The sequence below is a fragment of the Neptuniibacter caesariensis genome (assembly GCF_000153345.1).
In the GTDB taxonomy this organism is placed as follows: domain Bacteria; phylum Pseudomonadota; class Gammaproteobacteria; order Pseudomonadales; family Balneatricaceae; genus Neptuniibacter; species Neptuniibacter caesariensis.
In genome coordinates this window covers 447738-563080 of record NZ_CH724125.1, presented here as the reverse complement: position 1 = coordinate 563080, position 115343 = coordinate 447738, and the positions used below count along the sequence as shown (strand labels likewise).

107 protein-coding genes (1 of these 107 only partly in view) are annotated in these 115343 nt (G+C 45.8%); 42 read left to right on the top strand and 65 right to left on the bottom strand.

From position 1 onward, the window contains the following. From MED92_RS02735 to MED92_RS02725, 3 genes are all read left to right on the top strand, one after another. Nucleotides 1–1102: the 3' portion of a GDYXXLXY domain-containing protein gene (locus tag MED92_RS02735; RefSeq protein ID WP_007019947.1), read on the top strand. 485 nt of this gene lie to the left of the window's left edge; only the last 1102 of its 1587 coding nucleotides appear in the window; the start codon falls outside the window, past its left edge; its stop codon occupies nt 1100–1102. A gap of 75 nt (nt 1103–1177) precedes the next feature. Beyond that, nucleotides 1178–1585, top strand: a complete 408-nt coding sequence (locus MED92_RS02730) for a hypothetical protein (protein WP_007019946.1) — start codon at nt 1178–1180, stop codon at nt 1583–1585. Nucleotides 1586–1633: 48 nt separating this feature from the next. Continuing rightward, nucleotides 1634–2524, top strand: a complete 891-nt coding sequence (locus MED92_RS02725; RefSeq protein WP_007019945.1) for a LysR family transcriptional regulator — start codon at nt 1634–1636, stop codon at nt 2522–2524. A gap of 27 nt (nt 2525–2551) precedes the next feature. On the opposite strand, the gene MED92_RS02720 is transcribed toward MED92_RS02725, so the two are convergent. Both MED92_RS02720 and MED92_RS02715 read right to left on the bottom strand, forming a co-directional pair. Continuing rightward, nucleotides 2552–3415 carry a LysR substrate-binding domain-containing protein gene (locus MED92_RS02720; RefSeq protein ID WP_007019944.1) on the bottom strand — a complete coding sequence of 288 codons (864 nt, stop codon included), beginning with the start codon at nt 3413–3415 and terminating at the stop codon, nt 2552–2554. A gap of 83 nt (nt 3416–3498) precedes the next feature. Continuing rightward, nucleotides 3499–5409 (bottom strand): DNA topoisomerase III, encoded by a 1911-nt coding sequence (locus tag MED92_RS02715; RefSeq protein ID WP_007019943.1) that lies wholly within the window; start codon nt 5407–5409, stop codon nt 3499–3501. Nucleotides 5410–5486: 77 nt separating this feature from the next. On the opposite strand from MED92_RS02715, the gene MED92_RS02710 reads away from it, so the two are divergent. Continuing rightward, nucleotides 5487–6923, top strand: coding sequence for a diguanylate cyclase (locus MED92_RS02710; protein WP_007019942.1), 1437 nt, complete (start codon nt 5487–5489; stop codon nt 6921–6923). Here MED92_RS02710 and MED92_RS02705 read toward each other — a convergent pair. Further along, nucleotides 6889–7881 carry a serine/threonine protein kinase gene (locus MED92_RS02705; RefSeq protein ID WP_007019941.1) on the bottom strand — a complete coding sequence of 331 codons (993 nt, stop codon included), beginning with the start codon at nt 7879–7881 and terminating at the stop codon, nt 6889–6891. The genes MED92_RS02710 and MED92_RS02705 overlap by 35 nt on opposite strands. A 169-nt stretch (nt 7882–8050) precedes the next feature. Here MED92_RS02705 and MED92_RS02700 point away from each other — a divergent pair, with 169 nt between their 5' ends. The 3 genes from MED92_RS02700 to MED92_RS02690 all read left to right on the top strand — a co-directional run bounded on the left by MED92_RS02700 (nt 8051) and on the right by MED92_RS02690 (nt 11937). Then, entirely contained in the window at nt 8051–8608 is a 558-nt protein-coding gene (locus tag MED92_RS02700) for a DUF2058 domain-containing protein (protein WP_007019940.1), read from the top strand. Nucleotides 8609–8637: 29 nt separating this feature from the next. Then, complete coding sequence (locus MED92_RS02695; RefSeq protein ID WP_007019939.1) at nt 8638–10620, top strand: monovalent cation:proton antiporter family protein; 1983 nt, start codon at nt 8638–8640, stop codon at nt 10618–10620. A 171-nt stretch (nt 10621–10791) separates the two neighbouring features. After that, nucleotides 10792–11937 (top strand): DUF5610 domain-containing protein, encoded by a 1146-nt coding sequence (locus tag MED92_RS02690; protein ID WP_007019938.1) that lies wholly within the window; start codon nt 10792–10794, stop codon nt 11935–11937. Nucleotides 11938–11996: 59 nt separating this feature from the next. Here the strand turns inward: MED92_RS02690 and MED92_RS02685 are convergent, their stop codons facing one another. Both MED92_RS02685 and MED92_RS02680 read right to left on the bottom strand, forming a co-directional pair. Further along, entirely contained in the window at nt 11997–12383 is a 387-nt protein-coding gene (locus MED92_RS02685) for a hypothetical protein (RefSeq protein WP_007019937.1), read from the bottom strand. 61 nt (nt 12384–12444) lie between these two features. Continuing rightward, entirely contained in the window at nt 12445–13365 is a 921-nt protein-coding gene (locus MED92_RS02680; RefSeq protein ID WP_007019936.1) for a GlxA family transcriptional regulator, read from the bottom strand. A gap of 105 nt (nt 13366–13470) precedes the next feature. Between MED92_RS02680 and MED92_RS02675 the strand changes: the two genes are divergently transcribed. Together MED92_RS02675 and radD are read left to right on the top strand one after the other, a co-directional pair. Beyond that, the gene (locus MED92_RS02675) at nt 13471–14010 is read left to right on the top strand and encodes a hypothetical protein (RefSeq protein ID WP_007019935.1); all 540 of its coding nucleotides are present in this window, start codon (nt 13471–13473) and stop codon (nt 14008–14010) included. A gap of 57 nt (nt 14011–14067) precedes the next feature. Then, complete coding sequence (gene radD / locus MED92_RS02670; RefSeq protein ID WP_007019934.1) at nt 14068–15822, top strand: DNA repair helicase RadD; 1755 nt, start codon at nt 14068–14070, stop codon at nt 15820–15822. A gap of 3 nt (nt 15823–15825) precedes the next feature. Here radD and MED92_RS02665 read toward each other — a convergent pair whose 3' ends face one another. Continuing rightward, nucleotides 15826–16182: a VOC family protein gene (locus MED92_RS02665; protein ID WP_007019933.1), complete on the bottom strand. Its 357-nt coding sequence runs from the start codon at nt 16180–16182 to the stop codon at nt 15826–15828. A 97-nt stretch (nt 16183–16279) separates the two neighbouring features. Between MED92_RS02665 and MED92_RS02660 the strand changes: the two genes are divergently transcribed. Then, nucleotides 16280–17038 carry a hypothetical protein gene (locus MED92_RS02660; RefSeq protein ID WP_007019932.1) on the top strand — a complete coding sequence of 253 codons (759 nt, stop codon included), beginning with the start codon at nt 16280–16282 and terminating at the stop codon, nt 17036–17038. Here the strand turns inward: MED92_RS02660 and MED92_RS02655 are convergent. The 4 genes from MED92_RS02655 to MED92_RS02640 all read right to left on the bottom strand — a co-directional run bounded on the left by MED92_RS02655 (nt 17025) and on the right by MED92_RS02640 (nt 21087). Beyond that, nucleotides 17025–17327, bottom strand: coding sequence for a HigA family addiction module antitoxin (locus MED92_RS02655; protein WP_007019931.1), 303 nt, complete (start codon nt 17325–17327; stop codon nt 17025–17027). The two genes, MED92_RS02660 and MED92_RS02655, sit on opposite strands and share 14 nt — an antisense overlap. A gap of 113 nt (nt 17328–17440) precedes the next feature. After that, nucleotides 17441–18178 (bottom strand): Ni/Fe-hydrogenase, b-type cytochrome subunit, encoded by a 738-nt coding sequence (cybH, locus tag MED92_RS02650; RefSeq protein WP_007019930.1) that lies wholly within the window; start codon nt 18176–18178, stop codon nt 17441–17443. Nucleotides 18179–18202: 24 nt separating this feature from the next. Then, nucleotides 18203–20011, bottom strand: a complete 1809-nt coding sequence (locus MED92_RS02645) for a nickel-dependent hydrogenase large subunit (RefSeq protein WP_007019929.1) — start codon at nt 20009–20011, stop codon at nt 18203–18205. Beyond that, nucleotides 20011–21087, bottom strand: coding sequence for a hydrogenase small subunit (locus MED92_RS02640; protein WP_007019928.1), 1077 nt, complete (start codon nt 21085–21087; stop codon nt 20011–20013). The genes MED92_RS02645 and MED92_RS02640 overlap by 1 nt, the downstream gene beginning before the upstream one ends. A 381-nt stretch (nt 21088–21468) precedes the next feature. On the opposite strand from MED92_RS02640, the gene MED92_RS02635 reads away from it, so the two are divergent. Beyond that, nucleotides 21469–21876 (top strand): bacteriohemerythrin, encoded by a 408-nt coding sequence (locus tag MED92_RS02635; protein ID WP_007019927.1) that lies wholly within the window; start codon nt 21469–21471, stop codon nt 21874–21876. A gap of 156 nt (nt 21877–22032) precedes the next feature. Here the strand turns inward: MED92_RS02635 and MED92_RS02630 are convergent, their stop codons facing one another. After that, nucleotides 22033–22950 carry a hypothetical protein gene (locus tag MED92_RS02630; protein WP_007019926.1) on the bottom strand — a complete coding sequence of 306 codons (918 nt, stop codon included), beginning with the start codon at nt 22948–22950 and terminating at the stop codon, nt 22033–22035. Between the two features lie 854 nt (nt 22951–23804). Between MED92_RS02630 and hisC the strand changes: the two genes are divergently transcribed. Beyond that, complete coding sequence (gene hisC / locus MED92_RS02620; RefSeq protein ID WP_007019924.1) at nt 23805–24884, top strand: histidinol-phosphate transaminase; 1080 nt, start codon at nt 23805–23807, stop codon at nt 24882–24884. Here hisC and MED92_RS02615 read toward each other — a convergent pair. Next, on the bottom strand, nt 24877–25659 hold the full coding sequence (locus tag MED92_RS02615) for an AraC family transcriptional regulator (protein WP_007019923.1): 783 nt from the start codon (nt 25657–25659) through the stop codon (nt 24877–24879). The genes hisC and MED92_RS02615 overlap by 8 nt on opposite strands. Before the next feature lie 107 nt (nt 25660–25766). On the opposite strand from MED92_RS02615, the gene MED92_RS02610 reads away from it, so the two are divergent. The 3 genes from MED92_RS02610 (at nt 25767) to MED92_RS02600 (ending at nt 29184) form a co-directional block, all read left to right on the top strand. Next, complete coding sequence (locus tag MED92_RS02610) at nt 25767–27152, top strand: SLC13 family permease (protein WP_007019922.1); 1386 nt, start codon at nt 25767–25769, stop codon at nt 27150–27152. Between the two features lie 528 nt (nt 27153–27680). Beyond that, nucleotides 27681–28487, top strand: coding sequence for a flagellin (locus MED92_RS02605; RefSeq protein ID WP_007019921.1), 807 nt, complete (start codon nt 27681–27683; stop codon nt 28485–28487). Nucleotides 28488–28560: 73 nt separating this feature from the next. Continuing rightward, complete coding sequence (locus tag MED92_RS02600; protein ID WP_007019920.1) at nt 28561–29184, top strand: LysE family translocator; 624 nt, start codon at nt 28561–28563, stop codon at nt 29182–29184. Nucleotides 29185–29621: 437 nt separating this feature from the next. Here the strand turns inward: MED92_RS02600 and fghA are convergent, their stop codons facing one another. Continuing rightward, nucleotides 29622–30461: an S-formylglutathione hydrolase gene (gene fghA, locus MED92_RS02590; protein ID WP_007019918.1), complete on the bottom strand. Its 840-nt coding sequence runs from the start codon at nt 30459–30461 to the stop codon at nt 29622–29624. 26 nt (nt 30462–30487) lie between these two features. Next, nucleotides 30488–31618: an S-(hydroxymethyl)glutathione dehydrogenase/class III alcohol dehydrogenase gene (locus MED92_RS02585; RefSeq protein ID WP_007019917.1), complete on the bottom strand. Its 1131-nt coding sequence runs from the start codon at nt 31616–31618 to the stop codon at nt 30488–30490. Nucleotides 31619–31753: 135 nt separating this feature from the next. Between MED92_RS02585 and MED92_RS02580 the strand changes: the two genes are divergently transcribed. Next, on the top strand, nt 31754–32638 hold the full coding sequence (locus MED92_RS02580; protein WP_040661460.1) for a LysR substrate-binding domain-containing protein: 885 nt from the start codon (nt 31754–31756) through the stop codon (nt 32636–32638). Between the two features lie 20 nt (nt 32639–32658). Here MED92_RS02580 and MED92_RS02575 read toward each other — a convergent pair whose 3' ends face one another. Then, complete coding sequence (locus MED92_RS02575) at nt 32659–34677, bottom strand: GAF domain-containing hybrid sensor histidine kinase/response regulator (RefSeq protein WP_083774886.1); 2019 nt, start codon at nt 34675–34677, stop codon at nt 32659–32661. A gap of 189 nt (nt 34678–34866) precedes the next feature. On the opposite strand from MED92_RS02575, the gene MED92_RS02570 reads away from it, so the two are divergent. The 4 genes from MED92_RS02570 to MED92_RS02555 all read left to right on the top strand — a co-directional run bounded on the left by MED92_RS02570 (nt 34867) and on the right by MED92_RS02555 (nt 37452). Then, the gene (locus tag MED92_RS02570) at nt 34867–35835 is read left to right on the top strand and encodes a sensor domain-containing diguanylate cyclase (RefSeq protein WP_007019914.1); all 969 of its coding nucleotides are present in this window, start codon (nt 34867–34869) and stop codon (nt 35833–35835) included. A 120-nt stretch (nt 35836–35955) separates the two neighbouring features. Next, complete coding sequence (locus MED92_RS02565; protein WP_007019913.1) at nt 35956–36147, top strand: (2Fe-2S)-binding protein; 192 nt, start codon at nt 35956–35958, stop codon at nt 36145–36147. 88 nt (nt 36148–36235) lie between these two features. Beyond that, the gene (locus tag MED92_RS02560; RefSeq protein ID WP_162010845.1) at nt 36236–37042 is read left to right on the top strand and encodes a substrate-binding periplasmic protein; all 807 of its coding nucleotides are present in this window, start codon (nt 36236–36238) and stop codon (nt 37040–37042) included. A 68-nt stretch (nt 37043–37110) separates the two neighbouring features. Beyond that, nucleotides 37111–37452, top strand: a complete 342-nt coding sequence (locus tag MED92_RS02555) for a hypothetical protein (RefSeq protein WP_007019911.1) — start codon at nt 37111–37113, stop codon at nt 37450–37452. 87 nt (nt 37453–37539) lie between these two features. Here the strand turns inward: MED92_RS02555 and MED92_RS02550 are convergent, their stop codons facing one another. Then, nucleotides 37540–38475 carry a LysR family transcriptional regulator gene (locus MED92_RS02550; protein WP_007019910.1) on the bottom strand — a complete coding sequence of 312 codons (936 nt, stop codon included), beginning with the start codon at nt 38473–38475 and terminating at the stop codon, nt 37540–37542. A gap of 175 nt (nt 38476–38650) precedes the next feature. Here MED92_RS02550 and MED92_RS02545 point away from each other — a divergent pair, with 175 nt between their 5' ends. Then, nucleotides 38651–40246 (top strand): isocitrate lyase, encoded by a 1596-nt coding sequence (locus MED92_RS02545; RefSeq protein ID WP_007019909.1) that lies wholly within the window; start codon nt 38651–38653, stop codon nt 40244–40246. A 193-nt stretch (nt 40247–40439) separates the two neighbouring features. Next, a complete protein-coding gene (locus MED92_RS02540; RefSeq protein WP_007019908.1) occupies nt 40440–41000 on the top strand; it encodes a hypothetical protein in 561 nt (186 codons plus the stop codon). A gap of 49 nt (nt 41001–41049) precedes the next feature. Here the strand turns inward: MED92_RS02540 and MED92_RS02535 are convergent, their stop codons facing one another. Continuing rightward, the gene (locus MED92_RS02535; protein ID WP_007019907.1) at nt 41050–41280 is read right to left on the bottom strand and encodes a hypothetical protein; all 231 of its coding nucleotides are present in this window, start codon (nt 41278–41280) and stop codon (nt 41050–41052) included. Nucleotides 41281–41834: 554 nt separating this feature from the next. Here MED92_RS02535 and MED92_RS02530 point away from each other — a divergent pair. The 3 genes from MED92_RS02530 (at nt 41835) to MED92_RS02520 (ending at nt 46009) form a co-directional block, all read left to right on the top strand. Then, entirely contained in the window at nt 41835–43058 is a 1224-nt protein-coding gene (locus tag MED92_RS02530; protein ID WP_007019906.1) for an MFS transporter, read from the top strand. A gap of 117 nt (nt 43059–43175) precedes the next feature. Beyond that, on the top strand, nt 43176–45158 hold the full coding sequence (locus tag MED92_RS18365; RefSeq protein ID WP_007019905.1) for a methyl-accepting chemotaxis protein: 1983 nt from the start codon (nt 43176–43178) through the stop codon (nt 45156–45158). A gap of 191 nt (nt 45159–45349) precedes the next feature. Then, on the top strand, nt 45350–46009 hold the full coding sequence (locus tag MED92_RS02520; protein ID WP_007019904.1) for a hypothetical protein: 660 nt from the start codon (nt 45350–45352) through the stop codon (nt 46007–46009). A 7-nt stretch (nt 46010–46016) separates the two neighbouring features. Here MED92_RS02520 and MED92_RS02515 read toward each other — a convergent pair whose 3' ends face one another. Continuing rightward, nucleotides 46017–46427 (bottom strand): acyl-CoA thioesterase, encoded by a 411-nt coding sequence (locus tag MED92_RS02515; RefSeq protein ID WP_007019903.1) that lies wholly within the window; start codon nt 46425–46427, stop codon nt 46017–46019. A 138-nt stretch (nt 46428–46565) separates the two neighbouring features. Further along, nucleotides 46566–47168 (bottom strand): hypothetical protein, encoded by a 603-nt coding sequence (locus MED92_RS02510; protein ID WP_007019902.1) that lies wholly within the window; start codon nt 47166–47168, stop codon nt 46566–46568. 232 nt (nt 47169–47400) lie between these two features. Here MED92_RS02510 and MED92_RS02505 point away from each other — a divergent pair, with 232 nt between their 5' ends. Then, a complete protein-coding gene (locus tag MED92_RS02505) occupies nt 47401–47871 on the top strand; it encodes a BamJ family beta-barrel-assembly machinery protein (RefSeq protein WP_007019901.1) in 471 nt (156 codons plus the stop codon). A 230-nt stretch (nt 47872–48101) separates the two neighbouring features. Here the strand turns inward: MED92_RS02505 and MED92_RS02500 are convergent, their stop codons facing one another. From MED92_RS02500 to MED92_RS02470, 7 genes are all read right to left on the bottom strand, one after another. Continuing rightward, nucleotides 48102–49307 (bottom strand): OprD family outer membrane porin, encoded by a 1206-nt coding sequence (locus MED92_RS02500; RefSeq protein ID WP_007019900.1) that lies wholly within the window; start codon nt 49305–49307, stop codon nt 48102–48104. 145 nt (nt 49308–49452) lie between these two features. Then, a complete protein-coding gene (locus tag MED92_RS02495; RefSeq protein ID WP_007019899.1) occupies nt 49453–50256 on the bottom strand; it encodes an ABC transporter ATP-binding protein in 804 nt (267 codons plus the stop codon). Continuing rightward, nucleotides 50253–51161, bottom strand: coding sequence for an ABC transporter permease (locus MED92_RS02490; protein ID WP_007019898.1), 909 nt, complete (start codon nt 51159–51161; stop codon nt 50253–50255). Before MED92_RS02490 ends, MED92_RS02495 begins: the two co-directional genes overlap by 4 nt. 21 nt (nt 51162–51182) lie before the next feature. Next, nucleotides 51183–52151: an ABC transporter substrate-binding protein gene (locus MED92_RS02485; RefSeq protein WP_007019897.1), complete on the bottom strand. Its 969-nt coding sequence runs from the start codon at nt 52149–52151 to the stop codon at nt 51183–51185. A 436-nt stretch (nt 52152–52587) separates the two neighbouring features. Beyond that, nucleotides 52588–53637, bottom strand: coding sequence for a Glu/Leu/Phe/Val dehydrogenase family protein (locus tag MED92_RS02480; protein ID WP_007019896.1), 1050 nt, complete (start codon nt 53635–53637; stop codon nt 52588–52590). A gap of 55 nt (nt 53638–53692) precedes the next feature. Continuing rightward, nucleotides 53693–54892, bottom strand: coding sequence for an amino acid aminotransferase (locus MED92_RS02475; RefSeq protein ID WP_007019895.1), 1200 nt, complete (start codon nt 54890–54892; stop codon nt 53693–53695). A 48-nt stretch (nt 54893–54940) separates the two neighbouring features. Beyond that, complete coding sequence (locus MED92_RS02470) at nt 54941–58501, bottom strand: indolepyruvate ferredoxin oxidoreductase family protein (protein ID WP_007019894.1); 3561 nt, start codon at nt 58499–58501, stop codon at nt 54941–54943. Nucleotides 58502–58755: 254 nt separating this feature from the next. Here MED92_RS02470 and MED92_RS02465 point away from each other — a divergent pair, with 254 nt between their 5' ends. Together MED92_RS02465 and MED92_RS18360 are read left to right on the top strand one after the other, a co-directional pair. Continuing rightward, nucleotides 58756–59223, top strand: a complete 468-nt coding sequence (locus MED92_RS02465; RefSeq protein ID WP_154715129.1) for an Lrp/AsnC family transcriptional regulator — start codon at nt 58756–58758, stop codon at nt 59221–59223. 144 nt (nt 59224–59367) lie between these two features. Further along, nucleotides 59368–60702, top strand: a complete 1335-nt coding sequence (locus MED92_RS18360) for a sensor domain-containing diguanylate cyclase (protein WP_007019892.1) — start codon at nt 59368–59370, stop codon at nt 60700–60702. 14 nt (nt 60703–60716) lie between these two features. On the opposite strand, the gene MED92_RS02455 is transcribed toward MED92_RS18360, so the two are convergent. After that, nucleotides 60717–61589, bottom strand: a complete 873-nt coding sequence (locus MED92_RS02455) for a LysR family transcriptional regulator (RefSeq protein ID WP_007019891.1) — start codon at nt 61587–61589, stop codon at nt 60717–60719. A 106-nt stretch (nt 61590–61695) separates the two neighbouring features. Here MED92_RS02455 and MED92_RS02450 point away from each other — a divergent pair, with 106 nt between their 5' ends. Both MED92_RS02450 and MED92_RS02445 read left to right on the top strand, forming a co-directional pair. Then, on the top strand, nt 61696–62418 hold the full coding sequence (locus MED92_RS02450; protein ID WP_007019890.1) for an SDR family oxidoreductase: 723 nt from the start codon (nt 61696–61698) through the stop codon (nt 62416–62418). 22 nt (nt 62419–62440) lie between these two features. Then, nucleotides 62441–63031, top strand: a complete 591-nt coding sequence (locus tag MED92_RS02445) for a 2-hydroxychromene-2-carboxylate isomerase (protein ID WP_007019889.1) — start codon at nt 62441–62443, stop codon at nt 63029–63031. A 44-nt stretch (nt 63032–63075) separates the two neighbouring features. On the opposite strand, the gene MED92_RS02440 is transcribed toward MED92_RS02445, so the two are convergent. The 4 genes from MED92_RS02440 to MED92_RS18350 form a co-directional block, all read right to left on the bottom strand. After that, a complete protein-coding gene (locus tag MED92_RS02440) occupies nt 63076–65541 on the bottom strand; it encodes a putative bifunctional diguanylate cyclase/phosphodiesterase (protein WP_007019888.1) in 2466 nt (821 codons plus the stop codon). 15 nt (nt 65542–65556) lie between these two features. Further along, nucleotides 65557–66357, bottom strand: a complete 801-nt coding sequence (locus MED92_RS02435) for a substrate-binding periplasmic protein (protein WP_083774884.1) — start codon at nt 66355–66357, stop codon at nt 65557–65559. Between the two features lie 190 nt (nt 66358–66547). Then, nucleotides 66548–69160 (bottom strand): bifunctional diguanylate cyclase/phosphodiesterase, encoded by a 2613-nt coding sequence (locus tag MED92_RS18355; RefSeq protein ID WP_007019886.1) that lies wholly within the window; start codon nt 69158–69160, stop codon nt 66548–66550. A 68-nt stretch (nt 69161–69228) separates the two neighbouring features. Further along, a complete protein-coding gene (locus MED92_RS18350) occupies nt 69229–71259 on the bottom strand; it encodes a methyl-accepting chemotaxis protein (protein WP_007019885.1) in 2031 nt (676 codons plus the stop codon). A gap of 418 nt (nt 71260–71677) precedes the next feature. On the opposite strand from MED92_RS18350, the gene MED92_RS02420 reads away from it, so the two are divergent. Continuing rightward, nucleotides 71678–72121, top strand: a complete 444-nt coding sequence (locus tag MED92_RS02420) for a MarR family winged helix-turn-helix transcriptional regulator (protein WP_007019883.1) — start codon at nt 71678–71680, stop codon at nt 72119–72121. An 83-nt stretch (nt 72122–72204) separates the two neighbouring features. Here the strand turns inward: MED92_RS02420 and MED92_RS02415 are convergent, their stop codons facing one another. From MED92_RS02415 to MED92_RS02405, 3 genes are read right to left on the bottom strand one after another with little or no spacing between them, the layout of a single operon-like run. Continuing rightward, on the bottom strand, nt 72205–72723 hold the full coding sequence (locus MED92_RS02415) for a cytochrome b (RefSeq protein ID WP_007019882.1): 519 nt from the start codon (nt 72721–72723) through the stop codon (nt 72205–72207). Nucleotides 72724–72737: 14 nt separating this feature from the next. Next, nucleotides 72738–73073, bottom strand: a complete 336-nt coding sequence (locus tag MED92_RS02410) for a c-type cytochrome (protein WP_007019881.1) — start codon at nt 73071–73073, stop codon at nt 72738–72740. 13 nt (nt 73074–73086) lie between these two features. Next, entirely contained in the window at nt 73087–73518 is a 432-nt protein-coding gene (locus MED92_RS02405; RefSeq protein ID WP_007019880.1) for a hypothetical protein, read from the bottom strand. 85 nt (nt 73519–73603) lie between these two features. Between MED92_RS02405 and MED92_RS02400 the strand changes: the two genes are divergently transcribed. From MED92_RS02400 to MED92_RS18345, 6 genes are all read left to right on the top strand, one after another. Then, a complete protein-coding gene (locus MED92_RS02400; RefSeq protein WP_007019879.1) occupies nt 73604–74035 on the top strand; it encodes a MarR family winged helix-turn-helix transcriptional regulator in 432 nt (143 codons plus the stop codon). Nucleotides 74036–74574: 539 nt separating this feature from the next. Beyond that, nucleotides 74575–74946, top strand: a complete 372-nt coding sequence (locus tag MED92_RS02395) for an antibiotic biosynthesis monooxygenase family protein (protein ID WP_007019878.1) — start codon at nt 74575–74577, stop codon at nt 74944–74946. 21 nt (nt 74947–74967) lie between these two features. Continuing rightward, a complete protein-coding gene (locus MED92_RS02390; protein WP_007019877.1) occupies nt 74968–75390 on the top strand; it encodes a hypothetical protein in 423 nt (140 codons plus the stop codon). 195 nt (nt 75391–75585) lie between these two features. Next, entirely contained in the window at nt 75586–76680 is a 1095-nt protein-coding gene (locus MED92_RS02385) for an efflux RND transporter periplasmic adaptor subunit (RefSeq protein ID WP_007019876.1), read from the top strand. A 2-nt stretch (nt 76681–76682) separates the two neighbouring features. Continuing rightward, nucleotides 76683–79760, top strand: a complete 3078-nt coding sequence (locus MED92_RS02380) for an efflux RND transporter permease subunit (RefSeq protein WP_007019875.1) — start codon at nt 76683–76685, stop codon at nt 79758–79760. Beyond that, nucleotides 79757–80668 carry a LysR family transcriptional regulator gene (locus tag MED92_RS18345; protein WP_007019874.1) on the top strand — a complete coding sequence of 304 codons (912 nt, stop codon included), beginning with the start codon at nt 79757–79759 and terminating at the stop codon, nt 80666–80668. The genes MED92_RS02380 and MED92_RS18345 overlap by 4 nt, the downstream gene beginning before the upstream one ends. 40 nt (nt 80669–80708) lie before the next feature. On the opposite strand, the gene MED92_RS02370 is transcribed toward MED92_RS18345, so the two are convergent. The 16 genes from MED92_RS02370 to MED92_RS02295 all read right to left on the bottom strand — a co-directional run bounded on the left by MED92_RS02370 (nt 80709) and on the right by MED92_RS02295 (nt 94905). Beyond that, nucleotides 80709–81107: a DUF2750 domain-containing protein gene (locus MED92_RS02370; RefSeq protein ID WP_007019873.1), complete on the bottom strand. Its 399-nt coding sequence runs from the start codon at nt 81105–81107 to the stop codon at nt 80709–80711. 75 nt (nt 81108–81182) lie between these two features. Beyond that, nucleotides 81183–82415 carry a patatin-like phospholipase family protein gene (locus MED92_RS02365; RefSeq protein ID WP_007019872.1) on the bottom strand — a complete coding sequence of 411 codons (1233 nt, stop codon included), beginning with the start codon at nt 82413–82415 and terminating at the stop codon, nt 81183–81185. Nucleotides 82416–82626: 211 nt separating this feature from the next. After that, on the bottom strand, nt 82627–82830 hold the full coding sequence (locus tag MED92_RS02360) for a HupE/UreJ family protein (RefSeq protein ID WP_007019871.1): 204 nt from the start codon (nt 82828–82830) through the stop codon (nt 82627–82629). 13 nt (nt 82831–82843) lie between these two features. Further along, entirely contained in the window at nt 82844–83491 is a 648-nt protein-coding gene (ureG, locus tag MED92_RS02355; protein ID WP_007019870.1) for an urease accessory protein UreG, read from the bottom strand. A 20-nt stretch (nt 83492–83511) separates the two neighbouring features. Next, on the bottom strand, nt 83512–84198 hold the full coding sequence (locus MED92_RS02350) for an urease accessory protein UreF (protein ID WP_007019869.1): 687 nt from the start codon (nt 84196–84198) through the stop codon (nt 83512–83514). Beyond that, on the bottom strand, nt 84179–84622 hold the full coding sequence (ureE, locus tag MED92_RS02345; RefSeq protein ID WP_007019868.1) for an urease accessory protein UreE: 444 nt from the start codon (nt 84620–84622) through the stop codon (nt 84179–84181). The genes MED92_RS02350 and ureE overlap by 20 nt, the downstream gene beginning before the upstream one ends. 26 nt (nt 84623–84648) lie before the next feature. Then, complete coding sequence (gene ureC / locus MED92_RS02340; RefSeq protein ID WP_007019867.1) at nt 84649–86355, bottom strand: urease subunit alpha; 1707 nt, start codon at nt 86353–86355, stop codon at nt 84649–84651. Then, the gene (locus MED92_RS02335) at nt 86352–86678 is read right to left on the bottom strand and encodes an urease subunit beta (protein WP_007019866.1); all 327 of its coding nucleotides are present in this window, start codon (nt 86676–86678) and stop codon (nt 86352–86354) included. The genes ureC and MED92_RS02335 overlap by 4 nt, the downstream gene beginning before the upstream one ends. A 10-nt stretch (nt 86679–86688) precedes the next feature. Beyond that, complete coding sequence (locus MED92_RS02330) at nt 86689–86991, bottom strand: urease subunit gamma (RefSeq protein WP_007019865.1); 303 nt, start codon at nt 86989–86991, stop codon at nt 86689–86691. Nucleotides 86992–87004: 13 nt separating this feature from the next. Beyond that, complete coding sequence (locus MED92_RS02325) at nt 87005–87907, bottom strand: urease accessory protein UreD (protein WP_007019864.1); 903 nt, start codon at nt 87905–87907, stop codon at nt 87005–87007. Nucleotides 87908–87916: 9 nt separating this feature from the next. Then, nucleotides 87917–88612, bottom strand: coding sequence for an urea ABC transporter ATP-binding subunit UrtE (gene urtE / locus MED92_RS02320; protein ID WP_007019863.1), 696 nt, complete (start codon nt 88610–88612; stop codon nt 87917–87919). Continuing rightward, nucleotides 88609–89442 (bottom strand): urea ABC transporter ATP-binding protein UrtD, encoded by an 834-nt coding sequence (gene urtD / locus MED92_RS02315; protein WP_007019862.1) that lies wholly within the window; start codon nt 89440–89442, stop codon nt 88609–88611. The genes urtE and urtD overlap by 4 nt, the downstream gene beginning before the upstream one ends. Then, nucleotides 89439–90596 (bottom strand): urea ABC transporter permease subunit UrtC, encoded by a 1158-nt coding sequence (gene urtC / locus MED92_RS02310; protein WP_007019861.1) that lies wholly within the window; start codon nt 90594–90596, stop codon nt 89439–89441. Before urtC ends, urtD begins: the two co-directional genes overlap by 4 nt. Beyond that, entirely contained in the window at nt 90593–92194 is a 1602-nt protein-coding gene (urtB, locus tag MED92_RS02305) for an urea ABC transporter permease subunit UrtB (RefSeq protein ID WP_007019860.1), read from the bottom strand. Before urtB ends, urtC begins: the two co-directional genes overlap by 4 nt. 193 nt (nt 92195–92387) lie before the next feature. Continuing rightward, the gene (gene urtA / locus MED92_RS02300; protein ID WP_007019859.1) at nt 92388–93674 is read right to left on the bottom strand and encodes an urea ABC transporter substrate-binding protein; all 1287 of its coding nucleotides are present in this window, start codon (nt 93672–93674) and stop codon (nt 92388–92390) included. A 331-nt stretch (nt 93675–94005) separates the two neighbouring features. Further along, complete coding sequence (locus MED92_RS02295; RefSeq protein WP_007019858.1) at nt 94006–94905, bottom strand: aspartoacylase; 900 nt, start codon at nt 94903–94905, stop codon at nt 94006–94008. A 235-nt stretch (nt 94906–95140) separates the two neighbouring features. Between MED92_RS02295 and MED92_RS02290 the strand changes: the two genes are divergently transcribed. Both MED92_RS02290 and MED92_RS02285 read left to right on the top strand, forming a co-directional pair. Beyond that, nucleotides 95141–96070, top strand: a complete 930-nt coding sequence (locus tag MED92_RS02290) for a universal stress protein (RefSeq protein WP_007019857.1) — start codon at nt 95141–95143, stop codon at nt 96068–96070. 35 nt (nt 96071–96105) lie between these two features. Next, on the top strand, nt 96106–96543 hold the full coding sequence (locus tag MED92_RS02285; protein ID WP_007019856.1) for a phosphate-starvation-inducible PsiE family protein: 438 nt from the start codon (nt 96106–96108) through the stop codon (nt 96541–96543). A 95-nt stretch (nt 96544–96638) separates the two neighbouring features. Here the strand turns inward: MED92_RS02285 and MED92_RS02280 are convergent, their stop codons facing one another. Both MED92_RS02280 and MED92_RS02275 read right to left on the bottom strand, forming a co-directional pair. Beyond that, nucleotides 96639–96866 (bottom strand): DUF1330 domain-containing protein, encoded by a 228-nt coding sequence (locus MED92_RS02280; protein WP_238321483.1) that lies wholly within the window; start codon nt 96864–96866, stop codon nt 96639–96641. Between the two features lie 9 nt (nt 96867–96875). Continuing rightward, a complete protein-coding gene (locus tag MED92_RS02275; RefSeq protein WP_007019853.1) occupies nt 96876–97193 on the bottom strand; it encodes a hypothetical protein in 318 nt (105 codons plus the stop codon). A gap of 120 nt (nt 97194–97313) precedes the next feature. On the opposite strand from MED92_RS02275, the gene MED92_RS02270 reads away from it, so the two are divergent. Beyond that, complete coding sequence (locus MED92_RS02270; RefSeq protein ID WP_007019852.1) at nt 97314–97775, top strand: YkvA family protein; 462 nt, start codon at nt 97314–97316, stop codon at nt 97773–97775. A gap of 104 nt (nt 97776–97879) precedes the next feature. On the opposite strand, the gene rsgA is transcribed toward MED92_RS02270, so the two are convergent. The 4 genes from rsgA to MED92_RS02250 all read right to left on the bottom strand — a co-directional run bounded on the left by rsgA (nt 97880) and on the right by MED92_RS02250 (nt 104747). Beyond that, nucleotides 97880–98950, bottom strand: coding sequence for a ribosome small subunit-dependent GTPase A (rsgA, locus tag MED92_RS02265; protein WP_007019851.1), 1071 nt, complete (start codon nt 98948–98950; stop codon nt 97880–97882). Between the two features lie 294 nt (nt 98951–99244). Then, nucleotides 99245–100306 carry an alcohol dehydrogenase family protein gene (locus tag MED92_RS02260; protein WP_007019850.1) on the bottom strand — a complete coding sequence of 354 codons (1062 nt, stop codon included), beginning with the start codon at nt 100304–100306 and terminating at the stop codon, nt 99245–99247. A gap of 98 nt (nt 100307–100404) precedes the next feature. Next, the gene (locus tag MED92_RS02255) at nt 100405–101316 is read right to left on the bottom strand and encodes a response regulator transcription factor (protein WP_007019849.1); all 912 of its coding nucleotides are present in this window, start codon (nt 101314–101316) and stop codon (nt 100405–100407) included. After that, nucleotides 101313–104747 (bottom strand): hybrid sensor histidine kinase/response regulator, encoded by a 3435-nt coding sequence (locus MED92_RS02250; RefSeq protein WP_007019848.1) that lies wholly within the window; start codon nt 104745–104747, stop codon nt 101313–101315. Before MED92_RS02250 ends, MED92_RS02255 begins: the two co-directional genes overlap by 4 nt. Before the next feature lie 385 nt (nt 104748–105132). On the opposite strand from MED92_RS02250, the gene MED92_RS18340 reads away from it, so the two are divergent. Continuing rightward, the gene (locus tag MED92_RS18340; protein WP_007019847.1) at nt 105133–107568 is read left to right on the top strand and encodes a diguanylate cyclase; all 2436 of its coding nucleotides are present in this window, start codon (nt 105133–105135) and stop codon (nt 107566–107568) included. 11 nt (nt 107569–107579) lie between these two features. On the opposite strand, the gene MED92_RS02240 is transcribed toward MED92_RS18340, so the two are convergent. Next, entirely contained in the window at nt 107580–108491 is a 912-nt protein-coding gene (locus tag MED92_RS02240) for a LysR substrate-binding domain-containing protein (RefSeq protein WP_007019846.1), read from the bottom strand. 104 nt (nt 108492–108595) lie between these two features. Between MED92_RS02240 and MED92_RS02235 the strand changes: the two genes are divergently transcribed. Next, nucleotides 108596–108826, top strand: coding sequence for a DUF1127 domain-containing protein (locus tag MED92_RS02235; RefSeq protein ID WP_007019845.1), 231 nt, complete (start codon nt 108596–108598; stop codon nt 108824–108826). Nucleotides 108827–108887: 61 nt separating this feature from the next. Here the strand turns inward: MED92_RS02235 and MED92_RS02230 are convergent, their stop codons facing one another. From MED92_RS02230 to MED92_RS19170, 8 genes are all read right to left on the bottom strand, one after another. Next, nucleotides 108888–109250, bottom strand: a complete 363-nt coding sequence (locus MED92_RS02230; protein ID WP_007019844.1) for a RidA family protein — start codon at nt 109248–109250, stop codon at nt 108888–108890. A gap of 18 nt (nt 109251–109268) precedes the next feature. Next, on the bottom strand, nt 109269–110663 hold the full coding sequence (locus MED92_RS02225) for an FAD/NAD(P)-dependent oxidoreductase (protein ID WP_007019843.1): 1395 nt from the start codon (nt 110661–110663) through the stop codon (nt 109269–109271). Then, nucleotides 110653–111054, bottom strand: a complete 402-nt coding sequence (locus MED92_RS02220) for a (2Fe-2S)-binding protein (RefSeq protein ID WP_007019842.1) — start codon at nt 111052–111054, stop codon at nt 110653–110655. Before MED92_RS02220 ends, MED92_RS02225 begins: the two co-directional genes overlap by 11 nt. Further along, on the bottom strand, nt 111032–112162 hold the full coding sequence (locus tag MED92_RS02215) for an NAD(P)/FAD-dependent oxidoreductase (RefSeq protein ID WP_007019841.1): 1131 nt from the start codon (nt 112160–112162) through the stop codon (nt 111032–111034). The genes MED92_RS02220 and MED92_RS02215 overlap by 23 nt, the downstream gene beginning before the upstream one ends. Before the next feature lie 84 nt (nt 112163–112246). Then, on the bottom strand, nt 112247–113248 hold the full coding sequence (gene dctP, locus MED92_RS02210; RefSeq protein ID WP_007019840.1) for a TRAP transporter substrate-binding protein DctP: 1002 nt from the start codon (nt 113246–113248) through the stop codon (nt 112247–112249). Nucleotides 113249–113324: 76 nt separating this feature from the next. Beyond that, a complete protein-coding gene (locus tag MED92_RS02205; RefSeq protein ID WP_007019839.1) occupies nt 113325–114623 on the bottom strand; it encodes a TRAP transporter large permease in 1299 nt (432 codons plus the stop codon). Then, nucleotides 114616–115179, bottom strand: coding sequence for a TRAP transporter small permease (locus tag MED92_RS02200; RefSeq protein WP_007019838.1), 564 nt, complete (start codon nt 115177–115179; stop codon nt 114616–114618). The genes MED92_RS02205 and MED92_RS02200 overlap by 8 nt, the downstream gene beginning before the upstream one ends. After that, nucleotides 115152–115343, bottom strand: a 192-nt coding sequence (locus MED92_RS19170) for a hypothetical protein (RefSeq protein ID WP_238321482.1), incomplete at its 5' end; no start/stop codon positions are given. The genes MED92_RS02200 and MED92_RS19170, both read right to left, overlap by 28 nt.

The window sequence follows — 115343 nt, the reverse complement described above, 5'->3', positions numbered from 1 at the left end:
GGGTATTTTTGGTATGGGTACGGCCGTGGTTACCGGCCTCTTTACACTGCTTTGTTTACGAAGTGAAAGGTGGGCGTCTAAGTCTTATACCCTAGAACCGATAACTTTAGGTCTTGCCCTGTCGTTAATTCAGATCAGTTCACATAGTTTTTTTGGTTCAGAGATCATGAGCTTTCATCGGCAGGCCTCGCCTTCTATCCTACATGTTTACGCGCCCTATATAGGCATCACTGTGGTAGGTATGAGTTATCTGTTTCTTATAATCAAGATAACTCAGCAATATCACTTTGAAGGAGCCCAACAACGCAAGTGGGTTTATCTGTTGCTAGCTACGGTGTTTGGTGTTGCCAGCTTACCTATCCAAGGGCTAACAGCCTCTTTGCTGGTACTCATCACAGGCATTTTCCTTCAGCGCATCACTTTAGCCGCGTTAGGCTTTATCAGTATTGTTAGTTTTTTCTCTTGGTACTACTACAACCTGTCAGAAACCTTATTAACCAAATCAATCTACCTTGCCATATTCGGTTTTGTTCTTCTTGGCATACTATTACTGGTCAAAAAGCTTGCAAAGGTTGAGGCAGACGCTTCAGGAAAACGCACTACTAACATTCGTTTCGGTTTCATTGCCATTATCAGCACTCTGCTTTGTATCTGCGCAGTAAACTGGGATATCTACAAGAAAGAACGCCTACTCAGTGAAGGCCAAGAAGTCGTCCTTAAACTTGCCCCTGTTGATCCAAGATCTCTCATGCAAGGCGATTACATGAGACTTCGATTCGCCATTGTCACCGATGTATATAATCATCAAAGAGAGATTCCTGATGATGGCTTCATCATCGTAGCCTTGGAAAAAAATAACCTAGGCACATTCATCAGGGTTTCAGATGAAAACAATTCTGACTCAAACGAAGTGGCGCTCAGGTATCGGGTAAGAGACAATCAAATGCGATTTGCGACGAATGCATTTTTCTTTGAAGAGGGTTCAGCGAAACGCTATGACAATGCTCAATATGGCGTGTTTAAAGTAGGAACCGATGGTGAATTACTTTTGCATTCCTTATTGAATAGGGAGATGCAAACTCTGGGATTAAATACCCCTTGAATGATTTTGTAAGCAAAGGTTCACGACTGCGCTAATTTGCCCTAGACTAATAGAAGGAAACTACGGGGAAGGAACATGAACAAACGATTTCGTCAGTCATTGCTGGGTATTTCACTTACTGGTTTAATGGCTATTCCTGGCTTCGCCATTGCTGAATCAATGCAATATCAATGCACTTATACGCAAGCCAGCTATACCGCCCCATTTATGAAATCTCCAAGCATTCGTAATTGCCCTGAAGGCAAGTGCAGTTATCATGTTGCGGTCAGTGGTTCAGTTGCCAGTATCAATAAAGTCGCGGGTTTTACTGTAGAACAAAATGACACGATGCTGAAGCTAAGCCGCACAGCAAAAGATCCTGTTATGGGTGGAATGGACACAACGGTCTTCACCCTCAACAAAGGCGATCTTAGCTTTGAGAGTGTTAAGACAACCACACCTTCAGTAGTACTTACAACCACAGGTCAGTGCACTGCTCTTTAATCCATAACGCTCCGACCTGGTGTGACTTGATACAGGTGAACCTTAGTAATGAATTTAAATGATGTTCACCTGTTTATTCAGGTTATAGAACACAACAGCTTTACCTCTGCTGCTGAGAAACTTGGCATCCAAAAATCTACGATCAGTCGCCGGATCGCTCAACTCGAAGATGAGCTGGGTGTCCGCCTTCTCAATCGTACGACTCGTAAGCTGAGTATGACTAATGAGGGGGAAGACCTTTTTAAACGTTGCCGCCCTCTTCTGGAAGAACTCGAGAATGTCGAACATTCAGTCACATCAAGACAGAGTGAACCTAAAGGCCGTTTGCGTATAACCATGCCTCCAGAGTTGGGGATCTTCATCATGAATGATGCTGTTTCCAGCTTTATTAAACGCTACCCCCAAATCCAAATTGATATTGAATTAAGCGTGCGCGTTGTTGATCTGGTGGAAGAAGGTATTGATCTGGCATTACGCGTGGGTGATCTGTCGGACTCAAGCCTGATTGCAAGAAAGATCTCAGACGCTCATGCGCATCTGTACGCTAGTCAGGATTACCTGGATAAATATGGTGAGCCCGAAACTCCTGACGATCTAATCAATCACCAGTGCATCGGTATTAAACTTAACTCAACCGATTGGGTTTTTGAGAACTGGAATGATGGTAAGCCTGTACCGGTTAACTTTCGAATTCGCGCTAACAACCTAACCTTCTGCAAAGATATGCTGCTTAACGGCTTAGGAATCGGCCGTATACCTAATGGCTTTTTTGAAGAAGAGCTTAAAACAGGTGAAGTAAAACAAATACTCACGGAGTATCGAACACCAACCGTTGGTATACACGCCCTCTATCCAAGCAGAAGGCATCTGAATCCAAAGGTGAGGCTGTTTATTGATCACATTGTCGAAACCCTGGATCAACACCCCTGGATGAAGTAATAGAACCGCTTACATAGCCTCAGGAAGTCATGCTGCAGATTCCCATTCAGGAATATTCGAGCTGAAGATCGATAACATCGTCTCAATAGCGGTCATCGCTACGGCTTCTTTATGAGTAATTAACAAGGTAGGGATCTGGCTATATTGCGCATCTAAAAACTGCATCTCAAGATCTTCAGCATACTTAGATTCTTCAACCACTTTTCTCGGCACCAGGGTAAAGCCGAGTCCTACCGCTACACAGCCAAGAATACCTTCCTGCGTACCCATACTCATAACATCTGCGTTAATCTTACCGTTCTCTTTAAGCCAGCTTTCTGCCCTCTCACGATATGCACAGCCCTCACGGAACATAATGAGTACATTGGGCACATCGGTACTTTTTGCTGAAACTATGACTAGTTCTTCGAGTAACACTTGATGACAGATTAAGTCTGGATGATTGATCGGGCCGCCGACAAAAGCACAATCCAGTTTATGGTTTAAAACATCGTCTACCAGTTGCCCAGTGGTAGAGGACTGAACTTTAGGTACCAGGTCAGGGTGAGCCTTCATCAGGTTTTGCAGTAACCCAGGCATTCGAACAGCAGCAAATGATTCCATCGAGCCTATTCTAATTTCACCAACCGCCTGACCCACTTGCCTTACCGCGATACCTGCCTGCTTTTCAAGCTGGAGGAGTTTATCTGCGTATTCGAGCAGTACGGTACCAGCAGGTGTTAATTCCAGCTTACGTCCTTTTCGGTAGAAGAGTGATGTTTGTAACTCTTCTTCAAGCCGTTTTATTCGTGCTGTCACGTTTGATTGAACGGTATGAATCTGCTTTGAAGCCTGTTGCACGCCACCGTACTCAACAACTGCCTTAAACGTATTTAGGGAAAGAAGGTCCATGCGAGTTCTCTTGGAATGATATATAAGCAGTCAAAATATCACATTCAGAGAACCCTAAAAATGGGCCCATAGTATCGTTAGCTTCACTTAGTCTTCTTTTTGGCACGTGTACGCTTTCGTTTAAACGTATTTTTAACCGGTTTCATCTGTCTTAACAGCTCAAGATCAACCGTAGCAGACTGGCTAACCATGCTACGCAGTTGCATCACCATCTCATCCATAAAGACGCTATAGCTGGCCTCGCGTTTGCTGATTAAGTCCAAAGATGATTCCCACTGTGCCGTCATATCCGGTTTGCCTGCCTTATCAGGCAGAACGCCAATAAGAGATTTCCCTGTCTCTGTACTTCTTATAATCTTCCCATCACGAGACAAAAACTGCCGTTTCATGAGCAATTCAATGATTCCCGCTCGGGTTGCTTCCGTTCCAAGGCCGTCCGTGTCTTTGAGGATTTTCCGAATGGAAGGATCTTCAACATGACGTGAGATTCCCGTCATGGCTGCCAATAATGTGGCGTCAGTATAAGGTTTTGGGGGTTGAGTCTGTTTATCTTTTATCTCGGCCGACAAACAGGTTAATGGCTGCCCTTTTTCCAGCTTTGGCAATAATGGCTCTTCCTCTTCGCCCTTAGCTTTACCGATAATCTGTTTCCAGCCCGGATCAATAATCTGTTTTGCACTAGTCGTGAACAGCCCACCCTCAATCACCACACTCAGTTTTGTCTCTGCATACCGATAAGCGGGCATAAACTGGGCGAGATAGTGCCGGGATACTAGCTCATAAACCTGCTGCTCAGCTTTGGGGAGTTTACTAAGCGCCATCTTTTTTTGTGTTGGGATAATGGCGTGGTGAGCATCGACCTTTTTATCATTCCAGGCTCGACCTTTGACTTGCGGATCTATAGTTTGCTGAACGGCACTGAATTGTGCTCCATTGGCAATGACCGCATTGATTACCTGAGCAGCTTCCGCATGGTGATTTTCCGGAATATATCGGCAGTCAGATCTTGGGTAGGTCAGTAGTTTATGTTTTTCATATAAATTCTGGCAGGCATCGAGCACTTGTTGAGCACTTAATGAAAAGCGTTTATTGGCATCTATCTGCAGTGCAGAAAGATTATATGGGAGCGGCGCAGGGATCTGTTTATTACTGCATGAGATATCATCGACAGTGCCCTGCTTGCCATGAATACGTGCAGCAACATTTTCCACTAATGGTCGATACAGCACCCGACCCGCATCGTCCTGCCACTTTTCGCACGCCTCACTTGGCTGCCATTTAACTTTGAAGCGCTCCCCTTGCTCGGTACTCATCTGAGCAAACACTTCGTAAAACGGTTTTGATTGGAAAGATTCAATCTCGCTATCGCGCCTCACAACCAAGCCCAAAACTGGGGTTTGTACCCGCCCTACGGATAAAACACCGTTATAGCCCGCTGAGCGCCCCTGTAATGTGTACGCCCGGGTCAAATTAATTCCGTATAACCAATCTGCTCTGCTCCTTGCCAACGCGGATACAGAAAGAGGAATAAAATCACGATTGTCTCTTAGATTACTGAGTGCTTTTTTTACCGACTGAGTATTCAGGTCACTGATTAAGCAACGTTTCAGAGAGGATTTTTTATACTGAGGTAGCTTTAGGTACTCAATGACTTCGTCCACCAGCAACTGACCTTCGCGATCAGGGTCGCCTGCATGAACGATCTGGTCAGCTTCTTTGCAAAGCTTCCTTAAGACACTAATCTGTTTACGTGTTTTGGGTTTAGGCTTCAGTTGCCACTGCTCAGGGATAATCGGAAGTGTCTCTGTCTGCCATTTTTTAAAAACCGGATCATAATCTTCAGGCTCCGCCAGCTCCAGAAGATGCCCATAACACCAGGAGACCACATCACCATTGGCTGCGGTTATGAATCCTTCAGCTTTCTTATGCGGTTTAGGTAACGCATCAGCAATAGCCCGACCGAGGCTGGGTTTTTCCGCTATATATAAAACCATATCAAGCACTGTATATAAAAACAGTATAACAGTAATCCAATCTAACGCTTCATTCCAGCGAAAGCTGACTATTATTAATGGATAAGCAAAAAATTGAAGGGTATATGCAGAAACTGATTCTTCTACGTACACTTCCCTGGCTGGTTGGTTTACTTATTTTTGCCCTGGCGCTCGGGGTTTCAAAATGGCTTGTTAAGCTTGATGCGGAAGTGCACAAAAAAGAGCTGGAAAATGTCGTCCAGTCGCGAGTCGACAGGATGTCCACGCATTTCCAACGCGCCCTTGATCGTAACCTGATCATTTTAGATGCCATCGAATCACTGCTTTTACTCAATAATAATGTCCAGCAGCGGGAGTTCGAGGTACTTGCTACTCGTTTCCTCTCTACTCGTACCAGCATTCGTCAGGTTCAGCTGTCTCCAAATGCCATTATCTCCCAGATCTACCCACCGATTGATGAAACAGTCATTGGAGGAAACCTTAGAGAACTACCGGAACAAAGAGAGGTGGTTTTACGAACAATCGAAGAAAAGAAAATGTACCTCTTCGGGCCGGTGAGATTACCGCAAGGTGGATCAGGTTTTATCGCCCATAAACCTCTCTTTGACCGCGAAGGGTTAGAGACTAAGTTTTGGGGGTTTATTACGGTCATTATTGATGCAGACGCTTTCTTTGATGAGATATCCCTTCTTCCGCAAGATAACCTCGCCCGCTACAGGATTGTCGCCAAAAACATACAATCAGATCAAAGGCAGGCAATTTTTGGTAATCATACCGTTGAATCTACACCGGACCTCACTGCCCCTATCGCAATACCGGGGGGAAGCTGGCAACTTGAGGCACGCGTAAAACCCGATATCAATGCCCACGGTGTACCTCACGCACTATTGGATCTATGGGGAATGTTAGCGTCACTGACTTTTGGAGCACTATCCGCTTACACATGCGTATTAATGCGGAGACTTTATCAACGTTCAGTCACTGATTCTTTAACGGGTTTATATAACCGACAGCACTTTAAATTCAGAGCTGAACAAGAGGCCAGCCGTGCTGTGCGCTACAACCAACCTCTGACCATGCTGATGATCGATATCGACCAGTTTAAACAGATAAATGACAAGTTCGGCCATCAAACGGGCGACACAGTACTTCAGCAAGCATCTCAGTATATTCGAGATAACCTCCGTGAGAGTGACCTTCTGGGCCGCTACGGAGGTGAAGAGTTTATAGTGCTCCTGCCTCAGAGTGATCTTGAGCAGGCTACACAGTGTGCTGACCGAATCAGGGATTCGCTGGATAAATCGATTTTTATCTATGGTTCCCTGGTGAGTATCAGTGTAAGCGTAGGCCTGGCTCAACAATCCCCTGACACTTTTGTATACGATGAACTTGTATCCCAGGCGGATCAGGCACTCTATACCGCAAAAAGGAATGGGCGAAACCGTATTGAAATCTATGCAGCAACAGAAGAGGGCTCGCCTACATCAAGGCCAGAGGATCCTCATCAAGCTTAGAAAGCTGCTCTTTAAGTGACAAGATGTGCTCTCCCCAGTATCGCTCTGTATTAAACCAACTGAAGTTATGCGGAAAAGCCGGATCTTCCCATCTTCGGGCCAACCATGCGCTGTAATGCATGATCCTGAGGCTGCGAAGCACCTCGACTAAACGTAACTGACGGGTGGGGAAATCATAGAATTCACTGTACCCGTCGGCAATCTCTGATAGCTGCGCCAACTGATCATAACGCTCACCCGATAACAGCATCCAGATATCCTGCATTGCCGGTGCCATCCGCGCATCGTCAAAATCAACAAAATGCGGTAGATCATCCCGCCATAGGATATTACCGGAATGGCAGTCACCGTGAACGCGGATTAAAGGGGCATCCGCACATGACAACATAATTTCATCTATCGCCTGCAGAAGCTCTTTACAAATAGAGTCATAGGCAGGCTTGAGCTGCTTTGGCATGAAGTTTTCGCTTAAGAGCTTAAAACTCTCGTGGCCAAAGCTCTGGCTATCCAGCGTAGGACGATGCTTAAAATCGCTTTTACTGCCAACCAGATGAAAACGGCCTAAGGTCTTCCCTAAGGTATAGAGATTATCAAGATTATCTAGTTCAGGGGCATGGCCTCCTTTCCTCTTGAACAGAGAAAAGAAGAACCCCTGATATTCGAACAATGTTTCACCACAATCATTTTTGATAGGGGTAACTACAGGTAATTCTTGCTCTTCAAGCTCAAAACCAAATTGATGCTCTTCGAGAATCTGCTCTCTACTCCATCGATCAGGACGATAGAATTTTGCGATAAGAGGATCCTGATCTTCTATACCCACCTGATATACCCGGTTCTCATAGCTGTTGAGTGGGAAAGTTCTTCCATCACACCAGTGACCTAATGTTTCAACCGCATCCATTAGGAATGATGGAGTTAATCGTTCGAACGGGTGTGCCAGATCATGTTCAGACATAGATAAAAACGCTATAAGAATCAAAGGGAAGCAGATTAAGCTTAAGCCAACATCTATTCAAGGAGAGTTTCCACTAATTATCCGCATTACCCCATTGAAAAATTGGCTTCAGTTTCGCCTGATTTGATATAGTGTCGCGATAATTCGTCACAATTTTTTTGAGTATGTTATGGCAGGTTCACTAAAAGATCAGTTATTGAATATGGGCTTGGTAGATAAGAAAAAAGCCAAGCAGGCCGAGACTGAGAAAAGGCAGCAGAAAAAGAAAGCGTCCAAAGCACGAAAATCAGGCCAGGCGGTTGTTGATGAACAAGCAGAAAAACAACAGCAGCTTGAGCAACAGCGCAAAGCGAAGCAGGAAAAAGATCGCGAACTGAATCGCCAGCGGGACGAAGAACGCCGCAACCGTGAGATTGAAGCGCAGTGTCGCCAGATGATCAATCAACACCATATCGCACTGCCTAAGGATGGCGAAGTTGCCTATAACTTTGTTTATGATAAGAAAGTAAAAACGCTTTATGTTGACGACACTCTCCAGGGACAGCTGATTCGTGGACAACTCGCGATTGCCGTTTTAGAAGAGAAATTCTATCTACTGCCAGACCTGTTTGCCGAAAAGATCGAACAACGTATCCCTGATTATGTGATTCGTATCGAACCGGAAGAGGAACCGGACGAAGATGATCCGTATGCGGATTATAAAATACCTGATGACCTGATGTGGTAATCAAAACGGGTCGAAGTTAAGGAATAACGATGACACATGGTTTCTTCGAGCAATTTCTGGTTATTCTCTGTTGTGCCGTTATTGCCACAACCTTGTTCCGTCGTATCCAACTTCCCCCTCTTTTAGCCTATCTAAGTGTTGGTGCACTGGTAGGCCCTTATGCATTAGGGGTTATAGAAGACGTTCACAGCATTGAATTCCTAAGTGAACTGGGTGTTGTGTTCCTTCTCTTTATGCTCGGCCTCGAGTTCTCGGTTTCACGCATGATCGCGATGCGTAAGGCCGTTTTTGGCCTTGGAAGTTTGCAGGTCATTATCACCTCAGCGGTCATAATAGGCTTCTGTACTTTGATTGGCATGCCACTGACAACCTCAGTGGTTATTGCAGGCGCCCTCTCCCTGTCGTCTACAGCAATAGTCAGTCGCGAACTGATACACCGAAATGAGCTGGATACCCCACACGGACAACTCTCCGTTGGCACCCTCATCTTTCAGGATCTTGCTGCGGTCTTTTTCCTGATAGTTGTTCCTACACTCAATGGGGGCGCTTCAGAGATTAATGGATCGCAAGTGGCCCTTATGTTACTCGAGGGAGGCACACTATTAATTGTTCTCCTTCTGATCGGCCATATTGTTATGCCAATGCTGTTTCATGAGTCTGCACGTAGTGGTTCCAGTGATGTATTCGTACTCACCTCTTTAGCTGCGGCACTGTTAGCCGCCTGGCTAACCGAGGCTGCCGGTTTGTCCATGGCGCTAGGCGGTTTTCTGGCAGGCATGATGCTCGGAGAAAGCCGCTATCGCTATCAGCTTGAAGCCGATATTCGCCCGTTCCGTGATGTACTGCTTGGACTATTTTTTGTCTCAGTCGGAATGCAGCTCGATCTGCAATCCTTGCTTGAGAACTGGTACTGGGTGTTGGTGTTTACCCTGTGCTTAATTACAGCGAAGACACTGATCATTACATTTATTGGCAGTCTTCTTCATAAAGATCTGGTGAACTCTCTTCGAGCCGGGCTCAGTCTTAGTCAGGGCGGTGAGTTTGGTTTTGCCCTACTTGCCCTTGCATTAGGTAGCCAATTAATTAGTCCTGAAATCAATACCCTGACGGTAGCCACTATCATCATTAGCATGATCATTACACCGATCATTATGAACCACACCCACCGTGTCGATGGTTTGCTGGCAAAACAACAACTAGAGCAAGAGGATTCGATTGACCCATCAGGCTCGCAAATCGATAACCATAATCTCAATAACCACGTAATCATTTGCGGTTTTGGTCGTGTTGGGCAAATCATGGCGCGCTTTCTTGATCAGGCGCAGATACCCTATATCGCGATCGATAATGATCCGGTTCGTGTTATGGAGGCCTCAACCGCTGGTGAGCATATCTGTTTCGGTGATGCCCGTCGTGACGATATTTTAGAAGCGGTTGGCGCAAAAAATGCGCGAATGTTGATTCTTAGTTTCCCGGAAACTGAATCTTCATTGCCTGCACTGAAGCACATTCGCTCACGCTTTGTTGATCTTCCTATCCTGGTTAGAACACGCGATGATTCGCAGCTGGATGAATTCCAGACAGCTGGCGCAACTGAAGTGATTCCCGAGGCATTAGAAGGCAGCTTGATGATGATCTCACATGTCCTCTCTTTGCTAGGAATGCCCCACACTAAGATCGAAAAGCAGATCAATACTGTACGCGCAGAACGCTATCATATGCTCCATGGCTACTACCATGGCCGCCACTCCTCGAAAATTGATAGTAGTGGCCGCGCAAAAGAGATACTTCATCCTGTCACTATCGATACCGATGCAGCTGAGATAGGTAAAACCCTTAAAGAGCTTAAACTTGAAAGGTTCAAAGTTACGGTCGCGATGATCAGAAGGCAGAATCATTCTAATCACAACCCCAAAGGTGATACTCGCCTTAAGAGCGGTGATATTGTCGTTCTTAAGGGGCCTACGGATAAAGTCGAGCTGGCTGAAGCCTCAATTCTTAGCAAAAGTTAGCTATTCAGCCAGCTTTAAGCCTTAGCCTGATATTTTTACCTGAAACAATTTCATCTACTAATATTAAGACTAAAGCATTTACTATTCGGGTCGATAAACAGTTTATTCAGTAGTCATGATAAACAGCTCAGGATCAGCTTGATCCTTTTTTTGTCTGTGGAGGAATAACCCGTGCAAGTTCTATTAAGCAGCCAGGCAGCATATTCTCAGGTACGCCAGGAAACGCTGGTAACCGGTGGTTTTGCTGATGGTAAAGACAGCAGTGGGCGTTCTGCATCTGCGGCAGATAGGTTAGTCGCCAAATTGGCAGAAAATATTCCGGGTATGAGCGTATCAGAGATGAAAGGTCTGGACGCAAACGAATACTCCCCGGAAAAAGTCGCTAACAGAATATCTAATTTTGTAGCCCAGGGGCTTGAACAAGCGCGTGCACGTGGTGCCTCGGATGAGGATCTTGACCGCATGTACCAGGCAGCGCTTTCAGGCGTTGAAAAGGGTTTCAAAGAAGCGACCGAAATTCTTGAAGATCTTGATATGTTGTCGCCCGAGATTTCGGCAACAATCGATGAAACTATGGATCTGACGTTCGAAGCGCTGGCCGGCCTTGCGCCTAACAGTAATGAAACAGCGCCGATCCGACAGACCTCCATCTCAGCCGCCGAGCGCTATTCAAAGTCTGAATCGTTCTCAATGGATGTAATGACCCGTGAAGGCGATAAAGTATCCATCCGGTTCAATAGCCAAGCCAGTGAAACCGCTTCATTAGGTGCCTATTCAGATGGCAATTCAAGTGCCCTTTCATTCAGCCTGGATCGTTCAGCTAGCAGCAGCTACAGCTTTAGTGTAGAAGGCGATCTTAACGAAGATGAACTGGAAGCACTGACCACATTGATCCAGGACCTTAACCTGATCGCTGAAGATTTTTATGGCGGGGATGTTCAGGATGCCTTTGAACAGGCAACCGAACTTGAGATGGACAAATCTCAATTGATGAACTTGAATGTAACTATGACCCAATCGGCAAGTTACTCTGCTGTTGCAGCCTATGAACAAGTTCAACAGATGAATAACCCCCTTGGTGAAGGCGGCCGCCAGCTTGGACAAATGATGAACAATTTCGATCAGTTCACCAGTAACCCGGCATTAGGCTTCCTACAGGATAGTTCTCTATTTGGTGCAGACCTTTTAGATAATCTGATCCATCAGGATATTCGCTACAAGGACGCAGATGAAGAATCCCAGAACAAACTGGATGGTAACTTCGGCTTGTTACGCGACCTTATGACCCGGTTTGATCAGGACGACGCAGACGATTAACTCCCCTTCTTAATCGCTGCGATACTTTAAACCGGCCTAATCAGGCCGGTTTTTTTATGTTACTTAAATACATCTGGGCAACCAGCGTATTCATTGAACAGCGGATCCCAACGTCTAACATCATTCGCACGACGCCATCGGCTATGGAAAAACTCCATCATGCAGTTTCCTGATTCCAGCTGAATGATCATAGTGTCGTGTTCATTCACCTGATCGTATTCAGGATAATCAGTACGCTGCCCCCAGGTTAAGCCTCCTTTAGTTTCGGCAAATGCCAGCCAGAACTGATTAGGACTAATCCATTCGGATGCTTGTTCGGACCAGACAAGCGGATTTTCCCCCGCTTTGAATTGACCATTATATTCACCCGGCTCAGCTTGGGCGGTTAGGGAAGATACGCTTATCATGATTGCAAGCACGCCGTTATAAAGACTTTTTGAAAACATCGTGATACCCCTTAATAAACTTTGCTTTCAGACAATCAAGTTTACGATTGGTTCGCTTCTATCAAGCGAAAGAATCGGTGAAACGTTTTCTAAAAGCAGCAGGTGATAAGCCCATAATCCTTTTAAAAGCTTTCCTACAGGTGCTGACATCTTCATAACCGATCTCGCAAACAATAGATTCAAAGCTTTTGCGGGTTGTCTCCAGTAACTCACAACATTTGTGGATTCGATAATGGCTAATATACTCACTCGGTTTGAGGCCTGTTGCTGACTGAAAGCGCCTTAAAAGAGTACGTTCTGATAGATTAAACTCCTCAGCGAGTGACCTGATTTTAAGGGGGTAATTAAATTGAGTATGAATATGCTTCTGAACAGATAAGACCAGAGTATCTCCATGAGCTAGATTGGGACTGAATTGCTGATAAAACCGCTGATCACGAGGAGCGGTATCAATTACCAGATTTTTACCTACTTTGCGCATGACCTGCAGATCAAAGCCAACTTTAATCAGTTCCAGGCCGAGATCTATCCATGACATCATTCCCCCAGCTGTAATCACTTCAGTTTCATTGATAAGAATTTTATCGGAATCAATTTGCTGATCTGGATATAGCTCTCTGAGTTGTTCTGCTAATCCCCAATGGGTGGTAATAGAATGCTCTTTGGTCAGCCCTGTCGCCGCAAGAATAAAAGCCCCTGCACAGGCACTACAAATGACAGCCCCATGTAAGTTTTGCACTCTTAGCCAATCAAGCAATGCCTCATCCGGTTTTAGGTAATAGCTACTGACCTGCGCAGGCGGTATAAATACAAAATTATACCTACGCTCGTTAAAGGTGGTTATCTCCATAGCATTCAGGTGCTTAACTTCAAAGTAACAACCAGAATCTCCACCAACAGCGTTCGCCATCTCCAACATCTCTTCGATCCCATAAAGAGCAGATTTCAATGCCGCGGGGTAGTGAATCAGTGCGATTTCCATAGCGAGTTAATTTTTACCAATGTCTGTTTTATCCCTCATTATGTCTTTTCCGCCACTACTGGGCAAATCAAGGTGTGGGCACAATAACTAAAAACGGAGGCAAACATGCAAATTCAACAACAGATCCCATTATTAGAAGACCTTTTAAGTGAGTGGAAGCAAACAATTGGTGATGAGTTCCAAGGCTATCGAAACCATGTATATCGCATGATTCATTTTTGTTTTGCATTAAAAGAATGCTCAGAAGAAGAGAAAGAGAAAATCATTATCGCCGCCGCATACCATGACATAGGTATATGGATCGAAGACACTGTCGATTATATCGAGCCCTCTTTGCCCCCCTTACATGATTACCTTGAAATATCGGGATGTGACTCATGGCAGGAAGAACTTACTCTGATGATTACCGAACATCATAAACTGAGAAGTTATAAGAACAGTCGTTATCCTCTGGTAGAAGTTTTCAGAAAAGGCGACCTGGTTGATTTCTCTATGGGAGTAATTCGATTTGGCGTAGGTAAAGATTATATAGCGGAAGTTAAGGCAGCGTTTCCTAACGCGGATTTCCATAAGAACCTGGCTAAGCGCGGTGGCCGCTGGTTCTTAAAACATCCGCTAAACCCTGCTCCGATGATGAAGTGGTAACTTGTTAACAAATAGGGTCAGGGGTTATGATCAGCGCTTTCATCCTGACTAAGCCCTATGTCACTACCTTTTACCCTACGCCCTTATCAGCAAGAAGCTGTCGATGCGACACTTGCCCACTTTCGTAAGAAAAACGATCCGGCAGTGATAGTATTACCGACAGGTGCGGGGAAAAGCCTTGTTATCGCGGAACTTGCCCGATTAGCCCGAAAAAAAATCATGGTTCTGACCCATGTGAAGGAGTTGGTGGAGCAAAACCATGCCAAGTATGAAAGTTATGGGCTGACTGGCGGGATTTTTTCCGCCGGCTTAAGCCGTAAGGAGCAACAACACCAGGTCACTTTTGCCAGTGTTCAATCGGTGAATGCCAGTCTGGATAAGTTTAGTGACGAATATTCCCTTCTGATCGTCGATGAGTGTCATCGCGTCAGCGATAATGATGAAAGCCAGTACAACAAAATCTTTAGTCAACTAAAACAACATAATCCTTCGCTAAAGATATTAGGCTTAACTGCAACCCCTTATCGGCTTGGCATTGGCTGGATCTATCAATTCCACTACCGAGGCTATGCACGTAGTGAGAACCTCAAACCCTTTAAACGTTGTATCTATGAACTGCCGTTAAGTTACATGATTCGCAACCATTACCTGACAGAACCGGTAATGGAAGATGCAACGATAGCTCAATATGATTTTAGTGTTTTACAGCAGAACAGCTTTGGTGGTTATTCAGAACAAGACCTCAACCAACTGCTTAGTAAACATCAACGGGTGACACGTTCGATCATTGAACAGGTGGTTGAACGCTCTGAGCAACGTAAAGGAGTCATGATCTTTGCCGCCACCGTCGATCATGCAAAAGAGATTTTCGGTTATCTGCCAGCTGAAAGCGCTGCACTAATCACAGGTGACACTCCACTGGTTGAACGTGACAGGCTGATTAAGCAATTTAAGAACCGCGATATTAAGTTTCTGGTCAATGTCTCTGTACTCACCACCGGTTTTGACGCCCCCCACGTTGACCTGATCGCTATTCTTCGACCCACACAATCCGTCAGTCTTTATCAACAAATTGTTGGGCGCGGGTTACGTTTAGCTCCAGATAAGAAAGATTGTCTTGTGATCGACTATGCGGGTAATAGCTTTAACCTCCACCATCCTGAGGTCGGTGAGAAGCGCCCTGCACCCGATACCGAACCTGTACAGGTATTCTGCCCTTCCTGCGGTTTTGCCAATATATTCTGGGGTAAAACCGATGCTGAGGGAAAAGTTACAGAGCATTATGGACGTCGTTGTCAGGGGTTACTGGAAGACGACTCAGGCCAAATGCAGACGGAACAATGTGACTATCGTTTTCGCTTTAAAGACTGTCCCCATTGTAATGCCGAGAATGATATAGCAGCACGAAAATGCCATCAGTGTCATGAAGCAATCATAGACCCCGACGATCAATTGAAAGATGCCCTTAAACTTAAAAATGCGATGGTGCTGCGCTGTTCTGGCCTCTCTCTCTCAACCAAGGAATCCAAATTGCTGGTAACCTACCATGGTGAAGAGGGTGAGGAGCTTAAAGAAAGTTTTGACTTTTCTAAACCGGCAGCAAAGAAACGCTTTAATCAAATCTTTGGCCGAAGGGTGGCTAATAGCCAGGCCCCTCAACTACTCGAATCTATAGAGCAGGCTCTGGCTTATGAGTCATTATTGACTGCTCCGGACTTCGTCATCGCACGACAGCAAAAACATTTTTGGTCGGTTAAGGAACGAATCTTCGATTACCAGGGGCGTTACCGCAAAGCTAACCAGCTGGCCTAATCATCACTGATCGGACCAGATCGCAAGCTCATTATCATTTGGATCGGTGAAGTGAAAACGACGTCCACCCGGAAAATCAAAGATATCCACTTTGGTATGACCACCTGCTGCTTCAATAAGCGCCTGACTGGCTTCGAGATCCTTACTGTACAGAACGATCAGTGCGCCACCTTCTGAAGAGCTTGCAGATAGTCCAGAAAGGTAAAAGCCACCGGCGAGCCCTGCCCCTTCAAAAGCAGCGTATTCATCGCCATAGTCAGTAAACGTCCAGCCAAACAGATCCGAATAAAACCGTTTGGCTGCCGCTAAATCACGCGCGGGAAACTCTACATAGTTGATTTGGTTGTGGATTTCAGACATTTAAATTACCCCTCCCTGGCTTTAAATAAATAGAACACCAACCATGAGCTATACTTTGTATATACATTAAGCCGGTAGATTTTGGCCCGGAGGTAAAATGTTACGACGTATAGCTATCGCAACAGCCTACATCATCAGTGTAGTCGTATCGAGTTCTTTTGCTGCAGAGCTACAAGTTGGTAAAGCCTGCCCTGTCACCTACCAGAATGAGCCAACCGGCATACTGGTGTTTTCTAAAGCCTGGTATCACAGTAGCAGAAGCTCAGCCAAGTACATTGCAGGAGACAACGCCACGGGTATCGGTATAGAAATCCATCTGCAAAATAACTACAGCGGTAAAGTAGAAGGCTTAAACCTTCCCAGTTGTGATAGATACCGTCTTATTCAGGTCCGTGAAACAACCGCTCGGCTTTTTCAAGGCGAAAGCCGGATTCAAATCGATATACCAGACGGTTTTGATAACCCATTTTACGACAACGCACCTCTGGAACATGGTTATGGATTACATCGCACCCCTATAGACGACAGTGACAAACCCTGGACAGGCCGGCCTTACCGTGATGCCTCAGTTTCAATTTACGATACGCCCTACGTGTCTGATGCCTGGGGCGTAGAAGGTGAACATATCGATGTAAACTTTGAAACCTGTGCCGTCTGTGAACGAGACCGAGGCTATGACAGCATTTTGTCCTGCGGTAGCTGGGGGTATCGACGAGATTATATGGGCGGTATGACGGGTTGGTCTGAACCTGAATTTAGCGGCGTAAGCTGCAGCGCCACACCGAGCAAAACCTTTCAGGAAACCTTAGATCGATCGCATAGGGTCGATTACAGCTACTGGATTAATTGGCGTTAGCTGTGGAACCCGGCAGTTTTTTACTGGCTTCGTAAAGCTCCCATAGCTGCTGTTTCTCCAGCCAAAACATAGGCGTGGTATGGAAAAACCGTGCGAGTTTGAGTGCGGTATCTGCTGAGATTGATCGCTGACCATTTACAATCTCATTCACTCTTCTCCTTGAAATGCTAAGTTCGCGAGCAAGATAGGACTGAGAAATATGTAATGGGATTAGATAACAACGCTCAAGAAAAACGCCGGGATGCTCTGGCTTTTTCAAACTGAAGCGATGTAACCCGTCTTCTTTCATCTTTGTCTCTCACAGTTAACTCAACAAAAAAGCCGGGATCAGACTCCCGGCAAAACAATAGACACAACGAACAAAGGCCCTAAAACACAAGGTTCAAGGGCCTCGTATATGGACTAGTCCGGGCGGTCGTCTTTGAACATTCTCCAGCCGCCCACCATGGTTGAGATCAAACTCTGACGTGACATGATATCTTCACGAATCGCTACATAGACGTGTGTCATGATGAAAACGATAATGAACCACATGCCTAAACGGTGCCAAGTATGCACATCCTGGCTTTGCCCAAACAGAGGAATGATCCAGCCAAACAACTGATCAGACCAGCTGCCATGCCCCATTCCTTCGCTGTATAAAGCAAAACCTGTCACGATCATGAAGGTCATACCGATGACAAAGAAAAAGAACATCGCTAATTGCGCTAGTGGGTTATGCCCTACATATTTCTTAGGTACACGTTCTAAGAAGAAATACCAGCGCAGTTCATGCCCCACCTCTTTCCAGAATTTCCCACTAAACAGCTTCGGTAGGAACAGCTCACGTGAGTGACTGTTGCCTACAAATGCCCAGTAGATCCTGCCAATAAAACCAATAGTGACGATATAGCCCGCCGTAAAGTGAGCAAAGCGAATATACCCCATCAGGTAATTATCGATCGCTTCACCCGGCATTGTTGGTAATGGACGTCCGATAAAAAATCCTGTCACACAGAGGACGATTACCGAAAATACAGTTACCCAATGCCAGAGCCTTACGGGTGCTTCGTAAACATATACCGCGGTCTGGCGACGGGTAATCTGTGTTTCGCTATTGTCACTTAGACCACCCGTTTGCTGATTTAAAGAGTCACTCATTGTTACTCCCTCCTCTATCAGGTGTTAGCGAATTTTTACCTTCGTCAGCTCTTGACCATCTTCCGACATAACGTGAGTCGAGCACGCAAGACAAGGATCGAAGCTATGAAGTGTACGTAGAATTTCCACTGGCTCATCTGGACGTTCCATTGGCGTATTAAGCAGTGATGCTTCAAACGCGCCAATATTGCCCTGGCTGTCACGCGGAGAACCGTTCCAGGTCGTTGGCACAACGGCTTGATAGTTTTCAATTTTTCCGTCTTTGATTTTGATCCAGTGACCTAAAGCTCCACGAGGTGCTTCATTAATGCCAACCCCTTTCGCTTCTTTCGGCCAGGTGGATGGATCCCACTTTTCAACGTTAGCCGTCGAGCTGTCACCTGCCTTGATGTTATCAACCAACTGGTACCAATCTTCGAGCATGGTGTCACAACAAAGCTGACACTCAAGTGCTCGAGCTAATGTACGACCCAGTGTTGATGGTAAGAACTGTTTGATCCCCAGGTCATGCCCTGTCGCCTGATTAAACGCAGCCAAAGAGGTATCGACCTGCTCTTGTACATATTCCTTACCCGACGCATAAGCAATGATATAGCGTGCCAGAGGGCCGACTTCCATTGCATGGCCACGCCAGCGAGGAGCTTTAATCCAGCTGTATTTAGCAGATTCGTCCAGCTCTTTGATGTCGGTCTTGGTGCCCACTGTATTAGGGCCCAGCTCGAAATTAGGATCGGTTTCACCATCCCATGGATGAAGACCTTTCTTGCCGCCTTGATAGCTGTACCAGGAATGATCTACAAATTCCTGAACCTGCTCAGGGTCACGAACATCAACCGGCAATACTTCATCCCAGTTTCCATTCACAATGGCACCTGCCGGAAGAAGATCCGTTGATTTATCGTAAGGCACTTTGCTGTAGGTACCATAAGAAAGAAGGTTTTCAGCGGCCAAACCACCACCGTGCAACCAGTCTTTATAAATGCTGGCGATAGCCATCACATCTGGAATATAAACGTTTTTCGTAAATTCCTGTGCTTCACGAATACGCTCTAAAACGTAGTTAAGGCTGGTCATGTTGATTGGAGCGCCAGACGCACCCACATCATCCAGATTGATCGCACAGGGAACACCGCCCACCATGTAGTTAGGATGCGGGTTTTTACCCCCAAAGATAGTATGAATCTTGACAATTTCTTTCTGGAAATCGAGGGCTTCAAGATAGTGAGACACGGCCATCAGGTCTGCTTCTGGCGGAAGTTTATAAGCGGGATTGTCCCAGTAACCGTTAGCGAATAAACCCAGCTGCCCACTTTCAACAAACTTTTTCAAGCGGGTCTGTACGTCTTTAAAATAGCCCGGGCTGGATTTCGCGTGATGCGGTGAAACCATCTGCTGTAATTCAGATGTCGCCTTCGGGTCAGCTTTAAGTGCATTAACCGGGTTCACCCAGTCCAGTGCATGCAGGTGATAGAAATGCACGATATGGTCATGAATCTGGAGAGTCTTATCCATCATATGACGGATCAAGTGAGCATTCAGTGGAACCTGAATACCTAACGCGTCTTCTACTGCGCGCACCGACGTTAAGGCATGTGTACCTGTACAAACGCCACAAATACGTTCAACAAAAGCCCATGCGTCGCGAGGGTCACGGCCATTTAAGATCACTTCCAGACCACGCCACATAGTACCTGTGGAGACCGCATTGCGGATAATATTGTTCTCATCCACATTCACTTCACAGCGCATGTGGCCTTCAATTCGGGTAACCGGATCAACAACAATTCGACGACCGCTGTTATCCAGATTTTTTGCATTCAACGGGTTGTTCATTATTCCTGATCTCCTTTGTGCTGCGCACGTTTAATTGCACTGATAGCGGCATGACCTGCTATTGCAGCGCCAACACCTCCCGCTACCGCAGTACCAATCTCATCAGCATTACTTTCAATACCAAACTGATGAATATCGGTGAGGCGATCATAGAAAGAACCTTTATCCCAGAACCCATCTTCAGAACATCCAATACAACCGTGACCGGCCTGAATCGGGAAAGAAACACCTTCATTCCAACGCACCGTAGAACAAGCATTATAGGTTGTAGGGCCTTTACAACCTACCTTGTAGAGGCAATAACCTTTACGCGCACCTTCATCATCCCATTCCTCAACAAACTGACCTGCATCGAAATGTGGACGACGGTAGCACTTGTCATGAATACGCTGGCTGTAGAACATCTTCGGGCGACCCTGACGGTCTAGTTCAGGCATTTTGCCAAAGGTCAGCATATAGGTGATGACACCGGTCATAACCTCAGCGATCGGAGGACAGCCCGGTACTTTGATAATAGGTTTATCGGTAATAACCTTGTGAATGGGTACAGCTTGTGTCGGATTTGGGCGCGCAGCCTGTACACATCCCCAGGATGCACAAGAGCCCCAGGCGATAATTGCAGCAGCATCTTTTGCAGCATATTTCAGCTTCTCGACAAAAGGTTTACCACCGGAGATGCAGAACATCCCATCTTCATTAAGCGGAGGATTCCCCTCTACTGCGAGAATGTACTTACCTTTGTACTTCTCCATGGTCTTATAGAGGATATCTTGTGCCTGATGCCCTGCAGAGGCCATCAATGTGTCATCGTAGTCCAGCGAGATCATCGACAGCACAACATCCTTAACTAATGGATGCGCTGAACGGATAAAAGATTCTGAACAACAGGTACATTCAAGCCCGTGCAACCATATAACCGGGGTTCGTTCCTTAGTCTCCATCGCATGGGCGATTCTTGGAGCAAAGGTTGGACCTAATCCGAGCGCAGCTGCAGTCAGGCTACAATATTTGAGAAAGCTGCGACGTGTTATACCCTGTCGTCGCATCACTTCGTAGAAGGTTTCAATTTGGGACATGTGTCTCTCCGCCAGCGTGAAGCACTGAAGCTACGTTTCTTCCCCTGGATTGACTCGTTTAGAGGATCTCCACCAAGAAACGCAGTGATCGTTTTTTTTATGTTCGTTCTTCAGTTACACATATCGCAAATATCGGGCCAAGAATTTATATCCTTTATATTCAACAGGTTAACTAACCATGCTTTGTAATTAAGTTAGAAAGCTTTCCAGGCACAACCCTCTACTGGATAGTCACTTTTCACAAACCAAAGTCTAATAATTAGTTGCCCTGCTATTCTTCAACCTAAATTAATGTATTTTTTTTACATTTATTGATATTCATCACTAATCTGCCCTCAAAAACACGTTAGGCTTTGCCTATATCAAATTGGAGAGAATTAGATGGCCAACCAACTCAACCCTTCAGTTATTCCTCAGGTTGCACTGGATTTTATGAATGAAGATCACGGCGAAGCAGTCGAGCTTGTCAACCAGTTACTGATAGCCATCGAGTCTGATAGCTCTACAAAAGTGTCTGAATTGCTCAAAGCATTTTTTGAACATAACCAAGAGCACTTTGCCCGTGAAGAGGAACAGATGATTCGTGTGAATTTCCCGCCATACTCATGCCACAAGGGCGAGCATGAACGGGTGCTTGAAGAGATGAAAACGGTCATTTCAGAATGGGAAGCGTCCGAAGACAGATCCGCATTACAAAGCTACCTGACAGATACCGTCGCTAATTGGCTGGTAAACCATATCAGCACGATGGATACAGTCACAGCGATGTTTGTACGTCAGCACTCGTAAAGAGTCCCCTCCTAGCCAGAGAGCTACGGCTCTCTTTTATTTGTATTAATTTGCTACTTTGACTGCCGAAACGAGTACATGAAAATAGTGAAATTACGAAAGCAGAAAATTCTTCAATAATTCAACAACTTTAACTCAATAGCGTTGACATCCTCATTAAAAATTCTTCAACAAACCATCATTGAATCTTAAAAAATCATTGCTTTTTATATATTTACAGCTATCGAAAACTTTCAAATACTGTCTCAACTTTAATTTACTTTCTATTTTATTAAAGTCCCCGAACCCGTAAGCAACTTTGCAGCCATCAGGAGAGGAAACTGCACCTCTAACTATGTTTTTTTCTACTTTATATTCTCTATTATTAACATATACATAAGCCTTTGCTTTTTTATTACTTGTTGTATGGTGCTCTAAAAACAAGCCATCCCTTATTGGTGTAATAGTTATTGACCCACCACTGTAAGACCATTCACCAAAGCATAGCTTTTCATTTTCTGAATCCCAACCTTCAGTATACAACCACCACAGATGACCACATCGACTTACTAACCTATATCCGAAATATGCATTTTTATACCCAACATATTCAGGATCTGTTAAGTACCCTTTTTTAATCCCTATATCAATTTCATTTCCATTTTCATCCACCAAATAAACATCTCCTTTATTTGACTTAAAACTTGTGGAGATAGTGGATTTACTTCGATAAGACTTTATATACTCTCCATTATTTAAATAGTATATAGCATATCCTTCGATGCTATCTTTTAACTCACAATGAGAAAAAGAATGCTGCTTTCCTGGTGGAAGCTTATAAGATAGAGCTTCATTGTATATCTTAATGCCTGAAACGCTAACGTTTTCAAGGTTTTCTACTCTTTCAGTCCAGACCTTAAGAACGCCATCTGCGTAACAATATTTAAAATTCACATCAAAATCTAAGGAGAACAACTTAGTGTGGCCGCCATTCAGATCTACTTTATAAATACCTTTTTCAAGTTCACCTCTATTGTTCTTAACTATTGTATCAAGAATTAGATTGTTAATTATCGACCCAATATATGCCGCCATATCCAACGCCGTATCCAAATTGATTTGTGTAAATTTTTTCAAATTCTTGAAAATAATCTTTCTTATTTTCTGGACTGCACGACTGAACTAAAAAGATGACAACAAAAACAAGAAAAAACCTATAGATCATTCTTCTTCTCACAAGAATCTATTAAAGCACTTAAGAAAATAACTAACTATTAAGATTTTAATTCAGAGTTTATGCATTATCATGAGTCACAAACCAATAGTTCGCTTTCGCCCTCCAAAGATGAGGAAGCTGAACTAATTCGAGTTTTGAAGTGACATAGCAACGGATTTACTATCTATCCTGTCTGCTAAAGATCTGTCTACTTTTAAGAGCAATAAGATATTAAGCTCTTTAAAGTATTCAACGACAGATGCCGAATCATCGATCAATTGAAGTATTTGACGGAGAAGCATCAGAGCATTAAGGAAGCCATTGCTCTCTAAATTAATGTTAACAGCGGCTGAGGTTCTTACAGTGGTGGAGTTCATCCCTACTCTCTTAAAGTTCAATCAATGAACGACAATCAGCTTTTAAGTAATTCCAGCCTATGCCAATGCACCTATTAAAACAAGTGTTCTATATCCTTAAGAATTTGCCCAAGGCACTTAAAACACATAGCAACAGCCCAAACATTCTAAAATGTGGCGCTATCTGCCCTTACCCCCCCCTAACTACTGATTACATTTTTTAATACTTATAAACATTTACAACCACTAAGATAACGGTATAACCAGCCAGAGCATTGGGGCTACATCTTATCCCTATGATTCTTTTCTGATATTCTACGCCGCGTTATTTCACCTATAGCGCCCATCGATTGAGGGCCTTGGAATTGGAAGAGAAAATGAGCAAATACTGGAGCGACGCTGTCACGCGTCTGACCCCTTATGTACCGGGTGAACAACCTAAAGAGAGTGGTATAACCAAACTCAACACGAATGAAAACCCGTACCCACCTTCACCCAAAGCTGCCGCCGTTATCAATAACTTTGATACAGACAGACTGCGCCTCTATTCGGATCCGGATTGCACCCAGTTAAAAGATGCAATCGCAGATCAGTTCAGCGTCAATAGAAATAACGTTTTTGTCGGTAACGGTTCAGATGAGGTACTTGCTCATACCTTCGCTGCTTTTTTCCGCCAGGAACATCCACTGCTGATGCCTGAGTTCACTTACAGTTTTTATCCTGTTTATTGTGACCTGTTTGATATCGAGTCTAAGAAAATTCCACTCCGCGACCAATTCGAGCTGAATCTGGACGATTACGATCAGCCCAATGGCGGCATTATCTTCGCTAATCCCAATGCCCCTACCAGTCGTGCGATTGAGTTGGGGGATATCGAAGCCTTAGCTAAGCGTAATACTGAATCGGTTATCGTGGTCGATGAAGCTTATGTTGATTTCGGCGCATCTTCTGCCATTGAACTGACCCAACGTTACGACAATGTGCTGGTAATCCAGACATTCTCTAAATCACGTTCTCTTGCAGGGATGCGGGTTGGTTATGCGATCGGCCATGAAGATCTGATTGATGGTCTGGAGAGGGTTAAAAACAGCTTTAACTCTTATCCGCTGGATATGTTAGCGATAGAATCCTGTGTTGCTGCCATCCAGGATAATGATTATTTTGCCGAAACGAATCAAAAGATCATTAATACCCGCGAATGGACAACAGAAAAACTGGCGGAGCTGGGCTTTATCAGCTTGCCATCCAAAACTAACTTCCTGTTCACTAGCCATCGTTTCCTGGAAGCGGCTGAGCTGATGGGTTATCTACGCAGTAAAAAGATCCTGGTTCGTTATTTCAGTAAACCAGGCATCGACAACTTCCTGCGTATCACGATTGGTACTCAGGAAGAGATGGAACTTTTGGTCAGTACATTGGAACAGCACCCAGATCTATTCAAGATGGATGCTAACTAAGATCCTTAAAATACTGTCCAGGCGGTTTACCTAAGGCTTGTCTGAACATAGCAACAAACGCACTGGGGCTTCGATACCCAAGTTCCAGTGCAATATCGACAACTGCATTACGCTTCCCTAACCTGTCTACTGCTTCCTGAAGCAATAACTGTTTCCGCCACTGCTGAAAATTCATGCCGGTTTCTTTAACAAATAAACGGCTTATGGTGCGTTCGCTAGCCCCTACCTGCTCTGCCCAATAGTTCAAGCCTATCTCTGCGCTTGGGTTTTCAACCATGGCATGCATCACCCGTTGTAAGCGTCTATCTGTGGCTCCCGGCAAGTGTAGCAACGAGGGTTTGAGGTTTTGCAGCTCATCTAAAATCACTGCACAGAGTCTGCTGGCGGGGCTATTTGTAGAGTAGTCATCGCCGAAGTCGGCAACTCGCATAATCAGCTCTCTGAGCAGAGGCGAAACTTCCACCACACTACATTGATCGGACAAACCGGAGAGATAGGCGGGGTCAACGAAAAGGTGCCTGAGTTCAGCAGAGACCTCTGCAGTGGTTCTATGCACTACATCACCGGGTACCCAAACGGCCTGCGAAGGTGGCACTACCCAAACTCCCTCATCGGTATAGACACGGATAATTCCTTCGGCTGCATAAGCAAGCTGCCCGCGAGGGTGTCGATGCGGGTCCATATCAACATTGGCTGCTAACCGACCGCGTAGGCCAATAATGGGGCGCTGCGCATCAATCCGCTGGCCGAGCTGTGAGGGTAATCGTTTTTCCATTGCTAATAGCTTGTCTGTTTATCGATATTTTATGTCTTATTATCGACTGTAAGGCTAGCTAATTCTTGCCAAAATGGAAAAGGTTTTATTAAACAGGTGTCATTGAGATGAATATTTCACTCTCTAAAGGTCAGATATCCGCCATCATTCTGCTGCCGCTCTGTATATTGTCATTACTACTTGGCCCCGCAGCAGACTATTTGAACCAGCAACAGTTGACTGCTGCCTGTCTTATTCTTGGCGCGATCGTTCTGTATGCAACCAGTGCCATTCCTGAGCATGTTACCGCGTTAATCTTTATGGCTGTCGCTATGCTCTTAGCCGTTGCACCAGCGGAGACGGTTTTTTCCGGATTCTACTCAACCGCCTGCTGGCTAATTTTTGCCGGGCTCATTATCGGCATCGCGATCAACGAGACCGGGCTTGCGCAACGTATCGCTGCCGGCTTTTCCAACCATCTGGACAGCAGCTATCTTAAGCTCATTTCCGGCATCGTCATCATGGCAACCTTACTGGGATTTTTAATGCCATCCTCTATGGGGCGGGCGGTACTGTTTATCCCTATAGCCATGGCCGTTGCAGATCGGTGCGGATTTAAAACCGGCAGTAATGGACAGATAGGGGTTGCGCTTGCCGCGGCATTTGGCTGTCACGTACCCACCTTCGCAGTGTTACCTGCCAATGTTCCCAACATGGTGATGATTGGCGCGGCTGAAACCATCCATAACTGGACACCTTTATACGCCGAATATCTTTTCCTGCACTTCCCTATTCTTGGCTTACTCAAAGGCATTCTGATTATCAGTTTGATTCTTTGGTTATATCCAGACTCTCCCAAACGCAATCATGAAGCCACAGAACAATCCAGAATGTCATTCAATGAATATAAGTTATTGTTTATCGTTCTGATTACACTGGGCTTCTGGTTAACCGATTCTTTCCATCACATCTCAGCTGCATGGATTGGCCTTACGGCTGCATGTGTCCTGCTATTACCAGGTATAGGTCTGGTCAGCAGTAAAAGTCTTAACAACAAATTTAATATTGGTTCACTCATCTTTGTGGTTGGAATACTTGGCCTTGGCACCCTGATAAATCATTCAGGTCTTGGAGCGTTGGCAGGAGATCATCTCAACAATTGGCTACCTCTGGCTCCCGGGGAAGATTTAAGCAATTTTATATCGCTGGCGATGACCGCCTTCACGACAGGTATTGTTACCACACTGCCAGGCGTATCTGCAGTGCTCACCCCTTTTGCTGAGCAGCTTGCAGACAAAAGTGGTTTCTCTCTTCAAGCGGTGTTGATGACCCAGGTGCTCGGCTTTTCAACAATACTCTTTCCTTTTCAATCAGCACCGCTAATGGTCGGCATGCAGATCGCGAAGGTGCCAATTAAGCATGCAGCTAAACTGTGTTTTGTTCTCACACCACTGACCCTATTTATTCTATTCCCATTAGATTATCTATGGTGGCAGTTACTTGGCTGGATCTAATCAGCTATAGACACACAATTTATAATGGAACTAATGCAGTGTATAAACTGCAATCTTAACCTCTTATTATCGAAAGGGTTTCAGGGTTTGCTTCTTTTGCCTGAAACCTTTGAGTGAGAGGAACCTACGAACAAGGTCCTATGCGCCTCAGGCTTACAGAGCAAGTGAAGCGCGCGGCAATAATTACAGTCATGCTGGTTGCCTGGCGAAAATTATTAACAAAGCGATTCGTTTGCTCTGCAAGCCCCGTAGGGTGGAATTTATAACGGCCATCTGCCTTGTCAGTCAGTTTGAAAAGGTCTAGACATTTCGCTGCACTGACTTTCGCGCACATGGCCGTTCTATAGTCCACTGAGAAAGCATGAGACCTATTCGCAGGTTCCTTAATACACTCTTCCGTTTATATTCCATTGCAAGATTTCTGGCGCACCTGTTGCGCCATTTTTTATGAACAGAAATCAACTCCTACTGCCACCGTTCCAGCTATACTTAATGGATAGAAAATAAGCGGCGTATCAGGAGCTGCCCATGCCTATTAATCCGACAGGCTTCAGTACAAGCCCCTACAATCAGTTTAATCAGATTCAAAACAGAATCGATGAAAACGAAAAGCAGCTTGCTTCCGGTCAGCGCATTAATAGTTCAGCGGTTGATCCTGCAGGCCTTCAGGTGCTGATTGACCTTCAAAGCGAAGTGTTAGGCAACAACACAGCGATCAGAAATAGTCTGGATGGTGTTTCAGCGCTACAAATAGCCGATGGTGGTGTCAATCAGGTTAATGATTCGCTGCAAAGAATACGTGAGCTTTCTATACAGTCGCAAAACGGCATTCTCAATGACAGTGATCGAGCCGCCCTGCAAAGTGAAGCTGATGCGCTCTTGGAAGGTATCCGCGACACGCTGGATTCTTCTACTTTCAATGGCCAGTCCCTATTAGCTGAAGATGGGCAGTTACGCTTGCAAACCGGTCCTGATGCCGATGACGGTCAGAACATTAATACCTTCAATGTAGCCGGTGAGTTGGAGAATCAAGGGCTGTTTTCTCTGAACATTAGTGACGCTGGGGCTCTGGATATTCTTGATTCAGCGCAAGATTTCCTCGGTACAGTGTCCGGTGAAATTGGCGCCAGCCAGAACAGACTCGACAGCACAATTAACAACCTAAGCCAGTCCAGCCTCAGCCAGGCTGAATCAGCCTCACGTATTGGTGATACTGATTATGCCCGTGCTATATCAGAACGTTCTTCCGCTTTGATACAACAAGAAGTTGGAATTGCGATTCAAGCTCAAGCAAATGCAAGCCGAGGACTGGTATTAAATCTTTTAGGTAGTTAATCTAACCGATTACTCATTATTTTGAGCCCGCTAAACAAGCATCCGGGCTCTAATGCATATCTGGAATTTAAAAATGACTATAGAGAGTGCAATCTCTTTCTTTATCGCTATTTTTATCTTTGGCATTACCCCAGGTCCTGGCGTTTTTGCCATTCTTGCTCGCGCCCTGACCAATGGCGCCAGCTCTTGCTTAATGCTCGCTTTAGGTATGACGATCAGTGATATCCTTTACCTGATTGCGGCTTGTTTTGGCCTGGCCGTTATCGCCAATAACTGGAGCGAACTGTTTACAGTTATCCGAGTCGTCGGCGCAATCTATCTTGTCTATCTCGGCTGGAAGATGTGGAATGCTCCGCTGGATTTAGAAGCGATGGAAAACGATCCCGAAGGTAAGAAAAAAGGTATGGCGCTGGGTTTTCTTCAGGGTTTCCTCATCTCTGCTTCAAACCCTAAGGTGATACTGTTCTACATCGCGTTTTTGCCAACCTTTATGGATCTGACAGTGCTCAGTAATGCCGATATTGTATTCGCTTCATTCCTGACACTGATCGGCTTAATGCTGGGTTTGATGATGATCGCAGTCTTCGCCAGTAAAGCACGTCGCTGGTTTAAATCAGAAGCGGCAGTTAAACGTCTGAACAGAAGTGCAGGATCAATTATGGCGGGGGCTGGTGCTTACCTTATTAGTAGACATTGATTGCTTAAAGGCAGCTGGAAACGGGTAGAGGCCGTTCAAAGCTGCCAGGGTCAGCTAAAAGCAGATAGAGGCGGCTGAATACTGCGAGGACCAGCTAAAAGCGGACAGAGACAGCTGAATGCTGCGAGGATCAGCTATAAGCGGATGGAGGCAGCTGAATGCTGCGAGAATCAGCTAAAACAGATAGAAGCGGCTGAATGCTGCGAGGATCAACTAAAAGCAGCTACATCTTCCGCTCTTATCCGCCCTTATCCGCTCTTATCCGCCTTTATCCGCCTTTATCCGCCTTTATCCGCCCTTATCCGCCTTTATCCGCCTTTATCCGCCCTTATCCGCCCTTATCCGCCCTTATCCGCCCTTATCCGCCCTTATCCGCCCTTATCCGCCCTTATCCGCCCTTATCCGCCCTTATCCGCCCTTATCCGCCCTTATCCGCCTTACAAAAGATACTTTGAATGAAACCTCAAGTGATCTTCAATGAAGCTCGCGATGAAGTAGTAACTGTGATCGTAGCCTTCCTGTAACCGATAATCTAAAGGGTACCCTTCAGGCGCGGCCGATAATAATGTTTCAGGTTTTAGCTGCTCGGCCAAAAACTGATCGGCACTGCCCTGATCCACCAGCATCGGTATTTGATCTTCACAGCAGCTCAACAGGTAGGTACTGTCATAATCCGTCCATTGGGCTCGATCTTCACCCAAATAACCACTCAGTGCTTTCTCACCCCATGGGCAGCTCATCGGATTGCAGATTGGGCTAAACGCAGTCACTGATTTAAAGCGTTCAGGGTTCTTCAGGGCAATCGTAATAGCACCATGCCCTCCCATGGAATGTCCTGAAATAGCACGCAACTCTGATACGGGGAATAAGCTTTCGACTAATGCCGGAAGCTCTTCCGTAATGTAATCGTACATCAGGTAATGCTTGTTCCAGGGGGCCTCGGTAGCGTTTAGATAAAAGCCAGCGCCCAAGCCAAAATCGTATGCACCTTCGGGATCATCTGGCACCGTCTCACCTCTTGGGCTGGTATCCGGTGCCACCAGTGCAATACCCAATTCCGCAGCAATACGCTGAGCGCCTGCCTTCTGCATAAAGTTTTCATCTGTGCAGGTTAAGCCTGAGAGCCAATACACTACCGGAACTTTATGCTGCTCCGACGCATTCGGTGGCAGATAAATACTGAAGCGCATAGAACAGTTCAGCTTTTCCGAAGGGTGGCTTAGTTGTTTAAGCCACCCGCCAAAGCATCTGTTTTCATTCAATATCTCTAAAGACATGAGTTCATCCTTGTGACTTAAGATGCTTAGCGATCATAATGAATGACGCTACGAATACTCTTACCTTCATGCATAAGATCAAACGCTTCATTGATCTTATCAAGCCCCATCGTATGCGTAATAAAATCGTTGAGTTTGAACTCTCCCGCCATATAACGTTCGACAATCTCTGGCAGCTCTGAGCGCCCTTTTACGCCGCCAAATGCCGTTCCACGCCATACACGGCCCGTTACCAGTTGGAAAGGACGCGTCGAGATCTCCTGACCTGCCCCCGCTACACCAATAATCACCGACTCACCCCAGCCTTTATGGCAGCACTCCAATGCAGAACGCATCACATCTACATTGCCGATACATTCAAACGAGTAATCCACTCCACCATCAGTCATCTCGACAATGACTTCCTGAATTGGCTTATCAAACTCCTTAGGGTTGATACAGTCTGTTGCACCCAGCTGCTTAGCTAGCTCGAACTTTGAATCATTAATATCGATCGCCAGAATTCGGCTGGCTTTGGCCATGGTCGCGCCAATCACTGCCGAGAGGCCAATCCCCCCCAGACCGAAGATAGCAACCGTAGCGCCCTCTTCAACCTTGGCGGTATTCATAACAGCCCCCATACCGGTCGTTACACCACAACCTAATAGGCAGACCTCTTCAAGTGGAGCCTCTTTGTTCACTCTCGCCAAGGAGATTTCTGGAAGTACGGTATATTCAGAAAATGTTGAGCAACCCATGTAGTGGTAGATAGGCTCACCATCTTTATAGAATCGAGTAGTGCCATCTGGCATCAAGCCTTTGCCCTGGGTCTCTCGGATTTTCTGACATAGGTTTGTCTTACCTGACTTACAGAATTTACACTCGCCACACTCAGGTGTGTACAGAGGAATAACATGATCGCCTACCTGCAGGCTGGTAACACCTTCACCAACCGCTTCAACAATACCGCCCCCTTCATGGCCTAAAATAGCCGGGAAGATCCCCTCAGGGTCTTCACCTGACAAGGTGAAGGCGTCAGTATGGCAGACACCTGTTGCAACGATTCTGACCAGAACCTCACCTGCCTGTGGCGGCATCACATCCACTTCTTCAATCGATAGAGGCTGATTTGGCCCCCAGGCAATCGCTGCTCTTGATTTGATCATCTGCTCACTCATATCCATCTCCGCACTATGCCCACTGTATAAAGGTATTTCAGAAGGCTGTTGTAATAATTAATGCATTACATTGTAGTTAATTACCCCACAGTGATAATCTTCAATTAATCAAATTACTTTTTCTGTGTGGTAACAATGTTTAACTGGGAAGGCGTGTCTGAGTTCATGGCGGTCGCGGAAACAAGTAGCTTTACATCTGCTGCCAAACTACTGGGGATCTCAACAGCACAAGTGAGCCGCCAAATAAGTGAACTTGAAGACCGGCTAGCGGTTAAGCTGTTCTATCGGACCACCCGTAAAGTGACGATTACTGAAGCAGGCCAGGTCTATTACCATCACTGCAAACCGCTTATTGAAGGCCTTGAAGAAGCAGAAAGAGCTATTACCCAGCACCAAACTGTTCCTAAGGGGAAACTCCGGATGACCGCCCCTACCACATTCGGTGAAAGTAAGATTGCGCCCTTGGTGAGCGAGTTCATTGCTAAATATCCTGCTCTCGAAGTTGAAATACACTTCACCAATCAGAAGGTCGATCTGGTAAAAGAGGGTTATGATCTGGCAATTCGTCTGGGTAAGCTGGAGGACTCAAGTATGATGGCCAAACGCCTGGCATCACGAAAACTTCAGGTCTGTGGCTCTCCTGATTACCTGGCCAAGCATGGAACTCCGCACCTAATTCAGGAGCTGGATAAACATAATTGTTTACTGGGAACATTAGAGTTTTGGCGCTTTCAGGAATCAGGGCAAGAAAGGAATATCCGCGTCAAAGGTAATATTCGCTTTAATAGCGGGCTTGCGCTAACAGATGCTGCTCTCAAGGGCCTTGGCCTTGTACAACTGCCGGATTACTACATTCAGCAGCACTTCAAAACAGGATGTCTCATACCTGTACTAAATACGTTTCAGCCTGAAGATGAAGGGATCTGGGCACTCTATCCTAATAACCGTTTTCTTTCCCCTAAGGTCCGAATGCTCATCGAATATCTGGCCGAGAATGTGCTTGAGCTTTTGAACAGTTAATGCATGTCCAATTAAAGCATTCAAGCGTCCGGTATATTCAACGAATCTTCAAACGCATCGAAACAGCTATCTAATTGACCAATGATCTTCCTGACTGGTAATTCATTGCCCAAATCAGCATTGCTCTCAATAAATTGCGCCAGAGCACCCAACTGCTCTCCACCCAACATCCGTGCAGAACCCTTGATGGAATGAGCGATGGAACGAACAGTTTCGACATCATTCTCAATCAACGCCTGACTGAGACGGTTTATCTCTTGGGGAGTGGTATCCAGGAACGTTCTGAACATCACCTTTAAGTGGTTGGTACTAAGTTTTAGCCCTTTAACCGTACGCTTATTCAGGACCGGATAACTATCCAGGCTGGTAAAAATGTCTTCACTAGCACTTGGGCTCTCTTTGGCTTGTACAGGGCTAAGATATTTACTGAGTACTTCTTTAATTTTTTCCCGTTCTAAAGGTTTCGCTGTAAAGCCATCCATACCGACTTCATAACATTGTTCGATATCTGTATCCATCGCATTAGCTGACATTGCGATAATAGGAATACCAGGGTTATGAACTAAAGAGTTGGGGCTTCGAATACCTTTAGTCGCCTCAAAGCCACTCATAACAGGCATGTGGCAATCCATAAATACCAAGTCATAGTAATTATCACGCAGCTTAGTCATACCTACAGCACCGTTCTCTGCAAGCTCAACTTCCAGGCCTAATTTCTCTAACACCCCTTTTGCAACAATCTGGTTTACGCGATTGTCTTCTACAACCAAAACCTTTCCGGCAAAATTGTCGGGTGTTTCTGTAAGTTCTTCCACGGCCGGTTCTTCGCGAACCACCTGTAACGGCAGGGTAAACCAGAAAGTCGACCCTTTACCTGGTTCGCTCTTAACCCCTATGTCGCCATCCATAAGCGCTAATAGTTGTTTACAGATGCTTAAACCCAAACCACTCCCACCAAACTCCCGGGTTATGGTTTCATTCGCTTGCTGGAAACGTTTAAACAATTGCGATTGCTGTTTTTCAGAAAGACCTAAGCCTGTATCAGAAACGGAGAATTTAAGCGTCGCCTGGTCATCCGTTTCGCTTACCACTTTAATTCGTAAAGCCGTCCAGCCTTTATCAGTGAACTTAATGGCATTACTCAATAGGTTATTAAGAATCTGCTTTAGCCGGTAATGATCGCCAATAAACCGATCCGATTTCAGTTGGATATCTGTTCGAAGCTCAAGTTTTTTTTCAGTGGCTAATGGAGAGAAACATTCGGTTAAATCATCAACCACTTCACCCAGATTAAACTCTGCTTTCTCGATGGTAAGCTTGCCTGCTTCAACTTTGGACAGGTCCAGCACATCGTTGATCACTCTTAACAGGGAATCTCCACTGCGTTTAATAGCCTGGGCATAGCGCAGCTGTTTATCATTCAAAGGCGTTTCTAAGAGAAGATCTATCAACCCCATGACCCCGTTCATCGGCGTTCGGATCTCATGACTGACATTAGAAACAAAGATCGATTTGTACTGATTCGCACTTTCTAATTGTTTAATCTTTTTGCGCAGTTCTAGTCTGGAGATCACCTCATTTCGCAATACAACAAGCGCGTTACGTTGCCAATCCGTTAAGGTTTTAGGTTCATTACTGATTGTGCAGATTGTGCCTAAAGCCAAACCTGAGGGGGTAATCAGCGGAGCCCCCGCATAAAAACGAATATTGGGTGAGCCCGTAACCAGTGGATTATCAGCAAACCGGGCATCTTTTAAGGTGTCTTCAACTTCAAAAACATCTTCCTGCAAGATAGCATGGGAACAGAAGGCAATATCGCGCGACGTTTCAGTAGCATCAAGCCCAACGCGGGATTTGAACCATTGTCGCTCAGGATCTATCAAACTAATTAAAGCGATCGGGGTATCGCATATCTCAGACGCCAACTGAGTTAGATCATCAAATTCCTTCTCATCAGCGGAATCCAAAATGTCGTAACTATAGAGCTCTTCTAAACGCTGTTCTTCATTGCCCGGTAATTGAGCCGAAATCATATTCATCCCTTGAGAGCTTCACTGAACTGACAATAATCATTGAATAAACCGTATATGAGAAACAGTAGTTGAGCCAGTAGTGAATGCCAATTCTACTTTTAGATTTTCAAATGAACTCTTCTACTTGATCTCACTCAAACTACAATCATACTTATAAAAAATGGATAGGGATGTTCGTCATAAAGTGGACAGCCTATGCTCGATTCCCAAACTTGTATTTCACGTAAAAAACCAAACTCCCTGGATCTGGACAAATGGCAGCGTACTGTTGATCTGATGGCTGAACTTTACCATTCAGCTTGCGGAACCATAGTGCAGTTCAGACAAGGTGAATTTAATGCCGTGCGTGCGAGCCTCAATGAAGATAATTTTCTTCAACAGGATTCCAGTTGGCCCTGGGAGATGAAAAGCTTTTGCCGAAAAATTATTGAAACCGGCAAAGGCTTATATGTGAATGATCCTGCTAATGATGCGCAATGGTCCGATGCAGACCCGGTATGCAAAGGTCCAGTAAGGTCTTATCTTGGCCTGCCAATCTACTGGCCCGATGGAAACCTATTCGGCACCATCTGTGTCATCGACACAAAGAAAACCGATTATGACGAACCCTTCCTTAAGCTTCTTGAACAGTTTCGTGATCTAATAAACGCCGACCTTAAAATGGTTTATCAATATGAAGAGCTGAAAAGCCTTGCTTTAACTGACGAACTGACAGGAATCAACAATCGGAGAGGTTTCAATCACTTGGCGGAGCAACGGCTAAAAGACGCCCATCGTTTTGAAAAATTGATCGGTATCGTTTTTATAGATATCGACAATATGAAAATCACCAATGATGAACATGGCCACAAAGCCGGTGATACCTGCCTGACTACAGTTTCAGATCTTTTGTCAATGACGAGCCGTGATAGTGACATTATTGCCAGAGTCGGAGGAGATGAGTTCTTAGTGATGCTTTTGGTAGAAGATGAAAGTGATATAGAAAATTTTTGTTCAAGGCTATCAGAGAAATTCGATCAAACTGCGAGAAACAAAACCTTTCTGGAGAAAACCTCGCTGAGTTTTGGCCATGTGATAGCTCATCCAAAACAGAACATTTCTCTTGTCTCGCTTATAGAACAAGCCGATAAGAATATGTACACGCACAAACGCGCTAAAGAGTAGACCTGATCATTATCCTAAAGCCATATCAATTTTTTTCATCCTCAAATGAGTACCTTTCGTTACCCTACTGAAGCACTCCTCAGTAACATACCCCTTCAACTGAGGAAGGCTAGAACACAAATGAATCTGGAAAGAAAAGCACAAGATCCACTATTAGTCTGTACCTGCAATGATCTTTATATCGAAGATATCCGCGAAGCGATCGAATTTGGTGAGGATGAGTATCGTGAAATATTTGCAGTATTAGAAGTTCAACCCCGTTGCGGAGAATGTGTTTGCCATGTAAATCAGTTAGTTAGCGAATTAAGCTAAGAGTAATTTAAGTTTCATATCATATTGTGAAATTCCTAAAACTACGCTGTACTTACTAATAAATCACACACATTCAATGAATCAGACGATGCCCATACGAGTAACCTGGTTATTCATATTACTAAGTCTCATGCCTATAAAGGCCTGGGCAGACTCGTCTGCGATAAAAAAACCTGCCCCAATACGCTTTGCTACACTTGAAGACTTTAAACCCTTTGCCTGGTGCGATAATGGCGTACCTAAAGGGATCGATGTAGAAATCGTCACTCTGGTTATGGACCGTATTGACCATCCATATGTGATTGAATGCATTCCCTGGAAACGCGCCCTCTCCTCTATCAAATCAGGAAAAGTAGACGCCCTCTTTTCTGCTTATAAGACCAGCGAGCGTGAAGCGTTTGCCATCTACATGAATTCACCCACACACTTAAGCATCTTCAGTGTTTTTGTGCCGAAAGGGAAAGCGTTCAGCTTCAATCGCCTTGAAGACCTTTATGGAAAAACAGTAGGCATTACCGGTGGCTATAGCGTTAACCCTGAATTTGATAAAGCACGGTTAGCAGGTCGATTCAAAGTTCAGGAGCTTTCAAGTGCCGACAGTGGTCTAAAAATGCTCGCGCGTGGTCGCCTTGATGCTTACGTTAATGGAAAGCATGTAGGTTTATTTACCGCACGTAATCTGGGGATCACCGATATGATCGAACCCCTTGATCGTCCACTGCATGAGCCCAAACCAGCCTACCTTCTATTTTCAAAAGCCTCCAACCTCCGGAATAAAGATCAGCTCATCAGCGAAATGAACCAGGCCCTGGATCTGCTCTGGAAAAGCGGTGAAGTTGATCAGTTAACCGAACGGTTTATTCTGACAACTGAGCCTGTCGCTGAAACCCCTTAAGATCTATTTTCACTATCTTTAATCCAATACAATTAGAAGTTCCCTATTTCCAGAAGAGGTATTAGACAATGAGTGAAAACTCGAATGAAACTGAAGTAAAGACAGTTCAGTCTAACCCTACGCTGGAATCAGAGGTAAATAGCGCACGTATTAATGCCCTCGAGCTTAAAGTCGAGACCCTCTCTTTAATCACTGAATCCATGTGGAATATTGTCAAAGACCACAGCCTTGAAGATAGTTTCGATCTAAAATCAGAGATGGCCAAGGTAATTGGTCAGCGCGAAGAGCGCAGTGCTGAAAAGGTTACATGCGTTCATTGCGGTTCAGAGGAACTGCTAATTTCAGGTATCTGCTCACAGTGCTCCGAACCACTTAAAGGCAGTGATGGAATTTCTGTTTTTGATTATTAGACACGAAAAGCAGCAAAAACCAGACAGAAGCAGCGGACTTCTGCCGATTTTAGCTGAACCTAACTGAATCAGGCTGAATTCATCGCCTTAACTCAAAGAAGCGACTTCCCCTATCACCCTTCGGATCCATTGATGTGCTGCGTTGTGTTGCAGCAATGGGCTCCAGGCCATCTTCAGTTCAAACTCGGGAATATCGAACGGGGGCTTTTTCATGACTAGGCGCGGATTGTCTGCCTGAATCGCGGCGGCTTTGGTTGGAATCGTTGCCACCAGGCCTTTTTGTGATGCAAGCATCCCCGCAGACTGATAGTGGCGGGTAAACACGGAGATGTGACGTTTTTCACCGATCTTCTCCAGAGCCCCATCGACCCAGCCCAGGCGCTTAGTATCACTTGGCGTGATACCCATACCTGCTCCCATGCCGGTTTTACTGACCCAAACATGGTTAGCTTCGAGGTAAGTTTCCAGGTTGAAGTTATTGGAGATAGGGTTATCTACGGCGAATAAACAGGAGAATGAGTCTTTCCACAGGGTTTTCTGGTGGAAAGACTGTGGCATATCGTCAAACCGATTGATGACCAAATCCACCAACCCCTGCTCTACCTCGACAAAACTCATATCACTCGGCGTGAGGATATCCAGCACCACATCCGGCGCTTCTTTACGTAGACGGCTTAATAAGCGTGGTAAAAGCGTCGCTTCACCATAATCACTGGTCATAATGCGGAAAACTCGATCACTGGATTGCGCATCAAATTCGCTAGAGGGTTCGATGACCTGCTCAACTGAGGCAAGGATCTGACGAAGCAAAGGCTGGAGCGCCTGAGCACGTTCCGTCGGCACCATACCATCACTGGTTCTTACTAAAAGAGGGTCGCCAAAGGTTTCACGCAACCGCCGCAAACCATTACTCATTGCTGGTTGTGTAATACCAAGCAGACTGGCGGATCTAGTCACATTTCGCTCTCGCAGCAATACGTCAAGGTATACCAATAAGTTTAAGTCGATCTTATCGAGGTTCATAGCAAAGCCGCATAGATACTGGGGATACAGAATAATAACACATAACTATTCATATAATGAATAGCGCAAATAAGGGGCATTTATTTCAATTATGGTTTTTCTGTCACTAGAATCGATTGCGAAACTTTTAAACAGCACACCAATATTGCTGATAAAGAAATGGAAGGAATGGACCATGTCTACACTGAATAAAGACATCGATAGCATCGCATCACTGAAAGCAAACGCTGGCAGCCCATGGGATGCAATCAACCCAGAATCTGCAGCTCGCATGCGTGCTCAGAACAAATTCAAAACTGGCCTGGATATCGCTAAGTACACAGCGGCTATCATGCGTCGCGACATGGCTGAGTTCGACAAAGACAAAACTAAGTACACTCAGTCTCTGGGCTGCTGGCACGGTTTTGTTGGTCAGCAGAAGCTGATCTCTATCAAGAAGCACTTCGGCTCTACTGAACGTCGTTACCTGTACCTGTCTGGTTGGATGGTTGCAGCTCTGCGTTCTGACTTCGGTCCTCTTCCTGACCAGTCTATGCACGAGAAAACGTCTGTAGCTTCTCTGGTAAACGAACTGTACACATTCCTGCGTCAGGCTGACGCTCGTGAACTGGGTGGCCTGTTCCGTGAACTGGACAAAGCACGTGAAGCTGGCGATGCAGCTAAAGAAGCTGAAATCCAGGATCAGATCGATAACCACGAAACTCACGTAGTACCAATCGTTGCAGACATCGACGCTGGTTTCGGTAACGCTGAAGCGACTTACCTGATGGCTAAGCAGATGATCGAAGCAGGTGCTTGCTGCCTACAGATCGAAAACCAGGTTGCTGACGAGAAGCAGTGTGGTCACCAGGACGGTAAAGTAACTGTTCCTCACGCTGACTTCCACGCGAAACTGCGCGCTCTGCGTTACGCTTTCCTTGAGCTGGGTGTTGATGACGGTGTTATCGTTGCACGTACTGACTCTGAAGGTGCTGGCCTGACTAAAGAGATCGCTGTAGTTAAAGAGCCAGGCGACCAGGGTGATGTATACAACTCCTACCTGGACGTTGAAGAAGTTGCTCCAGAAGATACTGCTGAAGGCGATGTGCTGATCAGCCGTAACGGCAAACTGGTTCGTCCTAAGCGTCTGCCATCTGGTCTGTATCAGTTCCGTCAGGGAACTGGCCACGAGCGTTGCGTATTTGACTGTATCGAAGCTATCAATGCCGGTGCTGACCTGCTGTGGATCGAAACTGCAGTTCCAACAGTACACGAAATCAAAGGCATGATGGACGATGTACGTAAAGTACACCCAGATGCGAAACTGGTTTACAACAACTCTCCATCATTCAACTGGACGCTGAACTTCCGTCAGCAGACTTACGATGCATGGTTGGCTGAAGGTAAAGACGTTTCTGCTTACGACCGTAACAACCTGATGTCTGCTGAATACGACGGTTCTGAACTGTCTGATGCAGCTGATGCACGTGTACGTACATTCCAGGCTGATACTGCTCGCGAAGCGAACGTATTCCACCACCTGATCACTCTGCCTACTTACCACACAACTGCTCTGTCTGTTGATAACCTGGCTAAAGAGTACTTCGGTGAGAAAGCTATGCTGGGTTATGTTGAAGGCGTACAGCGTAAAGAGATCCGTCAGGGCATCGCATGTGTTAAGCACCAGAACATGTCTGGTTCTGACATCGGCGACGACCACAAAGAATACTTTGCTGGTGAAAACGCTCTGAAAGCTGCTGGTGCGAAGAACACTTCTAACCAGTTCAGCTAAGCAATACTAGCTAAGGGAAGTGCCCTGCTTAGCTAGGGCCTACCCTGCGATAAAAAGGCGGCCCCTTAATAAGGTGTCGCCTTTTTTATACCCGGATCTTATGATCTGATGCAGAGTAACAAAGGATTCATCGTTTGTTTTACGTTAGAATCCACTCCTGCTTTCAACTGCAAACTGATTAAGTGATTTGACTATGACTACACCTACTTTTCTTCAAGACGCTAAAGATCTGTTATCTGAACAAGGATTTGCTACGAGCAATACCTGGTATCACGGCACTTCATCAGCGCTGGTCGACTCAATCAAAGCGCAGGGCCTAAAACGTTCAGGCGATAAAGCATTAAATGCTGCTGCCAAGAAAACCATGGCGACTATTGGTAACAACTATACAGAGACCACTGAACCTGTATTCCTGACTCAAAGTAAAGCGCTGGCATATTACTGGGCAGAACAGACCGTTCGTAACCGCAGTGTTCGCATTGAAGGTGAAGAAACACCGGTTGTGATTCAGGTAACACTTTCTGACGAGCTAAATGGCAAAGTAAAAACAGATGTTGGCGCTGCTAGCCTATTGATGGTTGAAGAAGGTGAAGCTTACCTTGCCTACCTGGCAAGCGCTTATGAAGCCGCAAATCTGGAAGTTCCACAAATTGATCTGATGAAAGCGGATCGAATGGATTACCTGAACAAACTAGGTATGGCTTATTACGATGCTGATATTGATGCAGCATGCCTGGATGTCGTTGCAGAATAAAATTCCTGAATCTAGTGGCTAGCATACTAGCCACTAGATCACACTGAGTTCATTCACCGCTCTCAATTCCGCACTCTTTACGAAGCTTATCGATATATGCCTGCTGTGAACTAAGGTTCAAACTGTCTACCGTCATCTGCATCTTCTGCCTGACACTCTCCTCACTCAGCGCTTTAACTTGCCATAATAAAAACCCGCTCCCGCTAATACTGATAACAAAAAGAATCGATATGGCGATCACCGCATCCAGATTGAGTGTTATTTTCGTTTTAAAATTCATAGTTAACCTATAAAAAATGCTCCGCTTCACTCCATATGCACTGTACAGGTTATTTTGAATAGATTCATTTGCTATATGAAGAAATCTTTTAATAATAAAAATTCTTGTAAATTAGCAAGTTAACGCTAAATTTTCTCAGTCTAAAAAAAGTATCTGCTGGTCTAAAGCTATATATTTCAATCCCTGCAGAGCATTTATTACTTAATAATTTTTGTAGTGAAATTACAGAATTAAAACCTTAGATATCGGCGTAAAATCCAGAGCCTGTTAATCGTCCAAAAGTCGCTTTGACGCGACGCCGAAATGTAAGCATTATTCACCGCGTATCAGAAACGGCGACTCAACAGCCCTTCTGATCAGAAGATCGTCTGCACGGTTTTCACATAAATACGTTGAGCTAAGGGATCAGGGTTGTTCATCGATCAACCCTATTAGCGAACATGGGTGCGTTTGTGCCCATGTTTGTTAAACCGATTAAATCCCTTCACTGCCATCTCAGATATCGTTATCATCTTAAGCTTACTTCTTGCCCCGCTTACCGAGCAGTTTTATCTATGAAATTTAGAAACCTTCACTACGCCTGGATTATCGTGTTTTCAGGTGCATTGACCCTTTTCTGCTGCATGGGTCTGGCGAGGTTTGCGCTCGGTATGTTGCTGCCATCCATGGGTGCAACCTTATCGCTCAACTACACCGAGATGGGTTTTATCAGTACCGGAAACTTTGTTGGTTACTTAAGCGCTGTTTTTGTCTGCGGATCGCTGATTACTCAATTTGGAGAAAAGAAAACCATCATCTCAGGCCTCGTGATGATAGCCCTCAGCATGTTGGTTGTTAGCCAAAGCGATTCGCTCTGGCTAATTATTGGCATGTATTTCGTCACTGGATTTGGCAGTGGAGCGGCTAACATCACAGCAATGACACTGGTGGCTCATTGGTTTAGTAAACGCTACCGTGGTCAAGCAGCCGGGTACATGATCATTGGGAATGGTATGGGTATTGTTGCCAGTGGTATTTTAATCCCCTGGCTAAACAACCACTGGGGGGATGAAGGCTGGCGTTTGGGCTGGATGTCATTCGCGATCATTATTGCAGTGATTACTGGATTAACAGCAATGATTATCAGGAATAATCCTGAAGAGTTATCACTGAAAGCGTTTGGCGAAGAAAGTTCTGGTCCTGAAGAAGCCTCTAAAAATCAATCATCACAGCCATTAAGCAGAACCCAGTTGATTAGCCATGTGGGTGCGATCTACTTTATGTTCGGCTTTACCTATGTGATCTACACCACCTTTATCGTTACCTCACTGGTTGAAGAGTATCATTTCACTGAGGCCAAGGCCGGAAACCTCTGGATGTTAATCGGTATTATTAGTGTATTCTCGGGCGCTCTTTTTGGCTGGGTTTCAGATAAGTTCGGCAGGAAAAACGGTCTCATCTCTGTATACCTGATGCAAACCTGTTCTTATCTTCTTGCTGCAAGCAACACAGGAGAAATTTCCTTATATCTCTCAATGTTACTGTTTGCCCTCACCGCGTTTAGTATTCCGGCAATCATTGCCGCAACCGTCAGTGACATGCTTCCCCCAGCAGAGGCGGGTAAAGTATTTGGCTATGTGACTATCTTCTTTGGAATTGGCCAGATTTTCGGCCCCACTATTGCTGGTTTCATAGCGGAAGTAACCGGAGGCTTTCAAACCAGTTACCTTCTGGCAGCCAGCTTTACATTCGCCGGCATATTGCTCTCTTTTAGTTTGCCTAAAGCAGCTAAAGCCTAATAATTAGCGGGTTACTGAATCTACATTTACAACAACTTAATTAACATGTTAACGTCTTTTCTATAAAACTATAAAAAACAATAACAATACTTTCGACAGATAAACGGGTAATTATCAATGAACATATCTATAGGTGCGCGTGTAGGTGCCGGTTTTATCACCATGCTGATAATCCTGGTCGCTTGTGGTGCCGCGGGCATATACGGCGTAAAGAAAGTCTCAGAATCACTGCTTTTTGTCTCTGGCGATGCCAGAGCAACCTCAGATGGTGGTAAGCAAATCTCTAGTAGCCTTCAAGCTGAGATGCTGATTACCGAACGGATTCTTTCAAATGACATCAGTAAGCGCGATGGACGAAAACTGATGCGTGAGCATAAAAAAGCTTCAAAAAATGCTTTAAAAGCGATGCAGGAAGCAGGACTCATTGACGAGAAACTAATTAAAAAGACAGACAGCGCCATACGTCGTTACCGCGGTGCCAGCCTTTCAATTCTCTCCAGCTATTCAGAGTTACAAGGCCAGCAAGATGAACTCCGTCAGATCATCAATAGCATCCTCAGTGACACTACCGCGACCCAGGACAAACTCCAGGATCTTATCAGCCAGAATATCTATGACGTTACCTATGTGTCACGTCTTGAAGCGATAGAAGATCAATTGGACCAGATACGCCTCAATACAATTCTAACCAGCAGCTCACTAGGTAACATGTTTACCTCGTCTGATTTGAACAGCCAGCTCGAAAAAATAAAAACAGACCGTGATGCGCTTGCTGCTGTTATGGAGCAAACCTATCAGGCGATGTCGATGCCAGCCCTCTCTGAATCGGCAGACAGCATTAAACAGAGCTATACCCGACTTGACCAACGCGCGAGTCAGATGATTGTTGATTACATGACATTTCGTGATGAGCGCCAATCACTGAGTAGCATCATCAACCAGTTGCTTAAAACCCTCTCTGAAATGGAAGCTGAGAGTGCTTCACTGGTTGACTCTGAAGTGGCTAAAGTAGACGAACTGGTCACAACCTCCTCAACGATGATTGCGGTAGCAGCGGGTATCGGTGTATTAGTTGCTCTGATTGCGCTTGCTGTGATCATTTTCACCGTTGTATACCCAATTCGTCATGTTGCAAAGAACCTTGAGCTGATCGGACAAGGTGAAGGAGATCTGAATGTATCCCTTAAAGAAACAGGCGCTTCAGAACTCGTCACTCTGGCAAAAGGCTTCAACGGTTTTGTCGGCAAGATCCGCAACACCATTACCGGTGTCAGCGATTCTATTGCAGACCTGAGTGAATCTACGCAAAACCTTCGGCAGATCAGTTCTGCAGCCACCGTTGCAATCCAGCAACAAAGCGCCGAAACCGAACACGCTGCGGCCGCTGTCCACCAGATGACTGCCACAGCGAATACTGTTGCAGGCCATGCGCAAGAAGCAGCTAAAGCGGCGTCAGCTGCTGATTCTTCTGCTGCACAAGGTAATCAAGAAGTCAGCACAACGATTGATACCATTAATAAGCAGATGAGTGAGCTGGATACCGCGTCAACCGTTGTGGAGCAACTGGCCAATGACAGCGACAGTATTGGCAGCGTGTTAAACGTGATCAATGATATTGCAGAACAAACCAACCTACTCGCCCTGAATGCTGCCATCGAAGCTGCACGTGCTGGTGATGCTGGCCGAGGGTTTGCGGTGGTTGCCGATGAGGTACGCCAGCTTGCCAGCCGTACTCAAACCGCAACAACTGAAATTCAGGATGTGGTGACTAAACTCCACCAAGCGGCAGGAGAAGCGGTAAAAGCGATGCAAAACAGTCGCGAGGCCGGACAGCAAAGCGCGATTCAGGCTGAGCAATCAGGAAAATCCATTTCTGCAATTACCCTGGAATCCAATACTATCAGTGAAATGACATTACAGATTGCCAGTGCTGCTGAAGAACAAGCTTCAGTCGCTGAAACCATTAACCAGAATGTTGTGACTATTTCCGAACGGGCACAAGATACCTATTCTGCCTCGCAGGAAATTGAGAATGCGACACAGCAACTCACTCAGTTATCTCAACGCCTGAAATCCCTGGTTTCTGAATTTAAGCACTAACATCTCTCGGGCGGCAATCCAGTTGCCGCCCTTTGCCGCATCTACAAATAGTTGCCGTTTCAACGGCAATTAAACGCTAAATTCTATTCATACTGTATTAATTTTAACCAGCAACTTGTTGAATCAATTCTGCTTTATTTTTCTGGCATTGGGTTTGCTTTGTATTGATTACAAACTAACCGGAGCTGATCATGTATCCTTCAAAACCCATACAGAAGACCTTTAACCCACTGACTCAAATCTCTTTAGATGCGTCTATCCAGAAACATATCGACGTATTACAAGGTTCTGAGTCTTCTGTTGAAGCACTGGATAGTTTCTATCAGGAGATGCTGGACTATTTCTCACCAGCTGCCCAGAAGGATCGTTACCTGATCAAGTTACAACGCGAAATCGTGGCTATTTTTCGTAATCAGGGAGTCATGATTGCCGTGTTGTATGCCGATATGAAGATAGACTGCTACAACGCAGCCACAACACAAGCGATCAACTCACTGGGGGAAGCGCCTCTTACCGTCGGACGTATTGGCCATCTATTGCAGCAGCAACTAGGTAAACAGCTTTCAATTGAGTGTTTCTGCGGAGACAGGCCTTGCCATTTTGACCTACAAAAAGGCTACCTATACTCAAAAGCCGATATCGAAGCGGGTTTTGTCACTGATGACACAACACTGGAAGAGCATATGTGTGACTGGCTCAACTATTATCAGCAATGGATGCAGGATTATCTCTATTTTAACCTTGCCCAGATCTCTTCTGAGCAAGGATATCAGACTCGCGCCACTAAGATTAACGCGTTGGAAGACAGCACACCAACTCTAGCAATACCGGCAGTAAGTGACGGTAGTTAACGACTGATTAGCTAATAAATTCTCGTACTGCATCAGGCAAAGGAACTGACTTTTCAGTGCGATGATCAATCCAGACAACTTTGGCATAGCCTTCACTGACACGCTCTTCAGGAGAGTTCTCACTGTAGACTTCATAAATCGTCATAAAGCTGGAGCGTCCCGGATCTTTAACATAGCAATCGATCCGTACAGTATCGGGATAAACCACTGGCTTGAAGAAAGTACATCCCACGCTAACCACAACAGGCGCCAGACCATTTGGGTCCATCACCACGTTCATTTTTTCAATGAGCTGCACCCTGGCCTCTTCCAGATAACGCATATAAAGTGCGTTATTTACATGGCCATATGCATCCATATCACCCCAGCGTACCGGTAGCTTACAACTATAAACCAGCTTTCCTTTATCACTATTCATGATCAGATCTCAGATAAAAATAAGGGTATTACCTTACTCTCAGACATCACAGAAATGAATAACAATTTTATTCAGTAACGCGATTTGAGCTACTGAAACATTTAGAGCCAATCCAGTATATAACTACCTTCATGCACTCTATTCTGGTGAAAATCGTCCATTAACTGTGAGCGTAGCTAACTTATCGGTTTCAGGTTTTATCAACCAGCGTTTCATTCCCTCGATGCAATCTATGTCAGGGGTATTCTCAAGAAGCTCAGAACGGTTGATCCATGGATATGATTTGGCTGAAATCCAGTTAAGGAGAGTTTCTGACAGTGACGGTTCGATCACCAACATATCTTCAATACTGATTTTTAACTTCTCGGCCAGCGGCTCAGCGCTTTCGTCAAAAGACCATTGATATCGACCAAACCCTAACCGTACCGTTTTCTCTTGTTTATGCGTCATCACGACAAACCATCGACAATCCAGCTTTAGCCCGCACTGTTCAATTGAATCTTCAATACACAAGGTATATACATTGTCATAGGTCGCGCCAAAGTTTCGAGACAAAGTATCCGCTATAGGTTCAAGCCCATTAGTTAATGCTGGAAATGAAATACTGGAACTATTGACTTCCATCTCAAGGCTGGCTGATGCAGTAAACACAGCCGACATTTGATGAGGGCGATTGAAGTCCTTGGCATAAATGTACCTTTCAACAACCTTCATCGCCTCTTTTAACTTCGCTGCTTCCACCTTAGATCCTCCAAATCAACACGACTTTCTTTAATTATCACGTTTTAAGTTTGCTACGGATAACTACAAAAAATTATCTCAGGTGATAGATAAATCAGATCTAGAACTAATGTTTTTTCGGCCGAGGACAGTAAAACCAGTACCTGCAATGCAGAAAAGCCTCTCAGCTGGTCTTATTACTCCTTACTGATATAAACTTTCTTTTACAATCATCAAAGACCTTAGGAAAATTATGGATCTGTTATTTCCCTTAATCGTTCTGGCAATCATTGTTTTTATTATCAGGCAACGCAGAGCTTCACAGCAGCAGGCGCAAGTTAATCTAGAAAACGGCCGCGCATTTATGGAGAAGAATGCCGATGAAGAAGGAGTTGTTACAACAGATTCAGGCCTACAATATCGAGTACTAGAAGCTGGTAGCGGTTCCGATCACCCAACGGCAACCTCCAAAGTTAAAGTTCACTATCATGGTACTTTAATCGACGGTACAGTTTTCGATAGCTCTGTTGATCGTGGTGAACCCATTGAGTTTGGTTTAAATCAGGTCATCCCCGGTTGGACAGAAGGTTTGCAACTGATGGTCGTTGGAGAAAAAACGCGCTTTTTTATTCCGGCAGCACTCGCTTATGGGAATGGCTCAGCAGGAGTGATCACACCCGGATCCACGCTGATATTTGACGTCGAGCTTTTAGATTTCAGCTAAAAAATAGCGGAGGGAGAGCCTCCGCTTAAAAAACGCGGTTTCGACAGAGTTTAACCACGAGTAGAGATGTTTTGCCGAGAGGAAGAAGGAGCAAAACATCCAGGGTGAAACCTCATGTCAGCGGATTGATGAGAGCCAAAACCGCTTAACATAAGACCTCAAAACTGTTGAATATAGGGTACGGTTCAACAGGTGAAGGGGGACCTGAAGAACCGTCGGGGTTCTATTCCTTAGAACAGGTTCGTCTTGTAGTCGACGATAAAGCGAATATCATTGATGCGCGGTACTACAGCCGCATCACCATCCGCATGGGCAACGCGCAGTCTCATACTTAGGCCTTTCGCAGCGCCATCTTGTAATGTGTATTTAACATCAAAGTTTGTCTCACGACGCTGGCCATCATCTCCGCCGTTGTAATCGATATCCCAACTTTCTGTATGACGAGCCATCAAGTGTAGACCTGGAACTGACGGAACATCGTAGTCGATACGTGCCTGCAGGGATTGTTCATCCTTAGCATTGAAATCCAGTAACTGGACAGCACCCCAGGTAAAGAACTGGGTATTATCATCTCCACCCCATTTCTGATCATACGCGGCATTGCCACCAATGGTCTGGTAAGCAAGCGTGTACGCCAGATTGCCATGGGATAGTCTTGCAGTTAGGCCAGTCAGGTTACTTTCGTAATTATCGTTGCCATATAAGGCACCATCGCTTTCACCACGCATGTGCGCAAGATCAAGCGACAGATCGTAATCACCCAACTTGGTTGGATAGTTAAGGTTGAAGTAACTCTGTTTCTGATAGTCATCAGCAACTGCGTATTGCAAATGAGTGCTTAAACCATTTGAAAATTTGTAGGTACCGCCCAAAGAAACGATTTCATATTCTTCACCGTTTTTAGAGTACGCAACAAAGCCTTCTTCGTTGTTCATGGACGCTTCATCAGAGTAGATTGCGTACAAAGAACCATTTTCCAAAGCCAGGTTAGCATGAACACCCTGAGTACTTGGCGCTGAGATACGTGAAGTGAGATCGTTAAGCAATGGCGTCATCATCACCATGCGCCCTGCTTTGATATCCAGATTTTCAATAGGCTTAAATTTGATAAAAGCCTGTTCCAATGTCCCGTAGCCATCACCTTCCGGATTGAGAACATCAGAAGAGTTAACTGTTTTTCGGTCTGTCAGCTCCAACACTTGAACAGCACCCAGTCCAAAACCAATGGTGTCGTTCCACATTGGTGAATCAACATCTAAACGGATCGCCTGACCCGCTGCGATTGTATCGTTGATACCCTGATTAAAATCACGGTTCATGTAGAAGGTTTTAAGACCTAAATCTACTTTAAAACCATTGTCCCCTTCTGCCATCGCCTGAGTAGCAGGCAAAGCAGCTAATGCCATAACGGCAACACTCAACTTTTTGAGTTTCATGTTTGATTACCTATTTTGTTTTTATTGTTCCAGTTTATTTTTGGCTTTTGGCCAGATATCAGACAAACACCCTCTGTTGGCTGTGGCGCCAGGAGTGGGGTCCTGCAACCTGATGAAGGTGTCTATCTGAATTCGGTTTGCTGGTTTATGCACCCAGCAGCAACTTGTCGTCATCCAGCTCTTCACCGTCACCACGAGCTTTGGCGAACAGATTAAGTAGATCTTTAACGTCGTAGTTTTTGCGTTCTTCACCTTTAAGGTCGAACATCACTTTGCCCTCATGCATCATGATTGTTCGAGTACCGTGATCCAGAGCCTGGCGCATTGAATGGGTCACCATCATCACAGTGAGGTTTTTCTCCTCGACAATCTGATCAGTAATTTCCATCACCAATGCAGCTGTTTTCGGATCAAGTGCAGCTGTATGTTCATCAAGAAGCAGTATTTTGCTAGGCTGAAGTGCCGACATCAGCAGACTGATTGACTGACGCTGTCCACCCGATAAAAGGCCCATTTCAGCGTCTAAACGATTTTCTAACCCCAGATTCAGGCGTTTGAGCTGCTCACGGAAAAGCTCGCGCAGATCATCATTCAGCGCAGGTAGAAGACCACCCCGCTTTCCCCGACCATAGGCGAGCGCCATGTTTTCTTCGACGGTCATATTTCCGCAGGTGCCCGCTAACGGGTCTTGAAATACGCGCGCAACATCACGAGTACGCCCTGCCGCAGAAACCTTAGTGACATCCCATGCATCAAAGAGCAGCTTGCCACTACTGGATTTAATATCACCGGCGATTGTATTTAGCAGCGTCGATTTACCCGCACCATTGGAGCCGATGACAGTTACAAATTCCCCTGCAGGAATCTCAAGATCAACGCCGCGCAAAGCACGCTTCTCAGTTGCCAGCCCCGCATTGAAGGTCACTTTAATATCTTTACAGCTAATCATGCTTCCCCTCCTACAGCCGCAGCTTTACGAGCTTTCTGTTCTCTACGGATATGCGGCACAATCAGCGCCAAAGCCACCAACAAGGCAGTGATCAGGTTAAGATCAGATGTGGTGAAACCGATGAAGTCAGCATTCAATGCAACGGAAACAGCCAGGCGATATAGCAATGAACCAATAATGCAGCTGAAGATAATGACCAGCATTGAACGACTACCGAACAGGCTCTCACCCACGATAACTGCCGCCAGACCTACAACAATGGTTCCGATACCCATTGTGGAATCAGCAAAACCATTGGTTTGTGCAAATAAGGCACCTGCTAATGCGACTAAACCATTAGACAGTGCTAAGCCTGCATAGATCTTCTGCTTGATACGAATACCATTTGCCTGAGCCATTCGAGCGTTCGCACCTGTTGCACGCATTCCCATTCCGTATTGGGTGTTAAGGAAATAGGCGATTGCCATACCCACCAGCACAACGACTACCGCTACAAAAATAACTTTGAGGTACATGGAGGAGATCCCTAGTGCTTCAAAAGGTGAAAGCACGGTTGGCTCCATTATCAACGCCAGATTCGGCTTACCCATGATGCGCAGGTTGATCGTATACAACGCCGTCATGGTCAGGATACTGGCGAGCAGATGTAAAATATTAAAACGCAGATTCAGCCACGCAGTGACCATACCTGCTACAGCCCCACCAATAACTGCGCAGACTGTAGCGACATAAGGGTTAAGGCCTGCAATGATCAGAGCAGCCGCAATGGCCGCTCCCATGGTAAAACTGCCATCCACGGTCAGATCCGGAAAATCTAATACGCGGAAGGTCAGGTAAACACCAATCGCAACCAGACCAAAAATCAGTCCGATCTCAAGGGTGCCTAGGAATGAAAATAGAGACATAGGGATCTACCTCGGCCAGACTTATTCTACGATCTTGGTCGCGCGTGCCAGTACAGATGCAGGAATCTCTACGCCCATACGTGCAGCCATTTTCTTGTTGACGTGAAGTTCTGAACCATTAGCGACACGAACGGGAATATCACCCACCGCTTCACCTTTCAGAATACGTACAACGACCTCACCGGTCTGGCGACCGATATCTTCGTAATCAAAGCCAAGCGCAGCCATTGCTCCACGCTGTACGGCATTGGTTTCTGCTGCAAATACAGGCAATTGAGCATCAATTCCTACTTTTACCACTGACTCAAGCGCTGTCAGGATGGTGTTATCTGTAGGGCAATAGATCGCATCAACTTTGCCAATCAACTTTTGTGTAGCAATCATTACATCAGAGGATTTTGGAGACGGCGCTTCTACAATTTCCAGGCCCATTTTGAACGCTTCAATCTTGAGCAATTCAACCAGTGCAACCGCATTTGGCTCGCCTGGGTTGTAAGGTACGCCTACTTTTTCCAGATTTGGCAGAACTTCTTGCATCAGTTCCAAGTGCTGCTGTACCGGAGACATATCCGACAAACCTGTAACGTTCTTACCAGGTTTATCAAAATTGCTTACCAGTTTAGCGCTTAACGGGTCAGTAACCGCAGAAAATACCACCGGAATATCTTGTGTTGCGCTAACTGCGCTTTGCGCCGAGGGAGTAGAGATCGCAACGATAACATCAGGACTATCGCCCACCAGCTTGCGTGCAATCTGCGCGGCAATTGCTGGGTTACCCTGAGCACTTTCATAGGTAAATTTCAGATCATTATCGCTATAGCCGTTTTTAGCCAGTGTTTCTTTAAGGCCATCACGTACAGCGTCTAACGCGGGATGTTCAACAATCGCTGTGGCAGCGACATAAACAGGCTCAGCCTGGACAGTCATAGAAGCAGAAAGTGAAAAAGATGCAGCAGTAACTGCCGCTGCCAGATAGTTGCGTAGTTTCATTTTTGGGCACTCCAATTATTGTTATAAGAGTCCTGACGATCCGTGCATGAAAGTCAGGACTTTGTGTTGGCCACCAGGCCTGGGTTAAGCACGGCTCTCCTGTTAAAAGCCAGGGAACCTGCGAACAAACCTTGAACGACTCAGGCTTTCAGAGCGGTTCAAGATCAAGGCAACGATTACAGACATACTGGTTGTACGTCGAAGATCGTTAACGCAGAGATTGAATCGCTCTGTAAGCCCCTTTGGGTGGGCACTAAAACGGCTTCCTGCTTTGTCAGGCAGTTTGGAAAGGACTCGTCATTACACTGCACTGCCTTTCGCGCACTAAGCCGTTTTATTGTCCACTGAGAAAGTCCGAGACTTATTCTCAGGTTCCCTCGTTGTCGAACCTTTTGGGTTTCTTATCAGCCGGGTTGAATTTCGACTGAATGGTTTTTTACCCCTGCTGTTTATCGAACGCAGCAATGCGTGCAGCGCCGATCTGATCGGCCGCATCACTGGTTGCAATTCCCTCACGGTCAGCAAGAGTAAAAACTTCGTCCAGGGTGCCTGCAATCTCGGCTACTTTGTCCCAGACCCAACTCTCATCGCTTTTCTCGAGATCATTGGCAACGGCTAAAAGACCACCGCAGTTACTGATATAGTCTGGTACGTACAGAACACCCTTCTTCGCCAGAGACACACCATGCCCAGGCAAAGTAAGTTGGTTATTGGCAGCCCCGGCAACAATGCCCGCAGAGATCTCATTGATACTCTGGTCATTTATCACCATGCCTAATGCACAGGGGCTGTAGATATCGACATCTTGAGCATGGATCACAGAAGGATCGACGATGTCGATTGAATAGTTATCACGGGCGCGGGCCACTGAGTCTTCATTTACCTCAGCTGCAACAACCTTTGCGCCCCTTTCAAGAAGCAGTTCAACGAGCTTATAGCCGACCTTACCCAATCCCTGCACCGCAACGTGCATACCGGTAAGGTCGTCATTGCCTTTGCGGTGCCTTACCGCGGCAAGTATTGAGGTAAGCACGCCATAAGCAGTTACAAGATCAGGTGCTAAAGCACCGCGACCGCCCAAGTAAGATGTCCGCTCACCCATGACTTCAACATCCGCTGCGGTCAAGCCAACATCTACACCGGTACTGATTTTACCGCCCAGACTTTCTACAAAATCACCCATCGCCAGGAAAGTATCGCGACGATCCATGGTTTCAGGATTGGCAATCATCACGGACTTGGAACCGCCGTAATCTAAACCCGCCAGTACCGATTTGTAGGTCATCCCTTTTGACAGGCGCAAGAGGTCAGTAAAGGCCTCGTCAGCTGAAGCATAGTTGCGTAGACGGCATCCACCTACGGCAGGCTTACCGTTCCAGGAACGGTGAACTGCGCTCATGGCTTTAAGGCCGGTTTTCTCATCAAAGTGAGCAAAGATATTCACGTGACCATCAAATTCGGGATGATCGAATAGAACTGTGTTCATTATTTTTTGGCTCTTATTTATTTTTATAATTTGCGAAAATGTAATTTTTAAAACGTTAGCTGGCTCGCAATACCTCGCCTAACGCAGATACGAAATAGTCCATACATTCATCATTCAAACCCGCTACGTTCATGCGGCTGGAATCAATCATGTAAATACTGTGCTGTGAACGCAGTGCCTCGACCTGAGCACTGGTAATCCCCAGAAAGGAGAACATGCCAAATTGCTGCTCTATAAAAGAGAAGTCACGATCGATCGCTGAATCTCTAATTTTTGCAACCAGACTCTGACGTAACCCTTGAATGCGGTTACGCATCACAGCCAGCTCATCCAACCAGGTCTGAGAAAGCTCGGTATCACCCAGAATGGTTTCTACAATGGCTGCACCATGAGAAGGTGGCATGGAGTAATGACTACGGATCTTACTGAACAGCTGACTGCCGGCATTTGCTGCCTGCTCTGGTGTTGCTGCAACAATAAACAGCGTGCCTGTGCGCTCCCGATAGAGGCCAAAGTTCTTTGAGCAGGAAGTCGCTGCAACCATTTCCGGGAAACGTGCAGCCAACATACGCAAGCCGTAGGCATCTTCATCGATTCCTGCACCTAGGCCCTGATAGGCCATATCGACAAATGGAATCAGGCCCTTGCGCTCCATCAGATCTGCTATGGCATGCCACTGTTCTTTATTAAGGTCAGCGCCACTTGGGTTATGGCAGCAACCATGAAGCAACACGATATCCCCTGCCACAGCGCTTTCCAGCGCATCAAGCATCGCCTGAAAATCGATGTTTTTGTTGTCATGGTCGTAGTATGGGTACATGCAGATCTCTAGACCCGCACCACCCAACAAAGGCATATGATTTGCCCACGTGGGTGTGCTAACCCATACCTTACTATCCTCGTTACAGCCTCTTAGAAACTCAGCCGCCATGCGTAGGGCTCCACAGCCACCCGGGGTCTGAGCTGAAACAACTCGCTTATCGTTAAGTACAGGATGGTCTGAACCAAAAACCAACTTAGCGACACGTTCGTTATAAACAGGCGAGCCAGCGGGAGCTGTATAACTCTTTGTGGTTTCAGTCGCCAGCAGTCTGGCCTCTGCTACCTGTACCGCTCGCATAATCGGGGTATCACCCTGATCATTTTTATAAACCCCGATACCCAGATCGATTTTCTGCGGGTGTGTATCTTCTCGATAGCTCGCCAGCATCGCTAGAATCGGATCTTGGGGAACTGCGTGTAAACCTTCGAACATAGCTGATTCCTAATCTCTTAAGGGTCTGTCTTTCTAAGACTCGGGCGCTTACGCGCCCGCCTTGTTAAAATTTGCTAACAAATCATCTGTAACAACCTGAGCTTTCTTTGCAGACTCCTCTTTCACCGGGCCAAAACCACGGATTTCAGATGGGGCATCTGCCAATTTCAGGGCTGTTTCATAGTTGTCAGCGGAGAGACCTGCGCTCAGCTTGTCAATCAGTACCATGTAGTCATCGCGGAGTTTGCGCTCCAGTTTACGATCACTATGGCGAGAGAATGGGTCCAGAATAGTGCCGCGATATTTACGGAAACCCGCGACAAACTTCAGTGCTTTCATCATCCATGGGCCAAACTCCATCTTCTTCGGACGCCCCTGAGGATCCAGCGCACGCGCAAGTAGTGGCGGAGCCATGTGGAACTTAATGCTGTAGTCGCCTTCAAATGTCTGCGCTACCTGCTCTAAGAAATCAGAATCGGTATAGAGACGAGCAACTTCATATTCATCTTTGTAAGCCATTAGACGGAACAACTGGGTTACCACAGTTTCAGTCAGCGCAAGGCTATTACCCTGAGCTTCATCGGCTTTTCGGATCTGGCTAATCAGCTGGCTGTATCGATCGGCATAAGCCTGATCCTGATACTTAACCAACTCATCAGTGTTACGCTTTATCTTTTCATCCAGTGTCAGTTCAGGTGCTGGTTTATGGCCACCGGCAGACTGCTCTACAAAGTCAGGCTCAACTGCGGCAATTCGCCCCCAGTTAAATGCGGTCTTATTTTTGTCGATGGCAACGCCGTTCAGCTCAATCGCACGCAACAATGCATCAAGAGAGACCGGGATCAACCCGCTCTGCCATGCAAAGCCAAGCATCATTACATTTGAAAATACGGTGTCACCTAGCAGAGCTTCAGCCAATCGATTCGCATCAATTGATTCAAGACGATCGTCGCCCATTGCTTCATTAAGAATTCGCACACGCCGTGTTGATTCCATGTCTGCGTCGCGGTACAGGACGTTATCCGCCGTCGCAATTTCAGCAAGGTTTAACACAGCGCGGCTGTGGTCTTTACGTAAAACCGTTAGTGCTTTATCCGTTGTTGCGACTACCATGTCACAAGCGATCATGGCATCCGCCTGAGCGGTTTCTATACGAACCTGATGAAGGTCATTCGGTTTAGGAGCAAGACGTACGTAGCTAAGTACCGTGCCACCCTTTTGAGCAAAGCCCATGAAATCGAGTACAGAAGCCCCTTTTGATTCCAGGTGAGCAGCCATCGTGATCAATGCACCCACCGTCACGATGCCCGTACCACCCACACCGCCAACCAATAGGTTGTAATGGCTATTTAATGCAGGGACTTTTGGTAGTGGTAAACCGGTTAGTTTCTGAGTAAAAGCTTCGCCTAGCGATACACCAGCAGCCTTGCGTAGCTGACCACCTTCAATGGTTACAAAGCTTGGGCAGAACCCCTTAACGCAAGAGTAATCTTTGTTACACGAAGACTGATCAACACGGCGCTTACGGCCTTTTTCTGTCTCAAGAGGAACAATGGACAAGCAGTTCGACTGTACTGAGCAGTCGCCACAGCCTTCACAAACGTTGTGGTTAATAAATGCACGTTTCTGCGGATCTGGAAACTGGCCACGCTTACGACGGCGACGCTTCTCAGCTGCACAGGTCTGATCGTAGATAAGTACCGTCGTACCCTCTACTTCACGTAGTTCGCGCTGAAGAATGTCCATCTCAGCACGATCATGGAATGTTGCAGATGCAGGGAAGATGCTTTTATCGGAATACTTTTCGATCTCATCGCTGACAATAGCTACGCGTTTCACACCTTCTGCGTGAACCTGATTCGCAATGGCAGGAACGGTAATCACACCGTCAACAGGCTGACCACCGGTCATAGCAACCGCATCATTAAACAGAATTTTGAAGGTAATATTGGTTTTTGCTGCCACCGCCTGACGAATCGCCAGGGAACCGGAGTGGAAGTAAGTGCCCTCACCCAGGTTCTGGAAGATATGCTTGTTCTCAAGGAAGATAGACTTAGATGCCCAGTTAACACCCTCTCCACCCATCTGAGTCAGGGATTCAGTATTACGATCCATCCAGCTTGCCATTACGTGGCAGCCTATACCTGCCTGAGCCTTACTGCCTTCAGGTACTTTGGTTGAGCTGTTATGAGGACAGCCTGAACAGAAATATGGCAGGCGTCGCACACCTTGTGGATCACAAGCGGTACTGCCTCGAACACCAATTTTCTCTAGCTGGTCGCGGAAGTCTGAACCCAACAGTTGGGTAATACGATCGGCAACAACTTTGGCCAACATATTCGGACCAAGTTCGCCTACATAAGGAACCAGAGGCTCGCCATGCTCGTCATACTTACCAACAACACGAACATTGATAGTTTCATCTGGTGCCGACATATGCTCTTTGATCTGGCTTTCGATAATGCCGCGCTTCTCTTCAACTACCAGCACTTCTTCCTTACCACGGATAAAGTCCATCATGCCGGTTTTCTCAATAGGCCAAACCAGACCTACCTTGTAGATATCGATACCCAGAGCGCGTAGCTTGTCTTCGTCCAAGCCGAGCATTTCCAGTGCAGCCAACAGATCAAGATAACCTTTACCTGTAGTGACGATACCCATACGGGCATCTTCAACATCGAGAATGCGACGATCCAACGGGTTAGCACGAGCAAATGCAGCGACCGCTTCCAGTTTCTTCTCTATACGCGTTTCCATCTGAGGTCCCGGCAGATCAGGCCAACGATAGTGAAGGCCATCTGCCGGAGGGGTGAAATCTTCTGGAATGTTGAATTCAGGTAGCTCGCCAATTTCCATCGACGCTGCACTTTCCACAGTTTCAGAGATCGCTTTGAAACCTACCCATGTACCGCTGAATCGTGATAGCGCGATGCCCCAAAGACCGTATTCGAAATACTCGGAGATGTTGGCAGGGTTAATGGTTGGCATAAAGAATGAGATGAACACCGCATCCGACTGATGAGGCATGCTGGAAGAAACACAACCGTGGTCATCACCCGCAACAACCAGAACACCGCCTGTTGGAGAGCTACCGAAAGCATTACCATGCTTCAGCGCGTCGGCTGCACGGTCAACACCGGGGCCTTTGCCGTACCAAATACCGAACACACCATCGACATTTTTATCCGCTGACGTTTCCACCTGCTGAGAACCCAGAACCAGCGTAGCACCCAACTCTTCATTGACTGCAGGGATAAACTCAATGTCGTGATCTTTTAAGAGAGATTTAGCCTGCCATAGTGCCTGGTCATAACCACCAAGTGGTGAACCTCGATAACCACTAATAAAACCCGCTGTTTTCAGACCGTTCTTCCGGTCTAACTGGCGCTGCATCATTGGCAGACGTACTAAAGCCTGAGTACCTGTCAGAAATACACGCCCTGTTTCTCGTGTATAACGATCATTAAGCTCATAGTTATCTAATTGAACTGATTCATTGCCATTCAGGGAAGGATCATTCAGAACCTCAGAGTTTTTAACCGTAATCTCTTCAGCCTGAATTTTTTTATCGTCGGAAACCTGCTCCAAGCGCTTGTCGTAATGGCCCATGCCATCCACCTCAATCTTGTCTTTATAGTTATTCAGGTAATTAAGCGGGCTAGCCCAGCAGGTCAGATCTATTAACGCCCCTCAGCGCATTGACCTGAATCAATTACCTTTGATTAATGGTTGGACAGTGTATGAGGTTTCCGGAGAAAGGTGCTTTCGAAATTACAGCCAATACAGTCTATTTATGAAAGGAACATTAATGTGGTAGCATTTAATAGAAAGAATCTTTCATTTTAAAAATGAAAAACGAATACATGACAATAGAACTCGATCGTTACGACCGTCAAATCATCAACATTTTGCAACAGGATGGACGTATCTCAAACCAGCAACTCGCCGATCAGGTTGGGCTATCTTCAGCCGCTTGTTGGCGCCGAGTAAAAGCACTTGATGAAAACGGGGTACTTAAGAAACATACGACTATTATCGATCCGGAAGCGCTCGGATACGACCTCAGCGTTATCATTATGGTCAGCCTGATCAGGCATCAACAGGATCACGCAACCGAGTTTCAAGCCGCAGTTAAAGATTATCCGGAAGTGCTGCAATGCTTCGCAGTTACGGGTGATGCCGACTATATACTACGTGTCGTTATTCAGAATATGGCTGCCTACGATCGTTTTCTAAATGAAAAGATCTTCTCCTTGCCCGGCGTTAGTCAGGTGAAATCCAATTTCGCCCTACGTGAGGTAAAGAACGACACAGCCATTCCTGTTGAATAGACATAGAACCAAACAGAATAGTAAAGATGCTTTTCCGGCAAATGGAAATCAGCTAGTTTATTAGGACACATTTATTGCAATATTCATACGCTAAAATACTTACAAACCCAAAGATAACAGGCTTTAAGTGCCATATTGAAACATATGCCAGATACTCAGGTACAACTTATCGCTTCACTTAAAAGTGAAATCGAGCAGCTAAGGAAACGCTGTGAAAGAGCTGAACGCTCTGAGCAGAATTTCCTCACTGCACTACGCCTGAGTCCGATGGCTCTTTGTCATCACGATACAGAACTTCGCTATACCTGGCTCTATAATGGGCATATGGGCTTTGTACAGGATGATGTTCTTGGCAAAACCGACTGGGACATTCTGGATAAAGATCTGGCAGATCGTATGGGCGTCATTAAACGCCGAGTACTTGAAACAGGCATTGGTGAACGGGTTGAGATGCCAACTGTTTTGGGAGATCCAAACTGTGAGTACTTCGACCTGGTTGTAGAGCCCCTGCGAGATCCTGAATCACAGGCCATTATTGGCCTGGCATGCAGCGGGATTGATGTAACGGATGACCGAAGACGCCGAGAAGCCTACCGTACCAACGAAGAAAACCTTCGTTATATATTCAGTGCATCACCCCTTCCCATTACCGTAACCCGAATCTCTGACGGTGATCACCTCTTCTATAATGACGCAGCTAACTCGTTATTTCAGATTGAAGAGCGTAACAAAAGTGATTTTGATACCAGCTTGTTTTCTCAGTTTAACTTCCCCCAGGAACTCTGCGATAAACTTGCCGAGGGTGCTCTTATAGATTCCCATCGCTTTGAGCATGTTAAAGAGGGGCAAGTATTTCACCTTTCTTTGAATGCCAGGCAAATTTTCTATAACAGTAAAGCGGCTATCCTTGCCACATTTACCGATCTCACCCAGCAGATGCAGCACAACTATCGTTTAGAGGAAGCACGCCAAAAAGCGGAGCGACTCGCCCATACTGATGTAATGACGGGCTTGGATAATCGGCGATCTTTGTACCAAAAGTGCGACGAAATTTTAAAATTCCTAAACCGCTCGACTGATCACCTCTGTGCTGTAGTAATCGATATCGATTACTTTAAAAAGATAAATGACACCTGGGGCCATAACATTGGTGATCATGCGATAAAGCTGGTAGGTGATTTACTTAAACAATCCATAAGAAGGACCGATATTGCGGCTCGATACGGGGGTGAAGAATTTGCGCTTATCCTGCCCAATACCGACCTGCATCAGGCGTATAAGTTTGCGGAAAAGGTACGCCTTCGTATTGAAGAGATGGTCATTGAAACAGAAAATGAATCGATTGACCTGACAGCCAGCTTCGGGGTTGCGACTTACAACGCCTCGATGAATGAAGTCGGTGATCTATTGAATGCCGCTGATATTGCGCTCTATTCCGCCAAACGCGCTGGAAGAAACTGTGTAAAGATAGCCACATAACACTCTTCTACCTATTAGCCCCACGGGGCCGTAGCGGCAAAATCTACAAACTGTTTAACCTCATCAATATTACCTCCCTCACCCCACTCAAAGCCTACACTTCGCATGATCTGATCCTCAGCGAGCGGCAGCTTTACGATGTTACTCACTTCATAATGTTGCGGTACGATAGCAATACCTACTTCTGCAGAAACCAGCGCCAGCGCCCTGTCATCCTGATTGGCCACATAGGCTAAATTAAGTCTGACGTTATGCGCTTTCAGTAAGCCTTGCACTACCCTACGATGTTCACAATGTGACCGAGCGATAAACGGCTCTCCTTCCAGCTCTGATAAACTAATCGAGCTTGAGCGGCTTAAATGGTGATTTAATGGCAGCGCTAATACATAAGGCTCAGTAAACAAAAGATGCGTATTGATGAACTTTCTTGAAGAACGGGGTGAATCGGGTAGCACCGTTAAAGCCAGATCGATCTTATCTTCTTCTTCGAGCTTATCCATCTCAATTGCACTGGCATCAATCACATCCAACTGCAGATCGGGGTGCTCACGTCGGTATTGCTCGACCAACCTAGCAACATGACTAATAGATAGTGTATTGATAACACCTATTCTGAGACGCCTTTGCACTTCATGATGTTTAAGTTCGTCTTTGGCTTTGGCACACTCACCTACAATCAATCTTGCGCGCTTGAGTAATTTTCTGCCCGCCGGAGTCAATACCACGTTGCGTTTGTTACGGGTAAAAAGTTTTACCCCCATCTCGGCCTCAAGTTTTGAGATTGAAGCAGACAATGCAGGTTGTGATACAAATGCGCGCTCCGCCCCGCGCGTAAAGCTTTCCGATTCAGCCGCAGCGAGAAATAGCCTGAGTTGTTGCAACTCCATACATAACCACCATCTATCATAGCCATCAAAACAATCGATTTTAATTATTTTAGTTCTCATACTAAGCTTTTGGCAACCAATCCCTAAGGAGCCTAAGGAGAAAGTGATGACTAAACAGGTAGCTCTAATCATCGGTGCAGGTGACTATCTTGGCTCAGCTATCGCCAGACGCTTTGCAAACGAAGGCTTCCATATTGTCGCCACTCGCCGTCGAGGCGATCTTGAAACCCTCAAAAATCAAATTGAAAGTTCGGGTGGCGCAATAACCACAATCCATTCAGATGCGCGAGATGAACAACAGGTTGTTCAACTCATAGAAAAGGTAGAGACCGAGATTGGCCCAATCAACGTCACTGTTTTCAATGTGGGGGGAAATGTCAGATATGGCCTTACTGAAACGACTACTCAGGTCTATCGCAAAGTATGGGAGATGTGTGCTCTTGCTGGATTTTTGGTTGGACGAGAAGTTGCCCGAAAAATGCTGCCCCGAAGCAAGGGAACCATTCTATTTACAGGCGCATCAGCCAGCCTTAGAGGAAGTAGCGGGTTTGCAGCATTTTCCGGAGGAAAACACGCCCTGAGAGCATTGGCACAAAGTATGGCAAGAGAACTGGGCCCTCAGGGTATCCATGTCGCCCATGTCATTGTAGATGGCCTTATTGAAAACGATAACACCGCAAGTCTGTTCCCAGATATGTATGCCAGCAAAGGGGAAGATGGCGTTCTCCAACCCGACCAACTGGCAGAAATATACTGGCAACTACATAAGCAACATAAATCCACCTGGACCTTTGAACAGGACGTTCGCCCGTTCAAAGAGGTATGGTAACAACCCATTCAAGGACTAACTCATGAGTAAACATGTTGACTTCTACTACGATTTTATTAGCCCTGCCTCCTATCTGGCATGGACACAGCTAGAAAAGCTGAAAGCGGATACAGGTGCCACGATAAATTACAAACCGATGCTTTTGGGTGGCGTATTTAAAGCCTCAGGTAATACAAGCCCAATTACTAATCAGGCTAAATGGGAATGGATTAGTAAAGACTTCCAGCGCTACGCGGATAAATACCAGGTGCCTTATCAGCTTAATCCTCATTTCATTTTCAGCACGGTAACTGCACTACGTGGCGCACTATGGGCGCAAGCCGCAGGTCGTATCGAAGATTACAACACAGCCATGTATACCGCAGCGTGGGCTGATGGAAAGGATCTTTCCGACAAAGAAGTTCTTTCTGAGATACTTGAGGCTGCTGACTTTAATCCTGCGGAGATTCTTGAAGCAACCTCTCAGCCGGAGATAAAAGAAGCATTGATTCAGGCAACAAATGAAGCCGTTAAAAACGGTGTTTTTGGTGCACCGACATTTATAGTTGGCAATGAATTGCACTTCGGCCAGGATCGACTTGAATGGGTTGAAGCAGCACTTCAAGAAAAATAAGTGTTCTTATCATCGAGCTGGTAAAGGGTGTTTTACCAGCTTGTCTACCTACCCCTTCTGTCGGGTGAAACGACCTCTGTCTTCTCAACCTGTTCTTTTAACTGTTGCTCACGCTCAGTTACATAACTAAAAAACGTCTCTGCCTGAACAGGCTTAGAAAATAGATAACCCTGAAAGCAATTGCAGCCGAGTTGTGACAGCGTATTACACTCCTCGGTTGTTTCTACACCTTCAGCAATAACCACCAGATCTAAGCGGTCTGCAGTGGCAATGATGACCTGTACTATTGCAGCCTGTTCAGAGTGAGGGCGTAAGTCTGTCACAAAGGACCGATCAATCTTCAAAATATCTAAAGGTAGATGACGCAGATATTTCAGTGATGAATAACCTGTGCCAAAGTCGTCGATCGCAAATGAAACCCCTTTTTTCTTCAAAAGTTTCATTTTCTGGCTAGCAATCTCGAAGTTGTTGAGCAGCATATTCTCTGTGATTTCCAACTCAAGCATGAAGCCGGGAATTCCACTTTCATCCAGAAGCGTTGAAACCCGATCGACAAAATCAACTTGCATAAACTGCAACGGACTCACGTTAACCGCTAAACGGCGGAATGTTGAAGGGAGCCCCCTTTCCATCCAGCCCTTAAGTTGGCTGACACCTTGAGCCAGCACCCAATTACCAATCTCGACAATCTGTCCGCTATCTTCCGCTATTTGAATAAAATCACCAGGGAATACCAGGCCCCGCTCTGGGTGATTCCAACGAAGCAGTGCTTCCGCCCCAATGCACTCCCCTTTCGCCCCGATTTGCGGTTGATACCACAGCTCTAATTCACCGTGCTCGATTGCCTGATGTAAACCTTTCTCAACATTCAATCGCTCCTGTGCACTCGACTGCATCTCGGGATCATAGAACTGGAACCCGTTACGACTTTTCGCTTTTACCCGATAAAGCGCTGTATCCGCACGACGCAGAATGTCACCGGAATTGGAGTTTTGCTCTGGGAAAAGAGCTATACCCACACTTATGGTGCAGTAAAGAGAGTGAGAGTCTACTAAAAATGGATCTGTAAATTGCTGTATGATGTCTTCAGCAAGATGGGCTGCGGCTTCTATACAGCTTTCTTTATCAATACCAGCCTCAGGCAACAGAATGACGAACTCATCACCACCAAATCGAGCTGACGTTGCGCCAGTTGGGATGATACTGTTAATTCTGCCACTGATTGCCTTGAGCAACAGATCCCCCGCTCCGTGCCCCAATGAATCATTGATTGTTTTAAAACGATCAAGGTCCATGTAAAGCACTGCACCATATTTGCCATTTGTCTGGTGCAAAACCAGAGATGAACTTAGCCGATCCATAAACAATCGGCGATTAGCCATGCCAGTTAATGTATCGAAGAAAGCGAGTTCATAAACCTGTTTTTCAGCTGCTTTACGCGCGGTAATATCACGCGCCATGATCAGAATATACAGCTGCTCTTCGAGATGAACCTTAATACCCCTCGCTTCTATCGGAAAGGCACTACCAGTACTGTCTATCTGCAGATCTTCAAACGTTGACACCTGATCATCGCTTAATTCATCAAACCGCTTTTCCAACTCAGCGACTGTAAAAGACTCACTAAAATCTGCCAGGCTTCGCCCAATAATTTTGTTGCTGTCTATCTTTAAAGTCAGTTCAGCCTGTCGGTTAGTGCGAACGATTGAAGTGTCAGACTTACACAGAAACATCGCATCGCCCGCGTTTTCCATTAACGAACGGGAGAATGATTCACTGCGTGATAACTCAAGGACGCTTTCATTAAGTCGATCTGTCGTCTCTTTCTTTTCAAGCCACAGTTTAGAAAAGCTATCGACCAGACTACCTAGTTCATCATTGGCTTTATACGGAGGCTGGTCCGCACCACCGTCCCGAAGTCCATTGATCCAGTCAACGATGTTCAATATCGGTTGAGAGAGATAACGATAAAACAGAACAAGAAGAATTAAAGCCAGAATGACATTGTGCAATACACCAAATACAAGGCTGTTCAAGGTGCGTTTAGATAATCGATTGGTGATAAATTGCGAATCCAGCTTAACTCTCAGGATCGCTTTCTCTGACTGCTGGTTCGCAACATCCAGCTTAGTATCAATGCTCGTATTGATATCAACTAACAAGTTTCCAAGTATCATCGCGCCTCGGTTACCGTTATGAGGAACACGGCTATTTTCAGCTAACGTATCACCGAAATCGTCCTGCAAAGATGCGTAAATAATGGCCGGGTGGGAGAGCAGGTTTTTAGTAATGTCACGCGCCTGATCATGATTAAGATTGTAAACGGCACTCGCCGCAGTATCTTTGTGAGATGCAATGACCCGATGAATATCTTCAACCGCGTTTTTTTTCTCCTCTTCCAGATCAAGAAGAACCTGGAAGCCAGTCGAAATAAGGCCGAGCAGAATAGCAATCACTAAGACAGCTTTCGCCTGCTTATAGGCAATACGGTGTCTTAGCTGTAGTTTCATTAACCTAACCTTTGATTATTTCTTTAACAGATAGCGATCGTATATTTCCTGATAACGACCATTTTCCATGATCGCCTTTAAGCCTTTATTAAACTCGGTTAACAACTGCTCATTACCCGGATAATCTCGGCTAAGACATAAATGCAGCTTATTCGGCATGACATCATCAAGACGTTTGATCTTTATCTTATCCAGCAACCCCAACTGTCGGGCACGGTACTTAGTAACCAGCTCACCGGTATAAAAAACACCAGCGCCTCGATAAACCACAGCGTTCAATCCGCTATCCATACTCGGGGTTGTACTGTATTCGATCTGATTATTAGTTAGTTCTTTCTCTACTCCCCAGCCCTCAACTGCCAGAACTGAGTAGGCTTTCAGATCAATTCGCTCATTGATGCTTCGATCATCAACCTGTTCAGACATCACCGCAACCTGAAGGATTTCGCTGATCGGATCACTAAAGATCATAAAGGTTTCACGATCTTGCCTGCGTGAACAGCTGATAGTGCCAACGACACGCCCGTGCTCAATATTCTTTAGTATCCTCTTCCAGGGGGCTGCTTGTATCTCCGCATTAATACTTACTTCTGAAAAAGCAGCTTTCACCACATCGACATCAATTCCATTAACTTTATTGCCTGACACAATGGTATAGGGTGGGTAATCAATGGTGTATAAGATAATGTCAGGCGTTTTGCTCGCGGCTAACGAACCTGTAGAGATCCCCATAATGAACAAAATCCAGCTGGCCATCTTAACCATTGAGATTCTGCTTCCTGCAAGTTGAATTCGCTGATGCATTAGTCCTTTCATGGTGATCCATTTAGGCTATTAAAAATTACAGCCTTCAATATAGTTGATCGTTCAAAAATATAGAAATAATACACGCCGATAAGAATGAATTGGCTGACACATGACAAGCTTTATTCTTTTCTATTGTTGGCAGGAACATTTGAAACGGTTCTGACGCCATGTAGGTCAACCTCAAATATGCCTCCCCTTGCTATGATTGCTTTCGGAGAAGATCAGTAAGATCGTTATCGGGTAAGGGCCGGTTGAGCAAATACCCCTGAAAATAATCACAATTCAGGTTCTTGAGCATGCCTAACTGAAAATCAGTTTCAACACCCTCTGCGACAACATTTAGGTTAAGTCCATGGGCCATGAGAATACAGGCTTTAACCAATTGTTGATGGCTACTATGTTCTTCCAGGTCCATCATAAAACTTCGATCTATCTTCAATGTATCAAAGGGGTAACGCTTCAAATAGGACAAGGAAGAATAACCCGTTCCAAAATCATCAATAGAGAGCATGACACCCATCGCCTTTATCTGGCGTAATATGGTCTCAACATACTGGTCATCTTCGAGCAATATGCCTTCCGTCACCTCAAGGCAAAGTTGTTCGGCCGGAAATTCTGTTTCGTACAGAACCTTTTCAAGCTGGCTAATATAATCCGGATGCCTTAACTGTCGGGGGGATACATTGACTGCCAATGTGAGCTTATGCCCCTGATCGATCCATAACTTTCCCTGTCTGCATGAACGAGTTAGCACCCATTGCCCTATTTCAATGATCTGGCCTGTGTGTTCCGCAATAGGGATAAATTTATCAGGGCCAACAACACCCAATACACCACTATTCCAACGCAGCAAAACTTCGGCTGAAGCCAAATGCAGTTTGTTACTTCTCTCTGCATAAACCGGTTGATAAACCAGGCTAAGTTCTCCCAACCGGAGCACCTCTCTCAGATGCTGTTCAATCAGCAATTGCTCCTTAACGGCAAGACTCATTTCGTTAGAATAGAATGAAAAGTGGCCCTGAACACCCTGCTCTCGGCAACGATACATGGCTAGCTCTGCATTTTGCATTAGCTCTTTAGAGTTCCCCCCATGTTCAGGATAAACAGCAATACCAAATGTCGCGGTTAGACAAACTTTTCTATCGTCGATAAGCCACTCAGATTTTAGTTTTTGAATAAGATCATTAACCTTTTCGACAACCTGTTGTTCGTCACCTGTTCCGGAGAAAATAATTACAAATTCATCTCCACCGTAACGAATTAAACTGTCATTTTTCGTCAGAGTAGCCCTTAATCTTTGCGCTGTGGCCATGAGAATTCGATCGCCGAATTCATGCCCCCAGTTATCATTGAAACGTTTGAAGTTATCCAGGTCCATATAGATAACACTTAGTTTGGCATCACGTTGACGGGCTGATTCAATGGCTTTATCCATTCGATCAGTCACCTGAGTCTGACTCTGACTTAAATCCCTGATACAACAAACCCTAACCCCGTTGCCTCTTAACAAACTATCCCGGGCACAAATTTCAACAGGGAAAATACCGCCATCCCGGTGTTTACCTTCGATATCGTAGGGACGTTCATAGCCTGACAACATATTGCTAACGGCCGTAGAGACACAATCCGGAGCCATCAAGTTCCAGATATCCGAATTAAGGAGCTCTTCACGGCTGTAACCAAAGATTTGCTCCGCGGCTTTGTTACTATCCAGAATCCGACCTTGTTGATGAATGAGAATGCCTTCATTACTCAACTCTGATAATTGACGAAGGCGTAACTCACTGTTAATTAACTCCTCTTCTGCACTTCGCCTTCTCTTTAAGTCAATCAAACCAACCTTAAATAACATCACAGAAGTGAAAGAAGCGATAAGGAACAAAAGGCTAACAACTGAAATGATAGAGTCTGAAAAAAAACCGGTCACCCGTACGGGTTTGAAATACAACAAACGCCAACCAGGTAGCTGGCTTAAAAAGGATTCAGCAGTTAGGTAAGCTTCTTCATAACCTTCGCGGTACATACCCGTTTTATCGGCGAAGTCGTTGAATCCAAGATCATTAATGTGGATACCAGCATATTGTCTATTTGCTTTTATCAAAGCCTGAACCTTTTCACTGAGTGGCCACAAACTTTTTAATAACCAGTCATGTCTGGAGGTCGCAAAGACAATCCCCTGCGGGTCAACTAATAATGGTGTTCCACCTAACTCGTCAAAGGCTCCTTCGAATTTAGTCATTTTTACTTTTACGACCGCTACACCCAGCACATCACCCTCTCGGTTTGTAATCGTATTTCCGAAATAGATACCACGCTGCTGGGTTCTCAATCCATAGGCGGCATAAACCGTGTGCCCCTCTTTGAGCGCCTTAAAGAAATATGGCCTGAATGAATAGTTATCTCCCTCAAGAGACTTGGAGGGTTTAAAGCGATTCTCTAACAGAACATCACCGTTTGATGACAAGAGATAACAAAGGCTTGCCTCATTGCTAACACAAAACCGGTTCAAAACCTCTTTCGCCTGAGCATATAAGCTTGGCTCATCACCACGCCTACCGATTATTCCCGCTTGGCTTTGCGCGTGCATAAATGAACTGATTTCAGGCATCGCAGCCATCGTCGCAGCCACATTTTTATAGCTTTTGAACGCTGTATCTAGCTCGACAGCTAACAGTTTTCCGGATGTTTTAATCGCATTTTTCTCGGCTGTCTGAGCCGCAAAATCTGATTGTTTGTAATGAACAATGACACTGCCTCCTGCGAGCAGGCAGCAGAAGACCGTTAAGGTCAGAAGAATGGTACGAATTTTCATTTACGCATCTCCCCACCCCACTTATCGCAACCGATAAGCAGGGTGAATCGATATCCATCAGCAAAGGATCAAACCCTGAACTGGGATAAGATATCCTTAAGTTGAGATGCCTGGTTCTCCAGTCTCAGGCTAATATCGCTATTACTCCGGGCACTCGTAGCTGTCTCTAAAGCAGCGCTGCCTATTTGCTCCAGATTATCCCGGGTCAACGTTGTAACCTGAGCTTGCTGCTCCGTGGCTGTAGCGATGAGCAGGTTAAGCTGATTTATCTGATCAACTTCATCCGCAACATTAGAGATCAACTCGTTGACCTGTTCAGAAAGCCGCACATTATCTTCTGCTAAAGACTGCCCTCCCTTCATCACTGATACCGCCTGATTAGCTTTTTGCTGCAGCGTATCTAATAGGCCCTTTATCTCTTCTGTTGCATTCTGAGTACTATGAGACAAAGCCCTGACTTCATCCGCTACCACAGCAAAGCCTCGCCCCTGGTCTCCGGCTCTGGCAGCTTCAATCGCTGCATTCAATGCAAGCAGGTTCGTCTGTTCAGCAATGCCCTGGATAACGGCGATGATGCTGCCCACCTTATTACTTTCTTCAGCCAGGTTCGAAATGACCTCTGTCGCTTGAACGATCTCACCCGACAGTGCTTCGGTAGCAACGCGATTTTGGTTGACGATATCCCGTCCATGGCAGGTACTCGATTTAACCTCATCACTACACTTAGCTGCCTGACTGGCATTAGACGCGATATCATTAACCGTCATACTTATTTCAGCCATCGCTGTGACTGCTTTTTCGCATTCGGAATTCTGCGTTTCCACCGCAAATTGAGTCGATGCTGAATTGGACTTCAGATGTTCAGATGTATGCAAAAGACTATGTGCATTTTCCGAAACAGAAGAGACCGCATTAGAGATTTTTGACACAAACTCATTGAAATTACCGGCAAGCTGAGCAATTTCATCTTCACCTTTTACGGGTAAACGAACACTCAGATCCCCTTCTCCAGAAGCGATTTCAGCCATCTGGCTGCTAGCCTTCTTAACCGGGGAGATCACCATTCGGAAGCTCAACCAGATCGCAAGCAGCGTTAATAAAACCCCAATGGGTAATGTTGACGCCATTGTTGCTTTCAAAAAATCTGCCTGACTCTCTGTAGAGCGGGTTTGCTCCTGCACCTGCGATGCGATCGATGCGGACAGTTGTGATGTATGGTTTTCCAATGCAGAAACTAACGTAACGAGTTTATCCCTGGTCAACGTAAATTCGGCCTGCAGTTTCTGAATCTCTTGTGTACCCTGAACATGGGTTTGCAGCATTATCTTTGAAGCTTCTGCATAACTTTTACCCTTCCAGCTTCCACTATTAATAATCCCTGTAGCTAGTGGTGAAGACGTAATTTCAGAAAGCTGTTCTGCTAAGTCATCTAGTGAAGACAATACCAGCTCGGTTTCTTCACCAGGTTGCATAGATTGCAACTGCTTTTGTAGAGAAGAGACGGAGTTTCCTAATGCGATCTGAGCACTGTAAATGGCAATCACAAACTCCCATTTATCTTCTACATCGCCACTCCAGGAAGTAACCTGATTCCGCTGAAAAGCATCCTCCAGACTTGATACCTGATAGTTGGCGTAGAAGCCTAGCCGCTTCATAAACTTGTTAAAAGCTGCCACGTTTTCAGCTGAGCGTTTGATAGCATCTACATACAACCCATGCTGTTCAATCACCTTGCTTTTAAGCGCTTTGAGCTGATCCATCATACTGTGTAAAGTCTGGCTTTCTGACTGATAGCTGCTGCCGTCAAGGTAGGTTAAAGCAGAGACTGATTGTTTAAGATGAAGGTCCATCTTAGCCAGCACCTGCGCAGTAATCGGTTCCGCATAGAACAGACTGTTTTGCAGTAAGCCAGTACTTTGGCTTACGTTAAGGCTCAATACTGCAGAATTTTCAGAGCTGCTCCAGGCTTCACCCGCAATGTGCTCTAAAGAATCACGAATTTTATTTACCCCGGTCAGTGCATATAAGCTACTCAGCATTAGCACAACCAAGGTTAATAAAAAGCAGCCACCCAATTTAAATCCAATGGTCATTTTCATTGCCGCACTCGTTCAATTGTTATTGTTGTGACAAAAGACAGGGGCAAGAACAGTGCCAACCAATAGACCAAAGTCTAAAACAAGCTTAATTAACTTATTTCATTGGGGTTTAAGGAAACTCACTGATAGATTAGAAAGTACTAAAAAGGCGAAATTCCGCCATAAGGATATTTAAAATGGGTGGAAAACTGCTATTTTATATAGTTTTTGCTCACTCTTATCAGAAAGAAAACATAATCATTAGATATGAAACGATTGTACGAACGACCTTATCTATTTATCTCAATGAAGCAGCATTAAGCAAGTACAGAAAGTAATATGAAAAGGCGGAGACTCACCTGATATGTGTAAAGCTACTTCATACAAATTTCTTCATCTGACATAATTACACTATATTTTCAGGATACAGATGTGTGTTATGAGTTCAGCACCTAAGAATGAGATTTTTACCCAAGTTGTTTTAGAAGTTTTTAAAGTCGGTGGCTTACTAAACATTGATGGCGATAAGCTAACAAAGGAATTCGGCTTAACAGCTTCCCGTTGGAAGATTCTTGGGGCGATTATGTTATCCGACAACCCTGTCACAGTTCCTGAGATTGGTCGATATATGGGCCAAAGCCGTCAAGCTGTTCAACGTCTTGTAGATGTAATGGCGAAGGACGGTCTCTTGACTATGACTGAAAACCCAAACCACAAGCGGGCTAAATATATTCAAATGACGACTAAGGCTGTTGATATCTATAAACAGTTAGATATGAAGCAAGTTAAGTGGGCAGAAGGACTGTCATCCGACCTTTCTACATCAGAAATGGAGAGTGCCTTGAAAGTACTTAAACATATCGCCAAACAAATTTCAGCCTGAATTGCCTTTCTGAGATCGAAGCAATATTCCTCTCTCATGAGAGAGGAAAAGCTTCACAAACCTCAGGGCAAATTGTTCACCCTTTATTCTTTGCTTAACCACATCTTCGATAATAAGCCGTCCCTCAATACAAATTGATGATAAAAGGCTGCAGAGATGTGTATCGCTACAACAAAAAGTAGCAGCTTAGTCAGGATCCCGTGAACGATTCGTACTGGTAAGTCAGATAAGCCCTGAGGCATTATATAACCATGTATGATAATACTAGGCATATCGACTTGTGCAGCGATAGCCATGCCAGTTATGACAACTCCAAATACAAGAATGTAAATAAAAATATGGGCCCAAGTAGCGGCTTTGGCTAACAGCTTATTTCCTTTCTCAGGTATTGGCTGGCGTACTGACGCTAGCTTTATGAAGAGTCGAATTACAAAGAGCATCCCTACACCAATGCCCACTGCCATATGAACTTCAAGCCGGTCTACTTTTAGGTCCAAATCATTAGATAACTGAGCTATGTCATTACCCATGAACAAAGCTAGAAGAATGATAGGGGCTAAAAACCAGTGTAGGATTATCATAGCCAAAGGATAACTTTTCATTGTTTAAGTCCCGCTTACCTAACTTCGGATATGATGTAATCAACTGCATTAAGAATTGAGCCATTTGAGCACGTTGAGCAACCTCCTTTCACTTTATGATCTTCGGCCCCTTTTAGAACAATTTCTTTCATTCTCTCCACAGAGTCCCTATCAAGATATGATGACCATTCTTCCTTTTTGTGAATGTTTGGCGCACCTGTGACCCAGCCTTTGAACCCTCCTGTATGGCAGGAACTACAGACCTTCTCAAAAGTTGGGTTTCCTTCAGCCAAGAGCATAGGACTAGCCGATAAAGCAGTAGCCAATACAAAGAATTTGATCGTTGCTTTTGCTTTCAATGATGGATTCATTGCTGATAGCCCTTTATCTACGAGTAAGTTTACGGCCATCACGAATGTTCAGAGCCATTAAAAAAATATTGGTTGCTCCGGCAATGATTTCTATTGCCTGTACCACGTAAAAGGTTGTATCGAATTGCCCAGCCGAGGCCCAGAGATTAAGGAATATTGCACATGGCACAAGGATAAGCACCCCATTGACACCAATGAATGGCATTCGCTTCTTCTTCTGACCAATGACACCTTTAACAGTTTTTTTGGCCATAGCAAAACCGGTCGCACCTGTGATCGCAATTGCAGGTATTAAGATGAAAAGTCCAGGTAATACTATTAGGCTTTTGACTCTCGCTACGGTCTCTAGATCGAAAAACAACTCGCTAATAACAGTACTTGTAAAAAATGCCACTATGCACAGAGTTGCTACAACAGCAGCGGCCTTATGGATTGATGACTTCATAGAATTCTCCAGAATCAAACATGACAACACGATGTCATTGTTGTATATTTGACACTATGTTGTCAATATGGCTTTTAGATAAAATATGATAATCCAACCCAAGCATGAAATTTTTACATTAGTTGTATTAGAAGTTTTTAAAGTTGTAGGTCAGTTAAATATTGACGGAGACAATATGTCGAGGGAATTCAATTTAACTGCTTCAAGATGGAAGGTACTTGGAACAATTGGCCTTTCTAAGCAGCTTTTAACTGTCTCTGAAATTAGTCGCCATGTAGGCCAGAGTCGCCAAGCAGTACAGCGATTAGTCGATATTATGCTGGATGATGGGCTTCTTATTATGGAAGAAAACCCAAATCATAAGCGTGCTAAATATATTAAGCTGACAAAACTAGGACAAAAGATTCATGAACGCTTGTATGTAAAACAGATTGACTGGGCTAAAAAATATTCTGCTGATATAGATAAAAAAAACTTAGAAAGAACGCTAGAAGTCTTAAAACAAATAAGTCGTTAAAAGCTATCAGATATAACTTTCAGCGGTCCAGGGTTTATCATTCAACTTTTAAACAATTGAACCTCTTCTAACCATTTCCGGACCATTCTCTTTGTATTTGTACCTACGAGCTAACAACTATATTCTGAGTTCGCATAGCTTATCGATCTGCGAGCCTATATAGATCGATCATCTAGATGCACATCCACAATTGCTAATATCCAGTTAACTACGTCGATGAAACGTGTTCAAAGAAAAGTTTGATCAATACTTAACCCCTTAATTGTTCAGGCCTTACTGTTCCTGTTCGGTATCTATGCAACAAGTTACCAGCAGTTTCAGTTATGTAATCCTGCATCCAATTTTGACAACATGTTGCATATAAGCCAAATTTGTGACAACATGCTGTCATATTGGCAATTAAAGCGATACAGAATTAACACATTGTTAGTACATACTCATTTATAAATGAGTACTGAGCGTGAACTGATTTGTTCTGTATATTTCTGCGCCTGCAATCAGGCGCTGGGTCCACATTCTTATTCTAGTAGGAGAAAAAAATGGCTGAATTTAGAGAACTAAATGACCAAGTTAGCTTAGCTGACCAGATGTACTCAAATGAAGATGGCTCCATTGTCTTAGTTAATGTGTTCACTGTTGACTCCCAAGATGAAGAGGCATTGGTCAAAGCTTGGCAACATGACGCTGACTTCATGCGCGCCCAACCTGGTTACATTTCCACTCAATTACATAAAGGAATAGCTGGAAGCAGCACATATATAAACTATGCCATTTGGGAAAGCGTGGAGGCTTTTAAGAACGCCTTCACGAACCCTGAATTTCAGAAACGCATTAATGGATATCCTGATAGCGCAATTGCTGCACCTCATCTATTCAAGAAAATAAATGTACCAGGCCACTGTGTTGCTTAAGTAATTGCAAGGTAAACCGTAATGATCATTCAAAATCAATCAGATATGAATCAGGCTTGGGAACCACATGGAGATAGCCGCGTTTACTGGGAAAAAAATATACTCATTATGGAGCTATCGGATGGGTTTAATATTGAAGGGGCTTTAGTATGTATCAATAAAGCAAAAGCGCTAATTGAAACTCGTGAAGTTCTTTATTGGGCATTTCTTATTAAACTTGGGAATGATGATACTTTGTTGCCCCCTGATGCTCTGCATGACGTAGAACAATTCTTTGCATGGTGCCAAAGAGAAGGATGCTCAGCAGTGGCTTATACCATTCATAACACAGTCCAGCAGTACATTATAAACCAGCTATTTAAGGATTCTGAGCTGCCTTGTGAGCAACTGAAACAAGAAGCCGCGGCGCGGGAATGGCTTAATGAACGACTTATACCTATTTGAAGTGTGCAATGAGGTTCGACGCCATTTAATAGACCGATTAAACGGCACTTCTATAGATAAACTAAACCTAAAAACAACCTCCTGATATTTACTTAATGGATATCATATATCTGTTTTTCACTATGTTATCCATTTATCTATTCAAATATAGTTCACGAATATCAGTTATCCACTCCATACATAAAGGTACTCAACATGAGCGTTCGCGGGCTTTTTTTAGCATCTCTACTGGCGGGAATCTCTAGTACAGCCTTAGCTAATGAACTTACATCTTTGCAAGAGGAGATCGTTCGTCCAGCTAAACTGATGACCATTCAGGACCCTGCTTCGCAATCTGTACGTACATTTCCTGGAGAAGTGAAAGCTACAGCACGAACAGAACTCGCATTTAGAGTTTCCGGTGAATTGATAGCACTGAAAGTTAGCGAAGGTGAAGAGGTCAAAAAAGATCAGCTACTGGCCAGGATTGACCCTACCGATTACGACGTGACACTTCAGCGTTACGAAGCAGAATATAAATTGGCCAAACAACAGTTTGAGCGAATTAAAACCATGCTTCAACGCAAACTTGTATCGCAATCTCAATACGACGAAAAAGCCGCAGAACTCAGTATTACCCGCGCTGCCCTCCGCCAGGCTCGACTTAATCGAAAATACACCGAGATTCATGCCCCTTATGATGGTGTAATCTCGCAACGCCTGGTGGAAAATTTTCAGAACCTGCAAGCTAAACAACCTGTCCTGATCCTTCAGTCTAACAACAAACTCGATATAGAATTTCAGCTTTCTGAAGCGATCATTTCTCAACAAACACGCCCTGAAGCGCTGAACTATCAAGCTGATGTAGTTTTTGACGTAATACCAGACAAAATCTTTAAAGCGGTTTATCGAGAAAGGACCACCGAAGCGGATCCTGCAACGGGTGCTTATACCATTACCCTAACCATGCCTAAACCTGTGTCGCTCCAGATTTATCCGGGTATGGCAGCCAGTGTTAGTGTCGATCTCAGTAAAGTCTTTTTCATCGAACAAAGCGGCTTTGTCCTTCCAGTAGAAGCAGTGATCTCAGATGAAACTCAACCACTTAATTCAACAAAAAGACAAATATGGAAAGTTGATCCGGAGACCATGCGTGTCCATCGTGCTGATGTCGAAGTTGGCAATATCACATCCAAAGGTCTGCAAGTGACTTCCGGTCTTGATGTCGGTGATATTGTTGTCGTTGCAGGCGCTAATTATATGCGTGAAGGTATGAAAGTACGTCAGTGGGAACGTGAGCGAGGGCTTTAATTATGAACAGTGCTGAATATTTCATAAGCCACAAAGTTTCCAGTTGGGTTTTTGCTCTGATACTCGGTTTAGGTGGAGCTTTTGCTTTTTTCGGGCTTGGGCAGTTGGAAGATCCTCCCTTTACGATTAAAGAGGCGATGGTTATTACTTCGTATCCTGGAGCATCTGCTCAGCAGGTCGAAGAGGAAGTGACTTACCCTCTTGAAAACCAGATTCAGCAATTAGCCTGGGTAGATAAAGTTAAATCTATCTCATCTCCCGGTTTGTCACAGATCACCGTTGAAATTAAGAGTATCTATGCAGGTGATGCATTACGCCAGATCTGGGACGAGCTACGTCGTAAAATTACCGACCACCATTCCAAACTCCCTCCTGGTGTTAACACACCATGGGTAAATGATGATTTTGGGGACGTTTTTGGTGTTCTGCTTGCGATCACGGGTGATGGTTATAACTACGAAGAGCTCAACGATTACACAGACTTTCTCAGGCGTGAACTTGTCCTAGTGGATGGCGTCAGTAAGGTCAATGTTTCCGGCAATCAACGTGAACAAGTAAATGTAGAGATATCTCGTATCCGTTTGAATACATTAGGCATTTCACTCGATAGAATTTACGATTTGCTCGCCACCCAAAACGTAGTTTCCAATGCAGGGTCTGTGCGTGTTGGAAGCGAATACATCCGTATCTCCCCAACCGGTGAGTTTAATGACGTTTCTGAGCTTGGTCGCTTAATTATTAGTGAGGCTGGATCATCCGAGTTAATTCGTCTGGCAGATGTCGCCGAAATCAAACGGGGCTATGCTGAAATTCCCGACAACCTTGTTTCCTATAATGGTAATCCGGCCCTGCACTTGGGTATCTCATTTACCAGCGGCGTTAACGTTGTTGAAGTAGGTAAAGCGATAACGGCCAAGCTCACGGAGCTTGAATACGCCCGCCCTATTGGTATGGAGATTTTCACGCTTTATAACCAGCCTACAGAAGTTGATAACTCAGTCAGTAACTTTTTATATAACCTGCTCGCTGCGGTAGCCATTGTTGCCGTGGTTTTACTGGTATTTATGGGTATTCAGAGTGGTTTGTTGATCAGCTCAATACTGATGTTGACCATTCTCGGTACCTTCATATTTATGCAGGTACTGGATATTAATCTGCAACGTATCTCACTTGGCGCGTTGATAATCGCCCTGGGGATGCTGGTTGATAATGCCATCGTGGTCACAGAGGGCATTATTATTAACATCAAACGTGGTTATAGCCGACTTGAAGCGGCTAAACAGGTTGTGACTCAAAACCAGTGGCCTCTATTGGGTGCCACCATTATTGCTGTTATCGCCTTTGCGCCAATCGGCCTGTCACCTGATGCAACCGGCGAGTTTGCAGGATCTCTATTCTGGGTATTATTGATTTCGCTCATGCTATCCTGGGTCACTGCAATAACGCTAACACCCTTTTTCTGCCATATATTATTTAAAGAGAATGACATAGATGCAGAAACTGATGCAGTCGATCCCTATAAAGGCTTTATCTTCACTATCTATAAAGCTCTGCTCGATCTTTGTATGCGCTGGCGCTTAGCCACTATAGTTGTCGTCATTGTTGCAACGATGGCATCGATAGCGGGCTTTTCTCAGGTCCGCCAGGCTTTCTTCCCGCCGTCTACTACCGCGATGTTTCTCGTCGATTATTGGCGCATCCAAGGTACCGATATACGTGCGACAGCTGAAGATATGCGTCAATTAGAGAACTGGCTCTTAACCGATGAACGTATTGAGTACGTGGCCACAACCACGGGCCAGGGTGCGCAACGGTTTATGCTGACATACGGTCCCGAAAAACAGTACGCGGCCTATGGGCAGTTGATGGTACGTACTGTTGATAATAAGGTCATTGATGCAGTACTCCATGATTTGGATCACCATCTAAAAGCACAGTTTGCTGAGGCTGAGTTTAAACTCAAACGTCTCGAAATTGGCCCCTCAACCGATGCTAAGATTGAATTAAGAATCAGCGGTGCAGACCCTGATGTGCTGCGCGGAATTGCGGCTCAGGCTGCTGACGTATTTCGGGAAGATCCTTCTGCAATCAACATTCGTCATGACTGGCGCGAACGGACCAAACTGATAAGGCCGCAGTTCCTTGAAGCACAGGCACGACGTGCCGGTATCAGCAAACAGGATCTAGACAGCATGCTGCAGATGAATTTCAGCGGCGAAACAATTGGCCTGTACCGTGATGGAACCACTCTGTTACCTATCATCGCTCGTACGCCAGACAAAGAGCGGTTAAATATTGATAATCTTCAGGATCTTACGATCTGGAGCCCGCGTTATCAGAACTGGGTACCGGTAGATCAGGTTGTGGGGAGCTTTGATGTCGTCTGGGAAGATTCTTTAATTATCCGTCGTGACCGTAAACGTACGCTAACACTCATGACCGATCCGAACCTGTTCAGTACCGATACCGCAGCCGCTTTATTAACGCGTATTAAACCTCAGATTGAGCAGATCAATCTGCCGACCGGGTACAGTATTCAGTGGGGCGGAGAATATGAAAGCTCAAGGGATGCTCAGAAACCGATATTTACAGCGATGCCTCTGGGTTTTCTGGCGATGTTCTTGATCACCATTTCCCTGTTTAACTCAGTTCGTAAGCCTCTGGTTATTTGGGCGACTGTGCCCTTAGCTATAACCGGGGTAACATTAGGCTTGCTGGCATTAGATCTTCCGTTTGGATTTATGGCAATGCTGGGATTCCTCAGCTTATCAGGCATGCTGCTAAAAAATGGTATCGTTTTGCTCGACCAGATCAATATTGAACTGGATTCAGGAAAAGAGCCCTACGCTGCTGTTTTTGAATCAGCCGTTTCACGTGTACGCCCAGTTTGTATGGCGGCGATCACCACCATATTAGGTATGATTCCTTTACTATTTGATGATTTTTTTGCCAGTATGGCTGTAGTCATTAGTTTTGGGTTGGGCGTTGCAACGGTACTTACTCTGATCGTGGTCCCGGTACTTTATGCAATGGCTTATAGAATCAAATACCGTTCGCCGTCCGATATGAGGGATATATGAAGCCGGATGACTTAAGTAAAGTCGATTTGCGCCTTTTAGTTGCATTTAACGCGCTCATGGAGGAGCGCAGTGTAACCCGCGCAGCAGACCGCCTAGATTCGTCACAGCCGGCAATGAGCCGAAATCTGCGTCAACTTAGGGACCTTTTCGGCGATGAACTGTTCAGTCGCCAGTCCCATGGTTTGTCTCCCAGCCCAAGAGCTGAACAACTGCATCAACAGTTACAGCCTCTGCTGGATGATATTCTAAGGCTTGTATCACCGGTACAGTTAGACCCAGCAAAACTAGAGCGCACTTTTAACATCAGCATGATTGACCCCATCTCCCAAGGGCTAATCACGCCTCTTTTGGAATATCTGGCAGAACATGCACCGGGGGTTAAACTGATAGTGCGCAATCTGGAAAGTTACAGTATGGACGATCTGATTGCCGGACAACTGGACTTTATTATCAATTTTGGCAACGAAGCGCCTGCGAATATTCACTCTCGCCTAATCGCCAACGAGCTACCCGTCTGTATGTTAAGCCACACCCACCCTATGGCCGATCTTCCTGAGATGGATCAGGCAACCTATCGACGGCAGCGGCATGTCGACTTTATCGTTCATGGCTTTTCCGGCCATGAGCTTCCCGATTGGTTATTTACCGATAGAGAGATTTTTCTGGAAACCAATAACATGGTCACCGCGCTAAACGCTATCTGTGACTCGGAAATGGTGATGATCGGTGGATCACTCATATCGCAACGATCACCCAGATCAGATGAGCTTACAAGAATACCTTTTATATCTGATCAGCCTATTCCTGAAGTACCTATTCGATTGCTATGGCATAGTCGCTACCATGATGATGCGGCACATCGCTGGATGCGAGAAGTGATCGATAATGCTTTTAACCAACCACGTTAACAATCTAAATTATTAACATCGACCTTTATAGATCAATGGGTTACGACCCATTTTTCTTGGCGACCTTCTGTTCTTTTTTACGCAGAGCCGCATCAAGGTCATCTGCATATGCGATCACTCCGTCCTGATCTTCAATCGGGCAGATGACCACCGCAAAACCATCATCTTCAAGCCCCGGCGTCCAATTGCTATACCACTTACTAAGTGGAATCGCCTCAGCTTTGCACTCACCCCACTCTTCCGTCGCCCAGGCCTCCGCAAGTTCCTGACTGGGCCATACAGGCACACAATCTTCGTCTTCGGTATTCAGCATAACGCTGCCGTAATGGTCCATGAGAATCCAGATCTGTTGTTGCGCAACAGCCTCAGAGACGAAATGGAAATACAATTGTTCAGAATCCATTTTTAGGATTGAGGCAATATCAGATGGTTGAGACATAGCGATTCCAATAAGGAGTAAAAAGTGGAGGATAATGGAGACGGGAAAGGGAGTCTAGCCTCCATCCTCGCATCATCAAGCTTTCAATAGCGCGGCTCGGGTTTGTTTATAGTTTTCCCAGTCAAATGTCTGAAGAAATTCTTTAGCTGCCTCAACCCCACGTGCAAAAAGGTCTACTTTTGCGTCATCCTCTAACGAAAAATTCAACCAGTGGTGATGCCCAGTGGGTATCTCTTTAACGACTTGTTTGTAATCCGGGTTGGCTCGAATAAACTCATCATCCGCATCAGACCGCATCAGGCTGACAGTTCCACCAAAAAGCTTTACCAGGCTATCAATCTTAGTAGGTTCGCCTTTCTCAACACCCAGCTTGATACCAAATGTTGGCATTCTTGGAATACTCGCCTGAGTATGGAAAGCGGCAATAGGAAAGTTTGATATTACCCCACCATCAATAAAGACTGCCTCATCAGGTACAGTTCCTGAATGCCCTCGTTTTTCCCACTCCTCTTTTATGAATTTAGACCGAGGTAACCCCTTTATCCGGTAGGGTTCAAAAAACACTGGCACTGACATCGATGCTCTAACAAAATCAGCGGGATTAGCTTCATCAATATCAAGGTACAACAACTCACCATCAGGCTCAGGTAGAGTTAACTTGGTCGTTGTCGAAACTTCAGCAGCAACCACTTTAAGTTGAGGAGACCAGCTCTCTTCGGAAACAGGCGTCTCAGCGAAACCTTCCTCATCACATTTAGCTAATCCGTCAATGGGTATATTCATCTGCGCTTTAAGCTGTGCCCAATTACGTATTCCATACTGCTTCATCGAGTCGGTTACCCACTGATGAAATCTGAGCCCAGGATTTAAACCTAAATCACTCAGCACCCCACCAAATACAGAAAAAATAACCGGCATCACAACAGAGCCTTCGAGCATCCCTGAAACTGCAAGCTTCCCCGCCGGGTTTCCATCCTGAAACTCCGCCATTGGCATATCCGCCACCACTTTAACCATATGTGTGCTTTTTGCTTCATTAGGCGCACCGACCACCTGTAAAAACAGTGCGTTGATAGCCCCAGCTGATGTACCTGCGGTTGATCGGAAGCGAATACCCGCTTGTTCTAACGCATAGGTGTACCCCACAAGGGCTAGTCCAAGTACTCCTCCTCCCTCCATCACAAGATCAACATACTGAAACCCTTCAGCATCCTGGATATCAGAGAAACGTTTACTCTGACTGATCAGCTTGATTTGTTCGATATGCTCAAGAACCCGAGCGTTTTGGGTGAAAACAGAAGTGCCCATGGATCATCTCTCCTTGATTAATTATATGGACATGACTCCCTGGTATTGCTCAACCTATGCCCTGTTTTAATATCCTTACTGTATAGAGAATTACAGCAATATTGAATAAATACTGCACAACAGAATGAGCTAGATGACGAAAGGTGGCATGAGGATTGACGAAAAATGAAGCCCGACTGGAATCAATCGGGCACAACAGTAGCAACCACTATCAGCTGCGTTTCGTTGAGGCTTTACGAATGAAATAGATCAAACCAGCAGCGACTACTCCTGAAGCCAGCAGATGGTCAGGTTCCGTCATAAAATGGATAAGACCCTTTAATACACTGGTTTGCTCTGAGCCATCATGCGCCGTAGCTGTCGTCGAAGAAAGAGCGATCAGCGCGAGTGAAAATATAGACATATAATTTTTCATGTAAGTTTCCTCTTTAGACAACCGCTTTAGCTGGCGGTAGTTCTTTAGCTTCTAACATACCTTCAGTAATGATGAACTGGATAATATCGTCTAAGCCTTTAGCTTGTTTAAGGTTTGAGAATACAAATGGACGATCACCGCGCATCTTCGTCGCATCCTGATCCATAACATCCAATGAAGCCCCAACCAAAGGTGCAAGATCGATCTTATTGATAATCAGAAGATCCGATTTCGTGATACCCGGGCCGCCTTTACGAGGGATCTTATCGCCCGCTGAAACATCAATCACATAGATAGTCAGGTCTGATAGCTCCGGGCTAAACGTTGCGCTCAGGTTATCACCGCCACTTTCAACAAAAACTACGTCCAGGGCACCGTGACGATCGATCAATTGGTCAATAGCTGCCAGGTTCATCGATGCATCCTCACGGATTGCGGTATGTGGGCAGCCCCCGGTTTCCACACCAATGATACGATCGGTATCCAGTGCTTCATGACGTGTTAGAAACTTCGCATCTTCCTGGGTATAGATATCATTAGTCACAACGGCAATATCATAGTGATGACGCATAGCCGCACAAAGTGATCTTAAAAGTGCTGTCTTACCGGAACCGACTGGGCCACCGACACCGACACGTAATGTTTGTTTTGGTTTACTCATTTTTTCCTCCTGTTACCCCGTTAAGAACGGAATAAACGTGAATACTGTTGTTCGTGCAGCGCGCTTGCGATGGCAAGTGCTGGCAAGCCTGCACCAATGTGATCTTCTTCAATTGTCTGAGCTATGCTGATCGCTTCACTGATCACCGGCTGAAGCTCGCCGAGTAAGATCTGCGATTGTGTTTGGCCTAATGGAACCAGTTTTGTTGCCGCGGCAACCTGGTTTTCTACCCACGCCCAACTGAAACCCAACATGGCCGTTTCCGTATTAATCCTCCAATGCACAGCAGCAATAGCGAAAAGCGTGACAAAACTGACATCTTCTGCACTGGGGCCATGGGCAAAGGGTTGCGGAACATCAAGACTATTCAGAAGGCGCACCAGGGCCTCTCCCATTGCGGTATCTGTCAGGCGAAGTTCTTTGGTTTCCCGACACGCCAGAGCCAGATCATTCAGTCGGTACAACTCCTCCCGATCATCCTTTTCTGCCGCTTCCATAAACAGCTTAAGTAACGGCAGATCCACCTGAGCGACCGAATGCAGAAGTTGCATCTCAAGCCAGTCATAGACCTGCTCTTTCTTCCTCAACCAACCCGTATCGATGGCATACTCCATCCCCTGTGAGAAGGAATAGCCTCCCACCGGCAAGCTAACACTGCTTAGTTGTAGCAGCCTTATCAGACTGGCATCAGTGGTGGTGATGTCCATGGCTATAGGCTCCGGATTCAGGGACAAAAACAGCTTCTTCATGACTGACAACCAGGCCTAACTGGACCAACATCTCTTCAAGCACATGATCAGGTTTAATTCGCAACCACCGCTCGCCAACCTCCATTTTTGTATGGCGGTTACCCAAGTGGTAACAGGCACGTGCAAAGGTGTGCCAATCATCACAAGAGGCATGGGCAACCGGTTCTTCAGCTCCTTCGACCTTAACAAAACGACCACAATTGGTTTTCAGATACTCACCAACCAGCAGAGGTTTTCCACGGTCCAGAAAGACCCGGACTTCTTCTCCAGACTCACTGGTCAGACGTAAACGTCCTCTGTCACGCTGTTCGTGATTCAAAACCACAACACTGTCCACGTCTTCGTGGCAGTGTGTACCTAAACGTTCATACACTTCTAACATGGGTAAATCTCCACTCAGTACGTTGATTAAAACAGGGTATATAACTGTGCAAGTGGCAGCTCTTCTGCCGGTTCGCAGGTCAGTAACTCACCATCCGCCCGAACCTCATAGGTTTGTGGGTCCACCGTAATATCTGGCATCCAGTCATTGAGGATCATGTCGGACTTAGTGATGTTTCGCGTGTTTTTACAAGCAACCAGACGGCGCTTAAGCCCCAATTCTTCACCGACGTTATTATCCAGCGCGGCTTGGCTGACAAAAGTTACTGAGGTTTTCGCAGGCGCTGAGCCATAAGCGCCAAACATGGGACGATAATGAACCGGCTGAGGTGTAGGAATGGATGCATTTGGATCACCCATTGGCGCTGCGGCAATCATGCCACCCTTGATAATCATTGAAGGTTTAACACCAAAGAAAGCGGGTTTCCAAAGCACCAGATCAGCCAGTTTACCTTCCTCAATGGAACCGATTTCATGGGATACACCATGCGTAATTGCCGGATTGATTGTGTATTTAGCGATATAGCGCTTAGCTCGGAAGTTATCCGTACCGCACTCTTTATCTTCTGCCAATAAGCCAAACTGCACTTTCATTTTGTGGGCGGTCTGCCAGGTACGAGTAACAACTTCACCGACCCGCCCCATCGCCTGAGAATCCGATGAGATCATGCTAAACGCACCACGATCATGGAAGATATCTTCCGCGGCAATGGTCTCCTTACGGATACGTGAATCGGCAAAGGCGACATCTTCCGGAATATTGCTATCCAGATGGTGACAGACCATCAACATATCCAGATGCTCATCCACGGTATTGTGGGTGTAAGGCCGGGTTGGATTGGTTGAAGAGGGCATCACATTTGGATACGCGCAGGCACGAATAATATCCGGAGCATGTCCACCACCCGCCCCTTCAGTGTGGTAGGTATGAATAACCCTCCCTTTAAACGCACCTATGGTGTCATCAACAAACCCTGATTCATTAAGGGTATCGGTATGAATGGCCACCTGAACATCGTATTTCTCGGCTACCGTTAGACAGTTATCGATCGAAGCCGGGGTCGTACCCCAGTCTTCATGAAGTTTCAGGCCGCATGCTCCTGCATTGATTTGCTCTTCCAGAGCATCAGGGAGGCTTGCATTACCTTTACCCAAAAAACCCAGATTCATCGGCATATCGTCGGTAGCTTGTAACATCTTGCCCATATACCAGGGCCCTGGGGTACAAGTCGTCGCATTTGTCCCTGTCGCGGGGCCGGTTCCACCGCCAATCATGGTGGTGACACCGGACATTAACGCTTCTTCGATCTGTTGCGGACAGATGAAATGGATATGCGCATCGATCCCCCCTGCTGTCAGGATAGATCCCTCTCCAGCGATCACTTCAGTACCCGGACCAATAACGATATCGACGTTGTCCTGAACGTCGGGATTACCGGCTTTACCTATCTTGGCAATACGACCTTCTTTAACACCGACATCCGCTTTAACGATTCCCCAGTAATCCAAAATAAGTGCATTAGTGATCACCAGATCCATCGCAATCTCATTGGTGCACTGGCTCTGGCCCATCCCGTCACGGATCACCTTGCCACCACCAAACTTCACTTCGTCACCGTAGGTTGTGTGATCCTTTTCGACCTGAATCCAAAGCTCCGTATCACCCAGACGGACACGATCACCCACGGTAGGCCCAAACATCTGTGCGTAGCTAGTACGATCCATCTGACTCATGATGCACCTCCCTGCTCTTCAAGAGGCCCCATGACATCACCCCTAAACCCATAGATTGTTTTGCTGCCGGCATAAGCCACTAGCTCGACTTCACGCCCCTGACCGGGTTCAAACCGCACGGCAGTACCTGAAGCAATATTCAATCGATAGCCTTTGGCCAGTTCGCGCTCAAAGACCAGGGCTGGATTAACCTCGTAAAAGTGATAGTGGGAACCTACTTGTACCGGACGATCGCCACTATTTTCGACGCGTAAACGAACAGTCTTACGCCCTACATTTAATTCGATACTGCCTTCGGCAGCCTGAATCTCTCCTGGAATCATTGTCACTACCTCAGCTAATGGGGTTATGAACGGTGACCAACTTGGTACCGTCTGGGAAAGTGGCTTCAACCTGCACTTCGTGTATCAGTTCAGGCACCCCATCCATCACTTGTTCTGCACTCAACAGGCTTTTTCCGTAGCTCATCAGTTCAGCGACCGTTTTACCGTCACGTGCCCCTTCAATAATCTCCATCGTGATGTACGCCATCGCTTCCGGGTAATTTAGTTTCAGGCCACGGTTCAGGCGCCGCTCGGCCAAAAGTGCTGCTGTGAACACCAGCAGCTTATCTTTCTCTCTTGGTAACAGTTCCATAGTTATTCTCTCTTCAAGTGGCCCAAATTCGTGGCTCGCAACCATCACGACCGATAAGTTGCGGACGAATCAGTTTCCAGCATTGAGTAAACAGCAAACGTGCAGCCTCAGAGCAGTTGCCCAGATAGCGCACCTGTATAAATTCATCGTTTAGGGTAATCGCGGCGAGATCTTCCGACTCTGAACAACATAAACGGAGGTTATCGATCAGATCAGAGACCGCTTGCCCGGTTACATCTGTTGCGAAATCAAAGGGACCTGCGATCAACAATCCATTAACCGAACAGCCGTTTAATCCTGCTCTGTTGAGCATCAGAGGGTTCTGCTCGGGATTAAGGTTCAGCGCTTCGCGTAACTTAAGACGTTTGTTACGAAACACCTGTAACTGCTGACGAACCTGGCCCCGATCAAATGGCTCATGACTGGCTTGGAGCCCAAAGCACGTGATCTCCCAGGCGATAACGGATGCATCATCGGCTAGCTGAATATCCATTGACAGATCAGTACAGGCATCTGGAAAGATGATGTTTTCAAGCGGTAACCATTCCAGAGTACTACGCGATTGAACATCTAATTGGATGTTTTGTTTTTGCAGAGTACGGTCTGGGCGCGCCCGGTAGACACGACCCGCCCCCGGGGTCGTGATCAATGCCTGAGCATCTGCCTCAGTGGTCACACTGATTTGCAGATCATCACCCGAAACCATGCCACCCGGAGGGTGAAGCAGGTAGAGATGGGCAAGCTCCCGCCCCTCTGGATAAAAAGGTTTCTGAACGTATAACGGTCCTTTGTGGCTGCAGCGGCGCAGAACCGTTCCACGCTCTGTCTTTGCCAAGCCCAGATCCAAAAGTGCCTGCCAGGTACTGTTCGTATCAAACGGCTTGTTCGTATCTGTAGGCGATGTAATTGCGTTCATACCGCCCCCTTATACCGCCAGATACTGTTTGATCAGGTCTTCACTAAGGTTTGCCATTTGATCGCTGGCAACCACACGCCCCTTTTCCATCAGGCGAAACTCTTTACCTACACGGCGGGCAAAGCCAAGCTTCTGTTCGACCAGAATGACGGTCAACCCTTCCTCTTCATTGAGCTTGAGAATGACATCGCCAATCTGCTGAACGATGTTTGGCTGTATCCCTTCATTAGGCTCATCGAGAATCAGCACTTTAGGTTCGATCACCAACGCCCGACCAATTGCCAGCTGCTGTTGCTGACCACCTGAAAGGTCGCCACCACGGCGATGCAGCATCTCTTTAAGCACCGGAAATAGTTCAAATATCTTCTCTGGTATCTCCTTCGCCTTATCCTTTCGGATTGGCAGGCCAATACGCAGATTCTCCTCAACGGTAAGCATCGGAAAGATGTCGCGCCCCTGGGGTACGTACCCTATACCGGCCGGAGCACGAAATTCAGCTGGTTTGTTTTGTAGCGGCTGACCATCTAACAGAATCTCGCCACTCTGAACGGGAAGAAGCCCCATCAGGCATTTCAGCAAGGTGGTTTTCCCGACTCCGTTACGTCCCATGATGCAGGTACATGAACCGGGCTTAATATCCAAATCCAGATCCCAGAGAATCTGGGTGCCACCATAGCGCTGGTTTACTTTAGAGATCTCAATCATGGCGCTTCCCCCAGATAGACTTCGATCACATCAGGGTTGTTTTGCACCTGATCCATTGTCCCCTCCGCCAGCACTGTACCTTGATGCAATACAGTGACTGTTCGGGCAATACTTCGAACAAACTCCATATCATGCTCAACTACGATCACCGTATGATCGCCTGCCAGTGAGGTCAGCAGTTCTGCAGTACGTTCCGTCTCCTGCGCGGTCATTCCGGCAACCGGCTCATCAACCAAAAGCAGCCGAGGCTCCGCCATCAGTAGCATGCCGATCTCGAGCCACTGTTTCTGCCCGTGCGATAACGCCCCTGCCATCATGAAACGCTGCTCTTTTAAGCCGATGATTGCCAAAACCTCATCGATCCGATCGATTTCAGATGGGCTTAATCTGGCAAACAATGTTGGCATCACGCCCTTTTGCTGCTTAAGAGACAGCTCCAGGTTGTCGAATACAGAATGCGCTTCAAATACGGTGGGTTTCTGGAACTTTCTTCCGATTCCCAGATTGGCAATATCCGCTTCATCATGCTGTAAAAGGTTAAGTGTTTGGCCGAAATATACACTTCCGCTATCCGGCGTTGTTTTACCGGTGATAACATCCATGAGCGTCGTTTTACCCGCGCCATTTGCACCGATCAGGCAACGCAATTCACCATCATTTACATACAGGTTCAGATCATTGAGCGCCTTAAAACCATCAAAGCTTAGATTCAGACCTTCAACGTAAAGGATCACATCATGAGAGACATCGACCTCTTTATGATCTTCTTGCAGAAAAGACCAAACACGGTCACGTCGCATCACTTCGCGTACATCAGTTAATGCATTCATGCTTTAGCGTCCTCTGTTGCCTTTGGCTCTAAGGCATGACTACCTGCATTGTTATCAGGTTTATTACCTTTGAATTTATTGAACAGACCCACCAGCCCCTGAGGTAGGAATAGGGTTACCAGAACGAACATCGCTCCCAATGCGAATAGCCAGCCATCAGGCATAATGGCGGTGAACTTGGTTTTCGCATAGTTCACTAGCAACGCCCCCACGATCGCTCCGATCAGTGTGCCTCGACCACCTACAGCAACCCAGATAACTATTTCAATTGAGTTAAGTGGTGAGAACTCACCCGGATTGATAATTCCCACTTGCGGAACATACAAAGCCCCGGCAATGCCAGCGATCATGGCCGAATAGACAAATAACCAAACTTTATAGCGCTCAGTTCGGTAGCCCAGGAAGCGCGCACGGCTCTCACCGTCGCGGATCGCAACGATTACTTTGCCCATTCGGGATTTAAGGATTTTATGGCTGATGATAAAGGTCAGACCTAACAGAAATGCCGTGGTCGCAAACAGTGCAACACGGGTGTTGTCTGACTGCAGATCAAAACCGAGAATATCTTTAAAGTCAGTCAGGCCATTGTTGCCGCCAAAACCCATCTCATTTCGGAAAAACGCAAGCAGCAAGGCATAGGTTAGTGCCTGGGTCATAATCGACAGATAGACCCCCGTCACCCGAGAGCGGAACGCTAACCAACCAAAGATAAATGCCAACGTGCCAGGTATCAAAAGCACCATCAGCATGGCAAACCAGAACTGATCAAATCCATACCAAAACCAAGGAAGCTCGGTCCAGTTAAGGAAGACCATGAAGTCTGGAAGTTCAGGATTACCGTAAACGCCACGATCACCGATCTGACGCATCAGATACATCCCCATGCCATAGCCACCCAACGCAAAGAATGCGCCGTGTCCAAGGCTTAGAATTCCGCAATAGCCCCAGATTACATCAACCGCCAGTGCCAGCATTGCATAACACAAATACTTGCCTAGTAGAGTGATAGTGTATGTACTGACATAGAAGATCGAGTCCTGTGGCATCAGCAGGTTGCCCAGTGACGCCAGCGCGGTCAGGATGACCAGGATCGCGACAAAAGGTGCAACCTTACTATCACCATGTACCCGGGTAAAACGCATTAACTGATTCATTCTGCAGCCCTCCCTTTTTGCGGGAACAGGCCCTTAGGTTTTTTCTGAATAAACAGGATAATAAAGACCAGAACCAGAATGCTGGCCAACACCGCGCCGGTTACCGGTTCCAGGAATTTGTTCGCCACACCTAGTGAGAATGCGGCTACCAGGGTGCCCCACAGGTTGCCGACGCCACCGAACACTACAACCATAAAGGAGTCGATGATGTAGGACTGTCCAAGGTTTGGCCCTACGTTGGTTAATTGACTCAAGGCTACACCGGCGATACCCGCAATACCTGAGCCCAGGCCGAAGGTCATTGCATCCACCCAGTCCGTACGAATACCCATCGCTTTTGCCATACTACGGTTTTGCGATACAGCGCGAACATTCAGACCTAACGAGGTCTTTCTGAGGATGATCAGCAACAAGCCAAACACCAACAAAGCAAACGCCAGAATGTATAAACGGTTCAGAGTCAGACTGAGTACCGGATTAATCTCTAAAGAACCACTCATCCATAGCGGTGACTCCACCTGACGGTTAAGCGGTGAAAACACGGTACGTACCAGTTGCTGCAAAATCAGGCTGATACCAAAGGTCGCTAGCAGCGTTTCCAATGGGCGGCCATGCAGGAACCGGATCACACCCCGTTCGATCAGAATACCGACCAAACCTGAGACAACAAATGCAGCAGGCACGGCTACCAACAATGAGTACTCAATCGCATCTGGCATTAACAGCTGCACCACATAGGTGGTGTATGCACCCAGCATGATCATCTCACCGTGGGCCATGTTAATGACCCCCATCACCCCAAAGGTGATAGCCAGACCAATCGCTGCCAGCAATAAAACAGAACCCAGGCTAAGGCCAAAGAAGAGCTGATCAACAAAATCATAAAACTCGATACGCTCATTGATCTTCTTCAACGCAGCGCCAGCGGCCATTTGTACCTTTTTGTCGGAGTCATTTTCGACCAAATAGGTCAGACTGTTGCGCGCTTCATTTTCCAGGCTTTCAGCTAAACCATTCACGGCAGCCAGTCGTTTTTCTGCAAGCGGGCTTTTACTTTCATAAAGCGCAAATGCCAGCTCTATCGCTTCTTTAACTTCAAGGTTAGTTTCGTCCGGATATACTTTTTTCAGCGTATCGATCGTGCTATCCGTTAAGCTGCCATATAGAGCTTTTATGGCGATTAAACGTTTCTCAGGCTCAGGGCTCTTAATCTGTAAACGGGCAATCGCTTGACGAAGAAAGACACGGAGTTTGTTATTCACCCGAATCTTTTTAATCTCTTTCTTCTTCATAGCGCCCAGTAACTGAGCACTAAAAAGGTCACTTACCAGATAATCACTGCCCTTTTTCTCAACAGCGACAATCTGTTTAGAGGCTTTAACGTAATAAAGTTTGCCTTCAAGCAACGTGGTAAAAAGCGGCAGAAGTTCAGCACCACCGACGGCTTCCAACTGTTCCAGAACAGGCAGGGTTTTTGATAGCTTTACCTCAGCTAATTGTGCAATTAACGCAGCTGAATTAGGCGAGATAGACGATTCATTTGTTGTCTGCTCGTTGGCCTGTACCGAGACAGAGAACAGAGCCAGACAGACGCTCATTATGGCGAACAGGTGTCTCACACAAACGCTCCAGTCATGATGGCACACCCCTGGAATTTTTATTATTTAGGAGTACACATCTGGAATAGGGAGGGCTTTAAATACCTGCGCAAGCAAATAAGTAAAGCCCGTTTGGGGGAGTGCGACAAACCAAACGCTTTGGTTTATCGCTTTCCGTAGGCAATCAGATCGCTTAGTAGTTCTGACCTGAACAGGTCTTAGTCTTAGTGTTGTAGTTGCCGCACTTAACTGGATCCGTCCAGTCAGCAATCAGATCTTTAGAACCCGGCAGGTAGTCAGACCAAGCATCGCCCATCACAATGCTCTCGGTTTCCCATACCACTTCAAACTGGCCATCACCCTGGATCTCACCGATCAGTACCGGTTTACTCAGGTGATGGTTTTTATTCATCACAGCCATACCACCCGTAAGGTTCGGTGATTTCTGACCTATCATCGCCTGACCTACTGCGTCTACTTCAGTCGTGCCCGCCTGAGTTACGGCATTAGCCCACATGTTGAAGCCGATATAGGTCGCTTCCATCGGATCATTCGTTACACGCTCATCGCTGGTGTAGGCTTTCCACTTCTCGATAAATTCTTCATTCGCTTCGTTGTCAACGCTCTGGAAGTAGTTCCATGCAGCCAGATGGCCCACCAGCGGTTTCGTATCGATACCCGACAGTTCCTCTTCACCTACAGAGAAAGCAACAACCGGAATGTCTTCAGAAGAGATGCCCTGGTTACCCAGCTCTTTGTAGAACGGAACGTTTGCATCACCATTGATCGTAGAGACAACGGCAGTTTTCTTACCTGCGCTACCAAACTTCTTCACATCAGAAACGATCGACTGCCAGTCAGAGTGACCGAATGGCGTGTAGTTGATCATGATGTCTTCTTCAGCCACACCCTTAGACTTCAGGTATGCTTCCAGAATCTTGTTTGTTGTACGTGGGTAAACATAGTCAGTACCTGCCAGAACCCAACGCTCTACGCCAAGTTCGTTCATCAGGTAATCAACCGCTGGTACTGCCTGCTGGTTTGGCGCTGCACCTGTGTAGAATACGTTTTTAGAAGATTCTTCACCTTCATACTGAACTGGGTAGAACATTAAACCGTTCAGCTCTTCAATCACTGGCAAAACGGACTTACGTGACACTGATGTCCAGCAACCGAAAATTACATCAACACCTTCTTTGGTGATCAGTTCTCTGGTTTTCTCAGCAAACAGAGGCCAGTTTGACGCAGGGTCTACAACGACAGGCTCAAGTTTTTTGCCCAGCAGGCCGCCTTTTTTGTTCTGCTCTTCGATCATCATCAACACTGTATCTTTCAACGTCGTCTCAGAGATCGCCATAGTCCCGGACAGAGAGTGAAGTACACCGACCTTAATCGTGTCTTCCGCTGCCATTGCGTTAAAGCTCATTACGGTTGCGCCCATCGAAAGCGCAATACCAGCTGCTAGAGTTTTCAGTTTCATCGTGTGCCCTTCCCTTCGTATTAATCGAAAATTGCTGTGCAGTTCAGGGCTCATCATCTTGATTGGCCCCTTTCGTTTTGCATTGCAATAAAGGTAAGGGAAAGCGGTTATCGGAGGTATTCGGTGATTGACGCACAGAGGTACGTCATTTGACGTATATTTGAAATATATTATGCGGGTAAGTTCAGAAAACTGCGGCTGGGTTCGGCTGGGTTCGGCTGGGTTCGGCTGGGTTCGGCTGGGTTCGGCTGGGTTCGGCTGATTAAAGCTTATCAGCCGATACCCAAAACGAAACATCTTATATCAGTATTCTTTCATACCGAATTGTTTATCAACCTTCCTGTTTAAGCTCGATATTAATTTTCTCCATAAAGCTCAAACCAATGTGCTGATCATAATATGCAGCCTCATTTATGAACGCGCCATATACAGCTTTGTCTCCTTGATAAGGGATCGTCTCTCCACCGAGTGTTATAAATAGCGGATCGCCTGGTCGAATCTCTTCATAATCCTTATTCTGAAGATTGGGATGGATCATCGCTGTAATATCCCCCTCCTCGTTTTCCGGCAAGCGTATTTTCTTGGTAAAACGATATCCACCCATCTGCATCGGAAGATCTGGAGTCTGCCCGGTATTCTTCAGCTCCAGATAATCCAAAGCGTGCATAACTGCAGTATGCGTGTCCGAATAGACCTGATAATTCAGTAATCCCTGAGCAATCGGGCCTACCTCAATCAGAAAACCATTTAACCGGCCCAATGAGGTTAGAAAATTATCCTCCAGCCGCTCACTAGGGTTAAAAAACAGCGTAGCCTCAGGCATCTTTTGCTTAATGTAGAAAGCCATACCAACCTGAAGTGGATCATCCGTATTAAATATTAAGGACATCCCCATATTCGCAGTGGTGGTGTGCAGATCAATAATAAAATCGACCCTTGGGTTCTCCTTAGGCCCCAGAATAGCATCCAATGCCTTAGCCCTTTGCTGCTCGCAGCCTTGCAGGCTCTGATTCTTTAGATCATCAATATTGAACTGCCGATTCAGATCCTGATCAATATAACGTCTTACCACTTGATTCGCTTCGGGGTTAGCCAGATGTAACTCTGTTGCGAAACTGTCACGTTTTACTTCTTGTGGGTTTTCAGACCAATGCTTAACAAGATGAACACCGGTTAATTCATTTCCGTGTGTACCACCGGTGATCGCTACATTCTTAATTTGCTCATTCATAAGGTTCTTATACTTCTTCTACTTGCGTTAGGCCTGCACAGATATGCGATTTCAATAAAAGAGGCCTTAGCGTTTGTTCAGCTTTGCCACAAACTAACATTAACGACAGAAATCATCTATCACCAATACGCAGATAGGCTATCTGCGCTTTTTTAGGATTATCCCTCTTATAAAACCTGCTCCTTCCAACCGATGAGCGTTGATAGCATCAAATAAGTATCAGGAGATGAACCCTATGAAGATTAAAAAAATTCTGTTTATAGCAAACGAAAACATTCTGGTTATGGATGACCCTGCATTCCAACGCTGCATGAGAATTGTTGAACGAAATCAGGCGCAGCTTTGTGTAGTGACCGCCATCAAAGAGGAAGATATTCCGGGATTTAATGTCTTGAACCTGGTGTCGTTCGAGAAAGTCAAAAAAGACTATCTGAGCAAAGCCCATGAACAAATTAAGCTTCAGATTCCGATGACCCTGATAGATGAGATCGAGGTAAAAGTCCTTCTTGGAGTTCCCTTTATTGAGATCATCAGAGAGAGCGTCGAGGGGCAGTTCGACATCGTGGTCAAATCGCGAGAGATTCAACAGGAGGCAATCAGCAGCCTGGACCTTCACCTGTTACGTAAATCGCAAATCCCCCTGTTTGTCGAGAAGAAACAGTGCTACGAAACCAGTAACAAAATGATCTGTGCGATTGATCTTAGCCTGGAACAAAATGAGAGCGGTCAGGAGATCAATAACCAGATTATGTCGATTGCCCATAAGCTTTCTGATGCACTGGATCTTGAGATCTTAGTATTGTCCTGCTGGAACTTAAGCGGTGAAGAAAGCCTGCACCGTAACCCTTTCCTACGTGTTGATGATCTGGATCTGGCGAATCTCACTGCTTTGGAAGAAACCAAGAATAAAGAGTTAATGAAAAGCTTTCTGCATCGTTGTGGGCAGAATGAACACCTTTTGATAAAAGGCGAAGCCAGCCATGTCATTTCACAGTTTATGAATACCCAGCATCATAACATTCTGGTGATGGGAACTTTCTCGCGAACCGGGATACCCGGCTATTTGATCGGCAATACCGCAGAAAACATTATTCTAACCACCCATTCATCGATGATTACCGTCAAGCCTACGGGCTTTGTATCACCCGTATTACGCTACCAATAGGAGCTTCAAACCTTAGCAAATAAAGAGAGATAATTATGAAAGAGCATTCAGATGATGTATTAACAAACAGGCTTTATCTGGCAGTGAGGTTCTGTGTAAGAATACTTTCCGTTCTCATGGTGCTTGTCATCATTATGGGAGTTATCGATGTTGGTTGGACGATCTATGAAAAGCTCAATTCACCGCCCGTCTATATACTGACAATCTCAGATATGCTGGCGACCTTCGGCGCGTTTATGGCCGTGCTGATCGCCATTGAGATTCTAATCAATATCACAGTCTATCTGCGGGACGATGTTATTCACGTAAAGATCGTGATGGCAACCGCATTAATGGCTGTAGCGCGAAAAGTGATCGTTTTGGATTTTGAAACAGTTACACCACCCTACATCTATGGCCTGGCGGCAATCGCTATTGCGATGAGTATCGGTTATTGGTTGATCCATAAACTGCCTACTAAGTTACATGAGTAACCATCTGAAATAACGTTTATGGTTTAGAATACCCAGCAATGATATTGATACTCTTCACTGAAGCGTCAAAGAACTCGGTCTTTACAGCCTGATAGTCAGTATCGGCAAAGAATGACTCCTGCGCGTTCTCCGATGGAAAGCGAATGGTGAACACACGGTTTATATCTTCTTCGGATATTCTTTAAGACTTCTGAAACTCGGAAATCATAGCCAAATTCACCACCATAAAACTCCAGAATAGGTCGCATTGCCTCACGGTAGCTTTGGTAAATCTGATCGTCGGTCACTTCAAGCCCAACCAGCATTTCATACATAGCATTCATCCTTAGCCTTCAATACTCGACTTCCACGACTTCATTCGTTACATTATCAACCACCACCGGCGTATCGAAGTAAGTCACCTTAGGCTCTGATCCATACTTTTCCTGAATGAAGGCCTTCCAGCCAGCATCAAACATGGCCTCCGCCGCTGGGCGATTATCCCAAAGGTAGACCCCTGACACCGTACTGCCATCCTCGGAAAGCAGATAATATTTACGAATCAATCCATCTGCCTGCTGATACTTTGGTGCCGAACCAAGGAACAGTGCTTGCCCCTGCTCTTTGGTAACAGGTTCAGGTAACCTGAACTCAGAAATAACGGTTATCATTATATTATCCTGCCGTTAGGATTATTAAGGTACCGAAAAGACGTTTTACTTCACAGGCGTAGAATTTGCCAGTGTTTGTTACCTAACAACCACGTCTTATGAATATTCAGGATACTCAAAATGAAAATCCGACTACCCATAATTAAAGGCAGATCCGCTGCAAAAGAACTCGAAGCAGAGGGCAAAGTAGAGATCATCGACGATGAATTATTAGTCGATGTTCCCGATGTTGATCAGTTGGACACGCGATACAAAGATGCGTACTCGGATGATAGTTTTTGGTCTAAAGCTAAGTCTCAGTTCAAAAATATTGGCGAACAAGGCATCAAGAACGCACTGATTCTATTCTATGCATCGCAAAGCAAAAACCTGAGTCTAAAACATAAAGCAATTCTTTATGGCGCGCTTGGTTATCTGATTACGCTCATCGATGCAGTACCCGATTTAACACCATTCTTTGGCTATACCGATGACCTTACGGTGCTTTCAGCTGCAGTTTATGCCTTGATTGATGTGATCGATGATGAAATTAAAGCAAAGGCTGAGAAGACTTATAACAAACTATTTCATAGTGACGAATAAGGATCAGCCCTCCCTGGCCTGCCCTTTTTTTTATTTGCCTGAACTGTTTTCAACAGGCTTTAGCCGTATGCAGCCGTCCTTAACCGCTTTTGACTGCCATTCAGCTATTCGCCTTTCTTAAAACGACCTGAACTTAGCTTCGCTTGTTTATAAAACTTACCTAAAGCACGATCACTCTGTCGGCGCTCTGCCAGCGTCTCATTATTTCGTGCTTGTTCCACCAATAACTTTTGATAGTTAAACAATCGCCGGGGCTCTAGTCGGCCCGCTTCAACTGCATCAACGACCGTACAACCGGGTTCATTGTGATGGGTACAGTCAGTAAACCGACACCCCCGAGCCAATTCATTGATATCATCAAAAGCGCTATTTATTCCCGCTGCACTATCGACGATCTGAAGCTCGCGCATACCTGGGGTATCAAGCAATAATCCCCCTTGTGGAAGAAGATGCAGACTTCTGGATGTCGTGGTATGCCTGCCCTTACTATCATGCTCCCGAATGGAAGCGGTTTCCTGATCATCACTCCCTTTAAGCCCATTGATCAGCGTTGATTTACCAACCCCGGATGAGCCCACCAGTGCGACCGTTTGCCCAGAAGCAATCCATTGCCTCAGCCCGGCAATCGATTCGGCATCAATTGCATTAACCAACTCCACCGAAAGAGACGGATGGCTGATTTTCAATTGATCCAGATAGACCGATGGATCATTACAAAGATCCATTTTAGTCAGCACTAATACACAATGAATATGGCTTTCAGCAGCAATCGCCAAATAGCGCTCGATGCGATTGAGATTAAAGTCATCATTGCAGGAACTGGTAATAAACAAAGTATCGATATTGGCTGCAATCATCTGAATATATGACTGATGACCCGCCGCTCTTCGCTGTATCCGGGTTTTACGCTCCAACCGTTTTACCGGCTGAAAGTCACTATCCAGCATTAGCCAATCACCTACCGTAGGGTGATCTTCAGGTTCTTCATTACGCCAGTGATAAGTTGAAAGCTGTATTTGCTCAGCCTGATAATCCGAATTCAATCCAATACAGTCGATCAGATTACGCTGTACATTAACCACACGAAAAGGCAGAAGGTTTTCTAGTTCTGTGAGATCTAATTGAGACTGAAAAAAGTGGTTCCAGCCTAAGTCGATTAGGGTGTTAATCTGCATGTTGTCTATCCCAAAAATGCATAACAAAAGGCACATACAAACTTTGTATGCGCAACATTGGGATTCTCGTGAACCCCGGCTACAGGCCGGGTAATTACAGGCGAATTAAGCTAAATGCTCAGAGATGAACAATTAAAAAAGCTTAACTCTGCTTACTCCAAGCCTGTAAATCACGGATAACAATCATGCAAACGCCCCCTTCGGAAATATAAAAATAGAGTGGCTATTATAGGTTAAAAGCCTCATCAAAACAGCTACGGGCCAATAAATGCTGAAAACATGTAAAGCCTGTCTTTAACTGATTTTCAAAACGATTTTCCCTATATGCTTCTTAGTGGCAAACTGGGTTTGAGCCTCATGAATCTCTTCGAGAGGATAAACTTTATCAACCAGCGGTTTAATATCACCCGCCTCTATACGTTTTATAAGATTGGGAAATACTTCAGGCTCAAGGACCGTACAGCCGAAGAAACTCAGATCTTTTAGGTAGAGAGTACGCACATCTAACTGGACCATAGGCCCACCGATTGCGCCAGACACAGCATATCGACCAAATGGTTTCATCACCTCTAACAGCTGCGGCCAGACTTCTCCAGCAACAAGATCGATTACAACATCAACACTATTTTCACCTAATGTCTCTACGAGCGACTGCTCTCGATCGACCACCAGATCAGCGCCAATATTACGGATACCCTCTGCCTTACTGCCAGATGTGATTGCAACAACTCCAGCTCCGCGTGCCTTAGCGAGCTGTATAGCTGCTGAGCCAACGCCACCAGAAGCTCCGGTTATCAGCACCCTATCGCCCGGTTTAACCTTTGCGCGGGTCAGTAGATTTTCAGCTGTTGAATAGGAACAAGGGAACGATGCCAACTCCTCATCGGTCAGATCACATTCAATTACGTGTGCGTGTTTTGCCGATACTTTTGCATACTCGGCGAAACCACCATTGCACTCAGAACCGAAGTACCACGCATGCTGAAGTTTTTTCCCATCGACCTCCCACAAGCTTGGCTCAATCAAAACACGCTTGCCCAGTAGCTGTTTATCAGCCCTCTCCCCTACAGCTACAACTACACCACATACATCAGCCCCTTGAATTAAAGGCAGTTTAAGCGCCGTCCCTGCCCAACTGGCGTCCTCACTATCGTTATCATTTTTTGAGTACCAGCCGATACGGGTATTAAGATCAGTATTATTGACACCAGCAGCCCCCACTTTTATGAGAACATCAGATGCACAAGGTATAGGGGTATCAATCTGTTGATTAAGTACTAGCTGGTCAAGACCACCATGCCCAACCAGCTGAATGCCTTTCATCGTTGAGGGAATCGACTCTAAGTAGTTTGCCATAACGTATTTTGATCACTATTCGGGAAGGTAAGATATTAGAACGTTAACGAATAAGTTCAGGGCGCGCCACTAACTTATTAATGCTTGGTCTTTAAGCACTATGATTCAACAGCCTGAATTCTTAGCGCAACCCCTGCCGCCGCAGTACGGTTTTCTACTCCAAGCTTAGGGAAAAGCTGTTCTAGATGCTTGTTGACCGTACGTGGACTCATACCAAGGATTTCAGCAATTTCCCGGTTTGTCTTTCCGTTAGCAATCCAGTGTAATACTTCAGACTCGCGCTCAGTAATTTCAAGTTTCTCTTTTAGCAACGCAGATCCAGCTAAACGATTACCGTCGATTAAACGCACCAACAACTGATTGTTTTCCTGAAGAGAAAGTACTTTAAGTTCGAGACAATGCCCGTCTTTTTCCAGCCTGATATTGTTCTGGCTTAAGCCTGGATCAGCCAGTAATGGAATCAATCTGCCAGGTAGAGTTTCTTTAAGCCAGGCCTCATCCATTCCGACCTTAGCTAGCTGCGCATAGGCTTGCGGGGACCCCCATAGAACACTACCAGTATAATTAAGTGTCATAAGATACTGCCCACTACTATCAAGCGCATTTTGTACATTACTTGTTTGTCTGGCGTTTTTTAGATGTACCCGCATTCGTGCCAATAATTCACTTGGGTTGATAGGCTTAGTCAGGTAATCGACCCCGCCAACATCCAGGCCTCTAACCACATCGCAAGTATCGGTTAAACCTGTCATAAATATCACGGGAATATCTGCAAGAAGAGGATCCGCTTTGAGGTTTTCACAGGTTTCAAAACCATCCATAGTCGGCATGATCGCATCTAACAGAATAATGTCAGGACGTATACGCTTCGCAATCGTTAAGGCCTGCTTGCCTTCAAGGGCTACCAGCACATCCATGCCGGCATCCTCTAGTGCATCATTTATCAGACTTAATGCATCCGGCGAATCATCAACGACCAGCACAATATCGTTGGATATCTTCATATTCATACTCTTCCTTCCTCTATGTGCTGGGCGAGTTTCTCTAACTGGAATCCTTCACTGAGCCGCTGTAAAACACCCATAACTTCATCACTCAATAGCTGCTCATCTCTGATTTTTATCAGGCTTTTAGTAACACCTTTTTGATAACCCATCTCTGCATAGGCTTTAAGCTCGATCAGCAACTCATGGTCAATCGGCAGCGTCCTGTTCTCTTCGTGAACAGCCGACACAGGATCAAATGATCTGAGCTGATCATCACGCTTAATTGGCTCTCCGCGATAGATCCATTTAATATCCAGCCACTGACCTATTCGCTCCAGCAATTGATGATTGTTCACCGGTTTAACCAGATAATCGTCATAGTGCTTTCTATAAACGCTTTTATGGCTGTCATCTTCAACATTAGCTGAAAGCATAATGATCGGAGATTTCACTTCGCAACGCCTCAGCTCCTGAGCAAGCTCAAGCCCACTCATCCCTGGCATAGATATATCTAACAGGAACAGATCAGGGTGATTATTCTCCAGAAGCTCTAGGGCATTTTCACCATCATGAGCCTCGATAACATTGAAACCTAGCGGAACCAATAAATCTGACAGAAGTCCACGTAAGATAGGGTCATCATCGGCAAGTAACAGTGTTTTCTGGAAGCCTTCATATCCCAGAATCTGACTTTTGGATGTATCTTCAGCCTGACTTTGATCCAACCAAGGCAATAGCAGACTGACTCTGAACTCACTACCGGTTCCGATCTCACTTTTAACCTGCAGATCCCCCCCCATAATCTCTGTTAACAGCTTAACGATTGTCAGCCCTAAGCCTGTTCCTGGACGATGTGCATTACTAGAGTTTCGAACCCGCTCGAATGGCTGAAAGACCCTATCCAGGTTTTCTTTCTCAATTCCTGGCCCTGTATCCCTTACAACGAATTCTGCAACCTGATTTCGATAGCGAATATGGAAATCGACCTTACCTTTATCCGTGTATTTGATGGCGTTGGATAACAAATTGATAAGAATCTGGCGAAGACGTTTCTCATCGGTCATCACATAATCGGGTAATCGCCCATCCAGGGTAAAATTCAAAACCAGTGATTTTTTATCTGCCTGCACTCGAAACATCTCAACCATCTGATCGATAAGCTCAGGCAGGTTGACCTGATTCCTGAACAGATCCAAACGGCCCGCTTCGATCTTGGAAATGTCCAGCAAGCCTTCTATCAGGTCTGTCAGATACTGACCGCTGCGATGAATAATCTTTAAGCCACGTTTCTGATCAGAAGCCACCTCTTCTTTCTCGGAAAGCAACTGGGCATAGCCAAGTATGGATTGCAAAGGAGTCCGAAGTTCGTGGCTTATCCCGGTAAGATAACGACTTTTCGCTTCATTAGCTCTTTCTGCCTGCTCTTTGGCTTCTTGTAGCTCACGGTCAGTTTGTTCATGAGCATCAATTTCTCGAGTCAGTTTGGCACTTTGATGGTTCGACTCTTTTTGCGCAGTTAACCGGCTCTCATGAGCCAGAAGAAATAACCAGGCAATAACCCCCGAAGCGATAAATAGCACGATGAATAGCGTAATCAGCGCTTTCTCAAGCAGAGCAGATTCTGTGGCTGATGAAGCACCTATCTGATTAAAAATCAGCATCAGCAAACCGGCTAAAAGGCTGTTTGCACTGATGACTAAAACCACGAAGCGCCCAAGGCGTGAATATAAACCGCGCACAAAACGACGGGGAAGATAACGGTATAAATTTCTTAAAACACTATGCGCTAACCCTGCTTTAGGCTTGCAGGCATCCAGACAACGCACATCAAGCGAGCAACATAATGAACAGATGGGTTGCTGATAAGCCGGGCAAAAGGTCATGTCCTGATGTTCGAAACGATTCTCGCAAATACCGCATTTAATCGTCGATTTCGAAACAGGATGGATAAGCCCGAAGTCATACTCCCCTCCCACATAGCTGCTTAGATCAACTGCATCCCGAGCTAAGTAATAGCGCCCTTTGGTCAATATGGCGATCAGTGGTACACAGATCAGACAACTGAGCAACGTAACAAAGTGACAAAGGTGCTGGGCGGCTTCTCCAAAGACGCCCAGAAATGCGGTAAACCCCACGATTGTTGAGATCAGCATAGAACCTATACCCACGGGGTTTATGTCGTAGAGGTGAGCCCTTTTGAACTCGATCTGTTTTGGGCTGAACCCTAAAGGCCGGTTGATCAGCAGGTCTGCAGATAATGAGCCCAACCAGGCTAAAGCCAGAATGGCAAAGGTTCCCAGAATCGCTTCAAGGGCCTGATAGATTCCCAGCTCCATTAGCAATAACGCTATTGCCACATTGAAAACCAGCCAAACGACCCGGCCTGGATGGCTGTGGGTTAAGCGTGAAAAGAAATTAGACCACGCGATCGAGCCTGCATAAGCATTGGTCACATTAATCTTCATCTGGCACAGGATCACCATAACCGCAGCCAAAATAAGCGACAAAGCAGGCGATTGTGTCAGATCCTGGAATACACGCTGATACATGTAAGTCGGATCGGTAGCGTCTTCAAAAGGGATCAACTCAGTTATCGCCAGGTATGCCAGAAATGAGCCCAACAGCATTTTTATCAGCCCAACCCAAACCCAACCGGGTCCGGATAAAACAACCCAGAACCACCAGCTCTTTCGGTTCTTTCTGGTTTTCGGTGGCATAAACCTCAAGTAATCGGCCTGCTCCCCAATCTGCGCTATCAGAGCGATAAGAACTGAAACCGCTGCGCCAAATAGTGCCAGATCAAATCCAGCACTTTGTGGCAGTTCGGGCACCGTATACTCACTCCAGCCAACCAACTTTTCAGACTCATAGCCAATCACAACAACCAACGCTGAGATCTGAAGGAGCAACCAGACAAACTGAGTGCCTAACTGAAATTTGCTGATCGCAGTAATACCGTGAGTCACAATAGGAATAACGGCAACCGCGCAGATGATGTAACCAATAAAAAGCGGTATTCCCATCAAGGCCTTCAAGGCAGACGCAAGTATGGCTGCTTCTATGGCAAAGAAAATAAAGGTGAAAGAAGCATAGATAAGCGATGTGATGGTAGAACCCAAATAGCCGAATCCAGCCCCCCGGGTTAGCAGATCAATATCCAGCCCATTTTTGGCGCAGTGATACGCAATTGGAAATCCTGTGATAAACAGAACAAAACATACTGCGAGCATCGCCCAGAGAGTATTAACAAAACCATAACTCAGCGTTACCGCGGCAGCTAACCCTTCTAAAGCCAGAAACGAAGTTGCCCCAAGCGCGGTCATGCCTACCTTGGAGATACTCATATGCCTGCCGCCCACCGCTGTAAACCGCAAGGCATAATCTTCTAAGGTCTGATTAGCCACCCACTTGTTGTAATGGCGGCGTTCTTTAAAAATTCGCTGGCTTGCACTCATCCCTTAACCCAAATCCGCACCAAAAAAGCACAGCAGCACCAGAGCAGTGCATAGCAATGCACGCTCATTGACTTAGAGGGTTGTTGAACCGCCCTGCTACGGGCATTTCTCAGAATAGAAGGCATCAACAACCGTTAATGCCTTTGCATAGTGCAGCCTTTGTGCCAGTTTTCTATTGTTATATTTACGATTCGATCCATCTTTATTTGGATAATTAGTCCCACTTCCGTTCTTCGAATAGAATTTTTGTCATAAATATTTATTAATTAGTTGCAGCGCATATAAAACCAACAAAAGATACAATGGGAAAGATTGTGCTCAATCTTGCCAACTCAGCTAAATTAGCTGAGACTGTTTTTAGTGTTTGCCTGTAATAACGAGAGATATGTTGGAAAGTTTTTCGCCTTTAAAAAAACACCTAAATGTAATTCTGATCGGCTTGATCGGAACGGCACTTAGTGTGTTTGGCTATCTTTACAGTGCTGAGCTTGAAGCTCAAAAGAAGCAATCAGCCCTGGATAAGCTTATTGGAGAACGACAGGCGCTATTACAAACTGAGATTGCAACAACGATAGAAATACTGGATGCCGTTGCCAGTTACATATCGAATACGCCAAATCCTACGGAAGAGAGCTACAGATCTTTTATAAACCCTATTCTTAAACGGCACCCTGAGTTTTGGGCTGTACACTGGGCCCCTCGAGTTTTACACGATCAAAGGCCATTCTTTGAAGAACAACTTAAAAACCTGGGCTACAACCAGGGCATTACTGAACTGCAAGCTACGACCAACACCCTCGCCCCTTCTTCTCATCAGGAAGAATATTATCCCGTTCTGCTGACCCAGCCACTGGAAAAAAACCGCAGCATAATTGGATTTAATGTGGCATCCAGAAAGATCAATAAAGAGGTGATGATCAAAACACTAAGCCAGGACATCGACTTTCTATCATCTGCACCTTTCAAGTTGGTTCAGGATAATGAAGGTAGCGCTTCCGTTCTGTTTTTCAGACCTGTTTTCCGAAATGCTGATATTCAGTCTGTACCACTCACTCGCTTTCAAACTATCCGCGGTTACATTGTCGCGCTGGTAAAGCCACAAACTATTCTGGATATCCTCTCCGTACATGACGATAAGATGGCTGTTAAGCTCAGTGACCTCATTGGCAACAGATCAACCGAAATGGCTAATACCGGGCAAGACCAGATAGGCTCATCCTGGCTAAGCCAAAGTGTCGTCTTCGAATCACTGGGACGATTGTGGCAGTTAGAACTCTCAGTTTCACCTAAGCACCCTGCATTAATGGATCACTCTGACAGAGCAATTTGGGTTTTAATCGGTGGGTTAGGGTTCACCTTTATCCTGGCTATGATTCTGTTGCGCTTATCGAAAGCACAAAGGGACATTATTCGAGAACGTGACCGTGCGCAGAGTTACCTCGATACTGTAGAAACCATGATGATGGTTTTGGATACAGAGGGCCGTATTACCATGATCAATCGCAAAGGTTGTGAGATTCTGGGTTATGAAGAAACTGATATTCTACATAGCCTCTGGTACAGCCCTCGCTATATCTCAGAGATGGAAGATCGTTACCAGAGTTATCTGAAATCAATTGAGCGCGGGTACCTATCTAAGGATCTCGAATACACGGAAAACGCAGTGCTGGATAGCGATGGTAATCATCTGATTATCGCCTGGCATAACAAACTTCAGTTTGATGATGACGGGAATCTGACCGGCATGCTGAGTGCAGGAGAAGATATTACGCAAAAGCACTACTTCTCCACGCTCGACAGGATCAGAAGCGAAGCGATGCAATCCGCTCTTGAAGGCTCATCGCTCAACAAAATTCTAGACAAAGTGCTTAAAGGTATAGAAAGACTCAACCCCGGAAGTCAGTGCTCAATCCTGTTACTTGACGATTCAGGGCAACACCTGATGGGTTGTGCTGCGCCTTCCCTTCCTGAAGCCTACAATCAGGCCATTGATGGGGTTCAGATTGGCGACGGTGTCGGTTCATGCGGTACTGCTGCATTCCATCAAAAGCGCGTCATCGTCGAAGATATACAGACTCACCCCTACTGGGCTGCTTTCAAGGAACTTGCTGCAGTACACTCTTTAGGGAGCTGCTGGTCAGAACCGATTTTTGGTAAAAAAGGCCGCCTTTTGGGTACGTTCGCGATCTATCATGAAAATGCCTGCAGCCCTATAGATAGAGACTTATACCTGATTACACGTACCGCTGATTTTGTTAGCCTGCTGATTGAAGAGCAACAAACAGAAGCGAACCTGCATCGACTGGCAACAACAGATGAGCTCACCTCACTAGCCAATCGACGTAAGTTTTTGACAACCTTAGAAGCTGAGCTGGCTCGGGCGAAACGTTATCACAGAGAACTTTCGTTATGTATGCTGGACCTCGATCATTTCAAGCGCATCAATGATGATAACGGTCATAGCGCCGGAGATAGTGTGTTGGTTGAGGTCGCTAAAATAATGGAAGCTATGCTACGCGAATCCGATATGGCTGGACGCATCGGCGGCGAAGAATTTGCGATTCTACTGCCAGATACAAGCGAAGATGATGCATTAATTCTTGCTGAAAGGCTGCGCGAAGCCATTGAATCCCTTGAGATAAAATACCAGGCTCATACACTGAAACTAACAACGTCTATTGGCGTTGCCAGTCTCAACCAAATGCCTGAGATCGTTCAGGCCAGCGAACTACTCTCTGCAGCAGATGACTGCATGTATTATGCGAAACAAAATGGCCGAAACCTTGTGAGTAATGTTCGCACTACTCAGCAACTAAACTGATTGTGAGCAAATCAAACATGCTTTAGGTGCTGGTCAACGCAGAATTTTTGCCAGTGTTCCTCAATCACCTTCGCTTCCGCCATCACCCAATTGATAAAGGCTGCAACCTTAGGGCGTTTAAAGAATGGCTCAGGCGCCACAAGATAATAACTATAAGGGGAATTCCAGTAGATAGATCTCGCAGGCACCAACAGGCCATGCTTAATCTGCTCCATCGCAAGACTATAACGTACCGCAGCAATCCCCTGCCCATTTAGTGCAGCATCGATCAGTATCGATGAATCGCGCATTTTCAAAGCCACATGCTGATCACCACCAAATAGCTCAATAAACGACGCATTGACCTCTCGAATATCGCTGGAGTCGTCGATAAGTAGAGGAAGCTGCTTATCGGTTTGTTGCACTAGAAGTGTCGGATGACATAACGGCAGCACATAGTCGGTTGACAGTAATGCCTCATGGAGACCCGAGGTTCCTCCCGGGCTAAATCGAATCGCGATATCCTGAGAGCTGTCACTGAAGTTAAATACCGTATCCGTTGTCGAGACATAACAACTTAATTCAGGGTTCTCACGCTGAAACCCGTTTAATCGTGGCACTAACCAGCGCGCGGCAAAAGAAGCGATCGTCGTAATCTTAAGCTGGTCCGGATTAGGATCCTGCGATAGGGTTCTGGCCCCTTCACTAATCAGCTCAAAAGCTTTCTGTAAATAGGGCAACAATGTCATTGCCGCAGGCGTTAGCTGCACCTCTCGGTTCAGGCGGACAAATAAAGCCTCATCGAAATACTCTTCCAGCAAACGAATCTGCTGACTAACGGCCGCCTGGGTCACATGTAATCTATCCGCTGCCAGCTTGAAGCTACCTAGTTCCGCTGCAACCTGAAAAACCCTTAGCGCTTTTAAAGGGGGAAGCCTTTCCATATCAGTTAACTTTTTCTTAAGTGAAAAGAAATATTACTCGTTTGTCAGCATAGGTGTCAAAGCGACATCATAACAACATAAACACGACAGTAAGGAGCAACAAAATGACATGTGAAGCTATTAGACTTGATAAATGCTCCAACCGAAGCATTGAGAACAATTCACTAAAACTATTCTCATTCTGGGTTAGCGCAAAACAAAAACTAAGGCTTTGGCGACATAACCATCACACAAGGAAAACCTTGTTGCAGATGGATAACCGAATCCTATCAGACATCGGCATTAGTCGAAGTGAAGCGTTAGAAGAGGCAAAAAAAACCTTTTGGCAGAAATAAAAAAGGCGGCTTTAAAAGGCCGCCAATAACTCTTGATCAAAAGAGCCTCGCCAATGAATGCTTATTCCGGGCTTTGAGAAACCGCCGCGATGACAGACACCTCAACAAGTAACTCAGGGGATGCCATTGCGGCTTCAACACAGGCTCGGGCTGGTGCTGCACCTTCGGGTACCCAGGCATCCCATACTTCGTTCATTTCAGAAAAATAAACCATATCTTTTATATACAGGGTGGCCGATAAAATACTCTCACGGCTACTACCCGCCTCTGCCAGTAGGCTATCCACCTTTTCAAGCATTGTTGCGGTTTGTTCTTTAATACCTGATTTAGGATCACTTCCAACCTGGCCACAGAGATAAACCGTGTTCTGATGAATAACCGTTCGGCTCATTCTTGGGCCCGTATGAAGACGCTGAATGCTCATCTGCACTCCTTATAAAAGCTATTGTTTAGACATCTGCGCAAGTTCACCCAACTTGAGCGGTTTTATAGGGGCTCTCACCTTGTAATAACCCACTGTTTCTATTGGGAGATCTGACTCTTCCGCGATTAGATTAGATACGGTGATACCGCACATACGTCCTTGGCAAGGACCCATACCTGGTCTGCCGAACGCTTTTGTTTGGTTAGGCCCTTTACACCCTGCCCTGACGTAGCTGCGAATTTCCCCTGCAGTGACCTCTTCACATCGACATACCACCGTATTGTCTGAAGGTAGCCTAAAAGCTTTCTCTGGTTTATAGAGCTCGTCTAAGAATGGCCTTATCGCCATTTGCTTCAACATCTCTTTATGCAAAGGTTCGATAATTAAATCACGCTCGTTAGCCGCAATTTTATTGAGCATGAAGGCAACCTGAGTTCCTGTACATGCACCCGAAATTTCTGCTGCTAATGCCCCAACAATGCCCTTACCATCACCGGCTACATAGATATCTGGATGACTAAGGCTTGCGCCATATTCATCGGTGTCTGGGTGCCAGCAAGACTGAATTTCAGACCACTTATGAGCAATCTCAACCGAACGGCTCAATTGCACATTAGGAATAACCCCCTGATGAACAAGCAAAGTGGTGCATGGTAGTGTTTGACGTTGATCTTTATGCTTAAAGGTAATTTCAGAAAGCCGACCATCTTCGCCAGCCTTAGCTTCAAGCGCCGATGCCTGTGATATATACCGGATACCTGATCGCTTTAACTCCAGTAACAAGCCAAGGCCTTTTGCCAGATATCTCCATCCTTTCAGCGCGCTAAAAAAGTGCTTTGCTGAGGTCCTGTAATTATCGGAAGGGGTTGTATCCAGCACGGCGTCAACTTTCACACCGGCTCGAAGTAACTGACAGGTAATCAATAGAAGCAGAGGTCCGCTTCCGGCAATAACCAGGGGTTCAGCCGGAACCACGGCACTGCTTTTCAATAAGATTTGCGCCGATCCGCAGGTCATGACACCAGGCAACGTCCAACCAGGAAATGGAACGGGGCGCTCTTGAGCACCACTAGCCAGAATGACTTTATCTGCCTGATAGGTATAGCTTTGACCGGCTACCGATACATTAATCTCTTTATCTCGGGTAATCTCCCAAACGCTGGCATTACTGACAAAATCGATATCGCCCTGCAATCGCTTATTGAAACGATTCACTAGACCTGCGCCGTAGTAATAATCTTTGCCCAGTATTTTTTCATCTGCCAGTAAGGGTTGTGAAACAGACCGATAAATCTGCCCACCGGCAACGGCCTGCTCATCGAAAACAACAACACTAACCCCCTGATCTGCCGCATTAAGCGCAGCCGCCATGCCCGCAGGCCCGGCACCAATCACCGCCAGTTCATACTTCACCTGCAACCCTCCCTTCGATCAGTTCACTATTCTTTGTTGGGTGGCAGATCTCAGCCTTCTGGTTTTTCGTTTCGATAGCGGTTGTCATCAGGGCTCTTGCACCATTTTGGCGACGGATCTCCATTCCATCTACAACGGGTGTCATACAGCCCTGCACGTTTGCGATACCATCAATTTCCAAAAGACATTCGAAACACACACCCATCATGCAGTAAGGAGCTCTACCTTCACCAGAAACACTGGTTGTCCTCGATGGCAGCATACCTGCACGTAACACCACAGAAGCAGCACTTTCGCCGGCATAGGCTTCTACTTTTTCACCCTCGATAAAGACCTCAACCTTCGAAGCTGATCGAGTCTTCAGACGGTTAAACTGAGAAACGTTTGGCACTGAATACCTCCATCGAGAAATCGAGATTAAAACCCTCACCTGCAATCCAGTTCGCAATGGGGCCTGCATGGGCAGCCGCCAGTGTTACACCGCTATGGCAGGTCACTACATAAGCGCCTGGGTATTGCTGAGACTGTTCATAGACTGGATAACCATCAGGTGTCATGATGCGCAATGCTCCCCAGGCTCTCACTAACTGGGCCTGAGCTAATTTAGGGAACAGCGTGACTGCGCGTTTAGCAATTTGCGCCATCACTTCTGTTGTCGTCCCCTCATCGAAGCCGACATCTTCTTTGGAATCCCCACATTGGATTGTCCCCTCGCGGGTTTGACGTACATGGGATGTCGGATATTGCAGAAATGGTTCAACTCTTTCAGCAACCAGCACCTGGCCTCGGTTAGGTTCAACAGGAGCCTCCAAGCCCAATAACGGCGCCAGGGCTTTATTACCCAACCCAGCAGCCAGAACGACTTTTCCATACCGATAAGTCTGACCCTCCGAAACGACAGAGAAACCTGTAGCTTCTGGTGTTATTTCCTTCACGGTGCCGTTGTTAACAAACTTACCGCCTCGTTTAATAAAGTATTCCGTCAACGCACGCAGCATCAGTAATGGGTTTACATGCCCATCCAGTGGGCCAAAGGTTGCCCCCGTGACATCCGGACCAATGTCGGGCAGACGCTTTTTCAATTCATCCTGCCTCAATACTTCAAATGGATAATCCCCATCTTGCGCGTCACGCATGCTTTTAAGCATTTCGATACGCTGCTCAAGCTCTTCTTCGCTAAAACAGAAGAAAAAACCGCCATCCTGTTCTAACTGGACATCAATACCTGTGACTGCACTTAACTCATCGGCCAGGCCAGGCCACAATTCCGCTGACAACCTTGATAAACGTGCATATTCAACACAGGTATCGCCCTTTCCTTGCACCCACACAAGACCGAAATTACCCCGCGACGCACGAAATGCCTGATCACCTTCATCGAAGATCACCACGTTGAGGTTTTTCTTGATCAATCCAACGGCAATCGCCAGACCGACTAAACCACCTCCGATGATGGCCACATCTGCGTCATAAGGCGTTGCTGTCTGTTTATTCGTCATACTTATTCCTTGGGGCTCCCCCGAATAACGGGGGAACCTTTATCGAAGCGCTACACGCCCCAATACTGGGGCGCTACATACTATTTAGCGTGCGACAACGTCTTTAAGCACATCTTTCGCCCAATCCTGACCAAGATCTTTCATAATCTCAGGCCATACATTTGCGCGAACCTTATCTGCCGTTGCATCAATCTGCTCTGGAGTCACATCAACAATGGTTGCACCTGCATCAGCCAGGCGCTTTTCATTGGCTTTTTGGTCTGTCTGCGCGCTTTCCCAGCGACGGTTTTCAAACTCTAGTGAAGCCGCTTCCAAGGCTTTCTGCTGATCAGCGTCCAGATCGTTAAAGCGCTCCTGATTGATCACCAGGAACCAAATTTCAAAGTGTGTATTCAAAGGAATGTATGATTTAGTTACATCGCGGAATGACGCAAAGTACCCTTCTGCACCAGAACCGATTACCCCATCAACTACGCCGGTTTGAACCGCTGTAAATGCTTCGGAGAAAGGCAGAGGTGAACCAATGTAACCGGTGTTGTCAGCCAGCATCTGGAAAGTTTTAATCGGCGGCACACGTACTTTGACGCCTTTATCTACATTGGCATCAGCCGCACCTTCAACCTGTTTGTTAAGTGCGATACCTCCAAAATAAACCGGCCAAGCACCTAATACTTTAATATCTTGCTTAGCGTACAGATCGGATACGGTATTTCGCATCGCAGAGCCAGGGGCGAACACTTTGCGCGCATCATCCCAATCCTTAACCATGTAAGGCATGTAGATGATCTGGAAGCGTTTATCTACACCGGATGCTGGTGGTTGAACCGCCATATCAACGGCACCCATGGAGACACGTTCCTGAACAACCGTGTAATCACCTAAAGCGTTTGCCGCATAGATCTTTACTTTGATCTTTCCATCAGTGGCTTCTTTAACTTTGCCAGCGAACCATTTGGCATCGTTATCAATTGCAGTCCCCTGCGGGCGAACGTGAGATAGTTTCAACGTTGCAGCTTGTGCCATACCCACTGCCGAAATTGATAGGGACAAAGCCAGGGCAAGACGCTTTAACATAGGTTTATTCATTTTTATTTTCCTCATGATTGATCATGGTCACTCTGCCCGAATGACTGGATCGCTTTAGTAATTAATGTGAATGGCTTTAATAGCCAAAAGCTCTTGGAATAAATTCAGATAAGTCAGGCCACAAAGAAACCAGGAACACTACCGGTACATAGCCAAACAGGATCAGCATCATGGCCGGCTTCACTATTTCAGTGAATTTCACCTCACCAATGCGTGCCCCCAGATACAAAATGCTCGCGTAAGGAGGTGTCACACCACCCATAGCTGTATTCACACCGATGATCGCAGCAAATTGCACCGGCCCAACTCCTATCGCTGTCATCAGCGGTAAAAGCAGCGGCGCGGTTAAGATAATTGCCGTGATGTCATTCACGATCATGCCAATCGCGAAGAGAAAGATATTGACCAGAATAAGCAGTAAGGTCTTATCGGTTGTTAGCTCAAAGATCTTCTCAACCAATGCCTGGGGAATATCTTCCATGACATAGATCTGGCTCAGCATCAGACTGAACAAAATCATGATTAAGATAGAACCTACTGCAGTCGCAGACTCTTTGCCTGATGCCAGGAAAGTCTTCCAGGTCAGTCCTTTATAGATCATAAAGCCCACAGGCAATGCGTAGATCACTGCAACCGCGGCAGCTTCGGTTGGAGTCATTACCCCGCCATAGATACCACCCAGAATAATGACCGGCATCAGCAAAGCAGGAACCGCATTAAAGGTTCGTTTACCGGCCTCTTTCATCATCGCCTTGAATTCCATTGGCTCGTCCAACACCAGCGGAAACTTTCTGGAAACAATCAAGTTGATGACTGCAAAGTTAAAGGTGATTAGCAGCCCAGGCCCTAACGTAGCCAGGAAGCACGCCAGAATAGAGGTTTCAGTCACCCAGCCATAAACAATCATGGTTACGCTAGGAGGAATCAGCAGACCCAGGATAGAAGAGTTAGCCACCAAAGCAGTTGCATAGGCACGCGGATAACCTTTCTTTTCCATCTCAGGAATCAATAGTGGGCCAATCGCGGCAATACCCGTAAGCCCGCTTCCTGAGATCGCGCCAATAATTGCACAACTGACAGAAGCGACAACGCCAAGTCCGCCGCGGACACGACCGACAAACACGTTAACAAAGTTCAACAAGCTACCGGCGATGCCACTCACACTCATAATCGTGCCAGCAAACACGAACAGAGGCAGTGCCAAAAGGACCGGATTCGTCAACTGATTAAAGCCCCAAACCATCATCCCTTTCATCGTGGCATCACCGATGATAGTCATCACCATCAGGCCAGCACCAAAGCAATAAGGAAGCGGAACGCCCAGGGTCAGCAATAAAATAAGAACAACAAAACCTAACAGTGCAATCTCAACCACGACTGCGCCCCTCTTCATGATTATCGAGTACGGAAAATTCAGCTACCTCAGAGGTATCCGGGTAGTCATGGTCTACAGCTTGATCCGCAGAGGGACCACCCTTGATCATGAACTGGATGTTTTTAAGTAAATGCCAACCGGTAAATAGCGTCATAAATAACAAACCGGTAAATAAGGCACTGTCATAGATGAAAGTCGGCAAATACAGGGTTGGCGTTTCTTTCCAGACACGCCAGGCATAATTGAGATAATCCCATGCCCAGATAGTGAGCCAGATCGAGATAGCGATGCTCAGTGTTTCTGAAATGATCAGCAGGATATGTCTTGCACGCTCGGTATCCAGAAAGATATCGAGAACATTCGCTCTGATCTGGGTATCTTCACGTGAAGCATTAATTGCTCCAAGAATGTAAAGCCAAAGGGTTGGGATAACCGCCACCTCTTCTAGGCCCATCACGGGTGTCTCAAAGACATAACGGGTAATCACTTGCACAAACTGAAAACCAGCCACAGTACTGATTAACAGTGTCAGTGTGTATCGAAAAAAGGTTTCCATGGGTTCTCTCTTATTATGTTCGGAAATCCTGTCTCAGTACGGGAACCGCCTGAATCGGTATCTATGGTCACCTCAAGAGCAAATAACATCAAATCATTTATTTTCTCCACTTGATAACATAATATTATTAACTTGGTTTTTTGATGGGGCACTAAAATGGCAAA

Excerpts from the sequence above, each read along its gene's own strand:
- MED92_RS02730 (WP_007019946.1), top strand. The coding sequence starts at position 1,178 with ATGAACAAACGATTTCGTCAGTCATTGCTGGGTATTTCACTTACTGGT.
- MED92_RS02725 (WP_007019945.1), top strand. The coding sequence starts at position 1,634 with ATGAATTTAAATGATGTTCACCTGTTTATTCAGGTTATAGAACACAAC.
- MED92_RS02720 (WP_007019944.1), bottom strand. The coding sequence starts at position 3,415 with ATGGACCTTCTTTCCCTAAATACGTTTAAGGCAGTTGTTGAGTACGGT.
- MED92_RS02715 (WP_007019943.1), bottom strand. The coding sequence starts at position 5,409 with ATGGTTTTATATATAGCGGAAAAACCCAGCCTCGGTCGGGCTATTGCT.
- MED92_RS02710 (WP_007019942.1), top strand. The coding sequence starts at position 5,487 with ATGGATAAGCAAAAAATTGAAGGGTATATGCAGAAACTGATTCTTCTA.
- MED92_RS02705 (WP_007019941.1), bottom strand. The coding sequence starts at position 7,881 with ATGTCTGAACATGATCTGGCACACCCGTTCGAACGATTAACTCCATCA.
- MED92_RS02700 (WP_007019940.1), top strand. The coding sequence starts at position 8,051 with ATGGCAGGTTCACTAAAAGATCAGTTATTGAATATGGGCTTGGTAGAT.
- MED92_RS02695 (WP_007019939.1), top strand. The coding sequence starts at position 8,638 with ATGACACATGGTTTCTTCGAGCAATTTCTGGTTATTCTCTGTTGTGCC.
- MED92_RS02685 (WP_007019937.1), bottom strand. The coding sequence starts at position 12,383 with ATGTTTTCAAAAAGTCTTTATAACGGCGTGCTTGCAATCATGATAAGC.
- MED92_RS02680 (WP_007019936.1), bottom strand. The coding sequence starts at position 13,365 with ATGGAAATCGCACTGATTCACTACCCCGCGGCATTGAAATCTGCTCTT.
- MED92_RS02675 (WP_007019935.1), top strand. The coding sequence starts at position 13,471 with ATGCAAATTCAACAACAGATCCCATTATTAGAAGACCTTTTAAGTGAG.
- radD (WP_007019934.1), top strand. The coding sequence starts at position 14,068 with ATGTCACTACCTTTTACCCTACGCCCTTATCAGCAAGAAGCTGTCGAT.
- MED92_RS02665 (WP_007019933.1), bottom strand. The coding sequence starts at position 16,182 with ATGTCTGAAATCCACAACCAAATCAACTATGTAGAGTTTCCCGCGCGT.
- MED92_RS02660 (WP_007019932.1), top strand. The coding sequence starts at position 16,280 with ATGTTACGACGTATAGCTATCGCAACAGCCTACATCATCAGTGTAGTC.
- MED92_RS02655 (WP_007019931.1), bottom strand. The coding sequence starts at position 17,327 with ATGAAAGAAGACGGGTTACATCGCTTCAGTTTGAAAAAGCCAGAGCAT.
- cybH (WP_007019930.1), bottom strand. The coding sequence starts at position 18,178 with ATGAGTGACTCTTTAAATCAGCAAACGGGTGGTCTAAGTGACAATAGC.
- MED92_RS02645 (WP_007019929.1), bottom strand. The coding sequence starts at position 20,011 with ATGAACAACCCGTTGAATGCAAAAAATCTGGATAACAGCGGTCGTCGA.
- MED92_RS02640 (WP_007019928.1), bottom strand. The coding sequence starts at position 21,087 with ATGTCCCAAATTGAAACCTTCTACGAAGTGATGCGACGACAGGGTATA.
- MED92_RS02635 (WP_007019927.1), top strand. The coding sequence starts at position 21,469 with ATGGCCAACCAACTCAACCCTTCAGTTATTCCTCAGGTTGCACTGGAT.
- MED92_RS02630 (WP_007019926.1), bottom strand. The coding sequence starts at position 22,950 with ATGGCGGCATATATTGGGTCGATAATTAACAATCTAATTCTTGATACA.
- hisC (WP_007019924.1), top strand. The coding sequence starts at position 23,805 with ATGAGCAAATACTGGAGCGACGCTGTCACGCGTCTGACCCCTTATGTA.
- MED92_RS02615 (WP_007019923.1), bottom strand. The coding sequence starts at position 25,659 with ATGGAAAAACGATTACCCTCACAGCTCGGCCAGCGGATTGATGCGCAG.
- MED92_RS02610 (WP_007019922.1), top strand. The coding sequence starts at position 25,767 with ATGAATATTTCACTCTCTAAAGGTCAGATATCCGCCATCATTCTGCTG.
- MED92_RS02605 (WP_007019921.1), top strand. The coding sequence starts at position 27,681 with ATGCCTATTAATCCGACAGGCTTCAGTACAAGCCCCTACAATCAGTTT.
- MED92_RS02600 (WP_007019920.1), top strand. The coding sequence starts at position 28,561 with ATGACTATAGAGAGTGCAATCTCTTTCTTTATCGCTATTTTTATCTTT.
- fghA (WP_007019918.1), bottom strand. The coding sequence starts at position 30,461 with ATGTCTTTAGAGATATTGAATGAAAACAGATGCTTTGGCGGGTGGCTT.
- MED92_RS02585 (WP_007019917.1), bottom strand. The coding sequence starts at position 31,618 with ATGAGTGAGCAGATGATCAAATCAAGAGCAGCGATTGCCTGGGGGCCA.
- MED92_RS02580 (WP_040661460.1), top strand. The coding sequence starts at position 31,754 with ATGTTTAACTGGGAAGGCGTGTCTGAGTTCATGGCGGTCGCGGAAACA.
- MED92_RS02575 (WP_083774886.1), bottom strand. The coding sequence starts at position 34,677 with ATGAATATGATTTCGGCTCAATTACCGGGCAATGAAGAACAGCGTTTA.
- MED92_RS02570 (WP_007019914.1), top strand. The coding sequence starts at position 34,867 with ATGCTCGATTCCCAAACTTGTATTTCACGTAAAAAACCAAACTCCCTG.
- MED92_RS02565 (WP_007019913.1), top strand. The coding sequence starts at position 35,956 with ATGAATCTGGAAAGAAAAGCACAAGATCCACTATTAGTCTGTACCTGC.
- MED92_RS02560 (WP_162010845.1), top strand. The coding sequence starts at position 36,236 with ATGCCCATACGAGTAACCTGGTTATTCATATTACTAAGTCTCATGCCT.
- MED92_RS02555 (WP_007019911.1), top strand. The coding sequence starts at position 37,111 with ATGAGTGAAAACTCGAATGAAACTGAAGTAAAGACAGTTCAGTCTAAC.
- MED92_RS02550 (WP_007019910.1), bottom strand. The coding sequence starts at position 38,475 with ATGAACCTCGATAAGATCGACTTAAACTTATTGGTATACCTTGACGTA.
- MED92_RS02545 (WP_007019909.1), top strand. The coding sequence starts at position 38,651 with ATGTCTACACTGAATAAAGACATCGATAGCATCGCATCACTGAAAGCA.
- MED92_RS02540 (WP_007019908.1), top strand. The coding sequence starts at position 40,440 with ATGACTACACCTACTTTTCTTCAAGACGCTAAAGATCTGTTATCTGAA.
- MED92_RS02535 (WP_007019907.1), bottom strand. The coding sequence starts at position 41,280 with ATGAATTTTAAAACGAAAATAACACTCAATCTGGATGCGGTGATCGCC.
- MED92_RS02530 (WP_007019906.1), top strand. The coding sequence starts at position 41,835 with ATGAAATTTAGAAACCTTCACTACGCCTGGATTATCGTGTTTTCAGGT.
- MED92_RS18365 (WP_007019905.1), top strand. The coding sequence starts at position 43,176 with ATGAACATATCTATAGGTGCGCGTGTAGGTGCCGGTTTTATCACCATG.
- MED92_RS02520 (WP_007019904.1), top strand. The coding sequence starts at position 45,350 with ATGTATCCTTCAAAACCCATACAGAAGACCTTTAACCCACTGACTCAA.
- MED92_RS02515 (WP_007019903.1), bottom strand. The coding sequence starts at position 46,427 with ATGAATAGTGATAAAGGAAAGCTGGTTTATAGTTGTAAGCTACCGGTA.
- MED92_RS02505 (WP_007019901.1), top strand. The coding sequence starts at position 47,401 with ATGGATCTGTTATTTCCCTTAATCGTTCTGGCAATCATTGTTTTTATT.
- MED92_RS02500 (WP_007019900.1), bottom strand. The coding sequence starts at position 49,307 with ATGAAACTCAAAAAGTTGAGTGTTGCCGTTATGGCATTAGCTGCTTTG.
- MED92_RS02495 (WP_007019899.1), bottom strand. The coding sequence starts at position 50,256 with ATGATTAGCTGTAAAGATATTAAAGTGACCTTCAATGCGGGGCTGGCA.
- MED92_RS02490 (WP_007019898.1), bottom strand. The coding sequence starts at position 51,161 with ATGTCTCTATTTTCATTCCTAGGCACCCTTGAGATCGGACTGATTTTT.
- MED92_RS02485 (WP_007019897.1), bottom strand. The coding sequence starts at position 52,151 with ATGAAACTACGCAACTATCTGGCAGCGGCAGTTACTGCTGCATCTTTT.
- MED92_RS02480 (WP_007019896.1), bottom strand. The coding sequence starts at position 53,637 with ATGAACACAGTTCTATTCGATCATCCCGAATTTGATGGTCACGTGAAT.
- MED92_RS02475 (WP_007019895.1), bottom strand. The coding sequence starts at position 54,892 with ATGTTCGAAGGTTTACACGCAGTTCCCCAAGATCCGATTCTAGCGATG.
- MED92_RS02470 (WP_007019894.1), bottom strand. The coding sequence starts at position 58,501 with ATGGGCCATTACGACAAGCGCTTGGAGCAGGTTTCCGACGATAAAAAA.
- MED92_RS02465 (WP_154715129.1), top strand. The coding sequence starts at position 58,756 with ATGACAATAGAACTCGATCGTTACGACCGTCAAATCATCAACATTTTG.
- MED92_RS18360 (WP_007019892.1), top strand. The coding sequence starts at position 59,368 with ATGCCAGATACTCAGGTACAACTTATCGCTTCACTTAAAAGTGAAATC.
- MED92_RS02455 (WP_007019891.1), bottom strand. The coding sequence starts at position 61,589 with ATGGAGTTGCAACAACTCAGGCTATTTCTCGCTGCGGCTGAATCGGAA.
- MED92_RS02450 (WP_007019890.1), top strand. The coding sequence starts at position 61,696 with ATGACTAAACAGGTAGCTCTAATCATCGGTGCAGGTGACTATCTTGGC.
- MED92_RS02445 (WP_007019889.1), top strand. The coding sequence starts at position 62,441 with ATGAGTAAACATGTTGACTTCTACTACGATTTTATTAGCCCTGCCTCC.
- MED92_RS02440 (WP_007019888.1), bottom strand. The coding sequence starts at position 65,541 with ATGAAACTACAGCTAAGACACCGTATTGCCTATAAGCAGGCGAAAGCT.
- MED92_RS02435 (WP_083774884.1), bottom strand. The coding sequence starts at position 66,357 with ATGAAAGGACTAATGCATCAGCGAATTCAACTTGCAGGAAGCAGAATC.
- MED92_RS18355 (WP_007019886.1), bottom strand. The coding sequence starts at position 69,160 with ATGAAAATTCGTACCATTCTTCTGACCTTAACGGTCTTCTGCTGCCTG.
- MED92_RS18350 (WP_007019885.1), bottom strand. The coding sequence starts at position 71,259 with ATGAAAATGACCATTGGATTTAAATTGGGTGGCTGCTTTTTATTAACC.
- MED92_RS02420 (WP_007019883.1), top strand. The coding sequence starts at position 71,678 with ATGAGTTCAGCACCTAAGAATGAGATTTTTACCCAAGTTGTTTTAGAA.
- MED92_RS02415 (WP_007019882.1), bottom strand. The coding sequence starts at position 72,723 with ATGAAAAGTTATCCTTTGGCTATGATAATCCTACACTGGTTTTTAGCC.
- MED92_RS02410 (WP_007019881.1), bottom strand. The coding sequence starts at position 73,073 with ATGAATCCATCATTGAAAGCAAAAGCAACGATCAAATTCTTTGTATTG.
- MED92_RS02405 (WP_007019880.1), bottom strand. The coding sequence starts at position 73,518 with ATGAAGTCATCAATCCATAAGGCCGCTGCTGTTGTAGCAACTCTGTGC.
- MED92_RS02400 (WP_007019879.1), top strand. The coding sequence starts at position 73,604 with ATGATAATCCAACCCAAGCATGAAATTTTTACATTAGTTGTATTAGAA.
- MED92_RS02395 (WP_007019878.1), top strand. The coding sequence starts at position 74,575 with ATGGCTGAATTTAGAGAACTAAATGACCAAGTTAGCTTAGCTGACCAG.
- MED92_RS02390 (WP_007019877.1), top strand. The coding sequence starts at position 74,968 with ATGATCATTCAAAATCAATCAGATATGAATCAGGCTTGGGAACCACAT.
- MED92_RS02385 (WP_007019876.1), top strand. The coding sequence starts at position 75,586 with ATGAGCGTTCGCGGGCTTTTTTTAGCATCTCTACTGGCGGGAATCTCT.
- MED92_RS02380 (WP_007019875.1), top strand. The coding sequence starts at position 76,683 with ATGAACAGTGCTGAATATTTCATAAGCCACAAAGTTTCCAGTTGGGTT.
- MED92_RS18345 (WP_007019874.1), top strand. The coding sequence starts at position 79,757 with ATGAAGCCGGATGACTTAAGTAAAGTCGATTTGCGCCTTTTAGTTGCA.
- MED92_RS02370 (WP_007019873.1), bottom strand. The coding sequence starts at position 81,107 with ATGTCTCAACCATCTGATATTGCCTCAATCCTAAAAATGGATTCTGAA.
- MED92_RS02365 (WP_007019872.1), bottom strand. The coding sequence starts at position 82,415 with ATGGGCACTTCTGTTTTCACCCAAAACGCTCGGGTTCTTGAGCATATC.
- MED92_RS02360 (WP_007019871.1), bottom strand. The coding sequence starts at position 82,830 with ATGAAAAATTATATGTCTATATTTTCACTCGCGCTGATCGCTCTTTCT.
- ureG (WP_007019870.1), bottom strand. The coding sequence starts at position 83,491 with ATGAGTAAACCAAAACAAACATTACGTGTCGGTGTCGGTGGCCCAGTC.
- MED92_RS02350 (WP_007019869.1), bottom strand. The coding sequence starts at position 84,198 with ATGGACATCACCACCACTGATGCCAGTCTGATAAGGCTGCTACAACTA.
- ureE (WP_007019868.1), bottom strand. The coding sequence starts at position 84,622 with ATGTTAGAAGTGTATGAACGTTTAGGTACACACTGCCACGAAGACGTG.
- ureC (WP_007019867.1), bottom strand. The coding sequence starts at position 86,355 with ATGAGTCAGATGGATCGTACTAGCTACGCACAGATGTTTGGGCCTACC.
- MED92_RS02335 (WP_007019866.1), bottom strand. The coding sequence starts at position 86,678 with ATGATTCCAGGAGAGATTCAGGCTGCCGAAGGCAGTATCGAATTAAAT.
- MED92_RS02330 (WP_007019865.1), bottom strand. The coding sequence starts at position 86,991 with ATGGAACTGTTACCAAGAGAGAAAGATAAGCTGCTGGTGTTCACAGCA.
- MED92_RS02325 (WP_007019864.1), bottom strand. The coding sequence starts at position 87,907 with ATGAACGCAATTACATCGCCTACAGATACGAACAAGCCGTTTGATACG.
- urtE (WP_007019863.1), bottom strand. The coding sequence starts at position 88,612 with ATGATTGAGATCTCTAAAGTAAACCAGCGCTATGGTGGCACCCAGATT.
- urtD (WP_007019862.1), bottom strand. The coding sequence starts at position 89,442 with ATGAATGCATTAACTGATGTACGCGAAGTGATGCGACGTGACCGTGTT.
- urtC (WP_007019861.1), bottom strand. The coding sequence starts at position 90,596 with ATGAATCAGTTAATGCGTTTTACCCGGGTACATGGTGATAGTAAGGTT.
- urtB (WP_007019860.1), bottom strand. The coding sequence starts at position 92,194 with ATGAGCGTCTGTCTGGCTCTGTTCTCTGTCTCGGTACAGGCCAACGAG.
- urtA (WP_007019859.1), bottom strand. The coding sequence starts at position 93,674 with ATGAAACTGAAAACTCTAGCAGCTGGTATTGCGCTTTCGATGGGCGCA.
- MED92_RS02295 (WP_007019858.1), bottom strand. The coding sequence starts at position 94,905 with ATGAATGAGCAAATTAAGAATGTAGCGATCACCGGTGGTACACACGGA.
- MED92_RS02290 (WP_007019857.1), top strand. The coding sequence starts at position 95,141 with ATGAAGATTAAAAAAATTCTGTTTATAGCAAACGAAAACATTCTGGTT.
- MED92_RS02285 (WP_007019856.1), top strand. The coding sequence starts at position 96,106 with ATGAAAGAGCATTCAGATGATGTATTAACAAACAGGCTTTATCTGGCA.
- MED92_RS02280 (WP_238321483.1), bottom strand. The coding sequence starts at position 96,866 with ATGAATGCTATGTATGAAATGCTGGTTGGGCTTGAAGTGACCGACGAT.
- MED92_RS02275 (WP_007019853.1), bottom strand. The coding sequence starts at position 97,193 with ATGATAACCGTTATTTCTGAGTTCAGGTTACCTGAACCTGTTACCAAA.
- MED92_RS02270 (WP_007019852.1), top strand. The coding sequence starts at position 97,314 with ATGAAAATCCGACTACCCATAATTAAAGGCAGATCCGCTGCAAAAGAA.
- rsgA (WP_007019851.1), bottom strand. The coding sequence starts at position 98,950 with ATGCAGATTAACACCCTAATCGACTTAGGCTGGAACCACTTTTTTCAG.
- MED92_RS02260 (WP_007019850.1), bottom strand. The coding sequence starts at position 100,306 with ATGGCAAACTACTTAGAGTCGATTCCCTCAACGATGAAAGGCATTCAG.
- MED92_RS02255 (WP_007019849.1), bottom strand. The coding sequence starts at position 101,316 with ATGAATATGAAGATATCCAACGATATTGTGCTGGTCGTTGATGATTCG.
- MED92_RS02250 (WP_007019848.1), bottom strand. The coding sequence starts at position 104,747 with ATGAGTGCAAGCCAGCGAATTTTTAAAGAACGCCGCCATTACAACAAG.
- MED92_RS18340 (WP_007019847.1), top strand. The coding sequence starts at position 105,133 with ATGTTGGAAAGTTTTTCGCCTTTAAAAAAACACCTAAATGTAATTCTG.
- MED92_RS02240 (WP_007019846.1), bottom strand. The coding sequence starts at position 108,491 with ATGGAAAGGCTTCCCCCTTTAAAAGCGCTAAGGGTTTTTCAGGTTGCA.
- MED92_RS02235 (WP_007019845.1), top strand. The coding sequence starts at position 108,596 with ATGACATGTGAAGCTATTAGACTTGATAAATGCTCCAACCGAAGCATT.
- MED92_RS02230 (WP_007019844.1), bottom strand. The coding sequence starts at position 109,250 with ATGAGCATTCAGCGTCTTCATACGGGCCCAAGAATGAGCCGAACGGTT.
- MED92_RS02215 (WP_007019841.1), bottom strand. The coding sequence starts at position 112,162 with ATGACGAATAAACAGACAGCAACGCCTTATGACGCAGATGTGGCCATC.
- dctP (WP_007019840.1), bottom strand. The coding sequence starts at position 113,248 with ATGAATAAACCTATGTTAAAGCGTCTTGCCCTGGCTTTGTCCCTATCA.
- MED92_RS02200 (WP_007019838.1), bottom strand. The coding sequence starts at position 115,179 with ATGGAAACCTTTTTTCGATACACACTGACACTGTTAATCAGTACTGTG.